The organism is Grimontia sp. NTOU-MAR1, from assembly GCF_035758505.1.
Lineage (GTDB): Bacteria > Pseudomonadota > Gammaproteobacteria > Enterobacterales > Vibrionaceae > Enterovibrio > Enterovibrio marinus.
Map to the genome: position 1 here is coordinate 519,045 of NZ_CP142108.1, position 115,343 is coordinate 634,387.

Sequence of the window (115,343 nt, forward strand, 5' to 3'; positions counted from 1 at the left end):
TTCAAGCTAAATGCTGGGTGACTCATTTGCGCCTTGAGATTTTCGAGTGCGTTCGCCGCAGGATTACAACCTTGCAGTACAAACCACTTATCCATAACCAGGCCATCATGTTGCCACTTATCACTGAAAGACTGCATCAGGACATCGCGGTTTGACAGTTCAGCATGGTTTGCTGCCGCCAATGCTGCCGCTGTGTCGGTCATGTTATTAGATTCTTCGTAATGCGCTGTCACTAAAGCTTCACCTTGCTCATTAGAAGCAAGATAGCTTAAACAAACATTTCGCAATGAACGCTTTCCCATTGCTGCATGGTCGATAGTGTATGTGTCTTGTTTTAACGTGTGGTAAATCGCACTGAACTCATCAGCAAGCTCTGCAGCGAGACGATGTTTTATTTCGCCACGCACTTTATTTATAGCATCAACGTCGACCACATCGAACCAACCGCCTATTTCATTTTCACTCGGCAGTGTAAGCACTTCTGCAACCAGCGCTACATCCAAGTCTTTGTTGAGCAGCACGCCACGGAATGCATCAACAACTTCATTTGGCAGTTCCACGCCCTCGCCCTGTTGGACACGTGCGACGTTTGCTTTGATATGTTTCGCCAACAACATTTGACCAGCATCCCAACGCGCAAACTCATTACGGGCATGAACCATCAAGAAAGTCAGCTCGTCATCAGAGTAGTTGTAGTTGAGTTTCACTGGTGCAGAGAATTCGCGCAGCATGGAAACCACAGGGCTCTCAGTGACGTTATCAAACATGAAGGTTTGTTCTGCTTCAGTTACGTGCAGAACATGATGCACATTTTTACCGTTACGTTGTAACTCAATCACGCTACCTTTTGTGTCGTACAGTTCAACATCAAATGGAATCAGCAATGGCTGCTTCTCTTTTTGATCTGCTGTTGGCGGAGTGTGTTGCTTCACTGTCAATGCAAAAGTCTGGCTTGCTTGGTTGTAGTCACTAGTCACATTCAACACCGGCGTGCCAGATTGGCTATACCACAAACGGAATTGGCCGAGGTCAATGCCGGACGCATCTTCCATAGCTTTCACGAAATCTTCGCAGGTAGCAGCCGTTCCATCGTGGCGCTCAAAGTAGAGCTTCATACCCTTCTGGAAGTTCACTTCACCTAGCAAGGTGTGCATCATACGAATTACTTCACTTCCCTTTTCATAAACGGTCAGGGTGTAGAAATTATTCATTTCGATCACTTTTTCAGGACGGATCGGGTGCGCCATGGGGCTGCAATCTTCGGCAAACTGCGGCCCACGCATCACACGCACATTGCTGATGCGGTTTACTGCTCTAGAACCTAGGTCGGAAGAAAACTCCTGGTCACGGAAAACGGTCAGCCCTTCTTTTAAGCTCAGTTGGAACCAATCGCGACACGTTACACGGTTACCCGTCCAGTTGTGGAAATACTCGTGACCGATAACCGCTTCAATGCCGAGATAGTCAGTGTCAGTAGCTGTATCAGAATTTGCTAGCACGTATTTGGAATTAAAGACGTTAAGGCCTTTATTCTCCATCGCCCCCATATTGAAGAAATCGACAGCGACGATCATGTAGATATCAAGGTCGTATTCAAGGTCAAAACGATCTTCATCCCACTTCATAGAGTTTTTCAAAGAGGTCATTGCGTGGGTAGCGCGTTCTAAATTGCCTTTGTCGACAAAAATTTCCAACGCGACATTGCGTCCACTACGGGTGGTAAAGGTATCTTCCAGTAAATCGAAATCGCCTGCGACCAAAGCGAAAAGATAGCTCGGTTTCGCGTACGGATCTTCCCACTTCACCCAGTGACGGTCACCTCCAGCTTCACCTGAACCGACTTTGTTACCATTGCTCAGTAGAAAAGGGAATGCTGATTTATCAGCGGTAATTTTTGTGGTGAATTTCGCCAGAACGTCAGGACGATCTAAATAGTAGGTAATTCGACGGAAGCCTTCTGCTTCACACTGAGTACAGTAAGCACCATCTGAAAGGTACAACCCTTCCAAAGAAGTATTTGATAAAGGGTCTATGTCAGTTTCAATCAACAGCTCAAATTCTGCTGGCAGGTTAGAAAGCAACAATCCGTCTTTACTTTCTTCATACTGAGTCCAAGCCTCGCCATTCACTTCGACGCGCTTTAAGGACAACCCTTCTCCATCCAGCATCATAGAATCCGCACCGGCAACCTGTTGCGAAACTTGACTTTTCGCGACAACGCGAGTCTGTGATTCGTGTAAATCAAAATCCAAGTCGATGTGGGTTATCGTGTATTCAGGAGCCTTATAATCTTTGCGGTATTTGGCCTGAGGTTGTTGCGTCATGTCAGATTCCTTTTATTGCATAACGTAGACAGGCAAACAGTCTCGCCTGTTATAGAAATGGGACAATCGTCTAAGATACTCGCTTGATAGCTCCTTTGCTACACGGCGATGGGTTAAAAACGAATCAAACTCGCTCTCATTTATTCATTTAGTAGATATAGATCCTACTCTACAAACTCAATGACTATTATGGGTCGGTTAAACCCTTGGATATAGTAAGGCCTTCTTAATTGAACGCATCAACACGAAACCGACGACTTCATGCACAATAATGGCTGAAATACCCTATTCAGGTTGACTAAATAGCTACATTTGACGTTAAATTTGCTCCCTTGGGCTCGATTTACAGCGACGTAGATTTTGAGGTTAAACGTTCATTAGAGGTTATTTACCAGGCATGCTTAAGCCAATCATTTCGTCATTATTAGACACGGATGCCTACAAACTGAATATGCAGCAAGCGATTTTCCACCACTATCCAGATGTGGAGGTTTCTGCCGAGTTTCATTGCAGAAGCGATGAAAGCCTTGCTGCGCTCAGAGAACGTTTAGAGTTTGAAATTCATGCTCTCGCAGATTTGAAATTTACCGAAGATGAAATCACTTATCTCTCTAGCCTTGGGCATTACCAAGTAGACTATCTCGAATTCCTTGGTTCGTTTTCATTAAAAGCGAACCAAGTCACCGTTACTATTTTAGACGACCAACTGGCGATTCGTATTGATGGTTCATGGTTGGATGTGATCTTATGGGAAGTACCACTACTCGCGATAATCTGCGAGTTACGTTGTCACATAAAGTACCCAAACGCTAACAAATCTGAAGCCGTTGAACTTTTAAAAGAAAAGCTAAAGGCACTGGACAATGTGAATGAAGATTTTCACTTTGTCGATTTCGGTACCCGGCGCCGTTTTTCAAAAGCAGTTCATCATGCGATTGTTGAACACCTCACTCTGCACTGCCCTTATTTCTCTGGAACATCAAACCTGTTTCTAGCAAAAACACACGGTATTCCAGCCGTCGGAACTCAAGCACACGAATGGTTCCAGGCGCATCAACAATTAACAGGTGAGCTGGCTGATTCTCAACAGCTTGCACTAAATCGCTGGTTACAGGAATATCCGGATCGTTTAGGCATTGCCCTTACCGATTGCATCAACATGGATGCGTTCCTGAATGACTTTAACCTACATTTCAGCCAGAAGTTTGCTGGCTTACGCCATGACAGTGGCGACCCTATTCAATGGGGCGAAAAAGCGATTCGGCATTATGAGAGTCTTAATATCAACCCAATGGAGAAAACGCTCATTTTCTCTGACGGACTGACGTTAGAAAAAGCCTTGGGGATGCACGCTCACTTTACTGGCCGTATCAACACCTCCTTCGGTATCGGTACACAATTGACATGCCATTTACCGAATGTTGAAACGCTTAACATCGTCATCAAGCTAGTGACTTGCAACGGTAAGCCTGTCGCGAAAATTTCCGATGAGCCTGGCAAATCTATCTGCCGCGATAATTCTTATCTCGATGCACTGAGAAAAGCATTCAATATTTGAATCGAACATACAAAAAACAAAGGGCGCACTGAGCGCCCTTTTGTTTTTATCTAACTCATAAATATCAAGGCGTTTGCTCGCGCTTCAGCACTGCTTCCATTCCGAATTGATTATTGGTTAGTGTCAAGGTGTCGGCATCTAACTCAAACTGCGAGTCTTGCTGACCACCGCGGTAAATAAGGACTAGGTGGTTATCTTCTAAAAAGTACACACCACGGTGGGTCACTGACTGTCCTTCAGTTCCGGACACCCTAACTGAGAACAGAAAGTCCGGACGTAGCATTAGCGCAAGTTCTGCCACCTCATCGTCAACATCATGTCCCTGAATCACATCGCTGTACCAGGCGCCGGAGAGGTTGTTTGGCAAGATTTTGGTAAATCTCGCGCCACGCAACATGAGTTGGTTGTGATTCAATTTATATTCGTGGTGTTGTGCTTCACCTTGATCGTCATTTAACACCAGTGTTGATTCGTCCAGATCATAAAAACCATTCGCCTCTTCAACAGTGCCATCACGCTTCAGGAGTTTTACATTGAAACGGTAATCTGAATTAAAAGAGATGTTAATAGCTTTGTATTGGTTATCGACACTTTCAACTTCTTGCTGATCCGGACTAAACCAGTACCAGTCGCCGAGAAGCAGAGGGAAATCGAATTGGGTGAGATCCGATGCCTTTGCAGGCATAGACAAGGAGAAGAACACGGTAAACAGGCATATCCACTTCTTCATAGGCTTCCCCTATTTAATGGCTGACCATTTAATTTTAGACGCATATCACGATATGCGATGAGGAATGTGATGCCTTTTAGTTCATAAGGTATTGAAATTGACTCAATCAGCGTTCATCTGATCAAATAGAAGAAAACACAAACGTGGTGGTTATAGGTAACCTAACCACCTAACTAGATGGTCGTTCGGTAAAAATGGCAGGAAAAAGCGAGCAAAATATGCCCGCTTTTTATTTTTTGTTGAGTGTAGGGACTGTTAATCTTTGGTGGTTAAATTTTGTTCTAGCTATAAGCGTTTTAGGCGCGGCGAGGTGTGTGCCGCCTAGTCATTCTAAGCAAATACACCTCAACAAAGCATAAAACGCTTAGAGTACGGGACGCGCAGTCGAACACTTCGGGCAGCGTTTGTGGGGAATTTCTGCTGCGTTATCAGCTTCTCATGTAGGCTAGCTACACATCGAAGCCTCTGTCTTGCATAAAATCCCCACAAACTGCTGCAGAAATCATCACCAAAGGTCAACAGACCCTAGCAATTAACTATTCAGCTTTTTAGCCAAATCAAGAGTTATGGCCGCAGCTTCATCAAGATACGCATCTGGTTCTTCATAATCGTTAGGCACATCATCCAGAGTATTGAATGTTTTTTCACCAATCATTTTCTGGCGATCATTCAAACGGGCAAGACGTTTCTTATCTGCTTCTTCCTGTTCAGCAATACGCGACTTTTCATTCAGAGAGATAACATTGTTATCTTTATCGGCTTTGTATTCGGCAATATCGTTCATGATAAAACCAAACTCCGCGTCCTGTTGAATACGTAGTTGGTGTGCTCTATCCAACACCTTGACCAACCGACTAATGGCATCTGTCGACTGGTACGCTGCAGGATTAATGCTATCCCAAGGGAGCGCGTTATCTTCAACACTCTCTCCCGTTTCAGACGGATCAACCGCTGTTGGGAAAGGAATGTCTGGAACAACACCCAAGTGCTGAGTACTACCACCGTCAATACGGTAGAACTTTTGAATCGTGTATTGCACATGGCCAAGCGGTTTATCGAACAAATCATAGATATGATTCAATGAACGATGCTGTTGAACCGTGCCTTTACCAAAAGATTGCTCACCCAGAATCACTGCTCGACCATAGTCTTGCAGCGCCGCCGCGAAGATTTCAGACGCCGATGCCGAGTAACGGTTTATCAGCACAGTTAACGGACCATCGTAGTAGATGGTGTTATCGCTATCGCTGTTTACTTTCACTCGACCGTAGCTGTCACGTACTTGAACGACTGGACCGTTCTCAATGAACAGACCGGTTAGTGCAGAAGCTTCGCTCAGTGCACCGCCACCGTTATTCCGAAGATCGATAATAAGGCCAGTGACTTTATCAGCTTTGAGCTTGGCAATTTCTTTCTTAGTGTCTTCTGCCAGTCCAACATAGAAGCTAGGCACTGAGATAACGCCCACTTTTTTGTTGTTCTGTTCAATCACTTCAGACTTCACTGCACGATCTTCGAGGCGGATTTTATCCCGCACAAGTGTGACAGTGTAACTCTTAGCATTGATGCTATCAGGCAGAATTTCCAGTAAGACTTTGCTACCTTTAGGACCCTTAATAAGCTGAACAACGTCATCCAAGCGCCAACCGATGACATCAATAACCTTCTCCTTATCCTGCCCAACACCGATAATGCGATCCCCAGGAGAAAGCTTTTTCGATTTTGAAGCAGGACCGCCAGCGACCAAAGAGCGAATCACAGTAAAATCATCTTCCACTTGAAGCACCGCTCCAATACCTTCTAGAGACAGATTCATCTCTGACTGGAATTGTTCAGCATTGCGTGGTGAAAGATAACTGGTGTGAGGGTCAACTTCGCGTGCAAATGCATTCAGGTAAATCTGAAAGACATCTTCACTTTTGGTTTGAGTCAGTCGTTTAAGCGCATTGTTGTAACGTTTGGAAAGCGTTTCCTGAATCTCTGGCCAAGTCTTACCCGCTAGTTTCAGGTTCAACGCATCATTTTTTACACGCTGACGCCAGAGCTCATTGAGCTCCGTCTCATTTTTCGCCCAAGGCTGTTCACTACGGTCAATCACCATTTCCTCATCAGCATCAAAGGTGATTTCCTTATCAAGCAGCTCAAGAGCGTAGTGGTAGCGGTTGTAGCGGCTACGCAGCGAAGTATTGAATATATCGTAGGCTGCTGATGTATCACCGGAGCGAAGCTGATCGTCCAATGTCAGTCGCCATTTTGATAGCGCATCAACTTCCTCTTGAGTCAGAAACAGCCGATTGAAATCCAGTGTTTCCAGATAGCGGTCAAAGACATTGGCAGAGAATTCGTCATCAAGCTTGAATTGCTTGTAGTGAGACTTTTCAAAGCGGCGAGTGATGCGTTTGCTGGCGGTTTCGTGCTGAGGTTCAGATACCAAAGTAGGAAGGTCAGCAGCATCGTAATTAGCCTCTAGGGCTTGGGCGGATGCCGCCAGCAAAAAGCCGGCAGCAATCGCGGAAAGGCGGAATCGACAGATCATGCGTCGAAAGTTCTCCTTTACGAACTGAGGTGCTCCGCTTTTACCAGCATGGTCAGGCCATTGCTTAAACGAACGCGAACCTCGTCCTTGTTGAGTTCTACGATGGTGGCAGGCATGTTGCCGTTGCCCATATTAACGTTGACGTCTTTACCTACGACAATGTCTTCAGCCTTGAGTTCGCGGCGCGGCTCTGCAGGCTTCTTATCTAGCTTAGTATTTTTTGACTTGGCTGGTCGAGGTTTTGATGGGTTAGCTGTTGATTTATTTGATTTTGGCGTTCTTTTTGCTTTCGCATCAGATTTTTTATCGCCATTTTTCGCAGCTTGCTCTTTACGACGCTCAGCAGCACGCGCTTTGCTCTCGGCCAGCGCAGTCTGAGCATGGTCGATGTGCTCTTGCTCTAGCTCTCCACAATCGTTGCCATCAAGGTCAACGCGGACAGCACCAGCCTTCGCACCATAGAGGTAACGCCAGGAAGAGGTATATTGACGCAATGCGGCACGGAGTTGAGTCTTACTTACTTTCGGGTCATCAGCAAGACGCTCTGCCAAGTCTTGGAAAATGCCGATTTTCAGAGGACGAGCTTCACCTTCAAGGGTAAAGCATTGCGGGAAACGTTCAGCGATATAGGCAATGACTTGTTTGCTGTTGGCCAGTTTTTCAGTGTTTTCCATTTTTCTTCCTGTCTCTTTGCACACGCAAGGGCAATAGAGAGTGTGTACGAGTTAACAAATTAAGTGCTGCGTATTATAGAGACCTGTGATTGAAAAACCACAGAGAAGCTTAAATTTAGAGGTGTTTTTGCAATTCATTGACCAATAAAGTGAGTCCGGTTTCATCCTCTTGATCAAATCTTGCTTTTTTTGGTGAATCTATATCCAACACACCTATCAATTTACTGCCTTTATATAGAGGCAGAACAATTTCAGAATTGCTGGCAGCGTCACAGGCTATGTGCCCTTCGAACTCATGAACGTTTTCTACCCGTTCAACGGCATCTTTGGAAAACGCACTTCCGCAGACACCACGGCCATAAGGAATTCTCACGCAAGCCGGTCTACCCTGAAAAGGACCCAACACCAGTTCTTTACCATCATCAAGATAGAAGCCTGCCCAATTAATGTCGTCCAATTCCTGAAACAACAGCGCGCTAACATTTGACAAATTGGCGATGAGATTTGGCTCATCTTCTATTAGAGCGATAGCCTGGTGAGAGAGAAGCGAGTACAAATCCGCTTTGTTTTCCATATCTAGACTAATTCCTTAATGTTGAATAGCCTACGATATGTTGAAACTGTCAGCGATTCAATCGTGTCATATCCATATGACACTTTTATCGGCAAATGCAGATAATCGTTTGGTGCGTTTTGAGTTCCATCTCCCTGCCGAGCGGTTTTATTTCCTGTTGTTTGGGTGTAATAGATTGATTAAGATGCACATTGTATTCGGTACTCAAACGGTTGCAGAATGAACCGGTACGAGAAGTGATGCTAGCCTGCCATAGTCAGTCATCACAGTTAGCTCCCAGGGATTGGGTATATACCCAAACAACCTGAAGATGCAGGATTCAGTTAGATTGACTGGCGTTGTGATCGCGGCGTTCTTTTGCGGGTGTAATCATCTGCATCAAAAAGGAACAACAAAGAGCACGAAAGAGCACGAAAGAGCACGGTGTCAGTCAACCCGCCCGAAGGGAGGCCCTCAATGCGCCCACTTCTTCGTTAAATTCTACGGAAATAAGCGACTATTCCTCGTGAAATTTGCCTCGAATTTAACGCGTTGATGACCTCTGAATACGAGCATATCCAGGTCGTTTGGGTACATACCAGTAATTCTATTGAAGGGGAAAGATACGCCATGCATGTACTGAGATGTGCGTCATGCGATCTGCTGCTAAATGAAATACCCGTTGCTAGAGGTTTCAGTGCACGATGTCCGCATTGTGGCACCCGGGTGATTAAAAACTCCTCAATCAGTCTATCTGGAGAGTTGGCTATTGCTATTGCTGCTCTGACACTTTTTATTCCCGCCCAACTCTACCCGTTGGTAACGATCAAACTCTTCGGCGTCCCGTTTTCGACCACAGTTACCAGCGGCAGCTTAATCCTTCTCGATACGTTCCCCTTTGTTGGCAGTTTAGTCATATTCTGCGTTGCGATTGCTCCGCTTCTTTACTTACTCACAATTCTTACTTCAAATTTCGCGCTTTATATCCGCAACGCCAAAGCGCTGTATTACAGCACCAGGATTATTAAGTACATCCGGCATTGGGTCATGGTTGATGTGTTTCTTGTCAGCCTCGCAGTAGGTTGCTTCAAAGTTCGCGATTTTGCAGAAGTGAATGTGGATGCAGGCCTATTGAGTTTTGTTCTACTTCAGATACTTACCGCTGTTTTGTTATCACGGGTATCACCAAAGCGCTACTGGGACGCCTTCGGCGAGAATGACGACGGGCGTAAGCCGCCAGAAGGCGTATCTGGTAAGGAAATAGAACTCACCTCTTGTAAGCTTTGTGGTTTAACACAGCATCAAAGTCATCAGCACTGCTGCCGATGCGGCAGGAAGATGGAGCATCGCGTCTTTCAAAGTATTCAAAAGACTTGGGCGTGCCTGTTGGCCGCTGTCGTATTTATCTTCCCAGCCAACTTCTACCCCATTTCTATTTTGCTTACGAACGGAAAAAGGCTTGAAGATACGATTTTCTCGGGCGTCGCATCTCTTATTAAACAAGGAATGTATGGCATCGCGATCATTATCTTCACCGCCAGCATTATTGTGCCTGTGGCAAAAATCATTTGCCTGGCGTACATCCTTCTATGTATTCACTTCAGAGTGGAATCTGGAAGAAAACTTCGCATGAAACTCTATCGGTTTGTTAAATGGATTGGTAAGTGGTCAATGATGGATCTTTGCGTCATTGCCATCATGGTTTCCCTTATTGATCGCGGGAACCTTCTCGATTTCACACCAGGACCTGGTGCCATCGCCTTTGGGCTCGTTGTGGTTCTCACTATGATCGCCGCAGAAAGTCTGGATTCTCGACTTATTTGGGACAAGTATGAGCAACGTTGAAGACTCTCAGGTCAATGAGCCTGTGATTAAGAAAGACGCAAGTATCTCGCCGCTATGGATATTCACGCTATTAGCCTTTGCTCTCGCTGGCTGGATGCTATTTAAATCCGTCAATGAGGCCGGTGAACGTATCGAGATTTTCTTTACCGATGCTCAAGGTATTGAGGCCGGAAGAACAACCATCCGTTATCAAGGTCTTGAAGTCGGTATTATCCGAAAAGTCACGCTGTCAGATGACCTGAAAAGCATTTCTGCTCAAGCCGAAATTTATCCGGAAGCGAAAAAGATCCTTCGTCAGAATACAGTGTTCTGGGTCGTTCGTCCTCGAGCTTCAATCACAGGTATTAGTGGTTTAGACGCGCTGGTAAAAGGAAACTACATCGCCGTTCAGCCAGGTTCAGGTGACGAGCGTACAACGTTTGTCGCTGCAGACGAACCCCCGGTAAACGCGTTTGGTGATGCAGGTTTGCGTATTCAACTTCGAGCGCCTGATCTGGGGTCATTGAGTGTCGGATCAGGTGTTTACTACAAGAAAATCCATGTAGGCGAAATTATTGACTATCGTTTAAGGACCGACAAACAAGGCGTGACGGTGTCACTAAATATCAAAAATGAATATGCCAAACTAGTGACCAAAAACACCAAGTTCTGGAACGTGAGTGGTGTTGAGGCAGACATCGGCATTGGTGGCGTTGAGGTGAATATTGAGAATCTGGCGTCTGTCATTGCTGGCGGTATTGCCTTCGACTCCCCACAAGACAGCCCACCTGCCGAACCACTGGAAGTGTTCGAACTTCACAGCTCTATCAATGAAACCGATCGCGGTATTGCCATTACAGTCCAACTTCCTGACAACCACGGCATCACCAACCCAGAAGCCCCGATTCTCTTCCAAGGGTTAGAGGTAGGACGCCTGAACGGTATAAAATTCAACAAAGACTTCAGTGGCACTGAGGCCACAGCCAATATTAACCCCTCGATGACATGGCTGCTGAAATCTGATAGCGAGTTCATCATTGAGAAACCTGAAATCAGTCTTGCGGGAATTAAACGACTCTCTAACCTTATCACTGGTAACACGCTATCCATCAAACCAGGTCAAGGCGATGATGCCAATGTGTTCTCCGCGAAAACGCAAAGCGATTTGGTTGTTGAAGACCCGCGCTCACTGATTGTAACGGTGACATCTGAAACCAGTTGGGGGTTAAAAGAAGGCACTAAAGTCCTATACCGTGGTGTTCAAGTAGGTTTTGTAAAAGGCACAAAACTGAGCGAACAGGAAGTAAAGCTTGAACTGGTGGTGTACCCAGACTACAAACATTTGGTGAAAAGCAGTTCTAAGTTCTTTATTCTTGGAGGCGTGACAGGCCAAATTAACTCTGAAGGCATAGAGTTCAGTGTTCCTACGGTGGCACAAATGGTAGAGCCCGCCATTAGTTTTACCAGTGCAGGCAAAGCGAAGCCGCGTACTGAATATACCCTGTTCAAATCAGATATTCAGGCCCGCAATGCCCTGAGTGCGAAAAAAGGCTTCCACCGCTTCACGCTTATTGCTGACAAGCTCCCTTCTGTATCAGAGGGTAGCCCAGTGATGTACAAGAATTTCACTGTCGGTAAGGTTGAACGCTTTGAACTGACTAAGTCGCGCATTGAAGTGACTGTTCAAATTGAAAACCGTTATCGACATCTGGTAACGAATAGTACTGTGTTTTGGAATCACTCAGGTGTGGATATTGAAGCGGGACTGGGTGGTGTAAAAATTGACACAGGATCCTTGAAATCTATTGTCTCTGGCGGTATTTCTTTTGGCGATATTGACGGCATTGAAAACCGTAGCGGAAAAGACTGGAAGCTCTATGACAGCCTGACGGACGCCCAAAACTACGGCCTGAAGCTTACCTTTTCGGCTGAAGATGCAAGCGGGCTTTCCACTGGTAGCAAAATTAAGTTTCAAGGCGTAGATGTCGGCGAAGTTACATCGCTCGCTCCCGCTTTTCAAACCGAAGGTGTCACCATTAAAGCCATGGTTTACCCTGAGTTTTCAGGGCAACTAGCACGTGCCACCAGCTACTTCTGGGTTGCACAACCCTCACTGAGCCTAACCAAAACAGAAAATCTCGATTCTCTGTTTGGGTCTCATATCTCAGTGGTACCAGGTAAAGGTGCTAAGCGTGACAGTTTTCAGTTACACAAATCTGCGGAATACTCCGGCGGTCTGTCACTGATTCTGGAAAGTGAAAACCGAGGGTCTGTGAGTGTCGGAACCCCAATCCTTTTTCGTGACTTCGAAGTCGGCGCTGTCACAAGCGTACGATTGGGCCGCTTTGCTGACCGTGTTCTCATTGAAGTGAAGATCAGTGATGACTACAAACATCTTGTGCGCAATAACACGGTGTTCTGGAACCAATCAGGTGTGGATGTTTCTATCGGCATCACTGGGGCTAATATTCGAAGCGGCACGTTGGAGAGTATTCTAAAAGGCGGCATCGCGTTCGCAACACCACCTGGAGATAAACTGGCTAAACCTGCGCGCTCAGACCAACACTTCCTTTTACATAAAGCACCGGAAGATAATTGGACTTCGTGGCGAACGGCTATTCCCTATTTCTAATTCCAAGCCAATGATGAACAGCGCGGGCTCTATCCCGCGCTTTTTTATTCCTCTATACCCAAACAAACTGAAGGTGCTTGTTTGGGTAAAACTACTATTCCTACTGGTTTCTGGACTGCAATCCTTTTAAACTTCGCAGTTCAGTAACCTCCAGCAAGAGACCTTTCAGGTGCATCCAAATATCAAGATCCCAGAATCGTTCTTAAACCAAATCGAACAGATTCTGCCTTCTCACCTTTCTATAGCTGATTTCATCGAGTCTTGTAAACGTCCTTTGCGCAGAAGCCTTCGCGTGAATACGTTGAAAATCTCTGTCGATGACTTTCTGGGGCGCGCCAAAGAAAAAGGTTGGAAACTTTCGCCTGTGCCATGGTGTGATACCGGTTTTTGGCTGGATGATTACGACGAAATCAAGGTTCCACTGGGTAACACTGCAGAGCATATGGCAGGTCTGTTCTATATTCAGGAAGCGAGCTCAATGCTCCCCGTTACAGCACTGCTTGAAAATGACATTGAGTTAAATCGTATATTGGATATGGCAGCAGCGCCGGGTTCCAAAACCACTCAGATTGCCGCTGCGCTCAACAATAAAGGCCTTTTGGTTGCCAATGAATACTCAGCAAGCCGTGTTAAGGTTTTACACGCCAACCTGCTTCGTTGTGGTGTCCTAAACTACGCTCTAACAAACTACGATGGCCGCGTATTTGGTGACTGGTTGCCAGAAACCTTTGATGCAATTTTGCTGGATGCTCCATGTTCTGGAGAAGGCACTATTCGTAAAGACGCAGACGCATTCAGCAATTGGAGTCTGGAATCCGTTCAGGACATCGCAAATACCCAGCGCGATTTGGTAGTCAGTGCCTTTCACGCTCTGAAGCCGGGTGGCACCATGGTTTATTCGACGTGCACGCTCAACCATGATGAAAACCAGCACATTTGCCATTTCATCAAAGACACCTTTGCCAATGCCGTTGAGTTCCAACCTCTCAATGATCTGTTTGAAGGTGCTGATGCTGCTTGTACGGAGGAAGGTTTTCTCCATGTCTTCCCGCAGATTTTTGATAGTGAAGGCTTCTTCGTCGCCCGCCTGAAAAAAACCGACAGTGTTGGTTCGGAGATGGTGAAAAAACGCCCTCGTAAATTTCCATTCCAAAAAGCCAAACCTAAAGAGACAGACGATGTCATAAAATCACTGGATGAGACACTAGGACTATCTGTTCCCGATTCTTCTAATGTTTGGCTTCGTGATAAAGAAGTCTGGATCTTCCCAGAACAGGTTGAAGACATTCTTCCTGAGATCAAATTTGACCGCATTGGTCTGAAGCTCGCTGAATCGCACAAGAAAGCTTACCGCTGGCAACACGAAGCCATCATGGCGCTAGCAAAAGGCAACGAGCCAAAGTGTTTGGAGCTATCAGTAGAAGACGCTAAAGAATGGTATATGGGTCGAGATATTCGACCACAAGATCTTACCGGGGTGGGTGAAGTTATCGTTTGTTACCGTCATCAGCCCATTGGCATCGGAAAATGGGTCAGCAACCGAATTAAAAATGGCCTGCCAAGAGAGTTAGTTAGAGACGTCAATTTATTTATTGAATAGACGATCCCTAAATTCTCAACCATGAAACGCCGAAAGAGCCATGCGCGAGCTAAATTTGGAAGTGTTACAAATCTCCATTTAAACCAGTTAGCGCAAGGCTCTTACGAGCCATTCCCCTAAGCCCGGAACAGGAATCGTTCCGGGCTCTTTTTGTTTGACAACCTTCAACAAAGATCAGTCACAAAAAAGCCCGCTTTCACGACCTTTACGAATGCGACCAAGCCACCAAACAATTCATTTACTTGATGAGGTAAATACCATCTTTTTCGATTCGGATTCTACGTTCTTTGTAGAGTCCGCCGATGGTTTTCTTAAACGTCGCCTTGCTGGTTCGGAACAGTTCGAAAATCTGATCAGGGCTGCTCTTATCATTCACAGGTAGGAATCCGCCTTTGCGATCGAGCGTCCGAATGATTTTCTCTGATAGGTCATCCACCTTGCCTTTACCCAGTTTCTGCAGCGAGAGATCAATTTTGCCATCTTCCCTGATCTGCTTTATGTACGCTTTTAGGTTTTTACCGATGAAGAGCTTGCCAAACACTTCCGATTTGAACAGTAATCCCCAATGTGCATCGTTCACAGCACATTTGTAACCCAACTCAGTTTCCTCGGCCACAGTCACGTGTACCTGATCGCCCTTTTTATAACGCGCGGGCGTTTTATCTAAGAACTTATTGAATTTGGTAGAACCAACAATACGACCAGATGCATTATCTACGTAAAGGAAAACCAGATAATCCCTGCCTTCTTGCATCTTAATACGCTGTTCACTGAATGGAACCAGCAGATCTTTTGGCAGTCCCCAGTTAAGGAAAGCACCAACAGCTGAAGTGTTGATACATTTCAGCTTGGCGAACTGACCGACTTGAGCAAGCGGTGTCTCAGTCGTTGCAATGACATCGTCTTCCGAATCAAAATAGATAAACACTTCGATCTCATCGCCAATTCGAGTACCTTTTGGGACATAACGTTTTGGCAGCAGGATATTGCCGTATTCATCTCCGCCGTCGACAAATACGCCGAACTCGACTTCTTTCACCACGGTAAGATGGTTCAACTGACCGATTTTAATCATTGATGCGTTGCTCATTGGTTTTCTAACTGATGCGCAGTATACGAGATTTACGCCATGATGGTTGCAGTAATTTGATCACAAAAGCCTGATTGGTTCTTTATTGGGCGAGAGCTATATCCGATGCCCAAACGAAAAACGCCACGACATTGCATGGCGTTCAAATTCACTAAGCTGGAGCTATGAATTATTGATACACCAACTCTACATTCGCACCTTCTGCCAACTCGATAATCGCTTTATCTGATTCTTGAGCTAGTACCTGAACAGGCTTATCTGCCAATTGCGTTTTACGAATGGTGTCTCTTATCAAGCTCTTAACCGCTTCGTTATGCTTGTTAAATGCATAAGGTAAGGCTTCATCACCAAAATCGACTGCCAGCGTAAACGCCGCCAGATTATCAACATCAATGATGATACCATCGAAGTAAGCTAACAGAGATTCAGCCAGTACAGCGTTCGCTGGCAGCTGACAGGCCAGAAGTACCTTTAGGCCATTAGCGCCACGACAAAGCCCCTGCTCTGCCAGCAAATCAATCATGGTTGCGGCTTCGCTGGAAGTACGCACAAACGGCACAACAATCTCTAACGGAAGTTGCTTCTCCTGAATGGCTTTTTTCAATACTTCACACTCAAACACGAAACCCGGCTTGCCCGCTTCGCTCGCATAACGAGAGACTCCGCGTAAGCCCATTGCTGGATTTGCCTCCTCTGGTTCGGAGTCGGCTCCTTTCAATTGTTTTAATGCAAGCGCACTTTGATCATTTAACATGACGCGAAATGGTCGATCACTATTAGCTTTACATGCTCTTTCGAGCAACGACGCCAATATGTCTTTGGTTGCATTACTGTCATCTAATGCTGACGGATGCGTCCCGACTGCATTGAGATATAAATCACCAAGAGAGACTAGTCCAATCGACGTGTTTTGCTCTTCCAGTTGAGAGGGGTTTTTAAGAACATGAGAATAGGTTAAATCCATTTGAGACATAGCGCACCAATACTGCCTTGTAGAAACTTAAGTGCCTGTTGCGGCAAGAAAAGGATGGATAATCGACGTTTATTCTTTGCAGCGACTGATTTTCGTCCATCTAGTTGAAAACATACCCACTGAGGCATCTCGTTACAAGAGAAATCCAAAATGAATTTTCTATTTATAAAGACCACACAAAACTCGGCTGTTTAAGAATCTTTCCGGTTAAAACAAAGGCAATAGACAGAATAAATCGATGAAAGATCACATCATGGCTTTTCTAGCACTAATTTTTTGCTATCTTACTGCCTTCGCAACGACACCGAAGTAAGGAAGGCAGAGTCCATGCCGATTAAAACTGACGAACTAAGAACGCAACCTGTTGACACTCTGCCAACCCCTGCAGAACTGGAAGCAGAATCTCCACTTACAGACAGTGTTGCCCAAGACATCGCAGATGCCCGCAAACAAGCGGAAGACATTCTCACCGGTCGCGATAACCGATTACTCGTTGTCGTTGGTCCGTGTTCTATCCACGACCCAGATGCTGGTCTAGATTATGCGAAACGCTTGAAAGTTCTATCAGACCAGCACAAAGATACGCTTCATGTTGTTATGCGTACCTACTTTGAAAAACCGCGCACTGTTGTTGGCTGGAAAGGCATGATCAATGATCCAGATCTTGATGGCAGCTGCAACCTCCGAGCAGGTCTGTTCAAAGCTCGGAAATTCCTCCTTGATGTCAATAAACTGGGTATGCCAACTGCGACCGAATTCCTTGATATGATCACCGGTCAGTACATCGCCGATCTGGTCACTTGGGGCGCCATTGGTGCGCGTACCACCGAATCGCAAATCCATCGTGAAATGGCCTCTGCGCTTTCTTGTCCGGTAGGTTTTAAAAATGGTACAGACGGCAACATAAAAATCGCTATTGACGCAATTCGCTCAAGCCAGACTTCACATCTGTTCTGCTCGCCTGACAAAAATGGGGTGATGACAATCTATCGCACCAGCGGAAACCCTTATGGTCACGTCATTTTGCGTGGCGGACACCAGCCTAACTATTACAAAGCTGACGTTGAAAGCGCTGCTGCGAACCTTTCAGCATTTAACCTGACGCCTCGCCTGGTGGTAGATTTCAGCCATGCAAACTGCGAGAAGCAACATCGCCGTCAGCTTGATGTGGCTTCGGACGTTTGTAATCAACTGGTTGAAGGCGATACTTTCATTGCTGGCATCATGGCCGAAAGCTTCATCGAAGAAGGTAATCAGGCTGTAGACAAAGACAATATTTGTGGCCTCACGTATGGCCAATCGATCACCGACCCATGTTTGGGCTGGGACGACACTGCTAAAATGCTCCAGATGCTCTCTGACGCCGTAGCAAAACGTAACAGCGCACTCTGAGTTGGGAATGTGATAAGCTCGAACTTCAGTTAAATATCAGGAAATTACTATGCCTTCTTTTGATATCGTTTCAGAAATCGATACCGTAGAGCTGAAAAACGCCGTAGACAACGCGAAGCGTGAACTGTCTACCCGTTTTGACTTCCGCAACGTTGAAGCCAGCTTCGAACTCAATAAAGAAGTCGTGAAAGTTGCTGCTGAGTCAGATTTTCAGGTCAATCAGATGATGGATATCCTGCGCGGCAACCTCGCTAAACGTGGTGTGGATGCTCGAGCCATGGAACCAAAAGACATGGTCCACTCCGGCAAGACTTTCTTCAGTGACGTGCATTTCAAAAACGGCATCGAGGCAGATGTTGCAAAGAAAATTGTCAAACTGATCAAAGAAGCCAAAATCAAAGTTCAGGCCCAGATACAAGGTGAAAAACTTCGTGTCACCGGTAAGAAGCGCGATGATCTTCAGGCAGCAATGCAAGTCGTGCGTGAAGCTGACTTGGGTCAGCCTTTCCAGTTCGATAACTTCCGCGACTAATTCCACCTATTGAACATCAAAAGCCATTTGCTTCCCGGCAAATGGCTTTTTATTTCTCTGGAGACCTCATGTCAAATATCGTATATATCGCCACCAGTTTAAATGGTTACATTGCGGATAAGGATGGCAACTTAGATTGGCTGCATAGAATTCCCAACCCGGAACAGTCGGATTTTGGCTGGTCCGAATTTATGTCTGGCATTGATGGGTTGGTGATGGGCAGAACCACCTTTGAAACAGTACTGGGATTTGACTGTGATTGGCCATATACCAAACCCGTGTTTGTGCTTAGCAATACTATGAAAGAAATCCCTGACTCCCATAAAGACAAAGCTTCTTTGGTTTCAGGAGCACTGTCAGAGATCCGTAAACACCTCAATGAGCAAGGTTTCAAGAATCTTTATATCGGTGGTGGAAAGACAGTACAAAGCTTTCTGTCTGAAGATTTGATTGATGAGTTAATCATCACCCAAATCCCGGTATTGCTGGGCGGCGGAGCCAAGCTGTTTGGCGATTTAGAGTATCGCCAACAGTTCGAACTGGTGAAAAGTGAAGTGCTGATCAATGCAATGGTGAAATCTCACTTCAAGCGTGTGAGGTAGACTTCACCTAACTGGCTGAAAAGAAAGGTCGGCACTAATAGCTGGCCTTTCTGCACAACAAACAGTTTATCTCACATCAATCACGCGGCTAGCTTTTCGGTATTGAACTTTCCATCCGCTCCATGAAGGCAGTTCCCATCGTTTGGGGCCATCTTTTCTATTGCCGCCAGCGTGATGCACCACCACTGTCCGCTTTCCTCTTTGGTATTCAACATCCAACTTCAATTCAGCGAGGGTTAATTCCAAGGGATATTTTTCGGCGAAATCATCGAATTCCCATGAAGGAATGCCGTCAAAGACTAAATCATCACCTTCAATCAGTTCTAGATCTTCCGCGGCTTCGACCCCTAAATCCTGCAGGGCTTGTTCAAGCCAGGACAATATATCAACGTCAGCGTTGTTTGTTGCATCTGTCAATGACTGATACAGATTCCAATACTTCACTTCTTTCACTAGGCGAGTGCCAGTACCTTCAAAAAGCTCACCATCAATGATTTGCGTGGCCAGCGCCCGGATAAGACTCTCTCCTTCCGCTACTTTTCTGTATTCACCAATTACCCGTCCTGCATAGATTCGTTCAATGACGTCGACCACTACGCCGTCATGTTCATCAAACTCGGAAAACGACTCTTCTCCTAACCCAGCATCAACAAGCCAACTAAAGGAAACAGGAGCCATACATGTGGCGTATGAGGTGGTTTGCTTCACACCTCGGCCTGCCAGGTGAAATTGGTCGAAAACAATCGCCGCCTGTGGCTCTTCAGGAAAATCACTGTCGCGACTCAAAGTGACTTCGTTAAAGCCATTACCGAAAGCTTGTTGGCGTTTTTCGCGGCGTACATAAGCAAGCTCAGGAGCCACTGACAGGACGTTTTTCAGGAATGCTTCGCGGGAAAATCGGCTGGCAACCTCCCATTCAGGTAGTTCCAACACTTCCCGAATAGATGCAGACAATTTCCTCGCTTCCTCAAGTGCTGACTCATCAACATCAATAGTTTCAATGGGTTGCTCACCACGAAGCACTGCAATAGATGTGACAACGTCACAGGAAAAGGTGTTCCACCTCCGGTAATCGTCCAAGGCAAGCTCACCGCCTTTGCGCTTCCATACCGTCATTGGCGTTTGAAGTATTGCTGCAAGATCTACCATGGCTTCGGTGTTTGATTTCGTATCCATTCCCGAAATGAGGTGCGCGAAAATACTATCAATCGGCAAAGGATATATGCGCTTTCCATGCTCAGTGACTGCACCGCCTGGAGTAAGGGCCCCCATTTCCATTAATCTAGTCTTCGCAATGTTCAGTGATTTATCAGGTAAGTTCGATAGAAATGTCAGATCCTCTAGAGCAGAACCACAACAAGCTGCTGCTAACATGGTCTCAGTGAGATCTTCCCGCTCAAGCTCTGGTGGCGTAAAAGTTTCCAGAGGTGCATGCTCTCCAAAAAGCCTCTCACAAAATCCCGCAGAAATTCGACCAGCCCGCCCGGCACGCTGTTTGGCGCTGGCCTTTGATATTGCATGGAGAGCAAGCGCTGTTCTGCCATTTCTCTGGTGTGTACGGCGCTCCATGCCTGAGTCGATAACAGTAACAATGCCTGGAATCGTCAGTGAAGTTTCTGCCACATTTGTTGCCAGCACTACACGTTGGTTTTCTGACTGATGCAAAGCACGGTACCTGTCACACTCAGACACTGAAGCGTGAAGCGGAATGACATCTACATCAAGCACCCTGAGCATTGATTGGCACTGGCCAATTTCCTTCTTACCGGGAAGGAAAACCAACACATCTCCCCCACGCTCCAAAGCATGCTCCACAACTGGTTTTACACGTTCCTCAATCGACTTTCCTGACGGCATATGCTGGGAGTCGAGTGCGTGATGACATATAGTGACACCGTAACTCTTTGCGTCAGCTACAATCGCTTTGGCATTGAAATAAGCTTCCAATCTTTGGTTGTCCAACGTGGCCGACGTCACTATCAGGCGATGCTGATCGTGATTTATCAATAAGGCTGCAAGTAAATCGGTCTCTACCCGGCGTTCATGGAACTCGTCAATCATCACCACATCAAAGCCTTTCAGCTTGTCTTCGCTGAACCAACGCAACACAACACCTGGTGTCGCAAATACCACCTCTGAGTTTTCCTTGAAGCGGTAATCAAATTTGATGGCATAGCCAGCCCGCTCTCCCAGGTCGCTGTTCATTGTGTCGGCGACGAATCCGGCCAAAGTAGTGCAGGCTACGCGCCGTGGTTCAATCACCAATACCCGACCGAGTTTAGTCGCCCATACGGGTAGACGGGTTGATTTACCCGTTCCAGTATCCGCCTGAACGATTAAGTTGAATTTGTAAAGGATTTGTTCAACGTCTTGTCGAATACTATCGATAGGAAGTGTCAGATTATTTCCGTCGGTCATGACTTTTTAAATACGTTTCTGGTTTGTTGAGATTGTACCCTAGGGTTTGTGTCTATGTGTCGTTTTCCACCCCTTACGCTCTCACCACCTCACCTTTTCCTGCTTAGTCGCTCGTTTAAAACAAAAAGCACTTGAATACCAAAGGTTAACGACAATACACTTCCACGTCTTATACTTTAGTATTAATTACATTCTGAAAGAGCAGAGTTGCCTCTCCATGCATAATCAAAAACGTCCTCTCTACATCCCATATGCGGGTCCAGCATTGCTAGAAACGCCTCTTCTTAACAAAGGCAGCGCATTTTCTGTCGAAGAACGTATGTTCTTTAACCTAGAAGGCCTATTGCCAGAAGCCATTGAATCTATCGAAGAACAGGCAGAGCGCGCTTATAAACAGTATCTACGTTTTGAAAACGATATGGACAAGCATATCTATCTACGCAATATCCAAGATACTAACGAAACCCTTTTCTACCGACTGGTTAACAATCATATTTCTGAGATGATGCCAATCATCTACACCCCTACAGTTGGTGCAGCATGTGAAAACTTCTCTGAAATCTATCGTCGTGGCAGAGGGTTGTTTATCTCTTACCCAAATCGCTACCGCATCGATGACATGCTTAACAATGCGTCCCGTCAGAACGTAAAAGTGATTGTTGTTACCGACGGTGAGCGAATTCTTGGTCTGGGCGACCAAGGCATCGGCGGTATGGGCATTCCAATCGGCAAACTGGCACTTTACACCGCGTGTGGTGGTATCAGTCCGGCTTATACCTTGCCAATCGTCCTGGATGTGGGCACCAATAACCCACAACGACTTTCTGACCCAATGTACATGGGCTGGCGGCATACCCGCGTCACTGGCCAAGACTATGATGATTTCATCGAAGAGTTTATCCAAGCTGTTCAGCATCGTTGGCCTGATGCTCTGATCCAGTTTGAGGATTTTGCGCAGAAGAATGCAATGCCAATTCTTGAGCGTTACAAAGACCGCGTTTGTTGCTTCAACGATGATATCCAAGGTACCGCAGCTGTCACCGTAGGCTCGCTGATTGCTGCATGTAAAGCGGCTGGCACCACGCTCGCTGAACAGCGTATTACCTTCCTCGGTGCCGGTTCCGCAGGTTGCGGTATTGCAGAAGCCATCATCGCTCAGATGGTCTCAGAAGGTATCACTGACAAAGAAGCACGCCAGCGTGTCTTCATGGTTGACCGTTGGGGTTTGCTGCTTGATTCCATGCCAAACCTGCTCGACTTCCAACAGAAACTGGTTCAGAAATCCCGCGCCATTAAAGACTGGGAACTGCAGGACAACAACGTTTCACTGTTAGATGTCGTTAAGAATGCCAAACCAACGGTTCTCATTGGTGTTTCCGGTGCACCGGGCCTATTTAGTGAAGAGGTGATTAAGGCAATGCACGTGAATTGCGAGCGCCCAATCGTCTTTCCACTGTCAAACCCTACCAGCCGCGTAGAAGCGACACCGTTTGATATCCTTCGGTGGACCAATGGTGAAGCACTGGTCGCAACGGGTAGTCCATTTGAGCCAGTCGTTTTGGATGGTGGTAAAACCTTTACTATCGCGCAATGTAACAACAGCTATATTTTCCCAGGCATTGGTCTAGGTGTACTTGCTGTTGAAGCAAAACGCGTGACTGATGAAATGTTGATGGAATCAAGCCGAGCGTTGGCTGAATGCTCACCATTGGCGAAATTTGGTCGTGGCCCTCTGTTGCCTGCATTGGAAGAGATCCATTCAGTGTCGCGTCATATTGCACTGGCAGTAGCGAAAAAAGCGATCGAACAAGGCGTAGCACTGGAGCTGGCAGAAGATGCGTTGCAAGAACGCATTGATGCCATTTTCTGGCAACCTAAGTATCGTCAGTACAAACGTACCTCATTCTAAATCTCATCCCCTGAAACAACCTCCGCTTTTGCGGAGGTTGTTTTTGTTATTTCCCTCAATTTGGTTTAACCTGCTGTTTCTTCCGCTGATATTTATTTTCCCCTTACTGTGATGTCATTCCGTAAAGCGTTTTTTGTAATCATGACTGTTATTGTCTCCTCACTTGTTGCCATTGCAGCGATGGACTTTTGGGTGACGTTTCAAGCGAAAGATCGCATATACAACACAGTGAACAATACGCCAAGCCGCCATATTGGCTTGGTATTGGGAACCAGCAAATATATTGGCAGAACACTCAATCCCTATTACACCTACCGTATCGAAGCGGCACAGCAACTTTATCTCAACAACAAAGTTGACGTGATGCTCCTCAGTGGCGACAACGCTCACCGTTCTTATAACGAGCCATGGACGATGAAGCGAGACATGCTGAAAGCTGGGATCCCAGATGATCGCATCTTCCTCGACTATGCTGGATTCCGGACTCTTGACTCCATCATTCGCGCCAAGAAAGTGTTTGATGCGGATGAATTTACTTTAGTCACTCAGGCATTCCACTGTGAGCGAGCGCTGTTCATTGCGGATTACTACGATATCGACGCTATATGCCTTGCAGTACCAAGCCCAGGTGGAACGGCTGGTATGAAAATTCGTGCAAGAGAGACTCTCGCCCGTGTAAAAGCCGTGTTAGATATATATGTCTTGAACGAACAACCTAAGTTCCTTGGCCCTAAAGAAAGCATTTCAACCGAAAAACTTTCTGACAATTAGACACCCCATGTAACTCCTTCCTTAAACGAATGGGTCGGTTTCCACCCATTCCAAAATCACCAGATCCCAGTTTTAAATATCCGCACAACATTCTGTTAACCCTGTGGCTTTCGCCTCTCTTATCTATTCAACCTTTCCGTAATAATGCCCCCCATAAATAGCCGATGGCTCATAACAGAAGCGTTGATTTAGACGCCTCCACTAAAACAAGAATGTTGCCCTACTTAAATAATAAGGAAGCCCAATGACAGCATTAACCCTTGCTTTCAAAGATTGGCTGTTCAACAGAAACAGCATGATTCTCATCGCAGATATTTCTCTCTTTGTCATTCTGATGAATGTTTTACCTTTTGAAGAAAACGTCGTGATCGGCCTATCTATGCTGGCATTTATTGCAGTACTTTGGCTCACTGAAGCACTTCATGTCAGTATCACCGCATTACTGGTACCACTCATGGCCGTTGGATTGGGAGTGTTCAAGACACCTGCGGCGCTGGCAAACTTTGCCAACCCCATTATTTTCCTTTTCCTTGGTGGTTTTGCACTTGCCGCAGCGCTCCATGTTCAAAAGCTAGATCAGGCCATTGCTGACAAAGTGCTGTTGCTGGCTAAAGGTCGAATGAGCGTCGCGGTTATAATGTTGTTTGGCGTCACTGCTGGTCTTTCTATGTGGATTTCTAACACCGCAACAACAGCCATGATGCTACCGCTAGTGTTAGGTGTCCTGAGCAAAGTTAATGCGAAATCTGATCGTGGCACCTATGTGTTCGTTCTTCTGGGGATTGCTTACTGTGCGAGTATCGGCGGCATTGCAACTATCGTGGGTAGCCCACCAAACGCCATCGCTGCCGCTGAGGTGAATCTAAACTTTGCAGACTGGATGAAACTTGGTTTGCCGATCACTTTGACCCTGCTTCCTCTAACCATCTCAGTGCTGTATTTCTTGACCAAACCAAACTTGAACCATACGTTTGAACTCGACCATAAACCCATCGAATGGACCAATGCCCGCCGCCTGACCTTGGCTATCTTTTCCTTCATTGCACTTTGTTGGATCTTTAGCAAACCAATTAACCAAATGTTGGGCGGCCTAAACAAGTTCGACTCTTTGGTTGCATTGACTGCGATCGTTCTATTGAGCGCGAGCCGTGTTGTCAAATGGAAGGACATCGAGAAGACAACTGACTGGGGTATTTTGTTGCTGTTTGGTGGTGGTTTGACACTGAGCAATGTACTGAAAGCGACGGGTACCAGCGTATTCCTCGCAGAATCCCTGAGCAGCTTCCTATCAAGTGCTGGCGTATTCTTCACCCTGTTAACAGTAGTTGCTTTCGTTGTCTTCTTGACAGAATTCGCGAGTAACACCGCAAGTGCAGCGCTATTGGTTCCTGTTTTCGCAACCGTTGCAGAAGCGCTTGGTGTATCGCCCGTGATTCTCTCCGCCCTGATTGCGGTTGCTGCTTCTTGCGCATTTATGCTGCCGGTAGCCACACCGCCTAATGCTATTGTGTTTGGCTCTGGCCACATCAAACAATCTGAAATGATGCGTGCAGGTAGCTACCTGAATGTGGTTGCTATCATTGTTCTGGCTTTGTTCGCATGGATATTCTGGTAAACCAAATCAGCGAGATCACAAAGTTTCACCTCCCTTTTGGTGGCCTTCGGGCCACTTTTTTGTTTCAAATCACTTCTCAGAATCCACTGTTTGTTTCACTCCAATATCGGGAGTAAACTGCTTATATTATTAAGACAAAAGAGATACTCATGCCATTTGCAGAAATTACTGGCTGGGGTAAATGTTTACCTCAGGCAGAACTTACTAACAACGACCTCAGCACCTTCATCGAAACATCAGACGAGTGGATTTCAAGCAGAACCGGCATTAGCAGCCGTCGAATCAGCCATATGAATACTTCTGACATGGCTGCTGTTGCGGGCAAACATTCGCTGGCGGCTGCCGGTATTGAAGGCAAAGACCTTGATCTCATCATCGTTGCTACATGCTCTCCTGACACCTTGATTCCAAACATCGCTTCTAAAGTTCAGCTTGAACTGGGGGCTAAGAAAGCGGCTGCTTTTGACCTTAATGCGGCGTGTACTGGCTTCCTGTACTCACTGGAAACTGCAACCCGCATGATTCAGTCCGGCAATTATCAGCATGCACTGGTAATTGGTGCAGAACGTCTCACTTGGTATCTGGACTGGAGCAAACGCGATACGGCAGTATTATTCGGTGACGGCGCAGGTGCCGTGGTTCTCAGCAAGACAGATAAAGAAGTGGGCCTGCTGGATGCACAACTGGGTTGCGATTCTGAAGGCCGTGATGTACTGGCAATTCCAGAGTTTGGTACCGCGATGTCTCGCTTCGAGCAAGATAACGGTTACTTTGATTTCAACTTCGTCGGCCGTGAGATCTTTAAACGCGCGGTGAAAGGAATGGGATTGGCTGCAGGCACTGTACTCTCACGTTCCAGCATGACACCGGAAGACATCAATGTTGTGATTCCTCATCAAGCGAATAAACGCATCATTGAAGCGCTATGTGATCACGCGAAAATTCCACTTGAGAAAGCATTTATCAATATTCACAAGTACGGCAATACATCTGCAGCCACCATTCCTATCGCGCTATGTGAAGCAGTTGAAGAAGGCCGTGTTCAGCCAAACAATACCCTATTGATGGCAGCATTCGGCGCAGGCCTCACTTGGGGAGCTGGTGTTCTCCGTTGGGGTGACCGTGTAACGCCTATCTGCAAATCTGAAGCAGTACTTCCGCACCCGCAAAGCAACGCATTAGGACTCTTGGAAGAAGCTATCGCATTGTGTAAAGCGAACGCTGAAAAATAAGTTTCTTTCTGGAAGATAATGAACAGGCAAAGAGAAGCCGCTTAAAAGCGGCTTCTCTTCTCACGTAATAAGCAAACTTACACCGCTGCGATGAACGACTCAGCAAACACCTCTACACGATTTCGACCACTCTGCTTCGCTCGATAAAGAGCATCATCAGCATCCGCGATCATTGCAGCAATACTCCCCTCACGCATCGACGAAACCCCAACACTGCATGTTAAATCTGCCTGGTGTGGCCAATCCATCGTTTCAAATGCGAAACGGATTTTCTCTGCCAAAAACGATGCTTGCGCCAAGTTACGGTTTGGACAGAAGATCACAAACTCTTCACCGCCCCAGCGCACAATCACGTCACTTGAAGAAACCGATTCACGAAGTACTTCCGCAGTGGATTTTAACAGACGGTCCCCCATATCATGACCATAGGTGTCATTGATTTTCTTAAAGTGATCAATATCCAAGCAGAGCGCCGTACAGTCTTGACCGTTAGTGGAAGCCAAGGCTTTTTCCAGTTCACGATAGATATCCATACGGTTTCGAAGCCCTGTCAGAGCATCTGTTGTTGCCATAATTGACAGCGTCTCACTTTGTTGTTTCAACGCGGTATTAATGGCTTTTAATCTGTTCGCTCGACGTCTTTCCAGATCATAAACACGACGGCTCTGAACATACTTCACGGCAAGCAGAATTGTAGCTGTAAAGAGCCAAATGAAGGTTAAAGATCGGAAAAGACCCGCTTCAGTTACCATCATGCCTTCAAAGCGTACACTCTTGATAATGAGTTCATGCTTTCCTAATATCGGCGCGCTACCCGTCGCGATTTCAATCAAAGAGATATTGCTCATGTCAGGGCCTGCATGTTCAAGAGGAACATCAAGATCTGAAATCCACCATGAAAGTACCTGAAAAGAGTTAAGCGGCAAAACTATCTCAGATACCTCTTCCGTTGGATTGTATTCGATACCATTAAACTTCATGGAAACCGGGTCTTCCTTTGTTGAATACGCCTCATTGAAATTACGCAGATAAACTCTCAGCCTCTCATCAGGTGCAGGCGCTTTATAACCCGATTCAATAATCATGGAGTGATAGTTTCCCAAATCGATCCCGCGGGTAACACTTGGGCTTAAGCTGATGGCGACTTCACAAAATGACCATCTGTAGGCAGAGCCAAGCACACACTCCAATACAACGTCTCCAATCTCAGAGGTATAAACACGACCTTGGGTATCTCCTCCCATAGGCGTGTCGTCAACATAGCGAAACTGGAATTCCTCGGGAGATATAACATAGCTGGATTGCGCACCACCGATATAAAACCAAACAACAGTGGCTACTGAAAAGAAGAGCAAAACGAATACAGCGATTAATGTTCGCGAAAATTTGTAACTTAACAATGGTCTATCTGACTCTTATGACTAAATTGGTTTTATATTGCCACCTTCTTATCATTCAATGGCATCTTTTAGACAAAGGGCACCGCAAAGGCGGTGCCCTGAATTTCTCAGACTACAAATACCCTGTCGGCGAGTCTATTGCCGTCAGCGCTGAATATTCAGGAAAGCGGCACCTCGCACACCGCCTGAGTCACCATGTTTCGCTTTTATAATTTTAGGCGTGTTTGCAATTGAGAGCAGGTATTTAGGCACACGCTTAGGCATTTCCTCATAAATATATTCAAAGTTAGACAGACCGCCTCCTAGCACAACAACATCTGGGTCGATACCAGTGAAGAGGCCAGCGAATACCATAGCGAGCATTTCCATGTACTTTTCAACGAACTCACACGCTTTCTCTTCACCGAACTTGAATGCATTGATGATGTCGATCGCTTTTTTTTCTTCGCTATAGAAATGCTTATACAACATTTCAAAACCACGGCCAGAGAGGTAGTTATCGATGCAGCCCTTCTTCTCGCAGCCACAATCAAAAATAGGGGCATTTTCGCCAAGGTGCAGCCACGCATCAATTGGCATGCGCATATGGCCGAGTTCGCCGGCAACGTTGTTTTTGCCCGACACGACTTTACCGTCAACAATCAAACCACCGCCAAAACCTGTTCCCAAGATCAAGCCAAGAACAACTTTCTCGCCTTGTAGCTCTTCATCCCATGCTTCTGATAAGGCGAAGCAATTAGCATCGTTGTTAAGCGCTACTGCCCGGCCAATTTTTGCTTCCAAATCAGCACGCAAAGTTCGTCCCTTGGCTGCTGGAACGTTAACCGTGAGCACAGAGCCATCTTCCACTTTCTCAATGCCCGGAATACCGATACCAACTGTTCCTTCACAATCAAATTTGTGATCGTACTTAGCCACCAGCGCAGCGAGTGTTTCAATTAACTGCTCGTAGTTGTCGCCTGGTGTAGGAACACGTTCTGTTGCCTGGCGTTTTAAATCGCTGTCAAACGCACCAAACTCAATCTTTGTGCCGCCTACGTCAAAGCCGTAATACATCCTTTACTCCATTGTTCCAATTTTCAATTCGCTGAGTTGCCTAAATTATCCCTGTTTCAGAGAGGTATGAATGTGATTAAAAACAAAATACCTCCTCTGCAACCCAATGATTTCCGCTGTTTATGCGCATGTCATCGCAAATTTCGGCAAGATCTTCAGTCTAGTGTTTGTTAATTTGTCTTTTTACCACTTCCCGGTAAGTATCTAATGCCCCAGGGACTGGTAACTGGCGTTGCTTCTTACCAGTGAGGTAGTGCTCTCGAAACACATCAAACCAAGCATCCAGACTCTCCGCCGCCAACTTATCACCGTTGAGCGCCAACACTTTTGCAGCCACCTCTGCTGTTGCAAGTTGGCTCTCTCCACTTGCTTCACGAACACCGTATCTTGACAAAGCTTCCGCTTGAATACTCAATACTGGAAAATTATCCATCCAAGGGCTTTTTCTAAAAATCTTTTTTGCCTCTTGCCAGGTACCATCAACCAGAATGAACAGTGGACGCTTTCCTTTTTCGGAAACTGGCTTGGTTCTTACTCTTTCAAGCTCAGCATATTGAGCCGGAAACACAATATAGGGTTGCCATTTAGGATCATTGACCAAAGCAAGCATCTCTTTGTTTGGCTCCGTGCGCGACCAAATAAAGGCGTAGGTTTCTTCGACAGAATCAGCAATCAAGCGGCCCGTATTACTTGGTTTAAGCACCTCATCGTCATACATAACAAGCAAAAACGCGGCATGAGTTCGATGGGTGACCTTCTCTTCGCAAATACAAAGCCTTCTCACCACCATACAATGTGTACAACGATCCACATTTGCACCTCTCGCTTTAAAGGGCCGGGTCGATCGGGATAAACGTTGTTGGTAAAGATGATGTAAAGCGTGAAGTTTCATGAGAAGCGCCTTGCATTGTATTTTAAGTAGTAAAGAGAAAGGCGCACTTTAATTGTGGTTTCGCTTGGTGCAACTGTCTGTGAAAAGTGACTCTCATCAGGACAGGTGCGATTACAAAAACTCAGATACGGCAGCGTCGAACAGGTTCTTCACTAGACCAATATACTCTTCAAGAATATTTATCTGCGTATAAGTCGGCTTTTGGTGCCAGACAGAACTTAGGATTTCTTCAAGGTCAGAAACTATTTGATCTGCTTCACGCATCACCTCAAAACGCAGAGATTGTGGCATGTCTTTGTTCTGATCACAGATTGCCATGATTTGGCTGGCCACCAATTCATGAACAAGAACGTCGATGGTTTCTGAGCCTACTTTGTCACCCTGCGAAGAAAACTGCCCCAAGTTTTCCATAAAGAACTCAATCAGCGCGGCATATCCATCTGATTCAACGACCATTTTCACCTCCAATAAATAGCCTCTGTCGGCAATTTTATTGCTCTTGGAACAAAATTGGTACCAATTATTACGCACAATGTCACTTTATTGATTCTAATGTCTCCAATTTGGGAGATCACAGTCTACATTATAAATTCCCAAGAACATGATAGTCTGGTTTATCAAAGTAGGCGCGTTAAAGCTCTACAATATTGAACTTAAACCTATGATTTCATGATTTATTGCACGAGTGGCAAAGCCTTTATTAAAAAACTTCAAATAGTAACAGCCACATAGCCAATCGCTGGCCAGTGCACAGATATGAGGTAAAGGAAAAAAGATGTCTGACGAGCGGATTCAACGCACTAATCAGTTCCCGTTTTCAAAAAGCATCGTCGGCAAAGTAGGTCTCATCATGGCGATGATGACTCTATGTGCGATGCTTCTCTCGGTCTCAACCTATGTCATGCACGATAGTGCCAGCACGGACACTAACAACACCAGCCGTTTGGAAATTCCAAGTGCACTGCTTTCGGTTTCCATGCTGCGTTATGCCGGTGAAATGAACCGCAGTATGCTCAGTTATGCGTTGGGTCAAAGCCCTGCCCTAGAAAACTATTACCGCAACAAAAACCAGTTCGAGGTATCACTCAACGAACTGATAAAACTCCACGGCAAAGATACCAGTAATCTCAAGAGCATCGAGTCAATCTATGACAATTTTATTGATAAAATCGAAAACGAAGTCATTGAAGAGTATGACCCCAAACGAGAATTATGGGCACTAAACGAAAAACGTATTATCTCAGCGATACTGGCACCTGAATTGCTCGATTCCATTAGTCTGCTAGATAGTAGTAAAGACACGTCTAATTTGTTGTCAATGCAAGACACTCAGCATCACATTTGGCTGATTCGTGATGAAGTTGATGACATGATCTCCGCTTTGTTCTTCTATCTAATCGGCGAAGAAAACCAGAAAGACCGGTTTGACGCGAATGAAGCCTTCTTCCGCAATCACATAAATTATCTCAGAAAGAACTCAACAGACAGCACTATTATTGAACAGCTTGATTTGATTGAGCATTTGGGTAGGACGCTCATTGACCGAATGACACGTGTTTTTAACCAATACGAACCATCTAAGAAGCTGGACGCCGTATCTTCATTGAAAGCTATCAACGTCAATGAATATAAAGCGCTTGAAACCTCTCTAACCGAGTTTTCCCGCCAAACCAGTTTCAGTGCTGCAAACTCCATGGCAAATCTGCGGAATGTTCTTAAAAACAACCAGCTTTCTTTCTTCGCACTGTTCGGCATTATGTCCATCGTCAGCATCTTTGTGACTTACTACATATACAAAAAAGTAACACAGCCTATTGCGCGTCTTGCCGATACCATGCGGAACCTCGCAGATGGTAATACTGAAATTCCAATTTTATACAAAGATCGCCCTGATGAAGTCGGACAAATCTCACATGCATTAAGCTCTTTCCGCGATCACATCATTTCGCGCAATCAGGCGCGTGAACAACTCTTGTACCAAAAGGAGCTCGCGGAAACTGCCTCAAAAGCAAAAGCCCAATTCCTCGCTGCCATGAGCCATGAAATACGTACCCCAATGAACGGTGTTATTGGCATGATAGATATCCTTCTGCGCTCAAAGCTCGATACATCTCAAATGAGTGTTGCGAATACCGTTAGGGAGTCAGCGCTTTCATTACTGGCAATTATCAACGACATTCTTGATTTTTCCCGTATAGAGGTCGGTAAAATGCGCATCGATAATGTCACGATTTCTCTTAGGCATATCGCTGAACAAGTCATGGACAATCTCGCCACGGAAGCGGCAGAGAAAAATGTCTCCCTTAATCTCTTTGTCTCCCCAGAAGTGCCGACTTCCCTATTAGGTGACCCAACACGCATTAAACAAATTCTATTCAATATCATAGGTAATGGCATTAAGTTCTCTGGTGGCCAACCTCATCGTGGCGAAGTACAAGTTTGGATTACATCAGAGCCTACAACTGAAGGCGCAGCCAAAATTCTTATCGAAATCCGAGACAATGGTATTGGTATCAGTGAAGACAAACTGGAAGCTATCTTTCAACCGTTCACACAAGCAGAATATTCAACCACGCGTCGCTACGGCGGCTCTGGCCTCGGTCTTGCGATAAGTCGCAATATTGCATCGCTAATGGGCGGCGCCATCGCGGCAAGCAGTGAAGAGGGTATCGGCTCAACCTTTATGGTGAGTTTCTCACTTCCCTATTCCGAAGAAGTGACGGCACCGGATGAATGCAATATTGGGTTGCTGAGAGAGTCCGCAGCCTCACTCAACAATATTATCTGCATAAATTCCCTAGAAAATGGCGCTCTAAAAGTCAGTATTGATAGCTACTTACAGTCTATGAATATTGCTGTACAGAGCATCACCATAGAAATGCTGCACTTGCAGAAGTTCGAACGACAAGACGTGAAATATGTTGTTCTATGCCGCGACTACCTCAAAACTAAGCAACTGATGCCAGCCATTGTCCCTCCAAACGTTGATATTCGCTACCTTGAGTTCGATATGAATTTGCCCGTGCATCGCTATGGAGGCATGGACGTGTTTGCTATTTTCTCTTCACCATTAAAACTTGCCAGCCTGCTGAGTGGCTTGCGGATCTGCGTTGGTCTTGAAAGTCCTGACTATCCGGTTATCGACACCCGAGGCAAAGAAGCCTTTATAGAGCGGACAGAGGAAACCCAGGGCACTATTTTGGTCGCAGAAGACAATGCGACAAACCAAACGGTTATCGAAAAACAACTTACCTACCTTGGTTATCATGTTGTGATGACGGCTGATGGCCTCGAAGCACTCCGAGCCTACCGCAACCAAGCGTTCACATTGGTTCTAACTGATTGCCATATGCCTAATATGGACGGTTATGAGCTGACGAAAGCCATTCGTGAGATCCAGAAAGAACGCGCTGAGTTTGTTCCAATTGTTGCTCTCACCGCCAATGCGCTAGTTGGTGAGGCTGAAAGGTGCATTGAAACCGGAATGAACGACTTCATCGCTAAGCCGGTAGAGATCGATGTCATACAAAAAGTGCTTTCAAAATGGTGTGCCCAAAGCATGCCTTTCGAGGCGCCGAAAGATGAATATCAAAAGACCATGAGTGAATCTTCAGCCAGTAAAATGACTGCAGAGCAGGAAGCATTAACTTCCCTGCATGATGTTAAGGTCGAACTAGATCCTGAAGTGCTGAAGAAGCTTTTCTGGGGGGATACAGAGACCTATGCAGAAGTGCTGAGTGAGTTCATTAAACACTGTGAGCCTGAGCTCAATGTCCTTGCAGGCTTCCGCGCTCCTTATGATTACGCAGAAATAAAAATGCTCTCCCATAAGCTGAAAACATCTTCCCGCAGTATAGGGGCTATTGAGCTGTCTGATCTTTGTATGCAAATAGAGAAATCCGCTACTTCTGAAAATCCAGATACGGAGGAGTTGCTCGATGACCTCAGGCCAGTTTTGAGTGCAACTCTGCTCACCGTACACCAAAAGCATGCCGATTTATTACAATCACTTGGAGAGAGAGCGGCAGAAAATTAATAACAAGATAGATTTCAGCAGAATGCCGGATTTAGTGCCACACTTGTAAAGATTCAATCAACATCAGAACAAGTGAGCCACTCATGAGAAAAACAAAAATCATCACAACTGAAGACATTCTGCTAAAACTTTGCCAGTCAGTCACTGCCGTACTTTCCAAAGCCACAGATTCTCAGGTCCACCATTCCGCGATGGTGCAGAAAATCAGCAAAACCAGCCTAAAGCCCGATTTCGGTTGCTTTGTCCTTTTTGATGGTGGTTTTTCGGGTTTGGTTGTTATCAATTTCGATGCGAAAGCCGCGCTGGAGGTTTATCAGAAATACATGTTCCACATGGGTATTCCCAAAGAGGAGTTGGCTACCCTTCACACTTCAGACGAAGTGGCAGATGTGCTGGGCGAATTAATGAATCAGATTGTGGGTGATTTCACAGGTAAAGTTAAACGCTCGCTCCATACCAACATTACACAAAACCAACCAAAAATGATGGCGATTAATAAAAACATTAGCGTCACCGTCGACAGCAATATAGAACGACCGCAGGCGCGGCGCGTCAGCTTCAACACCGAAGAAAACAATATTTTTTATCTCGAGCTATCCATGGAGCGTACAGAGTTCATTCAACTGGAAGAGTTTGAGGAAGTTGATGAAATCAATCCAGATGAAATCCTGGAAGAAGAAGTCGCTAAAAGTCTTGAAGGTAAAGAAAAGAAAAAGGGCCGTTCCAAGAAAACGGCAGAAGCTAACTCGTTAATGGATGACCTTGGGATCTAACCTCTCCTCAAATCCCAACGGCGGCTTTACGCCGCCCTTACAACTAAAATAGCCAGGGAGAATGCTGTGGACGTCATCGACTCGTGGTTGAAAAATATTCAAAATTGGTACGAAGACGCTGAACATCGAAATGTTGAATCACTCGCTGCAATCGTCTCTCAAACACCTGCAATGATATTTGACCCACCCATTGACCTGAAAAGAAGCGATGCTATTGCCTACTTTGTGGATGGTTGTACTAAGCTGCAACGTCATTATCTCTTTGAAGGCAAGACGGAAGAAGCCTTTAGCTATCTCCAGTTTTGCTATGCCAAATTGCAAGCATTGGCTTCGCGTTCAGACATCAAACCGGACATTAAGCGCTGGAGCCTTAAAAAGCTCGATATGTTGATAGTTGCCATGATGGAGTTTTGCCAACAGCAAAAAGGCGCAGCTTGGCAACGGGAAAGCCAACAATTAGTCGAACTGCATGTAACTTTCATGATGGGTCAGAACGACCTGAATTTACATACTCCAGTCAACCACCAATAAACGTAAAAAGCCGACCTATTGGTCGGCCTCACTATTCACTGTTCTAAACTATGCTTGCTGAGGAATTGGCTGAGCTTCCTCACTTTGTTTTAACGCTGCATACATCAACCCAGTCAACAAGGTACCTACGGTAATCGCCCCCAGGTAAAGCAATACTGGCGTAATCGCATTCGGAATAAACAAAACAAAGATACCACCATGAGGTGCCATCAGCTTTGCGCCAATCAGCATCGAAAGTGCACCAGTCAACGCACCGCCAACCATACATGCTGGGATAACGCGCACTGGATCGCGCGCCGCGAATGGAATGGCACCTTCTGAGATAAAGCACATCCCCAGAATAAAAGATGCTTTCCCCGCTTCACGCTCTTGAGGATTGAACTTACTGCGCGCTAGCAAAGTAGCCAGACCAATGCCTATTGCAGGCACCATGCCTGCAGCCATCACTGCGGCCATTGGCGTATAGGTTTGTGAGGCTAGGAGTCCAACACCAAAGGTATATGCAGCTTTGTTAACCGGACCACCCAAGTCGAAACACATCATAGCGCCAAGAATGACACCCAGAAGCACTGCATTGGTCGATCCCATACTGTTAAGAAATTCAGTCAGGCTATTCATCACAACCGCGACCGGGCCACCCACCACGAAAATCATGACCAGGCCCGTCACCAAGCTTGCCAGTAGCGGAATGATCAAGATTGGCTTAAGCGCTGCCATGGAGTCTGGCAGTTGAACTTTATCAGCAATCAGTTTTGCAGAATAACCCGCTAGGAAACCCGCAACGATACCGCCGAGGAAGCCCGCGCCTGTAGAACTTGCCAGCATACCGCCAATCAAACCCGGTGCCAGACCCGGACGGTCAGCGATAGAGAACGCGATAAAACCCGCCAACACAGGAACCATTAACGCAAATGCACTCGCGCCACCGATTTCCATGAGAGCCGCCGCCAGTGTTCCCTCTTCTTTGAACGCTTCAATACCGAAGACGAAAGACAACGCGATACACAGACCACCAGCAACAACCAATGGCAACATATGTGAAACGCCAGTCATCAGGTGTTTGTAGTCACCAGTGCGTTCTTTCTTACTGCTGTTATCCGTTTTCACGCCGCCGTGCTTGTAAACTTCAGCTTGCTCAAACGCATTGGACAATTCTTGCTTGGTTTTCTTTAGCGCAGCTCCAGTGCTGGTTCGATAAACGCGCTTGCCATCAAAGCGAGCCATATCGACTTCAATATCCGCGCCGATGAAGACCAAGTCTGCAGCTGCAATCTCTTCCTCGGTCAGCTGGTTTTTCGCACCCACAGAGCCCCGGGTTTCAATTTTTACCCACATACCTTGAGCTTTGGCTTCTTGTTCAACCGCTTCGGCAGCCATGAAGGTATGTGCAACACCCGTAGGACAAGCAGTGATGCCAACAATCCGCGTCTGGACAGGTGGTCCAGCCGCTTCAACCGTTTCAATATGAGTGAAAATCTCGGCTTTCGATGTCGCCTCAACCAATAAGTGCTTCACATCGGCATAACAGGCTTCCAAGGAGGCTTGATAAACTGGCTTGCCACAGAATCTCGCCATATCAGCGACAGGCCCGACAGTGATGATAAGATCCGCTGATTCAATGTCTGAAGCGTTTGCAGGTTTAGCGGGTTTCACGGTGCTTTGGCACTCAATGACCGATTTCCATTCAAGTGCTGCCGCCGCTTTTTCAAGCATTCCCGCAGCGATAATAGTATTCGCAATACCACTTGGGCACGATGTCACAATGACTGCTTTCATCTCTCTACCCCTGTTCCTTCAATTTTTTTACGTTCACTTCGCGTCGAAGCGCTTCTACTTGCGCAATGTCTTCAACACCAACATTGACTTGAGTGACTGCCAGCGCAGAAAGCGCGGTCGCGAAACTCAGTGTGGTTTCGCGATCCCATTGGTTTAGTTCTGCCCAGCACATACCCGCAACAAGCGTATCGCCCGCGCCGACTGTGCTAACTACTTTCATTTCGGGGGGCTGACTGGCATACCAAACCCCATATTTCAGCCACAATACACCTTTCGCACCCCGTGAAATCACGATGTTATCGATACCTGTCTGGCCGAGTGTTTTACCTGCTTGGAGAAGTTCAGGGACTTCGGAGAGATGCTTTCCCGCCCATTGTGATAACTCTTCATCGTTTGGCTTGACCAACCAAGGAGAGGCCTTCAGCCCTGCAGCTAACGCCGCGTTACTACTGTCAAAAAATACCTTCTTGCCCTGCTCATGAAGCATTACAATCCAAGAGGCCAATTTTTCGGGGGATATGCCAGAAGGGAGACTGCCTGTAATGGCAAATACGTCGTGCGTTTTCGATAATGTCTTGAGGGTTTGTTCAAGCTTTAGCACGTCATTTTTAGACACCGTCACACCCGGGAAATTAAGATCCGTCACGCGACCAGACTCTTCCACCAACTTCACATTTGTGCGAGAGGTGCCTGCAACACGGACAAAACCATCATGAATACCCTTTTGCTCAAATAGCTGTGTGAACGGGTGCTGGTTTTCAACTCCCATAAAACCAGTCACTGTGACTTCAGCACCGAGTTCAGCTAAAACTTTGGCAACGTTAACACCTTTACCGCCCGGGTTTAGGTTTGAAGATTGGATGAGGTTGACTGTGCCTGCCTTCAGTTCATCCAAATCACCAGTCATGTCAAGTGCAGGGTTAAGCGTAACTGTTACAACACGAAATTGAGTCATGGTTTACCCCTCACCCAGACCAGCTTCGATGGCTTGGCCAATTGCATCAATAGCAACTTGTGCGTCAACACCATCAGTGGTGAATTCAAGCTCATGGCCTTGTCTCACGCCCAACGCAATCACTTTCATCAGGCTCTTCGCATTCACTTGCTTGCCATCACCATCCAGGTTTAATACCCAAATTTGAGAATCGAATTTCTTCGCAATGCTAACCAACATCGCGCCGGGACGAGCATGAAGACCATGTGCATTCTTGATTTTGAAAATTTGGCTCAGCCCTCCCTGACGAATGTCAGTAAAAGCCTTAATCACAGATTCTGGGGAAGCGCCAAACACGTCCGCTACTTTTCCATCAAACAACAGTTTGCCGATGTTTTTCATGATTTCTGCGTGCTCATCGGTGTTAGCAGCAACTGTAATTAGACCTTTTACTGCCTTACCGTCAACGTCAAACCCTTGCTCAGATGAAATGAAAGCAATCGAGGTTTGTTTCACACCTATAGAAGAAGCATTTATCCAAAGCCCCTGTCCTAAACAAATGGGAGATTGACCCAAAAGCGCAGAAACATAATCCTGGTCGACAGCATTGGCGTTTTTCAATTTGCCTGCACACACCGCACTCATGGAAAGCAAATCTGTCGCCGGGAAGCTCAATGTGATAGTACTTTCATCGAAAAGCAGGACTTGCTGGTTCGCTCCTTTCAATACAGAGAGAATTTGCTCTGCATGAGTTGCAGTTTTCAATTTTTCTTCAACACCCTCAGCGGAAAGTACATGGGTAAGTTGCTTTAAAATTCCCAAATGTTCGTCAGATTTAGCCGCAATACCAATAGCAAGATAAACAGTATTGCCGTTACCCCAATTAACACCATTCGCAAAGTGATGGATTTGCACACCGGTTTGTTTCACTAAATCGCGCGTATCGGTAGTACCATGTGGAATCGCAATACCATTTCCCAGGTAAGTTGAATTCTGGTTCTCTCGCGACAGCATGCCGGAGCTATACCCTTCGCCAACCAGACCTTTGGCAACCAGATCATCAGCGATGTGTTCAATGGCTTCTTGCTTCGTCGCAGCATTTTTTCCAAGTTGCACGTCACCTTCCGTGAGTTCGAGCATAATACTTACCTTAGATTTCATTGAGCCAAGCTCTTTGTTCATTTGCCCCGCCACACACTAATCGTTGTAGCCAAGCCGGTATATTCCTATCCAGTCACGTTTAAAGCGACTTTAGGCTTTTACGCCTTTTTTGCTGAATCGTTTCAGCAACCAAACCAAAAAACAGGTTTCATGCACAGTTTTTATGTTTGCTGAAACCTTTCAGCTAACAATGCTGAATCCATTCAGCTTATAATGCAAAGAATCGAGAAGATGCTATGCACTTTTTATGATCACGCGCACAGAGTAATACCGTTCTGATGACACGTTCATCATTGGCTTGAGGGGAAAGAAGTTAATGAAACTTGATGAGATAGCCCGTTTGGCTGGAGTCTCGCGTACAACGGCAAGTTACGTGATAAATGGGAAATCAGCGAAATATCGCATCAGCGAGCGTACCCAACAAAAAGTGATGGAAGTTGTGGAAAAGCATAATTTTCGTCCAGACCACGCGGCCAGTGCTCTACGCGCTGGAACAACCCGATCTTTTGGTCTTCTCATTCCTGACTTAGAAAACAGCAGCTATGCAAAAATAGCGAAATTACTCGAACGTGATGCGCGTCAAGCTGGATATCAATTGATTATCAGTTGTTCCGATGACAACGCCGAAACTGAAAAACAAGTAGTTAATATGTTGATAGCACGCAAGATTGATGCACTCATTGTGGCAACTTCCCTACCCGCAGATAATGACTTCTACCCAACTATTCAAGCCGCTGGTACACCGGTGATAGCTATTGACCGTGCGTTAAACGATGAGCACTTTGCCTCCGTGATCAGTGAAGATCTGGATGGTGCTTTTGCACTAACCAATCACTTAGCAAAGATGGGAGCCAGCACCATAGGCTTGATTGGTGCCGTGCCTGAATTGGGCATTTCTAAGGAACGGGAACAAGGATTTCTTTCAGCCGCAACAAAAGCGAATGCAAAGACACAAATCACCTACGGAGACCACTTTAGTCAAAATGAAGCTAAGCGACTTATCCTGCAATGGTATCGTTCAGATAGAATGCCAGACGCGATTCTTACCACTTCATATGCGCTGTTTGAAGGAGTGCTTGACGCAATTCTAGAAGAACCTGAGATTAGTGAACAGGTAATATTCGCGACGTTTGGTGATAATCGTATGCTGGATTTCATTCCAATGAAAGTGCAGTCACTGCCTCAGCAGTTTGAGCTCATCAGTGAACATGCGTTGGAACTCACACTCAATGCCGTAGCTGGAAGGTATCAAACTGGCGTTGAAGTGTTACCGAGAAAGCCTAGGTGGCGTAATTGACACGACTATCAATGTTTAATTTTTAAACCTGATGCAGTTTAATTTTGTCTTACCTCTGCTCTTGATGAAGTTATCTCTATTTTTCCAAGATAGCCTCCATTTAGCGGAGCCAATTTTCTTGAACTCATCACTGAGGTCTTTTTCATACTGACGGGAAAGATCATTATTCCCTGTAATAATAAATTCTTGATCTGATTCGTATAAGTGTCCTTTTCTGTATTGCCAAACAGCATGCGCTTCGATGGTATAGGATAATAATTCAGTGGTATCGGGAATTGGGAGACTAGCTGTTATATCAGTAGTCACTGTATTATCGATTCTATAAACCGATAAAAAAGAATCAGAAAAAATTCTATCTTTATTATTGGTCGAGCAATTCCACTTACCAACGAGTTTTTTCTCTACTGACGCACCATCCTCTTTAAGGGTCTGAGTGCAACCCATCATGGTTGCCATCATTACCGCCGCTATGGCAATCCGTATTGAACAATCCATTTCAAACGTACTCCTATTCCTGCATCGTCAACCATTGTGTTAGTTGCTACGCAAATCTTAGTTTCATCTCAGGATACATTCTTTTATCAACACCCGTTAATATCGACCTTCCCATATTCAATAAACTTTTTTCATAAACGTTGAGACACTTTGGGTTGCCCAATGGACCAAAAGCCTATTGCGTTTAACGCTACAAAACCGCTCTGTATATATATTCTTATCAATGACGTCTGAACATTCTTTATGGACGCTTGGTCACTGGTACCGTCTCTCCCTCCCTCAAATTTATCTGGACTTTCATAGGTACGGCCGTAATAAAGCCTCTAAAACCTTTGAGATTGCGGAGGCTCCTCGAATAGGCATGACGTTTAGAATATCAAATAAAGCAAGTTAACATGTATTTCTTGACCACCGCACATACCATCCGCCACTAACGTTAACCCCATTTCTGCCCTAGCGGTAAGGGCAAGCTTAAGCCAAGCTTGTTCTGTTGGGCCTGTATCGATCATCAACCTCCCTCCAGAAGGACACGTCCCTCCCCACATTTGATTCGTTTCTTTAAAAATCACGCTATCTCTGCCTGTCTCAATAGCCTCAGCCTTTATTGACTCTGTCTCAACAAACGCCAGGGCACTGCTAGAAAGCGCAGCAAATACGACAGCTGAGACAAGTTTTTTCATCATGACTTTATACCCTTGTCAGTGTTGAACACGTTGCAAGAGAACTTTAGACAAACATTTATTGAGCGTATTATTAATTAATCATGTGTATGACAAACTTCACATTGTCTTTATTTTGATACTCAGGAGGGGTTGTTGGCCTTTGGTGATGGTTTTTGTAGCAGTTTGAGGGGATTTTAAAGGAAAAAGCGTGGCGTCAGCATCCGGGGCCGTGCCCACTAAACCGATGACTGAGCTTTTGACGGTGCGGATTGGACTGGGTCCCCCATCCAGCTCGACCATTTCGATCCCGCGCCGAAACTGTCCGGGCATGCGAGATACTCATAGGGCAAGAAGTGCCCCCGAGGATGCCGCAGGTATTGAAAGACATTCAGGTGAAACTTTCATCTCTGGAATAATTATTTGCTGTTTGTTCGCGGAAACCGTTTAAGTCGATGCCAACAAAAAGGCTTCAGAGACGGGTAAGCGCTTATCATTGCTTTTACACATCTTTGCATATGGGGTTATTGAGGAAAGTCCTGTGGGCCGAGGTTATCGACCGCCCAAACGTAAAGACTGGTCAGTGGCCATTTGGCCTCAATAAGTTGGTCGCGAAAGATGTGCGTTACCTGTTTTTGAGTAAACGGTAGCTCGGCGCGGAACTGACAAAGGATGTCATGCACCAGACTCGCTTCCCACGTCCAGGGCTTGCTGAATCTCAGCGTCCCGTCTGGCGTGCCTATCGTGACCAGCCCAAAGAAATGCCATTTCGGGGAGCAGCCGTCCCAGGCATACCCGGTTTTTATCATGATTTGGCCGTGTTCAATTTTGGTCCAGTCATTTTCAAACACGATTCCGTCAAAAAAAGCGTGTTGGAAATAGAAAGGTTCTGAGAGGCGAAAGCGCCAGACATTCATACTCAACATTCCTTTTCAAGGTTCTGAGCCACAACCCTAGCACAGGGTTCGATGTCTGCGACCACTTCATCAATACCCTTTGTGAGAAACGGTAACAAAACGCCGTCATGGTTCCAACCACCTGTAGGGTATGAAAAGCAGAACGAAGAAAGGCTTAAAAGTGTCTACTGACTCGGTGGCTATGTAACCCTAGCCTCGAAACTCGCCAACACCTATTGAGATAGGTTCTTAATCCTCTCAATAACCTAAAACATCCCAACCGTTATTGACAGATTCTTTGACACAGTTCTTATACATTGCATTCAACTAAACAAACTGTTGAGGCTGCTGACGTGAGCACGTTAATTGAGCAAATATTTCAAGAATTAGTTACAGATCTTGGCATCGACACACTTCAGCCAAATGAAGACGGGCATTGTACTTTGATGGTTGATGAGACTATTTTGCTGGGCATTGAGTTGGACCCTAAACGTGAACGACTGATCCTAACATCGCTAGTAGGATCATTAAGTTCTCAACAAGGCATAAAACAACTATCAAGCTTAATGCAGTTCAATAAAGCCTTGTACAAAGAACTCAACATGTCCCTAAGTCTTGAAACTCACACAGCGAGTATCGTTCTGACATACAGCGTAGATGCTGGTCTTTGTAGTGTGTTTGACCTAGAAAGCGCACTGTCGTGTTTCATCAGTCAAACAGAGAAATGCCGTCATTTGTTAGAGAGTACCCAAGAGGACTCGGTCCCTAAAACCAGCATGCTAAACGCTGCTATCTGCGTTTAATTTTCCTCAAGAATTTATAGAGATACTGATATGGCTATACAACTAGAACAGTTTCTTAGTGTTGCTAAAAACAACGCTGTGGTTGCCAATCAAAACAATCAAGGAGAGGTCACTTTAAAAAGTGGTCGTTTTGAAGGTAGAACGCTTTTTCCTTTTGCGAAGCAAACTCAATCCAACCTTAACCTTAAAACCATGGGGCTCTTCCTCAACTCATTACAGAAAGAGTACGGAAGTGATATCACCTCACATTTAGCTTCTAAGTTAGATATTACCACCGGTAGTAAACCGCTAGGCGGAAAAGTCATCCAGGCCATTGTTGGTGAGGCGAATGCCATCAGAAAGGCCATGACCACTTTCAATGCCCAAGCCGTTCATGATTTTATTGCCTCCCCAAATGGCGCCCAAAAGTTACTTGCTAACAACGAACACGGGCAATGGTTGGCTCCAAGTCATGCAGCAGGAAAACAATTTGAAGGCTTGCTTCACGAGGCATGCGACAAACAACACCATCAATTGAGTCAACGAGAGATTGCTGGGATCGCCCAAACCGTTATTGATGACATACATCGCCTTCCACAAAGTATTCAAGAAGACTTCACCCAAGTAGCGGATGCGTTCAATCAGAAAGATCACTATAAAGTACTTCACAACCTCGATAATTGTGCGCAAAAGATCATGCTACGCGCGCAATTTGACTTAGCTGATGTCGATAGACAAAAGCTTGGCGCTGACGATAAGAGTGGGTACCAGCAACGTATCGTGTCTGAATTAACGCAAAGCCTATCTCAGACTCAAGCCAGTGATTTACTCAACTCTATTCTTAATCATCCAACCAGCAAAGAACTGGTCCAATTACTCAACTCTCCAGGATTCAAAATGCAATTGATGGATGCTCTAGAACAAGCTGATATTTCACATGAAGAGCAGTTGCTAACACTGACTAAACTGTGTCGAACTGAAACACTGCTTGATGCGCTAATTACAGAGTTAGATAAACACGCACATGATATTGACAAAGCATCGCAACGTTTAAATGATTGGATAAGTTACTATGGACAAGGTATTGGTGCCGGTGAGATTTCGGCATCAGCTCCTGAGTTTGCTTCTGCCTTTTTGACGATGCAAGCCAATGACAACCACTTAAATCTTGACGATTGCGGGCTAACTCAAGAGCCTGTTGCAGCGCTAACCAAACAATATGTCACGCTGACTACCCCTAGTGCCGTCACCAATGCACTAAAAGAAATTGCCGCAAAAGTGGATGAAAAACGCAGTGAGCAGTTTGAGAAAGACTTTGGTCGAGCAACTTATCTCGTTGATGGTGCACAAATCAGTCGTAATGAAGATCCAATATTGGATGACATCAGCAAAATGCCGATAGACGTAAGCTACTTCGCTAACCAAGAGTTGTTTGCAAGCGTCTTTATCTCTTTGATGAATGAACAAGGCATCACGCCAATAGGCGACCCAACATCCACGTTCAATTTGTACAATAAAGAAGATGGCACAATGGAGCTTCATGCCCAATTGGATATGGAACTTAAAATGATGATTGGTTTAAACGAAGAGCCATTAGATTCGGATAAAAGCTCGCTGCATCTTGAGGTCAATTTAACGATCGCAGCGCACAATAACCAAATTGATGCCAAGTTAAATGGACCAATCAACATCGACTATCGAGCCATTCCTCTTTAATTCCGCATAATGAGATTCCTGCAACATCCAAGCCTCGATAGTATCGAGGCTTATTGTTAGCTTGGAATACAACAGTTTTACGGGGAGGAATACAACAGTTTTACGGGGAGGGTTACAAGCCCAAAGCTACCGCCCTTCGCTTCTCGGCACGCAACACGCCATCACTGTCTAAAACTTTTGGCTGGAATGTACCACAAAGTGCATAAAACCAGATTTGATTTGGATCGCATTGAGGAGTGATTGCTTATTGATTAAGCAACCAGTAAGCAATTGTATTTATTGGGCAAATAAATCAGGAGGCGGCTATTTTTAGGCGTTATCTTTGAGGTGTGGGGATTGGCTGCGCGGGGCATCAGGAGACTGGAGAGATGACAGCATCAGTATTAGCTATCAGTAGACAGTTCTATTTCTTGGCAAACCGCAAAAAATACAAAGTCAGCAGAGCCGGCATAGAACCGATATAAAGGAAAACTTAGGTCTTTTAACGCATTAGCCCCCTTTTCCCAGAGCACTTCACTTTGGTCGAGTTCATCCATCGAGTTGATGAGTTCCACACTAAAGTCGAGGCACACCCATGGTGGCTCATCCGTGAAGTCAGGTTGATATGTCATTGATAGCAAGCCTATGAGTCTGAGAGTTTCAGTCGTATCAGGGTACCAACTGAACCCTATCTCAACGGTACTGGTTTCGATATCAATAGCTACATTGTAAACACAAGACCGTGTGAAGCGCTCAACATCAAAATTCATCTGTGTCACCTACCTTGCAAATAACAAGCATTCCCAACCAAAGAACCAGCGTAAGCGAACAAGAGATATTGTGCAAAGTGACGGGGAGATAACGTGCGGTAGGCAGCCGGAGAGACTTGAGAGCCCAAACACAATGCGTTGGCAGGAGAAAGGCGTGAAGGGCTCTCACTGACGATTAGAGCGGATTTGGCGAGTGAAGCCCAACCAAGGCGCCCGCTTTACGTGTGATGCGTGGACACGATGTAAATGAGCGCTTTATTATTCGGGAAGTTTGGGGGAGAGCTAACAGCCGAGCCGGCTTTTCATTTCATGCGTCATGGGCGAACGTGCGTTTATAAGTGTTGCCGCCGTAGTCGATTGTTAAATTTCATTCTCCTTCCTCAATCCGAACCAAGCTATACAAACACCTAGAACACCAAAAGCAATATAAATACTTAACTCAATCCAAGATGTAAAAAAAGCAATTGGAACAAAGAAGACAATCGCGCTTATAGCAGTTCCTGAAGGCCTTGGTCGTTTTTTAAACGTAAATGGGATAATGAGAAATAGTAATAAAATCGAAGCTGCCAAAAGGCCTCTAAAATCAGGTTTGGGATTTAAGGAGTGCTCGATTGCACCTCGCTCCATGTCTTCTAGCATCACCATTTCATCGTCTGTTAGGTAACCTTTTTTACTAAATTCTTCATAAAACTGTCGGTACTCTGCAAGCTCAGGCGTAGCATGGTGTATGGGTGAAAAGTCTGCAATAAACCCACACAACACACCCAACAAAAGCATTGAAAAGTATCTTACAGTCATAAGCGGATTACTTTTTGAAATTTAACGTCGCAATAACGGGCGCTTATCAAACCGCCCATACTGATTTAATCCCTTGTATTCACAACACTTTGAAACGCTGCCGCAGTGACAAAGCGTCCCGCGTTGATTGCCTTGTTATCTTAAAATTTCTTATACCGAGCAACAAATCTGTTACTCGCTTTACTTTTTTTCAGATAGAGAAAAGTAAAGAATAAGTACATGACCAAAGGGAATACGACATAGTTTTCTAGAGCTGAGCCTTGCAGCGAGAGCCTAATAGTAATAAGGAGGGATAAACAAGCTGAGTTTATAAGTATGACTTTCCTAGCCCATGAATCCTTCCATACGAATGACAAAAACTCCGCTTCTGAAATTGCAACGACTACTAGTGAAACTAGCCATAAAGCGAGGTATAACGCTTGCCCGTTGTAAAAGAACAAGATAATAAAGCTGGGCGCAATAAGAAAGAAGACTGCTTTCGATTCGATATACTTTTTTAGTTCTTTAAATTTAAATTCTTCGGGGTCTTTTCTAGCTAGAATTTCATCTGGGTTAGCATATGCCGAGCAGCCGCATTTTACACAAGAATCAGTACCAGACCTGTTAACGTGTTGGCATTGGTTACAAACCCAATTGTATTTGATCACCATATTCACCTATGCGATAAGAAATAACGTTGTTTTAAGGGGCGAAAAACGCAAACCACATTTGAAACCACCGCCTTAAACACCTAATTTGAATAGACAAAAACTGCGCCCGCGTTTTTTTTTGTCCAGCTTGAAAACCCTTGTTATAAGCGCCAATCTTATCTATGGCTGATCATTCTTTCATCACATGCAAATAAATTGGACTAATATAGTGCTTGCTAATGCTCGAACATGGCTCGCTACTTACAGAAGCATCAAATACAGATGCGACTTTCTTATCTGCCATTAAAGCAGCTAAAGCAATTGAACCTCCTTCCTTCGTCGGGGTACAAAACCATTTACCATTCGAATTGTCTATCATGTATGCAAACTTTCCACCACATTGCTGTGAATGGTCCATAACTCGAATAACTTTGCCTATACACTGTGTGCCAGCAGCTAGGGACACCGTTGGCGCAATGATAAGTGCAATGCCTATGATTAATTTCTTCATTTTCACTCCGTGATATATAACAGTGTATTCAACCCCAAAATGGGGCGATTAAACACCCCATTTTGTCCAATAACAACAGTACGCCTAAATATGAATTTTTGTAACGTACTAATTTAAAAACACTTTATCCGACCTTTAAAATCGGCATTTGGAGAAACACCCCAAAACGGCTTGCTACGGTATTATGCGACATCTTTGATTAAACTGTTTGTATTAACAGTGAAAATTCTACTCAGGTGACAGAAGCGGTTGCCTATCTGCACCGTTTTCCTTTCGGTAGCTCCGTCGAGCGTGAAGACGTCACCGCAGAGCAGGTATTCGGGGTGTTTCTCAAAATGCGGTTATCAATACCATGGCGCCCACGAAAGACCGGTTACATTACGAATGGTTTGGCGACTGGGATAAGTACATCCATGCCGGGCTCCAGAAGAAAGATGAAGACGGACTGGGCGTACGTGTCTGGGCCACATTGAAAGGGGAAACCGAGCCCCGTCAGCTGGAAATTCTGCTCAAGCCCATCACGGTACGGAACTCCCCGAACTGGAAGTCCGACCCACGTCAGCAAATTGCCTATCTGGCGGTTAAGCGCTGGTCACGTCTGTATTGCCCGGATGTCATTCTCGGCGTGTACACCCCTGATGAGCTCGACATGCCGACCGAAAAAGCGATTAACGCGGTACCGAAAAGGCAGAGTAAAACCGCGTCATTGCTGTCCAAACTGGCCCCAGCGCCCGGGGCCGACGCACCAACAGAGACGCTGGACAGGGTGTTGGAGAAAATCCAGGCCGCGCAAACCGAAACAGAACTGGCGGAAGTCGAGGACACCGCCAAGACACTCCCGCCAGCCGCATTGAAAACCGCCCGCACTGCCTACAAAGACAAATTGGCCAGCTTGCGCGCAGCCGATGAACAGCCAGAGCACGTCGTTGGCCGAGCAGGAGGAATAAGATGCTGACCGTATTATGTCGATTAGGGGCGGACGCGGTGCTGAGGACCACGCCCAACGGCCACAATGTGGCCAGTCTCTCCCTCGCCTACTCCATTGGCTATGGCGCGAACAAGGAAACCCAATGGCTCAATGGCCAGCTTTGGGGTGACCGGGCGGTGAAACTCGCCCCCCACCTCACCAAGGGCAAGCAGCTGCTCATCCACGCTGAGGACGTGGCCGTTGAGACGTACCAAAAAGGGGATGGCACCACGGCCGCGTCGCTGAAGGCGAAAATCATGAACGTGGAATTCACCGACAGCGCCAAGACCGAGACGGCCCCCACGCAAGCTCACCCCACGGCGCCGATTGAGACTGACTGGCGCGATATCACGCCGCCTTTCTAATGGATTGAACGTCTTCGGAGGTTCGAATGAGCAATTATCACTTTATCCGGCTGTCTGATTGGGCAGCCACCGTATTCCTTGGTGAACATTACTCTGCTGCCACTATGGGTCGTTGGGTGAAAACCCGGCAGATCAACCCGCCACCCGTGAAAGTCGGCGGCCGCTGGATGGTCAGGACAGATGCACAATTTATCGGTCTGTCTATGGCTGCTCAGGGACCTTTTTCTGACCCACTGGTTGAGAGGATCATGAGCCATGGCCGCTAGACCGAGAACGCACAAGATTGATATTCCAAACCTTTATCAGCGGTTAGACAAACGTGATGGAAGAGTATATTTCCAGTATCGAGACCCAAGGACGGGACGTTTTCATAGCTTGGGGTCGGATAAGAAACGTGCACAGACTATCGCCTGTGAACTCAACGAGAGAATAAGCCAACAACTTCTGGACCATTACCAACGTCTTCTCGACCAGAACGTTCCGAAAGTTGCCAAGCGGGGGATCAGTACAAAAACGTGGTGTCAGCGATATATGAAACTGCAGGATGAGAGGGCCAAGAACGGGGAACTGGCAGATAACACAATCAAGCAGCGCCGCTATTGCGTCAACTTACTTATAGAGCGTCTTGGCCAAACGGGTATCAAGGATATCGACACCAAATCACTGGCAAAGATCATTGATGAATACAAAGCACAAAATAAGCTCCACATGGCAGTAAGGATACGCTCGACGTGGATAGACTTATTCAAAGAGGCCCTGCATGCCGGTGAGATCGAAGGCGGGGTAAACCCTGCTGCTGCAACCCGGGGGCCTCGTCTCAAAGTCTCACGCAACAGGCTCACCAAAGATGATTGGCCAGCCCTTGTGGCATCCGCAAAAAAACAGATTTTCCCGTATGCCATTAATTCCCTTTACCTTGCTCTGACCACCGGACTGAGGCGGCAAGACCTGTGTAACCTAAAATTCTCTGACATCAAAAACGGCCACCTGCTGGTCAGTATTAGTAAGTCCAGAGGCCAAACAAAACTGGCTTTTCCACTTACATTGACCAACCCACTGGTCGGCATGTCACTCGGTGAGATCATCGAGCAATGCAGAAATACGGGTGTGCTCAGTCGGTATCTTCTCCATCTGACCACAAAACATGCGCCCACGAGAAAAGGCAAACCTGTCAGCGCAATCTCAATAAGTAAGTCTTTTCTGAAGCTTCGTGATGAAAGCGGCCTGACATGGGAGCAAGGTTCTGCACCGAGTTTCCACGAGTTACGCTCACTCGCAGAGAGAACATACTCAGAACTTGGCTATGACACTCAGGTATTGCTCGGCCACAAGACTCGAAAAATGACTGACAAGTATCATGATACGCGTGGCAGTGAGTACACTTTTATCACTCATCCCAATCACAAGTGACATTGTCACAGTTTAGAATTTATCAAACTTGTTAGCGGTCATTCTGCCGATATTTACTGTCGTTTTGGTGGGAAAGTTTTGGTGGTATTTTGGTGGGAACTTTTTGGAGAGACCAACCAAGTTAAACATAAAGAGTGGCATTTTTTATAAAAAAATAGAAAAATAACCACCACCTTCCAACTAATGACATGGTTTAATGAAAATCTTAAATAGCTGTATTTATTTATTATTTAAATGTATTTCCATTAATTAAAACCCAAAAGCGCCAGATTTACCCAGCGCTCCACATAATCTCATCCAAAATCGGCGTTTTTACTTCGCAATATTGAAGAAAGCTCCATCTTTACAGGTGAAGGTATAGTATTTTTCGCGTTCCATATATTTCTCGAAGCCTTTACCTTCACAGTATGTCGCGTTCAAGTCAGAAGAAATATTGAGACGGCTATCGACTACACGTTGATCTGGGTTTGGCATTGACTCCGCCGTTTCAATGGAGGAGCACCCTGCCATTAGTGCGGCTGCGGTAAGAGAAATCAGTATTTTTTTCATTGCTATCTGCCTTTATAAAACGTAGTTAGAGCCATCATTGCAGGCGAGCTTAATTTCGCCGCTCTTACTCGAGACGAAGTCGCGAATACCCATGCTAGAGCAATATACCCTGTCCATCTCGACTATTTGTTCCAGAGAAATGTCACCACGGATAATGTAAGAGCTACCGCTATCACACATCACGCGTAAACCATCAACCGTATGGGAAAAGGCTTTCGCGCTGTCGCTTTGACAGAGCTTAATAGCCGCTTCGATACGCTCATCCATTGGGTCTGGTGCAGATGAACAGGCACCAAGCAAAAGGACACCGCCAGCCAGAAGTAACTTCTTCACCATCATCAGTTTCAATCCTAAAATGACTACTTTACTCAACACTTCCAACACATTAGCACAGACTGAATGATGAAGACATCTTGCGACTTGGTTCAAATCAGAAGTTTAAGGTTATCTCGTAAGCGATGGATTGTGGAAGCGGCTGTCACAGGAGTCACGCCATAGTCAGCAATGGTTTTTAACACCAAAGCAGAAGTCGTCGTTTGGCTCTCTTCTGCCTGTATTTGTAATTCTTCCACCATGATGGCGTTGAGCAGATTGTCGTAATCTTCGGGTAGCTCATCAGGCGAGAGTTCATAGGCGCCGTCAATAAGTGGGCTGTATCCAATAATCTCCGGTCTAAACTCGAGGTGTTTAAGCACGCCAAACAGATGTTCATTCATCACTATCTGGGGCCCAAACTTAGCGTCTATATTAGGGGATAGCAGGGTGTAGCGGTACTGAGCATATCGAAAGGGCTCCAGTCCATTTTCCTTGATGACGTCGACCAACTCTAGCACTCTAGGTTCTTTGTAATTCGAGATACCCAGAGATTTGACAGTGCCCTGCTCCACTAACGAAGACAGTGTTCGCCATGTATCGAGAAGTGGTGTTGATTCGTCATCTACATGCGCATATAGCACGTCGATATAGTCGGTTTGAAGGCGGGAGAGGCAATCATCAATCGACCGCATGATATTACCGGGTGAGAGTCCGTCCAGCTTATCATAAGTAAAGCCATCCACAGATTGGGCCCCGATTTTACTCATGACTTCAACATCGGAACGGCTCTTAGTTTTTAACCACTCCCCCAGCACTGTTTCACTTTCACCACCTTTTCCATCTGGATACCAGACCGCATAGTTATTGGCGGTGTCAATTCGCCTCCCGCCCATTTCCAAAAAGCCATCAAGAACTGAATAGCTCTCTTCTTGACTGGTATATGTACCAAACTTAGCGGTGCCCAAAATGATGGGGAACATATGTGCTCGCCTTGTATTCGCGAACCTTTCGACAAAACCCAAAAGGTTGCAATTATGTTAATAGTCTTATTAACCATAGACTTTGAGGGGAAAGAGAACAATATGTGAGAGGTCAAATCACTGGGGTGATTCAGAAATTGAACAGCATCAAGATGAATAGCAACCGGCAACTAGTATCCGGTTGCTTCCATAAATCCGACACCGGTTGCAGTTCCTCTTACCAGTATTGGGCCTTCCCAATACGGGAACGTAAAAGGAAGCCAATTCTGATCATGGACGGGTTTAGTGGTCAGCATAATATCGTGTAAAGGCAATTTGATTTGCCACTTAATGGGGAGGTGTCGTCCTGTCGGCATTTTCGCGAATGCGATAGGAGTCATGTCAATGTCGCTGTTGCTCAGGATTATTGAATGTCCTGCAGCATCAGTGATTGACCCGAAACGGTGAGGTGTCTCTTCTCCACGGACCTGTACCAGCATCAAAGAGCGACCATCATCGAGTTGAATAGAAAACCAATCCCAACCTAACTGGTCTTCACTCAGGGCTTGGGTACTCCACTCTCGGTCAACCCATCCCTTCCCGGAAACTTTAACAATCTTACCATCCAATTCCAGCGTTCCATCCAGCGAGACAGCAGGCACACTGAAGTAATAGGAAGCGACATCTTTTTCCGCGTGTTTGCGGCTATAGCCATTTTCGCCCTGAAGGATTTCTGGCAGGGTTTGAGACATGCTCAAGGTGAACGAGAAGTCTTTGTCTGAAGCTTGCAATTTCGCGGGAAAAGGTTGTTTGTTTGTACCGCGCCATTGCCAGTTATCAAGCCAGACATTGAATGGGTTGTCGGTGACCCCTGCCTGTCCTATTCCACCACGTGAAAAACGTTCGGAAGCATAAACGCCATCTTTGCTCGTTAGGACGGCATGAGCCATAAATATCTGGTTATTGTTCCAGCCCTGCCCATTTTTAGACGAAATTGCATATCGGAACAGTGTCCATTGAACACCATATTGGTTACCTGCTTCGTCTTGTAAATTCCCCGTGACATACCACCATTCCTGACGGAAATCATCGTGTGACCCATAATCTTTAGGAAATTGGATGTCTCTCCCGGGAATGACCTTGGAAAAATCATCGGCATTAGCTGCAACCAATGCAGCGACAGCGGTTCTGTCTGGCGGCGCATCTTTTAAAAGCAGAGAGCCAAAAAGGGCCAATAAACATAATAATACAGCCAAGCTCCAACCAATCACCGTCAGCATAAATGATTGCGGTTTTTGCTCACGCATTACTGCGCCTCCCGCAAAGACAAGATCGCGGAGCGTTTGATCAGGCGCCATACAGGCCAACAGCCTGCCAGCAGCAATGTCAGTAAAGAGCCACCTAAGGTGATCAGATAGCTGGTTGGGAAATACGACACAGACATGGTCCACCCAAACGAGTATTTCAGTACGATGTTAATCAATACTTCCGCAATAATGAGGCCTAATGGCAAGGCAAAAAGTGCTGAGAACAGGCCAATCAGCATTAGCTGCCCGCCACCGAGAAATGCCAATTCCCTACCTGAAATCCCCATGTAGCGCAACAAGGCATATTGGCGCTGACGAGATAACTCGGTCGCCAACGTCGAGAAGAATAAACCACAAATTGCGATCATTAAGGTCAGGGTGCAAAGTGTATCTGTCACTAGGAAGGTGCGGTCGAAAATCCGCATCGCTGTAGCGAGGATATCCCTTTGATTACTGACTTGTGTTTCCTGTAAATTGAATTGATTGCGCATTTCTTCAACAAGAACGCTTTCATCCGCCCCATCATTAAAGAGTGCAGCTACCCCAACGCGCCCTGAATCCTGCATCCAAGGAATTAACGATGAACGGTTAGAGATGATGACCTGACTGTAGGGGTTGCCATAATCAAAGTAGATCCCCGCCACTTTCCAGCCATCACCAAAAGGGGCTGGCAGCGCAATGCTGTCTCCTGGTTGAGCATCAAATTTAAGCGCCAGTGACTCACTCAACATCATGGACTTGTCCTGATGGAGTCGGCTCCAGTAATCCGGTGCAGCGACTTTAATCGCTAAGGCCTCCCGCTCTTCTGCACTGGTGCCAATGCTGTGAATTTCAACAATACCTTGGGCTGTATCAATTTCATGTCGCCATTGAACCAGGCTGCGTTTGACTTCGTCTTTCTCCTCGAGCCAGTCTGACAACTGCTGGGCTACCGCTTTTTCAGGCTTCACATAGATATCTGCCGCCAGTCTTTGCTGTAACCAGCTTTCCGTCGTTGTCCTAAAGCTCCCCACCATGGTTTCCATGCCAATGTTGGTGGCTATTGCCATCATAAATGCCATAGCAGCAATACCACGGTAACTCAGGCTGGCGGATGCATCCGAAAGGAACCACCGTAATCTCGCTACCTTGATTTTGTCTGAAAGCAACAGGAAGCATTTCCACATCATAAACGGCAACAGTAAACCACCGCTGATGAGGATCAACGCAATGAGTGTAAAACCTTGAGCCTGACTTTGGGGTGCACTGTAAACCAGCAAGGCAACAATGATGAACAACGAAGCCACAATAGCTTGCCAGCTAAATTCGTGCCCGGAGAAGCGAACCAGAGACATACGTTTTGATAGACGTGCAGGAGGAGTCGTCAGCAGTCGGTACAATGGCCAGCCTGATGCCAATGCAAAACCGCATACACCTAAAAGGAAACTATAGAAGCCCCACTCCCACTGCCAATGCAAAGTCAGATCCACATTAGCGCCGTACAGATCACTGAGCGTCGTCGCCACCGTTGGCATCAGTTTCTGAGCCAGCACAAGTCCAGCTATGTTACCGCCAACCAAGCCCATAAAGAGCCAAACTAGCATTTCCAGGCTGACGACCCACGCTAGCGATTTCCTACCAACACCCAATTCACGCATCAAGCCCACCAGCGGCTGGCGCTGAGCCATAGAAAGTGAAATTGCCTGGTAAAAAATAAACAGACCCACAACAAAAGCGAGCAATCCCATCGCAAACAGGTTTAAATGAAAAGCCCGCGTTAAAGGGCCAAGCTGTGCTGTTTCGGTTCTGGACAATGTAATAGTGGGCGGGAGAGCAGCGCGCAATGCGCTTCGCTCGTCTTTGTCCATCGCACCACAGTAGATCAGTTTGAAACCATCATGGTCTGACAAACCACGGATAACGGACATGTCACCGAAAATACGGGTGCCAGAGCCAATCTGACCACCCTCTACCAATTTGATTGGGCCAATTTCCTCACCATCTTCAAGGCGGATTTTTTGTCCATCAACCCATCCAAGGTGGTTAGCAAACTCGGTACTGACCCACTGAGTGGAAAATCCATCTCGCAATGGCTGTTCTGCCGCCACTGAATCTGGGTTTGCTACGTTGAAAGCAAACATAGCGACGGTATCAACACCCATTAGCTGTATATCATGGCCATCTTGAGTTGAGGTTCGGTAGATATCGACGGGTACGCACTGGTTGAAACCTGCACGTCGCATAGAAATATAGAGTGGTTCATCAATCCGTTTTCCTCGTTCACGATGATGCAACACGTAAGGAAACGGATTAGTAAATAAGCTGGCGCCTTTTTGGTAACTGTCTTGCGCGTGTTGATTGATCGACATCACTCCGACCAACAAAGCCACCCCAAGTGTTAGCCCCAACCAGACAAGTAGAACCTGAAACGGATGCCGGCGGTAGTGACCGAATAGCGCTTTAGCTACGGGTACGTACATTCAGAACGCCCCCTTGTAGCGTCACTCGCTGGCCGAGATAATCCGCGACTTTTTCACTGTGCGTGACGACCAAAAGCGCGCAATCGAGCGATTGAGTGAGTGTTGTCAGAAGACGCATTACCGCATCTGCATTACGTTCATCCAAGCTGCCAGTTGGTTCGTCCGCCAACAGGATCTTAGGCTCCATGTAGAGAGAACGGGCGATGGCAGCACGTTGCTGCTGTCCACCTGACACCTCTTCGGGGTATCTACCTAGTAGTGGCATTAAATCGAGCGCGGAGAGAATTTGTCGCCACAGGCCATCATCATCGTGGAGACCTTTGAGTTGACGGCAAAAACGAATATTGTCTGCAATGGTGAGTGTGGGGAGAAGGTTAAACTGTTGGAAAACCATACCAATGTTATGGCGGCGAAAACGCGTACGATCGCGTTCTTTCAGTTCGTGAATAGGCGTACCCGAGACAATAATTTCACCGGAATCGGGATTATCCAGGCCGCCAATCAGGTTAAGCAGCGTACTTTTTCCCGAGCCACTTTCCCCCATCAACGCGACTTGGTCATGCTTAGCCAAGGATAGCTCTGCCCCTTGCAAAACTGGATGGAATTCACCTCCATCAAGATAGCCTTTGCAAAGTCCAACCAGCTCTAGCATTTTTTCCCCTAGGTTTTCCAACGAGCTTCGAAAAAGGCCGCGCGATTATGTGATAGGTGAAGCAATTTACCGCAATCTTCTGCGTCAAGAAAGGTGTTTGAATCAACAGCACATTTTAACAATTAATGATAATCGCCTATTTAACCATCAATTCATGCAGAGGTATCCAGCTTTAAAGGCACGGTAAATCACAGTTTTTTAGCTCTTTTTCAGATAGCCTTAATTCTTTGACACAGAGCTGACAATGGACCGTCACGCTTTTGCTCTCTAAATTGTCTTATTTCTCAATAAGCTTAATGCGATGAAGATCTTCGACAATGACAAAGAATACGAGCAATCCACCATCAGAGATCGCTCAATGGAAATGAAGCAGTTTGCGATGAGATTCAAAATATGACGCCCCACAAAAAGATTCTAGTGATCGGCGCAACGGGCTATGTGGGCAGTCATTTAGTGCCAAACCTATTAACATTGTGCTATCAGGTTGTGGCAACCAGTCGCTCAATTGAAACGCTAAAACATCACAGTTGGCATTTGCATCCCAACATAACGCTTGCCGAAGTCGACTTGAAGGATGAAGGTAATCTTTACGATCTTCTTGAAGGTGTATTAGAGGTTTTTTATCTGGTTCATGGCATGGCATCAGGCTCAGATTTCTATCAATATGAGCTCAACATGACGCGTCATGTGTCTAACCAGGTCGCCAACAGTGAGGTCTCCCGCGTTATCTATCTCGGCGCTACGCAGCCTAAAAAGGTGACTTCCACCCATTTGACAGCTAGAAAAGTGACCGGGAATATCCTACGAGATTGCGGTAAGCAGGTCGTAGAGCTCCGTGCAGGTATAATTATTGGCAGTGGCTCAGCGGCTTTTGAGGTAATGCGAGACATCGTTTCCCACCTCCCGGTTATTCCTGCTCCTGTCTGGGTACGCTCAAACTCGAGCCCTATTGCTTTGGATACTATACTTGGCTATCTCACAAAACTGATTGACACCCCACTTGAGGGTTCACAGATTTTTGATGCCAGCGGTCCCGAGATCATCATTTATGAAGACCAAATGCGCCGCTTTGCCAGCATCATCAACAAACGCATCTTCATCATCAAAATACCGATGCTCACCCCCAAGCTCTCCTCAAAATGGTTAACACTTGTCACGACAGTCCCCAAACCGATTGCCAGTGCATTAATTGATGGACTGCGTTATGACTTGTTTCCTACCGATAGAGACATACACACCCTCATTCCTGAGCCGCAACTCGGATTTGAACAGGCCGTTGAATCAGCGCTCAGTAATGAAAGCGACGTTGTAAAATGTGACATGTGGGGATTCGACTCTGACGCCATTGCACGATGGCACCGCAATTACGGTTACTACCCCAAAAACGCTGGTTTTTCAGTAGAAACGGATGCCACTGTGAAAGCACTATGGACGAGCATTCAAAAAGTGGGCGGCAACAAGGGTTACTTCTTTGGTAACTGGCTCTGGCGAATCCGGGCTTTTATGGACGCTGCCATCGGCGGAAATGCATGGCAAAAACGCCGACCTCAAAGACAATCACTTCACACAGGCGACTATGTCGATAGCTGGAAAGTGATTCAGTGCGTTCCTGATAAACACCTTTCTCTGCTGTTCGGGATGAAAACGCCGGGATTAGGCCGTCTGGAATTTACGGTGGGTGAAGGATTTAGGAGAAAAACGGTTACTGGATATCAGAGCCTGGTGGCATCCTGCAGGCTTCTGCGGATTGCTTTATTGGTTTGCGATGATGCCAGCCCATTTGTTTCTGTTTAAAGGCATGGCTTTCGCGTTGGCGAAAAAAAGTGGTGCGAAGAAAACCGTTCCTTCACGCCACATTTAACCTTCAAACCTTGTTTAATCAAGGTTGAGGCTGTCCGGTAATACCACCAGCTTATCTGCTTGATTACGAGGCCAGATCTGGTATTCGCCGTGGTATTTGACGATAGATTTGTAGTCCGTCACTTTGGTCATCAGCATGCCATGTTCACGGACGATTTCAATAAACCAAGGCTCAGGACCGCGCATATAAAGGCTCAAAGGTTTAACCAATTCGCCCTCTTCGTTGAAGCTTTTACCCAATGCCACGCTGCACACCGCAAAAGAATGCTGGCCATCAGAAATCACTCGAACCTTACGATTGATCTCGTATTCGGTATGGACCATCCAATCAGCCTCTTCAAGCGCCACTACCAAAGCGTCAAACTGGCCTCTAGTAATCGCACCGCTCTCATCACCTTGCGGGAAATGGTAATGATAGACGCTCGCGATATGTTGCATCTGGCCTTTAATATTGGCGTGTTTGCCCATACTACGACCCTGCTGTACCCAGGCCGTCATCTCTTTCGAAACTGAATGTCCAAAGCGCTGTTTTTTTACTGCCTGCGCTACCCAACGGCAAAGGAAAGACTCTTCACTCACCGGGTTGCTTTGTAATTTGCCGCTAGCTTTTGCTTCTTCAAGTTCAGCAAGAGCGGAATCCACCACGGATTTAATGTCTTCGATGTAGCTCATTTTCTTATTTTTTCGCTAAGCCCCAGTAAAACAGGGCGGATAAAAACGCACATGCTGCCATAGCACCGGCCATCGGCCAAGCAGAGTTCACGTGAATGACCGCGACTGTACCACCAACCAGGGTACCCGTACCAAATCGCAATGTGCCTGCCAGAGAAGAGGCAGTGCCAGCAAGCTCAGGATAGGCACTCAACACACATGCCATGGCGTTACTGCCGACAATAGAAATGGTGCCAACAGAAAACATTACTGGGATCACTGTGCCCCATAAACCCCATTCAAAAACTTGACCCGCAATCAGTGCAATCCCCGCCAAAAGCTGAATTATCAGACCGATCTGGAGCATTTTTTCGCTGCCAATTCTACGCACGAACTTCCCGTTAAAAGAGGTCATCACTATTAGGCAGACGACATTTAAACCGAACAGATATCCGAAGTTCTGTGTGCTTACGCCATAGTAGTCGATGTACACAAAGGCACCAGCTGTCAGGAATGAGAACATTCCTGCAAAAGAAAAGCCTGAAGCGAAGATATAGCCCACCGATTTCCTTGAGCGGAGAATTTTCATGTAATTACGGAGCGTTGAACCGATTCGAAGTGGCGGCCTTCCCTCCATGGGTAAGGTTTCTGGAATCAAAGAAATCACCAAGACGATAACCAAAGCGGCGAAGCCAGCCAACAACCAGAATATAGATCGCCAGCCAAACCAAACTGCCAGATAACCACCAATCATTGGCGCTGCCAACGGTGCTACTGTCATCACCAGAGTAATAAACGACATGGTGCGTGCGAATTCTTCACGATCGAACATGTCACGTACCAATGCTTGGATAACCACCGCTGCTGCCGCGCCACAAAAACCTTGGGCTGTGCGAACGTAAGTCAACGTTTCAATGTCAGCCGCCAACGCGCTGACAACTGCGCCTACCAAAAACAAAGCAACACCTGCGATCAACACCGGACGTCGACCATAGCTGTCCGAAATGGGGCCGTGAATCAACTGACCAACAGCAAAGCCTGCTGTGTATGCCGCCAGCGTCTGCTGCACCTGCCCTGGTGTAACAGATAAGTCTCGCGCAATTTCAGGCATAGCTGGCAGGTACATATCAATAGCTAAGGGCGTGAGCGCGGCAATAGCGCCCAGCACAAGGATCAGAAGAAAGGTCAGCTGTTGCTGCTGTTGGTTTACTGCATTCGTCGTCATGTATGCCTTGGTAAAAAGAGGAGGTGGAGAAAAAGTGGCTTGCCCTGATTGATACAAAGACTAGCTGATACCCACTCTAGCAATAGATATCGGGTATAGATCACATAATAACATCAAGATTCATTCCAGGGAGGAAATGATGACTTTCTATCTAGATGCAGTCGATTACACCTTAATTAACTGAATTAGCATTTTTTTATTCAGATCAATAGACGCTACAAAGAAGTCTTTGCAGCGCTCGAATTAAATCGCGCTGTTACTGCTTGGGTAAGAACAGCTCAACCTCATTTTCTGTCAGTTCACGGTACTCGCCAGGTTGAAGCTCTTCATCCAGAACCAATTCACCGATTGATTCGCGGTGCAGACCAACCACCTTGTTACCTACAGCAGCAAACATACGTTTCACCTGATGGTATTTACCTTCGTGAATGGTCAAAAGCACTTCTTTTTCATCAACCAGTTCCATTTGTGCTGGTAATGTTTCTGACTTCTCGCCGCGGAGTTGAATACCTTTAGCAAAGGTCTCAGCAACACCATATGCAACTACATCATCCAACCATACACGATAGGTTTTATCGCATTTATGTTTTGGTGACGTCACACGGTGTGACCATTGGCCATCATCGGTCAGCAGCAAAAGGCCAGTGGTATCGCAATCCAAACGACCAGCAATGTGCAATTTCTCAGCACCGATTTCATCAAGCAGGATAAAGACGGTCGGGTTGTAAGGATCATCATGAGAACAAACATAACCTTCCGGCTTGTTCATCATGTAGTAACGAGGACCCGACAGGCTCAGCGACATACCATCGAATTCTACATCCGCGTCTTCGGCTATTTTGAGGGCACCGTTTTTAATCACTTCACCGTCAACCGTAACACGTTCTTCTTTCAGGACTTTCGCCGCTTTTTTGCGCGTAACGCCTACTGTTTCACACAGGAATTTGTCTAGCCTGATCATTGCTTCTCACCGCATAATTCTTAGGGCGCGGATTATATACTTAAACTTTCTTTGTAGGCAGTGTTTAAAGTGGTGAGCTAAGTGTTTTATCAGTAAAGGACACAACCCTATATCTGGTCTCATTCCTAACTGTTGAAATTGCACTCTCGGATTCAATGTCTATAACTAAGAGATGCCGAACTTAACAAAAATGCCACAGTCTAAACTCTTGACTTCGAAAATATGATTATAATCTTCCATCGACTAACTTATTGATCAGGGAAGCATTTATGAAAATAACGCTGCAGTCGCCTTCCGTAGAGTCAATGCCACGTCTACTTGAACTTTCAAAGTTTATGCACGACCACGAAGCACTGACTTTTGATGTCGAACATGTGACTTCCGCATTCAGTTTTCTCATCGGACACCCCGACCATGGCGACGTTTTCCTCATCAGCGTTGAGCAGGAAAACGAACAGGAAGTGATCGGATTTATCGTCCTCTGTTACAGCTTCAGTATTGAACTTGGTGGGCGGATAGCAGTGATCGATCAGATATTCCTGCAGCAGGATTGGCGTCGTCAGGGTGTCGGTTCACATGTTCTGCCGAATATCGAGGCGCATGCCCGCGAAAAAGACTGCCATGCCGTGATTCTTGAAGTGAATATCGGTAACAGTGGTGCCAGAGAGTTTTACGAGCAGTTTGACTATATGGCTCGCCGCCAACATTGCATCATGACCAAGCGTTTAGCGCGCTAGCCTTTACTTGACGCGACAGATACACTGGGCAGCCTTGAATTGGGTGCCTTTTTGATTCCATGTATACCCTTCGTCCTTATCAGGCTGACGCGGTCAAAGCCGTCGTCCACTACTTTAGAAACAACAACACCCCAGCCGTTGCGGTGTTGCCTACCGGTGCAGGAAAAAGTCTGGTTATCGCAGAGCTGGCAAAGCTGGCACGTGGTCGAGTTTTGGTGCTTGCCCATGTGAAAGAGCTTGTTGAACAAAACCACGAAAAGTATGAAGGGTATGGGCTGAAAGGCGGGATTTTTTCGGCCGGACTCGGCAGAAAAGAAAGCAACGACAAAGTTGTATTTGCTTCGGTCCAATCCGTGGTGCGAAACCTTGATGCTTTCAGAGACCAGTTTTCTTTATTGGTTATTGATGAATGCCACCGCGTTCCTGACAACGAAGAAAGCAGCTACCGTAAAGTCATTTCTCACCTTCAAACCGTTAACCCTGGCATTAAGGTGTTGGGTCTAACAGCGACGCCTTATCGACTCGGTATGGGCTGGATTTATCAATATCACACCGCTGGCCGCGTTCGCAGCGAAAAACCCAGGTTTTTCCGGGATTGCATCTTCGAGTTACCCATCCGATTTTTATTAGATGAAGGCTTTCTTACCGAAGCGAAGATCCTTGATGCGCCAGTGTTGAGTTACGACTTTTCATCACTCAAAGCGTCACCAACAGGATTTTATAAAGAAGCGGATTTGGACCGTGTGATAGAAAACGCGCCAAGAGCAACACCTCAAATCATTAATCAGGTTCTGGATTACGCCAAAGAACGGCATGGCGTGATGATCTTTGCCGCCACGGTAAAACACGCTCAGGAAATTCTTACCCTGCTGCCTGAGAACGAATCGGCACTCGTCATTGGTGATACAGCGCAAGATGAGCGTGACAGTATCATCCAGCGCTTCAAAAAACGGGAAATTAAGTATCTGGTCAACGTATCAGTGCTGACAACCGGCTTTGATGCACCACATGTCGATCTCATCGCCATCTTGCGTCCGACAGAATCCGTCAGCCTGTATCAACAAATCGCAGGACGGGGGTTACGCCTCTCTCCCGGTAAGACTGACTGTTTGATTCTGGATTATGCAGGCAATGTCTATGACCTATATCAACCTGAAATTGGCGATCCTAAGCCGGATAGCGATAGCGAAATCGTTACTGTTCCCTGCCCTGCCTGTGGCTTTAACAACAATTTCTGGGGCAAGTTGGATAACAATGGTTTTCTCATTGAACACTATGGCCGTCGTTGTCAGGGCTTCTTTGAAGACGATGATGGCGAACGTGAAATCTGTGGCTACCGCTTCCGCGCCAAGTTTTGCAGCGAGTGCGGCGCAGACAACGATATAGCCGCAAGGCGCTGCCACCAATGTGATCACGCTTTGGTCGACCCTGACAAAAAGCTGAGAGACGCCTTAAAGCTCAAAGATGCCATGATCATGGCCTGCGTTGACATGCGATTAACAGCAGGGAAAAACAAATTCGACAAACCGCAGTTAAAAGTCACCTATGTCGGGCAGGATGGCGCGGAAATTCATGAAGTCTGGCCCCTTTCGACCAAACGCCAAAAGGATGAATTTCTCGCTAAATTTATCAATCCACATTTGGTTGACCGACACAGACCTTTTACCGACACGGCGCCTTCTAAAGTCGCACGTGCAGAGCACAGGCTGAGGTTTCCCGACTTTATTGTGGCGAGAAAGAATGGGCGTTTTTGGGCGATTAGAGATAAAATCTTCGACCTGAATCAGTTCGCCTCACAGCAAGAGGTCAGCACCATGTTGACCAACGTGGCTTGAGCGGAAAAACATCGCAACCCACCTCAAACCTGATGATTAAAAACACAATGCGCACAAGTACTCAGCATTCACGCATTAAATCACTGGTAACGCTTGTTATTACCCAGTCTCAATGTTAGTATCCGCGCTCGATTTACTTGGTACTTAGTTTGGTCGCAAATCTGGGTACTTATTTTCAACTCTCTATTTAAGAGTATTTATTATGAAATTCGAAGCAGTAGTACGTACTGAGCAGGGTAAAGGTGCGAGCCGCCGCCTGCGTCACGCTGATCAATTCCCAGCAGTAGTTTACGGTGGCGAAGCAGCTCCTGTATCAATCGCTCTGGACCACAAAAAAGTGATCACTCAAATGGACAAGCCTGAGTTCTACGAAGCGATTACTCTGGTTATCGACGGTGCTGAAGTTAACGTTAAGCCTCAGGACATCCAACGTCACCCATTCAAGCCAAAAGTTATGCATATGGATTTCATCCGCATCTAATTGCATTTGAGCTTGAATTGAAAAAGCGCCTTTCGGGGCGCTTTTTTGTGTCTGGAATTTGTCATCGGCGAATCAGTCGTCTTCATCACTAAACAAAGACTGTTGTGGACTGGTTTCTTCTACCTGCCCTTCTGTCTCCTTCGCCAACTTAGCCCGCATCACGCGCACGTAACGCTGCTTACAAAGTCGAATCACATTGCGTCTTTGCTCACCGGTAAAATCATTCCAGTGAAAACGCTCTTCCCTACTTCGAAAGCAACCTTTGCAATAGCCTTTGTTATTCACCTGACACACACCAATGCAAGGGCTAGGCACGGTAAAGAAATCGAGTTGTTCCATACACCCTCCGATATCGTTTGTGTCTGTGTTTTCATTCAAGCGAGTTTTCACTCGAAAAGCAAATTTCCTTCTGTAACACGCTGATATTAACGTTACACCCAATCATTTCCGCTTAGGTGATTTCTACTAGCGGAATAAAATTCCATTGCGTTTAGTAGTTTAAATTTGTTAAGTTGACCACATAACCTTTTGGGTTATCGCCTTTTTGCAGTACAGAGCTCCAACTGTGAAAGAATAAAAGAAAAAGGTGCAAGGATGATTGTTATTTAGGAGGAGTTATGTCGTTTTTCGTCCCGTCCGCTGAGTCCCAAGATCACGCAGAATCTATTTACCTAGCCATTGCTAAACATGTTGATGCCCCAGTAAACGATTCACGCATTGAAAGCCTGACGTGGGAACATGAAGGCCAGGAAGTGATGGCTAAAGTTGGCGATAAACTACCCGCCTGCTTTGGCACTGACGATGAAGTTATTCTCGCGATTTTTGATTGTGGTGATGTCTATAAAGTGTGCACACCAAACCGTGGTGCAGTCTGCTTTGACCCGGTTCTCGCCTCTCGCACTTACGTTTCAAGCGTCGATTTCTTCTAGTACAAAGTATTTTGAAAACAAAGAGCCGGGCATTTATTGTCCGGCTCTTTGTTTTTATTTCGTTGAAGAATAACAGACCCTAGAACAATCCCAACTGTGGCATTGCCAAATCATCAAAGTTCTTACCAATAAAGGGCAATATACCGTCTGCAATCGGCTTCAATTGCTTGTCGACGTAATGTTGATAGTCATAAGGACTGTCCAACGCTTCTAATGGCTCGGCACCATTAACGGTGATCACATACTCAATCCAACCGCCGTGCTGATACTGAAGGTTACGCCCTAGCTTCTTATTCGCCTCATCGGCTTTGCGTGCTGCTTTCACATGCGGCGGCACATTCTTCTCGTAGTCAGAAAGCTTACGGCGTAGTCGTTTACGATAGATAAGTTGCGCATCATTGTTACCGCGTAACGTGTCTTCCACCGTATTACGCACGTACTCTTCCACCTCTTCCCCATCGAAAACCTTCTGATACAAGGTTTGTTGGAATACCTGCGCCAAGGGTGTCCAGTCTGTCCGAACCGTTTCCAATCCTTTATAGACAATACGTCGCTCACCATCTTTATTGACCAAACCCGCATAGCGCTTTTTACTGCCGGTATCCTGTCCGCGAATCGTGGGCATCAGGAACTTCTGGTAATGAGTTTCGTATTCAATCTCAAGCGCCGAGGTAATTTCATAGTTTTCGGTTAGGTGGTTAATCCACCACGCATTGATATGCTCCACCAGCGCTTGACCCACTTTATCCGCTTCTTCGTTTGAATAGAGCCTTCCCAGCGAAACAAAGGTCGAGTCAGTATCGCCATAAATGACTTCATACCCTTTTGCTTCAATCAGCTCACGGGTGGTCTTCATAATTTCATGACCACGCATGGTGATTGACGAGGCCAATCGATGATCAAAGAAGCGGCAGCCCGATGAACCTAATACGCCGTAAAAAGAGTTCATGATGATCTTAATCGCCTGTGAGAAGGCCTTTTCGCCTTTCAGTTTGGCTTCATCACGGGCTTTCCAAAGGTTTTCGATCAGTGACGGCAGGAAATGTTTTTCTCGGTGAAACACGCCACCGCGGAAACCTGGAACACTGGTTTCCTGCTCTTGAAGCCCTTCAATCAAACCTAAAGGATCGATGAGGAAGGTACGGATTATCGAGGGATAGAGGGATTTAAAATCCAACACCAGCACGGAATCATACAAGCCGGGCTTACTGTCCATCACATAACCGCCTGGGCTGGCAATCCAGTTTTCACTGGCCAGCGTTGGCGCGATATAACCAGCACGATGCAACCTTGGCATATAAAGATTGGTGAAAGCCGCCACTGAACCACCAATACGATCCAGTTCAATACCCGTTAAACGACTACGCTGGATAAGAAATTCCAGCAAGTGGGTTTGTTCAAAAATGCGGTTAACCAACACACAGTCCTGCAGGTTGTATTTGGCAAGAGCAGGTTTGTCTTCACGGAACATCCGGTTGATAGAGTCCATGCGATCGTAAGGATTATCAATCGCTTTGCCTTCGCCAAACATTTCACGGGATACCGATTCAAGCGACCATGAACGAAAGCTGTATGTCGCCGTTTTCAGCGCATCAATCCCATCAATCACAACACGCCCTGGCAAGGTGATAAACCCCTGTCGGCTGTTTGACGAATCTCGCCAATGCGCCTTTTCGCCACCGCGCCCTAATCGTAAATCTAGCTTGTGGAATGCAGCGCGTTTGACCAGAAGTCTGAAGTCAAAATCAATCACACTCCATCCCACGACCACATCAGGATCAAAGGTAGCAAACCAATCATTGAGGGATTTCAGCAAGTCATATTCTGACGTCACCCACTGAATCCATGGATACTCATCAGCATTGGCTGGCTTATCGCCAATCATGATGACACGGCTGTCACGCTCGCTATCAAGGCCTATGGAATAGAGGACGCCCTTCTCTGAGCATTCGATATCGAGAGACACGCGAGAAAGTGAAGTGGAATAGTCCGACGCTTTCGCTTTGGCCTCACGATATTCCGTAAAGCCTCTGCGTTCGGTTGCCTTACCAGCGAAGGTTAAGCCACCGCAAATAAACCGTTCCATTAGATAGCGGTCAGGTAAACGGACATCCGACTCAAGTGTATCAATCTCTTCCATCTGAAGAAGACGGCTTGCTCGATTGGCGGCGTTAATCGTGTTGAAGTAAAAACCAGATACCGTTTGGAGAGCAAAGTCTTTCAAAGGCAGTTCTCGGCAGGTGAAGGCGATGCCCGCCGTATTCAAAATGGTTTGAATCTGATTCACATGAACAGAGGCGACAAAAAACACCGGTTTTTCGCCCGTAACAATCAGTTTTGCAGGTCCATTATCGGTCTGAACCCAGAATGTCAGTTCAGTCTGTTCGCCGATATCACGGCTGTGTCGACTGATTAAAAAACCGTCTTGATACTGCAAGTTAGCCTCAGAAGTAGCAATCTCAGGTGCAGTATACCCCACCTTATCGTCCATCGTTGATTTTATCTGTACGTACGAACAGTATTTTACCCACGAGTACCATTCATTCTCAGAATTCCTCCATTCAATTCAGTAGCCTGTTGTTATAGTTCCTAAGTCAATGGAGGAAGTATGATGAGCAGTCAGGTCTCACACATCGTCATAGTCGATGACGAACAGGAAGTGAGAGATGTCCTAGCTGATGCATTGGTTCAGGTAGGTTACAACGTCACGAAAGCAAGTAATGGAAGTCAGCTAAGAGCTACTGCCAATATCGACTTAGCTGTGATCGACCTTCGTCTAAACAACGAAGATGGTCTCCAGTTAGCGCGTCAACTCAGGGAAAGCAGCGATGTTCCCATTATGATGCTCACCGGCAAAGGGGATGCCACCGATCTGATTATTGGACTTGAAGTTGCCGCTGATGATTACATGATGAAGCCCTTTAACCTGCGCGAGTTTACCGCCAGAATTAATGCACTGCTAAGGCGTAGCAAAAAATCCCAGGCGATTGAATCCAATCCTGTCGTGAGTGACGAAACTCTCTATCAATTTTCTGATTGGACGCTCAACCTTTCCCGACGACAACTCATTCACACCAAAGGGCACCAAGCCGACCTCACTTATGGTGAATTTTCCCTTCTCGAGGCATTTATCTTCTCTCCACATCTTGTTCTTACACGCGAACAATTGATGGAGAAAACACATGGCTACGACAGTGACTCCATGGACAGGACGATTGACGTGTTGGTTGTCAGGCTGAGAAGGAAAATAGAACCCAACCCCCGTATACCATCACTGATAAAAACGGAGCGTGGCCTGGGATATAGATTCGATTGCTCCGTGGTTCAAATCACTTCCCCTGCACCAAGCTGACAGTCATGCGCAGCCAGAGTATTCGCCCTCACTTAATGCTGACATTGTCAGTATTATTGCTTCTCACCACATTGATGGCAGGCTTTTCCCTGTTCACCTTATGGCAGAATCAGTTTTTGCTCGATCGCGTGACAGAAACCACATTGGCAGATACGCAGACAGCATTAAATCTCTCCGAAGGTGTCGCCCAAATTGCAGCAATGGCCCCATACACAGCCTCTTCTGCCCTTCCGTTTCAGGTTCAAAATGAAAAGGCTCAACTCTATGCCAGAGCGCAGACGCTAAGGAAAAACGCCGCAAAGTTAACCGATCCGGATTACGCCGTTGAGTTGGGGAAAAGATACGAAGAAGTGGAAAGAACACTCACTAAGTTGATGGCAAATGTGGAAAGCGAATTGTTTATTCGTGAAGACTTAATGGCACAACAATTTTCGTTGGACGAACTCGAGAGTTATGCATTCGGAAAAGGGTTTGTCGATGCTTTCCGCAAAGACCCTACCCGAATTCAGTCAGGATGGATAACCCAAGTCACTAATAGCATTAAAAAAGACAACCCAGATAATTCGTCTTTATCACGAAAGGTTTTACCCGTGTTGGCAACCTTGACCCGCAGTAACAACCAAATCGGTGCTTTACGCTCAGAGAATGCGTTCTTGCTCGCTTCTATTCGTGCTCAATCAGAACGGATGGCGAATTACGTATCGGAAATCGTTCAAACTCACCAAAGCGAAATCAACCAGCAGCAACTGCTCGCCAGAAAAGCCATCAATCAAGTGGCTCTTCTCATGGCTTTCATACTGCTCTCGCTCGCAGTGGGGGTTTTCTATCTCTATCGTTTCAATGACCGCATGGCGAAAGACCTTCAAAGCGTGACAGATGAAATGATTAGCCTCGCCAGTGGTAACACCGAACATGAGCCAATCAGTATTCCGCGACAAGATGAAATCGGCCAACTCGCTAGCGCTTTTAAAGCATTCCAGCACAACGCCATAGAAAAAGCGCGTGTCACGGGAGACTTGTCGCGCCAGAAGCTTCTGCTGGAAACCCTGTTCCACGATATGCAGGATGGGTTGAGTGCCTTCGACAAAGACAACCGCCTGTTGGTGTGGAACCGTAAATATATCGCCCTACTGGGGATTGACGCCCAGAAACTGCACGAGGGCATGCACATTGAAGATGTTCAGGCTTTGATAACGCCTTCGATGCTGCACAGTGAAAGCGAGTCTCTGGATGAGAAAGAGAGCATTGCCCAGCGTCATCAGGAGCCTCAAGTCTTCGAGCGCCAGTTTAAGGATGGCCGTATCGTCGAGTACCGGAGTCAGCCAATTCCTTCTGGCGGCTTTATCACGCTCTACCGCGACTTGACTGAAAGCCGCCAGATTGATCTTAAGCTGCGCCAGGCACAGAAAATGGAAACGCTGGGGCAACTGACAGGAGGCATCGCCCATGATTTCAATAACCTTCTCTCGGCACAAAGAGGAAATCTTGAGTTATTGGATATGAATGCATCACTTGAGGGTAGTCATCGAACCTATCTTAATCGCGCACTTTCCGTCACCGAGAAAGGCGCCCAATTGGTTGATAGGCTGCTTGCCTTCAGTCGTCAGCAACCGCTTCACCCTGAACCTGTGAACCTGGAGCAAACTTTGTGGGAGCTTACCGATCTCCTTGATTACACATTGGATGGGACAAGCCGGCTGGCGCTCGATCTTTCCGAACAGGAAAGCTGGACTTACGTTGATAAGAGTGGATTAGAAAACGCATTGATTAATATGCTTCTCAATGCGAATACCGCGATGCCGGACGGTGGTACCGTCACTATATCCACCCGCGCCTGCTATATGATTGAGGCTAATCAAGAAGCGGTATTGCTGGAGGTGTCTGATACTGGCAATGGCATTGCGGCCGAAGCGATGAACAAAGTCATGGAGCCCTTTTTCACCACCAAAGAAAAAGGCCAAGGCAGCGGCCTTGGTTTGAGTATGGTTTATGGCTTTGTAGAGCAATCTCACGGAGACGTTTCAATCAGCTCTCAATTGGGGATAGGAACACAAATCAGCATGATGCTGCCTCTTACCAAGCACAAACATGTAGAGCATCATTCGGAACCCATAGCTGAAACCATCTTAAGCATGAGCAATCAGACAATCTTGCTGGTAGATGATGACGGGGACGTTGCTGAGCCCATCAAGATACTATTGGAGAACGACGGTTTAAATGTCATTGCCGTCAACTCGGCCAAAGATGCCTTGCTAGCACTTAAAAACACCCGCTTCGACGTTGTACTTACTGACATTAATCTGGGCAGCAAGGAAACCGGAATTTGGCTTCGAAAAGAAGCTTTGAATCTGTACCCTGAACTCAACATCGTGTTGATGTCTGGGCTCCCTCAAAACCAACTCTCCGAGCAATTTGGCTATGAGCCATACTGGCCTTTGATCACAAAACCAATAAGTTACCGTCAACTCCAGTTAACACTAAATTCAATAAACTCAAATTCTTAAGCGCTTTATTTCAATTATTAACAGCTAAACTTCCCGATTGAAACCATCCATTCGTTTTCATTTGGCAGTGTGTTTGAAAAGACAAAGACACAAGGAGATCTGCTATGAAAACGCTGTTACGCAAAACCGCTATTGCCGCTATGTTTGCTGCCTTGCCATTGGCACAGGCTTCTGCAGAAGAAGTGCTGATTGGTCTGATTACAAAAACCAATACCAATCCATTTTTCGTCAAAATGAAGGAAGGTGCCGAAGCCAAAGCGAACGCCTTAGGCGCCAAAGTAAGTTCTTTCGCTGGCCGATTTGATGGCGACACAGATTCACAAGTTCAAGCGATTGAAAACCTAGTCGCTGCTGGCGCGACAGGCATTCTCATTACCCCAAGCGATCCACAGGCACTGGCCCCTGTTGTGAAACGTGCCCGTGATGCAGGCGTACTGGTTATCGCCCTTGATACCCCATTCTCCCCTGCTAACGTCGCCGACGCTACCTTTGCAACCGACAACTTTAAAGCTGGCGAAATGATTGGACAGTGGACAAAAGCAAAGTTGGGTGGCAACGCAAAAGATGCCCGCATCGCACTTCTGGATCTTAGCACCGCGAATATCACGGTGGATGTTGCTCGTAACCAGGGCTTCCTGACTGGTTTTGGTATCGACACCAAAAACCCGAACATCAACCGTGACGAAGATGATTCGCGCATTGTTGGCAATGACGTGACTCAGGGCTCAGAGGAAGGCGGCCGCCGCGCAATGGAGAATCTGCTCCAGAAAGATCCTAGCGTTAACCTCGTTTACACCATCAACGAGCCCGCTGCTGCTGGCGCGTATGAAGCACTTAAAGCCGTAGGCCGAGAGGACGACGTTATTATCGTTTCGGTGGACGGAGGTTGCCCGGGAGTAGATAACGTTGGTGCCGGTGTGATTGGTGCTACATCCATGCAGTTCCCTTTGAAAATGGCATCGCTGGGTGTTGAAGCCGTCGTTGAATACGCGAAATCAGGCGTTAAACCGGGTGCAACGCCAGGTAAGTCTTTCTTTGATACCGGCGTCGAGCTTATTACCGATGAGCCAGTTAAAGGCGTGTCGTCTACCACATCCAAGGAAGGAAAATCAAAGTGCTGGGGATAACCCAGCTTTGCGGAGAGGGATTATTCCTCTCTCCGCTTTTTTGTCGTGGACATTTCCTGTCTGAACACGGACGTACTCAGGAGCTATAGATGTCATCTCCATCTGAACAAAACCGAGCGCTTGGAGAACAACTCCATCAAGGTTTTAGTGTTGCGCAACGTATTCAACTCTATTTGCATAACCATCCGACAGCAGCGCCTCTACTCGTTCTGATTATTGCTGTCGTCGTATTCTCGACCTTGATTGGGGATCGCTTTTTTCACCCCTTCAACCTTTCATTGGTACTCCAACAGGTCACCATCATTGGTGTCATTGGAATCGCACAAACACTGATTATTCTGACTGCAGGCATTGATTTGTCTGTTGGAGCCATCATGGTGCTTACCTCTGTTGTGATGGGAAGATCCGCCATCGATTATGGCTTCTCTGCACCCGTCGCTCTGTTGGCAGGGCTTTCTGTCGGAGCCATATGTGGATTAATCAACGGGCTTTTAGTCTCAAGAATTAAGCTACCGCCCTTTATCGCAACTCTCGGTACCTGGAATATTTTCTTTGCCCTCAACCTTTGGTACTCCAATAGTCAAACCATTCGCTCTCAGGTAATTGACCAGCAGGCGCCGTTGCTGCAATGGCTCGGAAACACGATCGAGTTCTTTGGCGCCCGCATTGCTTACAGTTCTATCTTCATGCTCCTCCTGTTTTTGATTATTTGGTATGCGCTGAACTGGACAGCTTGGGGACGTCATGTTTACGCGACTGGCGATGACCCCGATGCAGCAAGGCTTGCAGGTATCCGGACGCGCAAAATACTGCTGTCCGTCTACATACTTGCCGGCGTCGTTTGTGGGTTGGCGGCTTGGGTATTGATAGGACGAATAGGCTCAGTGAGTCCGCAGGCAGGCTTTACCGCAAACCTGGATTCGATTACAGCAGTGGTGATTGGAGGAACCAGTCTTTTTGGAGGCCGCGGCTCAATTTTTGGCACCTTGATTGGGGCGCTGATTGTTGGCGTGTTTAGAAATGGACTGGCACTGCTCGGCGTTGATGTGCTGTGGCAAGAATTCACAGTCGGCATATTAATTATCGTGGCAGTCAGTATCGACCAGTGGATCAGGAGGGTGGCAGCGTGAGCATTGAAAACCCAAAACCAGTGCTTCAGGCTAAAGGACTCGTCAAACGCTATGGCCGTGTCACGGCTTTAGATGACGCAGATTTTGAATTGATGCCCGGTGAGATCCTCGCGGTGATCGGCGACAACGGGGCAGGCAAATCCAGCCTGATAAAAGCACTTTCCGGTGCGCTGATTCCCGATGCTGGAGAAATTGCTCTTGATGGAAAGTCCGTAAAGTTCTCCAACCCAATGCAGGCGCGTGAAGCGGGAATTGAAACGGTCTACCAAAATCTAGCTGTTTCACCAGCCCTAAATATCGCTGACAACCTCTTTCTGGGCCGCGAAATTCGTCACTCCGACTGGCGAGGTAAATGGTTCCGTATGCTGGACAAAAAAGCGATGCGTGATAAAGCCAAAGAGAAACTTACCGAGCTCGGCTTGATGACGATTCAGGACATCACCCAAGCGGTGGAGACTCTTTCAGGAGGGCAACGTCAAGGGGTTGCTGTGGCGCGTTCTGCGCTATTCGGTTCCAAAGTGGTGATTATGGATGAGCCGACTGCCGCATTGGGTGTTAAGGAATCCCGTCGCGTGTTGGATCTCATCCTGGAAGTTAAGAATCGTGGGCTCCCGGTAGTGCTCATAAGCCATAACATGCCTCACGTTTTTGAAATCGCCGATCGGGTACACATTCATCGATTGGGTAAGCGGGTGGACATCATTACGCCGCAGACCCACACTATGAATGACGCAGTAGCAATAATGACCGGCGCGATGGAGCCGGGACAAACGTCCGAGGCTTAATCTAAGTGTACAGACTTGTGCTCACATTCATGCTTTTGGCTTTGATACAGCCGCCCGTTGCGGCGGCTATCAAAGCGGGAGTGAGTGTCACTGATCTTACTAACCCCTACTTCGTTACCGTCGTTCGTACCATTATGGAAGAAGTTCAAGAGCGCTTTGGTGAAGACAGCGTTGTCCTCGTCCGATCCAGCGCTTATGACCATCCAAGACAGGTACGTCAACTCAACGAATTTATGGCTGAAGAAGTAGATGTCGTTTTTCTTGTTGCCTCAAACGAGCACAAAATTGGCCCTTATGTAAAACGTCTTTTTCGCCACGGTATCCCCGTTTTCGCTATAGATGTGCGTGCTGATGGTGCGACAGCGACAGTGACAACCGACAACCTTCGTGCGGGGCAAGTTGCTTGCCATGGTTTAGCAAAGGTGCTGGGGGGTAAAGGGAATGTCCTGATTATCAATGGCCCGCAAGTCTCGGCTGTGATAGAGCGCGTTGAGGGATGCAAAGAAGCACTGACACAATACCCTATGCTAACGTTTCTCGGTGATTCGTTAAATGGCACTGGCAGCGTTGAAGGCGGTCTTGAAAAAATGGCTTACGCAATGCAGCTCTATGATGATATCGATGGTATTTTCGCCATTAATGATCGCACAGCCCTTGGTGCTGAAAGTGCTTTACTTCAAGCCAAATCAAAAGCGGTCATTATTTCAGTAGATGGCAGTCCTGATGCTAAATCTGCATTTATAGACCAGAGACCAAACTGGATTGGTTCAGCTATTCAATCACCAGAGACGATGACCCGCGAAGCAGTAAAGATTGCAGAGCGTTGGCTGCAAAACGGCCAAATAGAGAAACAAGATGTGCTTATACCCACCCGCCTAATGACCCCTGAAAATGCAAACACATTCAAAGAATGGTAATTCAGTCCCTTGCTAATGGGGACTGTTTACTCTCTTTACCTAAAAATGTCACAGTAATGCCAAACAAAATAACTACGGCTGAAATCACCATTCTCAATGAGATACTTTCATTTAACAGCAGATACCCCGCAATCGCTGCAATGATAGGGACAGATAACTGCATCACTCCTGCTTGCGTGGCTTTAAACTGCTGAACAACGCCATACCAAATAGCATAACCAATTGCCGAGGCCACAGCCCCGGAGAGTATTGCTAACCAAATTCCTTCCGAAGACACAGTATTCATCGGGATGTTAAGTAGGAAAAATGGTACAACAAAGAAAATACTCAAGCGGAAGTTAATACAATTGGCAGGAAGCTGCGGCACCTTCGTTTCCTTACCTAGTACACTGTAGATCCCCCAAGCCGCGCCTGAAATCGCCATCAATCCCGCACCCCAAACGTCTGGCGCATTCATTCCAGGCGAAACCATGTAGCCAAGGCCTGCGACCGCAATCAGTGCTCCGATATACTCTAATCCACTCGCTCCACCTTCTTTGTGATGGCTATAAGCGAACATGGTCAACTGAACGAAGGCAAACAGAATGAGCGCACCAGTTCCTGTTTCCAAATACATGTAAGCGAAGGAGAATGTTGCCGCATAAAGAAACAGCATGGCAGCGGCAAGCCAATGCTCTATAGGCTGCTGAACTAACGAACATTTCCTGGCATCACTATTTTTAGAATGGAAAATGCACGAGAGGACATAAAGCACTAATGCGCCAGATATTAATCGAATTGAGGTAAATGAAGCTGGGTCAATATCGCTTTCAGCTATCGCCATTCGGCACAGCAACGAATTGGCGGAAAAGAAGGTCATCGCGACCAAAGCCATCGTCAGATTTTTTAGCGTAAGCCTCGCCATATGAACCATCTTCACCATCCTTAAATTATCACTTGCTAATCTGACCGCCCTAGTCTAAATCGACTTTCACAACTTTGAGAAAAACTGATTATTTTTCTCAATCATTTTGAACTTTTTGGTTTCTGCTTAACTGATTGATAAGTGAACGTGATGCAACAGCGTTTGGTAAAACGGCGCGAAAGCGGTAAAATACCGCTCCCGTTTTTTCAGTGGTGAAGTGAATGTCCGAAGCGAAACGCAAAGCCCTCAAAAAAATTGCTAAGTGTCTAGAGCTCAGCAACTCCTCAAACATCAACGAAGCAGCACAAGCCATTAAAATGGCACAGCGGTTGATGAAAAAGTACGGGCTTGATCAAGACGACATCGACTTCATCAGTATGGGTAAAACCACCTCAGAAACGCTGCTTCCGTCTTCAATCAGCGACGCGATCCTCAAAATCATCCGCGGCATCAACACACGCTTTGGCGTGGAATGCGTACTGACCAATTATAAAGGCCTTAAAAAAGCGGAGTTTATCGGCGATGCGGATCGCGCTATCTTTGCCGCTTTTGCCTTCGATATCGTCTACAGAGAAATGAACGAGCACATCGGGCAGTTCAGAAACAGTTTTCAGGGTTCAGGCACCTCTCAGGTAGAACTAAACCGTCGCGTACAGTCTTTCACCATGGGATGGCTTGAAGGTGCGTTAGCTAAGCTGCCAAATATCGCCCCAGATAGTGATGCTGACAAGAAAATCAAAGACTATATCGATAAACAGTTTGAAAACATCGATCGCGAGACTTTCAAGCAGCAACTCAAAGAGGCCATGAAGAACATCACTGATGATTACGAGAAGGGAATGAAGAAGGGAAAACAGGTTTCCGTCAGTCGACCAGTTTCTGGAGCACGACAAGTGAAGCGCCTAACTTAGGCGCTTTTTTACTATTGAGACCGCAGCCTATACCAGCAACTGATAATTTTGCAACTTACTGACTTTCAATAGACACACCGAAAAACCACTCCTTTTTGAACACTGTTGTATTAAAAAAGCCTGAATTTATCCTATCGCTATTGTGTTGCAGAGTGCCAAGCCCTAGCCTAGCTTATTAAATCATCAGTTCAGTTGGTGATTGAAAAGATTTGCAAAAGCAAACTCAAGGATGGTGACTCAAAGAGAGATACCATAGTCTACCTTCCAAACCCTCTCTAGAAGGAATGGAGAAAGCAAAATGAAAAAAGCAGTGACAAGCCTTGGACTCATTGTGGCATTAAGTCCAGTGGCAAATGTATTCGCCCAAGATGATTCAAACTTTTATCTTGGTGGTCGTTTCGGTGTGTCTACGTTGACGGACGCGTGCCAAGCAGGCAACTGTGGTAGTCTCGGAAACGACGAAGTTGCCGGAGGCCTGATTCTTGGCTACGACTTCGGTAATAACTTTTCCATTGAATCAACTTATGACTATCTTGGTCGTTTCGATACCGCATTCAATGGCGTAAACCCTGGTGCCGGTGACCTGACCGCATTAACGCTAGCACCGAAATTCAATGTAGGCGTTACAGACCTTACTGATATCTACGGTAAGCTCGGACTTGCATGGTGGAACTGGAACAGCAAAGTAGGTACAGGTGATCAAGACGATTACTCAATTCTTGCTGCTTTGGGTGTTGACCACCGTGCTAATGACTTGGTTAATGTTCGTTTGGAATATCAATACATTCCAGACATGGACAAAGGCTATTTCGATGCTGACAACCATTTAATTACCGCTGGTGTGACTTTTCACTTTGGCCGTCACAAAGAGCCAGAACCGCAGCCAGCCAGAGCCAGAGCCAGTCGTAGTTGAAGAAGTCGTTGTCGTAGAAACTGTTGTTGAAGAATCTAAGAGGTACGTATTCTCTGAAGCAGATGAAGTTGAACTGTTTGCCTTTGGTAAATCTGAACTCTCTCCTGGCGCTTCACAGCAATTGGATCCAATGCTTAAGCGTCTGCAGGATTTTGAAGAAGCGACTGCAATCATCATTGGTCATACTGACAGTGTAGGTTCTGAAGTATTCAACCAAAAACTGTCCGAAGAGCGCGCACGAACTGTTGCAAACTACTTCACTTCAAACGGCATCAGTGCAGACCGTCTAAGCGTTGTTGGCGAAGGGGAATCTAACCCAGTTGCCTCAAACGACACAGCTGAAGGTCGTGCGAAAAACCGCCGCGTTGAAATCGAATCTCCAGAGTTTGTTTACGAAGAGTAATCAAATAACCGGGGTCAGAAAAGCCACGCAATAGTGTGGCTTTTTTCTTATCTTTCGGCATAACTTGGCAAGTTAACCAACATAGCATCAATCTTGCAGCGATCTTCATCCGCTACACCCGCAACACGCTGATATACGGGTGAGTGCCTATCATCGATACGAGGGAAATCCCATCCATACGTTGAAGTAATAAAACTCTCCGCAAAATCTGCCGAGTATCTCAAGCATCCAGCCAAAACCGTATCGACATAACTTTGAGCTATTGGATGACTACTGCAAGGTGCTATCACTTCATCTGTTACGTACACATACACGAGACCATCAACCACAAAGTCATCTACCAGCACCTGAATACGCTCAGAGTCCAAAAGAACACGTTGATACCCAGCTTCTCGGATATCAAACACCTCTAATGCACTATCATCAATGTGAATTAATACTCCGTTGCAATGCCCTTCGCCTTCCCGAACAACCAAGTGAGACATGACAGGCGAGCCCGTATACCCCCAGTGTCTTTGCAAACCCGACACTTTCGCAGGCACCGCACGTCCCGTTTCTCCGGTCAGACGCCTTGAAGCATCGTTTATCAAACTTCCATATCCAAATATATACATAAATTATCGAACAATTATCATTAATTACTTAATTGGATTAATCCAAACAACACGTGGTACTGTCAACGTTGTAACCTGAGAATCTGTGGTTGTTCAGGAAGAACAGCATTCTCTGCATAGCAAGTCTCAATCTTTCCTAAATTTCTTTACGTTCAGTATGATTCTAAAGCACTATTCTGTCCGACCGCAGTTTGAAGGATGTGTCTGCGGTACCTCCGAAGATACGACATGGATAAAAACAATGACCGCTTACCAAAGCTTAGAAAAACAATTTAAAAAACTTTTCAATTACGAACACCTCGCCGCGATTTGTGGGTGGGATCAAGCTGCCATGATGCCTGATGGCGGTAACGAAGCCAGAGCGCATGCAATGAGTGAGCTCGCTGTACTTTGCCACGAAACCCTGACAGCACCGGAAATGGGTCAATGGATTGAAGAAGCAGAAGCAACTGTCGCTTCACTTTCTGAAGAACAAAAAGTCAGCTTGAAAGAAATGAAGCGCGTTTGGCAACAAGCGACTGTCTTACCTTCTTATTTGGTTGAAGCAAAATCCATCGCGGGTTCGAAGTGTGAGCACGAGTGGCGCACCCAACGCAAAGAAAACGAGTGGGATAAATTCGCAGTCAATCTCAAGGATGTAGTAAAACTCGCTCGAGAAGAAGCAGATATCCGCGCGGAACAAACAGGCTTGAGCAAATACAACGCCATGCTGGACCTTTATGAGCCGGGGATGACAACAGAGAAGCTGGACGTTATCTTTGGCGAACTCAAATCTTGGTTACCCGAGCTAACACGTCAAATCATCGAAAAACAGTCAACCGTTACTGTAGAAGAGCCCGCAGGGCCCTTCCCAACTGAACAGCAAGCGGAACTCGGCAAAAAGCTGATGAGGATTCTAGGCTTCGACTTTAACCATGGTCGACTTGATGTTTCAATCCACCCTTTCTGTGGTGGTGTTCCTCAAGATGTTCGTATTACTACGCGATACAATGAAGAAGACTTTACCCAGGCCATCATGGGTGTGGTTCATGAAACCGGACATGCGCGCTATGAGCAAGGCCTACCAGCATCCTTACAAGGCTTCCCTGCTGGCCAAGCACGCTCAATGGGTATTCATGAAAGTCAAAGTCTGTTTTTCGAAATGCAACTCGCACGGAGCCCAGAATTTGTCGAACACATTGCTTCGTTCGCACGAGATACCTTTGACCGTCAGTCTGACCAAGACTTCGATATAAGCAACATCAACGCTCTTTATAAACGCGTGCAACCCGGTTACATTCGTGTAGACGCAGATGAAGTGACCTATCCAGCTCACGTTATCCTTCGCTATGAAATAGAACGCGATTTGATTGAAGGCAACATTGAAGTGGATGACATTCCAGGTATCTGGGATCTGAAGATGCAGGAGTATCTTGGTATCTCCACCGAAGGTAATTTCACTAATGGGTGTATGCAAGATATCCACTGGACAGACGGTTCTTTCGGCTATTTCCCAAGCTATACACTAGGTGCCATGTATGCAGCTCAATTTATGCACGCCATGCGCAAAGACGTGGATGTTGATACCTGCATTCGCAATCTAGACATGAAGCCAATCAGTGCTTGGCTTGAGGAAAATATATGGTCAAAAGGCTCTACGCTGTCAACTGAGGAACTCGTTATTCAGGCCACGGGTGAACCGCTGAATCCTGAGTACTTTAAGCAGCACCTTATCGAGCGTTACTTAAACAATTGATGAAATCCACCAGCTCGGCCAATGGCTGCGCTGGTAAATTCTTTCAAATGGGGTTTAAAAACAGAAAAGAGGTTCAATTCATCATATACCGATGGCTGAGGCACGTTTGCACTCTATTACTGATAAATTGAAGGGAAAAAACGCTCCATAAAAATCTCTGGCTTAGAAAGTTCGGCGAACCCAATTTTTTTGTACAGGTTTTGGCCTTCAGGCGTGGCTGCCAAGGTCCACCGTCTTAACCCTTGCAGATCTGGGTGTTCAACAATGCAGTTAAGCAACCAGGTCGCTATACCTTGGTGGCGGTAATCAGGCAACACAAAAACATCAACCAGATTTGCAAACGTTGCACAGTCGGAGATCACTCTGGCAAAGCCAATTTGTCGATTCTGACTGTAGATACCAAAGTTGACTGAGCGCGAGAGCGATTTTTCTACCGTTTGGAGAGGGATACCTTTGGCCCATCTTGATTCTTCACATAGAAACTGATGGATCAAAGAAACATTTAGCCTCTCGATGTTGGTGTCTATCTCAAGTGCATCTTTTTGCCATTTCATGGCCACCTCCTTATTCGTATCAATGTTGAATTCCATTTCACTTAAAAACCGTAGTAGAAGCTTCAGTAAGTTCTGAGCGAAGCGCAGTCCAAAAGAGTATTGCACAGAGGAAGAACCCTCTCTTCAATTTCATCAATGACCTCTTCATAGAGCATGTCATATCCCCTTCCTACGCTATCCGCATCAACGGAGATGACTGGGACAGTCGCTCAAATGCAATACCTAGATATGAATGCTATAACTTGTCGCGCACGGTAACAGCGGGTATCGCCACTTCAAGCCCTCGTCTTATCAGTTAGGGATCACCGATCACGTCTAATTGTTTAATCATATCTTTATTAGGCATCGTGGGTAACAATTTGGGATTCAGTATCGACTCTGTTTGGTTCTTTTGAAGAACATTGTCGAAACCCTGTGGTTTTTCCATCAACATTAAATCAAATTGCTTTTCGAACAAAACCATCTGCTCCAGCTTGATACTATCAAGCGTTGCATCTAGCTTTGCTTCATTAATGAGTACGCTCTGGTAATCAGAGTTGTATAACGGTTTGAATTCCGGATGACTTGTCATATGAATAAAGTTACTACTCGATTTTTTTACCAGAAGTAAATTATTTAGCTCCTTGTGATAGCCCATCAACTGAAACGGAATCCCTCACACTGCACACAATACAAACAATGCAGGGGCACACACTAACATGACGCCTAGATAAATCCTGACGCAAGTCACGAACCAAAGATGTATGAATATCAAAAAGAATGAAATAAGTATGAATTATATTTTATGGTGGAAGAAATCACTCATTTCCTGTACGAAAACCTCAAGTGTTTTCTTCTTTTTTTCAACAACGTTTCGATACGAAACCTTAAAAATTACTCTGATTGAAACTTAATTATTTCAGTAAAAACATAAAACGCAGAACCCCATATATGGCCAGTGCTATCTAGTCCGTTTACCATTCTTTACATAAAGTTGTGTGAAGATAATATTCTACCCTAGAAGAAGAAATTAAAAACCACCCAGGAATAAATGATGATGAATCCACTAAAATTGATACCAATACTTATATTAATGATTACTTTTTCGCTTTCTTCGATTGCAGGAGAATTTGAACATCAAGTGAAAGAAAATTGGGAAAAATGGGGGCCATATAAGTTAAAGACCGTGGAAATTGGTATGGGTGAAATTAGCAGAGCCGATACTACTTTTAGGAATATTGTAGGTAGTCCTACCGGGACTAATTTCAAGTACTTTGAGGGCAGTCGTATTGGCTTACAAGTAGTAAGTTTAGGTTTTGTTAACGGTTTCCAAGGAAAGGTAGACAACAGTATTCACCATAAGATAAATACGTCTTTATACTTTTCCGCATTTCAAGGCGATGCTATTAAGTCGAATATATTTTTCTTTAACCCAAAAATTCAGTGGTTATAAAATATATTCGTAAAAGAAAACTATCGTTTTGGAGAAACTGGCGTACAATTTTTGCGATTTAGGGGGGGGTGGGTTTAATGGTAAGTTTGGAACTAATCCGAGAAAAAATTATTTAGAAAAGTCTGTTGTGTCATTTTCTGATGCCAATAGAGAATTTACTTATGCGCCTATACTAACTGGATTAGGTGTTTATCTTAGAGAAGAGATCGATATTCTTGTAGGTTTTCGTATGAGATTTCTCATTCCATCACATGTTACTGTCCGCCACTCAAAAAATGTTTCAATAAAATACTTTTAAATTTTCAATAGCCATACTGAAAAATAGCACAACAATTATTGGCTTTGTTATGCAATATTTTTGATACGGAAAATATTTATGTAACAAAGCTTATATAAAACAACCTTTAGTCTATAATCAGTAATAGAACATATATAAGTAAGAAATAAAACCATACCAAAAAACATTACTGAGTGCGTAACGAGCAAATTGTCATAAATATGAGAGATGGTAAAAAGTAATTACAATTTATAGATACTTACTTTAGCGGGCTTTATCTTTTGAAAAAATTCACAGAAAAATCACTTACCTTTTTAAATGAGTCAAGCAGAATATGGCGCTTAAAATCTCTACTTCTTACTGAGAAACCGTATTGCAACCCAACCATCTATTTATCACACTTCAATTGTCTACGAATAGAAATAATTTTCTCAATATCAAGTGAGAATAGTTAGGGAAATTAATGGAGATAACCCGGAATCAGATAGGTCTACTGTACACTGCTTTGGTCATCGAGTTATTCATTAATATTTCTGACATAACGCAAGAAAACGTATAACTACACTAAGAGAGGCAACCACCAAATGGCTCTGACGGCTAGTAAGACCTTGAACTACCTGACAACACAATTTACAACCCGGAGTCTTTACTCATTACTGTTTGTCGTAGCCCCATTACTTATCGCATTAGCTGCGCTATGTATCGGTAGATATGTAGTACCACCTGATCATGTTTTAGGGATTTTACTTTCAAAGATTCTTCCCCTAGACCCATTTTGGAAACCAGTTGAAGAGACTGTTGTGTTTAATATTCGTTTGCCTAGAGTGATTTTGGCGATGTTTATTGGCGCTGGGCTCGCTGTTGCTGGAGCAGCATTTCAGGGGCTTTTTGGTAATCCACTTGTCAGCCCACATATTCTGGGGGTGTCATCTGGTGCGGGCTTTGGTGCAGCCTTATCCATTCTTATTTTCAGACATATGGCTTTTGTACCTCTTGGCGCTCTTATTTTCGGTGTTATGGCAATGATAGTTGCACTTTGGATCTCGCGCCGTAACGGGCAATCCTCTTTGTTTATGCTGATTCTGGCTGGAGTAATTACAGCAGCCCTATTTGAAGCGATGTTATCACTGATTAAGTATTTGGCTGACCCTGATGATACGCTGCCTACCATTGTTTACTGGTTAATGGGAAGTTTGACCTCAGCAAACTGGTCCATGCTTTCATGGGGGCTACCCCTTATCTTTATTGGATTGAGTATCCTCTACATGCTGCGTTGGCGGTTAAATATTTTATCTCTGTCTGATATTGAAGCCCGTGCACTTGGTGTGAATCTAAATAGGATGCGTTGGATTGTTATTTTAGCTGCGACTCTGATTACTGCAGCATCAGTATCACTCGCTGGCATTGTAGGGTGGGTGGGGCTCGTGATCCCTCATATTGCCAGGATGATTGTCGGAGCGAATCACCAAGCAATGATCCCAGCATCTATATCACTTGGTGCAGGCTATCTGCTATTGGTAGATACAGTGGCTCGTACAGCTACCAGTGCAGAAATACCACTCTCTATTCTTACGGCAGTAATTGGTGCTCCTTTTTTTGCGTGGCTATTAAAAAGTACAAAAGGAGGTTGGGCATGACGTTGGAAGTAAAGTCGGGTTATTTTGGACATAGTCCATCACAGCCGATTGTTTCAGATCTTAACTTTTTTCTTCAGCCTGGGGAGATAATGGCAATTCTGGGACCAAATGGTGTGGGGAAAACAACGCTTATTAATGCTGTAATGGGTATCCATCGTTGGCAAGAAGGAGAAACTTTGGTTCGGGAGCGACCTATTACCCAGTTTACACCTCGGGAGCTATGGAAAGAACTAGGATATGTACCTCAGGCTCGCACAAATGCATTCGCCTACTCCGTCATGGATATGATTTTACTGGGAAGATCGACACATCTTGGTATTTTTGACAGACCGGGTATCAAGGACAAAGACGCAGCTAGACAAGTAATGGAAAGATTAGAAATTGGGCATCTTGAACATTGCTTTTGTAACGCGATTTCCGGTGGTGAGCTGCAACTCGTGTTTATTGCTCGTGCCTTATTGGCTCAACCCTCTATTTTATTTCTTGATGAACCAGAATCTCATTTGGATTTTAAAAAGCAACTGATAATCCTTGGGATCATTGAGAAGCTGGCACGAGAAGACAACATTATCTGTGTGCTCAATACACATTTCCCCAATCATGCTCTGCGTATTGCACATAAAGTCTTGTTGATGGACGCAGATCGTAACCATCATTTTGGCACAGTTGAAGATATTCTCACTGAGCAAGCAATCCAGGATTGCTTCGGTGTCAAAGCAGTCATGTCAGATATTTCACTAGGCGATAGAACTCATCGTGCTATTCACCCTATTTCCCTTGTCGATTCAATATATTCTGACAAAAACATATAGGAGTAAAACATGTCGATATCAAACTTATATTTGCTGGGAATTATTGGCCTTACTGCTTCATCACCGATGGCAAATGAAACTCATTTTGTTACCGACCGTATGGGAAGAACTGTAGAGATTCCCACCAGTGTTAATCGCGTTGCGACAGATTTTATGCCATTCCCATCAGCTTGGTATATCTCTACTGGTTCTGACAAAGAGATTGTAGGCATTCCTCCAAACAGTCTGAAAATGGCTGAACGGAACATCTTGGGACGCATAGCACCTTCTATTTTAAAGGCTAATACGGGTTTTACTCAGGGTAAAAGTGTGAACGTAGAGGAGTTGCTGAAGCTCACTCCCGATATATTTGTGTCTTATGAGAGTAGGCCTTCAATTGCAGATGTTGAGCGAATTGGTATTCCTGTTTTGGCGCTCGATGTTCTCTCCCAATCAAAAGGTAATGTGTTTGATACCTATTCCGGTTGGATGAGTCTTTTGGGGCAAGTTGCGGGTCAGGAAAAACGAGCAAGTGAAATCATTGCTTACGCTGATGGTATTCTAAAACAAACACGCGCACACGTTGCAAAGATCCCACAGAATAAACGCCCAGGAGCCCTATTTTTTTCTCGACTTGGCGAAAACAGTTTGAAAATTAACGGTACTGGTCATTTTGGTCACTTTTGGATGACAGAAGCGGGAACAATAAACCTGGCACCCAAGGATATCCCACCACTTGCTGACATTAATATGGAGCAGGTCTACAGTATGGACCCCGAGATCATATTCATCTCAAACTTCTCTCCAGCAAAGCCTGTTGATCTTTATGAAAACCGTATTCCCGGACAAGACTGGAGTCATGTGGCTGCCATAAAAAATCGCCGTGTTTACAAAATTCCAGAGGGTATATTTCAATGGTACCCGCCTTCTGCTGATGCGCCACTAATGCTGCAATGGATAGCTCAGAAAAGTCACCCAGAAATATTTAACACCTATAAGATTGAAGATGCTATCCGACAGTATTACTCTCGCTATTATTCGTTTAATTTAACAGATAAAGATATTACGCAGATACTCTATCCACCGTTCTAACATTACAAGGTTGGAATACATACTTGTCATTCACCCTTATGCAGACAGACAGTTAATTTAGAGGAATAGTTATGATAGCCGTACCTGAATGGCCAGAAAATCTGGTGGGTTACAAAAAAACACGCGAGTTTTCTGAGAAGAACGTGCCTGCCGCACTGTTACGTGATCACGCGACTGCAGCAGGAGTGTGGGGAAGATTACATGTTCTTGAAGGTAGCTTAGGCTTTTGCGACCAAGTGAGCGGAGAGACCATGGTATTGTCGCCTGGTGTACATCAATGTATCTATCCTGACCGTGTGCATCACGTCAGTATTCAAGAGTCGGTGCGCTTTTTTGTCGAATTTTGTCATCAAAAAGCCGATGACAAAAAAGAGATTGACGATGACCCTGATAAGTTTCCTCATCGTAAATAAGACGAGTGTCTCACCAGAGATTTGACGATTTGATCCGTACAATCAGTTTTGGACACCCCCTTAAAATGGTAGAAGTTCACTTCACCTACCCTTCTACCTTTGCGTCCAAATAATACTCCTCCCTCCTCGATTTTAGGCAAGAAAACACAGTGTTAAGCACCCCTCAAAGACGGTAAAGTGATTTACGCACAACAACCCGACACCGCAGACAGAAGCTGCGCCGCATCGAAGAAATGCCAGGCACTCGCGTCACGTACCATGATGATTGTGGGGGCTAATTCCGCATAAGTATTTAAATGCATAAGGAGAGATTAGATGTACTTATAGCTGGTAGTCATGCTGCTCGACACGGCCGCAATATTCGGTGCCTCTGTCCGTGAGGATGCGCAGCTTCGGTAGTGCTTCAGATTCAAAGAGCAGCAACACCTTGTCATTGAGCAAATGTGCCGTAGTAGTGGCGTTTTCGTGGTGTAGAGCTTGGCAAAGGCAACTTTGCTGTAGGTATAGACGAAGGTATGTTGGTAGATGCATCGAACGCCGCTTGCCGAGGTGAATACACCTTGCTTCCTCAATTCGTTGCTCGTTCACACTTGCCCATGAGCAGCATATTCCAGCGCATAAACAACGACAGCTAGCTCTTGATAGCAATAGAAAGTGTCTCTGGAGACACCCATGACTTTACAGGCTTTTGAGACATTACCGAGTTCTTCTGCGAGATTGAGAAGCCCAGCTTTGTGTTTGATGATCGGATTGCTAGTATGGAGCATGAGAGCTACCTCTTTGTTTCTTTGATTTAAGATTCAGCACCTTAATCAAAGTGGGTAACTCTCTTCTTTTCAAATCGAAGTGTCAGATCTGGTTGGAACTAGTACGCATAAACGCTAACAATCTTACTGTCCTACTCATTCTTGTCATCAAAAAAACTATTTATCATGTCCTCGAGCACTGAAATATGTTCTTCCTCAAGCAATGTATTGTGATCTCCTGGCGTAGATGTGTCGGTAAAGCACGAGAAAAGCTGTTGCCAATAACGCTCTGGATAATGGGGCAAGTAAGGATCCCGCTCCTGCGCTTTGATATAGTGAATCCGAAAAGGCACATCACATGGCTTGTACTCAAACATGAGCTGTGAGTTTGATGTAAATTGTTCCATTTCATAGCGCCATGCTTTTTCAGACCCTTTCGCTCCGCTTTCCGTAAGTCGATTAATGGCATGTTGAATCATCTTCTCTTTCGTCATCTCACGATGTGGTGGCTCGCCTAAGGCTAATCCGTAGTTGACCTTTAGTAAAAATGCCAAAATATCCCACTCATGACCACTTTTAACAGGCGAATCATCTAACCCAGGAGCGGGCGTATCCAACATGATGACAGCTTCGACCGCTGTCTGATTTCTCTCGCAAAGGCGAGCTACCTCTAATGCCACTAAACCACCGAACGAGTGTCCTATTAACACAAGAGGTTTATCCGCATTTACAGTTTTTATTTCAGAAAAATAGGCCTGGGACATTTCTTCTATTGAGTCAAATTTCTCATCGCTAATGCCTTGAAGCCCATATACATTCTTATACTTGCCTAATCGCTCAGCAAGAGGTATGTAAGGATACACGCTGCCACTAATGGCATGCATGCAGTACACCATGGGAACGTTTTCATTGTCGATACACAAAGGCACGAGATGGCGAGCCTGAGAGACCATAGATCGCGCTTTAGTTTGCTCGATTACGTCCGCCAACTGCCTTATTGTTGGAGACTCCATGACAACCGTATTTGACAGGACAACATCCATTTGCTCTTTGATATCTGCGACTAACATCAATGCCACCATTGAGTCTCCACCCAGCTCAGAAAAATGGCTATCTCTATCAATACCCTCAGCCCCAAGAAGGGTTGTCCACATCTGCGCCAACGTTTTCTCTACCTCAGAAACAAGGTTTGTTGATGTCATACAAGTTGGTTCAGCTTCAACAGACTCTCGCGGGGCCTCATATTGATATTCCTGTTCATCAGCTTGCGCCAGAAACACGCAATGTCCTGTCCCAGGGATAAGTTCGTAAGATTTCACCTCATTGAAACCACTTTGGCTCAATGAACTTTGCCAGTCTCTGCGCGCATAAAAAGGATTTATCGATGTACGTCCGGGCTCGTCTAGCTCAGGCATCACTAAACTTTCGACAAATGAGAACGCAGGGTCGACGTGTGTTATTTCCCACATAATAAATAACCCATTGGGTGCCAGCAGCTCACGAATCCGTCGCAGTGTTTTTGGAATACTCTGCGCCACATGAACACTGAGTGTTGCTACGACTAACTGATATGTTCCTGCTTGAAAACCCTGAAGCTCAGGATCTTTGTTTACGTCAAATGTCTGAAAATCCAAAAAAGCGTAATCTGCGAATTTAGACTTCGCCGCATTGGTAAAGTACATTGAGATATCGGTAAAGACATAATGCGTCCGATGCGGCTCAAAAATTGGCAATAATGCTTGTGTTGTCAATCCCTGCCCTGCACCAATTTCAAGGAGTTCAAGGTGTTCCCTGTGACTGCTGAGCTCTGCCACTGCTGTTTGGATCAACCCATTGAAGAATGACTGAAGCCGTTCGCGTAAAGACTGAGGGTTCGCCGATAATGTCGGAGAATAGATCGCTTCTCTGGGATCATACCTTCCTATAAATATGTCTGGTAATGCATCCGCTATGGCTTTAATCAACTGAAGCACTTCTCGTTCTTCGGGCCAATTTTGACACGCACTATGATACAAAGCGGAAAATGACCCGGTCCTATTCCCCTCAACTAACTGGGATTGCCAGTAATCAGCGTATAACTGAAACTCGGTTCGAAGTTCTTTTGGCAGTGAGTGCTGCGCAAAGCCTTGCGTGCACAACGCTTGCAACATTTGATTCCATTCATGATATCGACATGCAAGTACTTGGAATTCAGAGCTAAACACAGTGCAATAACTATCAAGCCGACGGGTTAAAACTGGCCAAAATGGCTCTGACAGTTCAACGGCTCGAGAATGGGCTGGTTCCACCCAATACTTCTCTTTCGATAAAGGGCTGGCTGGCAACAATAAACGAGGTGATTTTCCTCCTACATCCCTAAAATGCTCGCTGCCAATCAGACCGGATTGCCAAAACAATGCCAACGTTACCTTTACTTCCCCATCGCGCTGTTTCGGAAGGCAAGACAATGTATCAGTACAGCTTCCAATCGTCGCTTTGGTAAATCGGCTCAACACCTCTTGAGGTCCCACTTCGACATAGATAGCCGATGGTAGCTCTGAATTAAGGGCCATTATTCCATCACCGAATTTCACAGAAGCCAACACATGTTCAGACCAATAGTCTGCTGAGGTAGCCTCTTCATCCTTCAGCCAGTTTCCAGTGACGTTCGAGATAATAGGTACGCTGGGTGGACGCATCACCCAATCACTCATGAACTGCCTCAGTTGCTTGGCCGCATTAGTCATCAGAGAAGAGTGAAACGCCCCGGAGGTTGGTAACCGTTGAACGGCGATCCCATCACGCTTTAACGCCACCATCAAATTTTCAATATTGTCCACCGCTCCGGACAATACGATCTGATGAGGGCTGTTTATAGCTGCCACGGAAATCTCTGGTACTTGATAGGATGCAAATGCCGCAGAATCCATCGACACAGCGATCATTTGCCCACTTGGTGCCTCCTGCATCAATTGGCCACGCCGTACCATTAAGATTAATGCTTGCTCTAATGAAAATACGCCAGCCAAACATGCTGCTACATATTCCCCTAAACTGTGTCCGATGAGGGCTCGCGGTTCCATGCCCAGGTTGATGAGCTCCTTGGCTAACGCATATTCAATAGAGAAAAGGTAGGGCTGTAAGCGTGCAGTATCGCTTATGCACTCAACGGCGACCTCATCAGTGATAAAGGGAAAGAAATCTAGTTGGTGTTGTTGCAACAACATGTCAAAGCACTGTTTCAGTGTGCGCGCGTACTCCGGCATTGACAACCACCGATTCGCCATTGCAGCAAACTGAGCTCCTTGTCCAGGAAACATAAATACAACTGGGTCTGAGGTTTCTCTAACTGTGCCTTTTTCTAAAAGATAGCTCGCCGTAAGGCTCTCAAGCAATTCGCCTCGACGACTAGCCTGATAGCATTTTCGATACAAGCCGTCCCCACACTGCTCAGCAAGTTGGTGGGATAAAGTAGATAGGGAAATATCGGGCGTTGCCTGTAACCAGCTCTGAAGCAGGCTAATGCGTCGAGCCAATTGCTCAGGTGTGCGCGCAGCAACGGGGAAAAACTTACTGCTTATCTGCTCCGGTTCGTCACTTGAACAAGTAGGTGGCTCTTGAATGATAATATGAGCGTTAGTTCCTCCAATGCCAAATGCGCTTACTCCCGCATTGCGCTGTTCACTATCCCACGTACCTTGCCCGAACAGTGACAAAGCACTGCGGTCAAAACCACATTCCGGATTGGGGCATTCAATATGCAAATTGGGTATCCATTGCTTGTGATTTAGCACTAATATCGCTTTGATAAGAGCCGCAACACCTGATGCCGTATCCGTATGACCAAGCACAGGTTTGAGCGTCCCGATGTAAAGCGGGGCTTTCATTTCAGCCTCAGAAAAAACAGCTTTCAAAGCCATAGCTTCAATGGGGTCTCCTAACATGGTTCCCGTACCATGGCTCTCGACATAGCCAATTTGGGAAGGTTGAAGTTCCGCTTGTTCCAAAGCAGAGCGGATCACTTCCAGTTGGCCTTGTACACTTGGAGCCGTAAAACCCACTTTTAGGTCGCCATCGTTGTTCACCGCCGACCCTTTGATCACTGCCAATATTGGGTCGCCATCTTCAAGGGCTTCTTCTAATCCTTTGAGCAGCACTATGCCGCACCCACTTCCTCCCACAGTACCTTGCGCAGCCTGATCAAACGCACGGCATACCCCGTCAGGGGAATGAATACCACCAGGTTGATACAGATATCCGGCGTGGTGAGGCAGTTGTATCGTGCAGCCACCAGCTAACGCCGCATCGCACTCACCGTTTAAAATGCTCTGACACGCCATGTGCACCGCGACTAACGATGTTGAACACGCCGTTTGAACATTCACGCTAGGACCCGTTAGGTTCAAGTGATATGACACCCGAGTTGTGACAAAGTCCTTCTCATTTAAAAACGGAATACGAGGATCATCAAGGTGTGCCAGGTTGACTGTTCGATAAAGCGGCGTACCTACGCCACCGAAAACGCCGATTGAAAGCGACTGAGATTTTGGTACATACCCTACCCTTTCTAATGCTTCCCAGGCACATGTTAAAAAGCACCGTTGCTGTGGATCTATAAGACCGGCGTCAACTGGGCGGATCCCAAACAACTCTGGTTCAAACTCATCCATACCCTCAATGCTTCCGTGAACCCGCACATAGTCTTCTCTTTTATAAACCTCCGGTGCAATCCCGGAACGTTGCAGCATTGATTCATCCAAAGTAGTCGTTAAAGGGCGTCCTTCTTGTAGACGAAGCCATAATTCTTCGGGAGAATTCGCTTGAGGGAAACGGCACGCATAACTGATCACCGCGATATCATTAGAAACATTCCTATCCATATCATTGTCCATTATTCTTGACTGGCGGGACGTCGGCGAGCACGGCGACGCGGTTGAGATGGTGTTTGAACGCGCTCAATACCTTCTTTCTGAGAAATTAACTGCTGTTGTAACTTAACCGTAGGATGAGCAAAGAGCTCCGACACCGAGATTTCAAGACCAAACGCTCGTTCTAGCTTATCGCGTAGCGCAACTATCGATATTGATGTTCCCCCTGCATCAAAAAAGTTTGTACTGCTACCGACATCAGTACCTAACTCCGATTTCCAAATCGACGAAATCACATCCAGAGAATCAGTGCCTTCAGCCTGCGCACTCTTGCTTGAAAACAAAGCCTCCACCTGTTGTATATCCACTTTACCGTTAGCAGTTAGAGGCATTGACGCCACAACCTGACACTGACCTGGGATGGCGTAGCTTGGCAATTGAAGCCGCAGTTTTGAGAGTAACGTTTCTACCTCGACCGCTTGAGCAGATACACATGCACATAGAGCGGATGAATCACCCAAAAACACATAAGCGTGATGCACACCTTCGATGGCACACAGAGCACTTTCTACTTCGCCCAACTCAACACGGTTACCTCGAATTTTGCACTGCCTATCCGCACGTCCCACAAACACTAAGTTGTTTTTATCGTCACAGTAAACGCGATCTTCTGTCTTGTAATATCGCGCTGCTTCACCATCAAACGTAAGCCAGACAAACTGACGCTGGGTCAAGGCATCTTTGTCAAGATATTCTTGCGCAAGGCAATCGCCCCCAATATAAAGCTCCCCTACTTCCATTGCGGCGCAGTCTTGATGTTCCGTATTTAGGACGCGCACCTCTATGTGGGCAAAAGGCCGGCCAATCGTTTGAGGATCATCTCCGTGCGAGAAAACATGGTATGTGGCAGCCACTGTCGCTTCTGAAGGGCCGTATACATTGATGACCTTCGTCACACGCGAGTAAGTTTCCATAAGCTCTGTCGTCGCTGCTTCCCCAGCGACGAGTAACACTTTCGTGTCAGTTAAAGCGTCAGGCGTGAGTAAACTCAAATAAGAAGGTGTCAGTGCCAATGTTTCAATGCGGTGCTCAACAATAAGTTGTTCAATTGAACGAGGGTCTTGGCGCTCTTCATCAGAAGCAATAAACAGCGTCTGTCCGGCCGATAAGGCAGTAAAAATCTCATAAACACTGCCATCAAAAGAAAACGGCGAAAATGCTAATGCACGTTCATACGCCCTCAAACCCAGCTCACTAAGATGAGCTTGAACCATGTTGCAGGCAGTGTGGTGAGAAATGCACACACCCTTTGGTCGACCCGTTGTGCCCGACGTGTAAACAAGGTAAGCCAGTGATGAACGCACCGACGGCACCAAAGGTTTGGGCCTAGCACTATCGCGGAGCGCATTACCGTCGAAGTTAATGACATCTCTCACTTCTTCTGCAAACGGCAGCGGCGCAATATCCGCTGAAGTGATCACTTGTTGAGCTTTTGTATCAACGAGAATCTGTCTCTTTCTTTCTTGTGGCCAACTAGGCTCAAGAAATACATATGGCTTACCAGCCTTAAGAACGGCCATCATAGCTACGATGGCCGAAACGCTTCTCGGAAGCGAAATACATACTGGTAGTGAATGTGTCACCTTCGCTGTAAGCAAACGATTCGCAAGTACCTCCGATGCATGATCTAGCTCACCATATGTCATGACCTGCCCTTCACAGCGCAGCGCCAACTTTTGTGGTTTATGTTGAGCGTTGGTTTTTATCTGCGTTAACAGGCTGTGATTTGGGGCAACTTCCTCGCTAGACATTAAGGGAACTACCTGCTCCTCCCTCGCTTCTATAACTTCTTCCAGAATGTCTATGTACTTGTCAAGCCATTGTCCGGCTTCACCACTTTCTAAGAAACCGTCCGCAAACAAGGCATGCACCGTCACCTTGTCGGACTCAAGCCTGACTTGCCACACCAAATCAAGCTGCGAATCACGCTGTTGGATCCAAGGCGTTTCGTCCAGCAGTCTCATTGGATCTTTTTCGGAGTGAACGGAGGCTAAATCAAAGCTAGCAAACAAGATCTGGTACACCGGATGTGTACCAAATACCGGCCGAGTGTTGAGTGTGTTAGCGATAAAAGAAAGGGGGGTATTTTGCCGTTTTTTAACCAACATCACCGATTCGCTTACCTTGGAAATCACCTCTTTCAACGTCTCGCCATTATTAATGGACACTCTTACTGGCAAGGCATTCACAAACAGGCCCATTTGATCAAAGGTAGTGGAATCACGATTATCGAACGGTAATCCGATGGTCAAATCTGACGTATTGAGCTTGTCACGAAGAAGCAAATAAAATCCAGCCAGTAAAAGCGTTATGACCGAACACCCGAATAATTGGCTACACCGTTGAAGTGTATGGAAACGCTCACCACTCATTGTCTCCGTTACGCACGATGCGGTACTCGGTAGGTTCACTGAACAGGTAAGAGGTAAAGGGAGCCTAGTAGGATGATAATCATTCAGATAATGTCGCCAATACGCCGCTAACTCCTCATATTCTTGAGGGTTAGGTACTGAAACACTGCCCTCGGAGGTGGCACCAGAAATTAAACGCTGCCCCCCATTCCTTATGTGAGAGTTAAAGTGTCGGAGAAGGGTCAAACAAGAGTAAGCGTCAAAGATCACGTGATGGATACAGAAAAAGACATACTGCTTCTCGTTACACATTATTGTCGTAACTCGCAAACATGCTTCTGTTAAGTCAAAAGGTCGGGAATATAGCTCCGTAAGTCGTTCTGCTAAAGCTTCGGTTCCAGTAACATTAAACGAAGATATATCAATAGGCTGCATTTCGGTTCTGCGCCGCCACGTTGACGTATCATCTTGGTAAAACTGAGCACTGAATATCGGGTATTGCCCCAGTACCTGTCTAATAAGGCTCTTTAGAATCTCTAGCTCCATGGGCTGAGTCACCTGCATCAACATGGCCAAGTGAAACTGCTTTGATTCAGGATGCATTCGCTGTGATACCAACATTCCTAGCTGATTATCACTGATTGAAGCCACTGAATTTGAACGTTCCAAAGATTGACTTTCGGGTGTTGTGGTAAGTGATGCTGCGATCTTGTTTGCTGTCCTGTGTTCAAAAATCGCTTCCGCAGGAACATCTTGCGTTAAACACGCTCTTGCGGCGGCCGATACTCGCACAGCGTCAATAGAACTCCCCCCACTTGCAAAAAAATCCTCTTCTAACCCAAAGTTTCGTCGTCTAAGGGTGAGGCCCATTAGAGTGGCGATTTGTTCATCAAAACCCACACTGCCGTTATGTCTGGGTTTAGGTAACGCCTTGAAATCCACCTTTCCATTTATCGTAATTGGCAAAGCATCAATGATTGTGATCGAATGAGGCTGCATATAACCAGGCAGATGTGCCTCACAATGCGCCCTCACACGCTCCTCTAACTCTTGGTTTCTTTTCGAGGCGATGTAAACCGCCAGATGCGCCCGCCCCAAACCAGTCTTATTCGTCACTATCGCTTGGACGACGCCCTGAACATCAAGAACAACCTGACGGATCTCATCAAGTTCAATTCGATGCCCTGCGATTTTTACCTGATCATCACCCCGACCGGAAAATAACAGTTCACCTGATGTAAGGCGCATGACCTTATCACCGGTTTTGTACCACCTATCCTCTCCGCTTGGGGACCAGCGCCTGACAAATGCATTTTCATTCACCTCGGGTAATTGCCAGTATCCCTGCGAGACACCGTCACCAGAGACCCACAACTCACCAGTATCTCCTTCAGACGAAGCTGATGCCCCTGATTCATCCATCAATAAAATGCGTGAATTAGACAATGGATAACCAATATTCAGTGCTTCATCGCCGCTTTGATAGAGGTGAGCTGTGACACACACCGTGCATTCTGTCGGCCCATACGCATTAAAGATTCGCTTAACTGAACTCAAAGATTCAAACAAGCGCACGCTTGGCGACTCTCCAGCCACAATCAAGGTGTTAATTGATTGAAGTGACTTGGGGTCTAACCACTCCAGAATGGATGGGGGTAACGTCGCCATATCGACGTTTTGCTCTCGAATCAGTGTCTGCAAACGTTCTGGTACACGCTTATCCTCATCCGTGCACACGAATAACGTATGTCCACATGCCAGTCCGGGGAAAAGTTCAAACACGCTTGCGTCAAAAACACAGTCAGAAAACAATAAGCTACGACGATGCTCATCGGTAAAAAAGCGCTGTATGTGGGCATCAATGAGTGAAGACAGGTTGCGGTGGGAAATACAAACACCTTTCGGTGTTCCCGTGGAGCCCGATGTGTATATCAGATAAGCCTGTTGCTCAAGTGAACACATTGGAAAAGTCGTGTCCGAAACAACCGTGTTCCTAAGAAGATCATCAAACAGCACCCCTAGCTCTTGGCATCGCGTCACATTAAGGCTATCCGTAATGACTAGTGCGCATGATGCATCATTAATAATGTGTGCAATTCGTTGTTCTGGAAACCGGGCAGATAAGGGGACATAACATCCTCCCGCCTTCCAGATTGCTAGCATAGCCACATACAAATTCACATTCCGCTCCATCAAAAGCGCAATATGTGTCCCCTCAGGCATCTGCTGATTTGTTTGTTGATAGTGATGCATCAGGATGCCTTGGGCAATTTTCGTCGACTGCTCGGATAACTGCCCATAAGTCAATACGTTATGCTGGTCACACAAGGCCTGACGCAGTGGGGCTTGCTGAAGCCAATACTCAAAGTGGTCAAAAAAATGTGCAGCATGGATTCTAGCTGGCTGCGGTAAACGTTCACTTTGCGTAATCCAATCATGCAACGGCCACCGGTGATGGCTAAACTGCCTGTTATGAATACGAATCTGCTGATTGAATTTAAACCATGCCTCCTGACTTTCAGGTCGTAAAGCATCCAGTAAATCGGCCACTTGATAAAAAGTCTGCCCAAAGCCTAGTTCTTCAACCTTATTAGCAATCAGCCATTGATCATCCCCTTGAGGTAAGCAGAGCATCGGTGTTTCCACTGCCATGGCGTCCAAGACGCTATTCATACCCGAATGCGTCACAAAAACTCGGGCTTGTTTAAGCAATTCACCTTGATCAACCCAACGCTCCACCTTCACCAATGCCGAACTTATCGGAGATAGCGCTTCAAATAACGCCTCACTTCCCCCGCAAGAGACCACGATAGACAACCCATATTGGCGAAGACCATCGACGATGAGAGTGACATCATCAACCGTCAGCTGTTCAGAAAACTCGGTTCCAAACGAAACATAGATGATGTCACGCTCCTCAAACGCAAGGCACCCACTAAGGGGATGATACCCATGAAAGCTATTTGGCATATGACCGAAAGAAGGCGGAAATGTAGTCAGGCAACGGGAAGCATGTGTGTCGACCATCAGCCGATCCAACGGAGGAAAATGATCACGAAGAATCGGGTGACGCTCAAGACGTCTATTGCACTCTTGTTGAACTGACTTATCCAACGTATGTGATTGAAACGCTGTGGGTAACAACCCTTGATCAAGTTCCCATCTGTAATCATCGGAGCGACGAAAAAGGGAAGCGTGAAACGAAACGGCTTTGGGTGCATAAAGTGACAAGAGCGGGCGCGCAAAAACCGCATGGTCATCGACGACCAATACGTCAAACTTCCGATTGTCGCAGAACGCGATCAAGTCATCGATACACCGCTCAGCCAGAGACACATAGTATTTTACGAGATCGGTATAAGTGAGTTTTGACTTGTCTGGCAGATGGCTTGCCGCTTCAGAGAATGGTTGGCTTGGATAAGTCAATACCTCTACTTGATCAAGTCCAGAAAACATCAAGGACGTTGAGTTATTGCACACGACTGTCACTGAATGATAATGCCTTAGCTTAATAACGTTTTCCCTAATCGGGTTTACATGACCAAACGCAGAGTGACAGAAGAACAAGAGATGTTTTTTCTTCATGATCGGCTTCCCTATGATTCAAAATTCAACCTTGGATAAATAATCATTGGCAAAACGCACTTCTCGCTCCCGGTCAGGCATATCAACAGGGCCGACTGTCTTAAACCAATCAGTAATCGTTTTCGTCCATATTTCAACGGGCGTGGGTTTAAAGCCCAGCTTCAGGCGTGCCTTTTCGGTATTCATTAAGAAAGGTGAAGTGAACGTCGCGTTTTCTCCGTACTCCTTCAAACGTGCGTCCAACACTTGCTCTGGAATACTGACAAACCTGGGAGTACGACCTAACTCCTGGCAACATAGCAACAGCCAGTCGACTAAACGAAATGCAATATGTTGAGCTAAATTGAAAACCTGATTGACGGCTTGGGGAGACGTTGCAGATGTAACATACGCTTTTGCCACATCGAAACTAAAGACAGGTTGGAGTAGCTGCAGCCCACCATTAGTCAGTATTAATGGCTGTTCATCCAACAGGCGAGACAAGTAAAAGGTAATCCTCTGGCTCGTATCTCTCGGCCCCATAACATTGGGCAGACGTAATATCGTATAGTGTATTCCTGATGCCATGACTTCATGCTCTGCAGCCAGCTTATCTCGGCCATAAGCAAATACACCCTCAGGATAACCAGCAACACCAACAGGAGACAGTCCATAACGTTTCTGCAAAAGACCAACATCCGGATCTTCTGCACTGGCATTCTCCTCTTTGACTGGCATATCAAACGCACCATGATCGTGGTAGACAGCACATGTACTGGTGAGAATATAGTGCCCAACTCGACTATCAAGAGATGACACCAATTGGCGCACATCAGCTGCATTGAAGGCGATATTGTCAATCAAGATATCAAAGCTCTGGCCTTTCAATACTTGCTTAAGCTCTTGTAAATTCGTCCGATCAGCGCGTAGGTGTGTGACCTTCCCAATATAATCCTGGGTATGGTTGCCTCGATTAAGAACAGTGACATCAGCCTTGATTTTTAATAAAGCATTGACAATATCAACACCAAAAAATGCTGAACCTCCAACGACCAGTACTTTCATTTCCCCTCCTTATTACACAGGCTATGACGTAATAGGCTCCTAAGAGACCTGTCGTAAAGGCCGACTGGTATGATTTGAGCAACCGCGGAGACCGGATGAAGACATCTCGTTTTTTGGTGTATTTGGCGCAGGCTAATAAGGATGGTAATCAAGGCGGGAAATACAGAAACAGAATTAGTGTCATGAAGATATATCGATACGCCGGTTTTACCTCGCCCAATGACCTTCGGTAGTTCTTCAAGCAGAAATGATGACGGATTTTCCATACCATCGAAAGAGGTTGCGCCGACCGATTCGTAATGACAAATGAAATGACGTTTCAGCATGGGTCACCAATCCTTCCATTGAGAAAACTAAAATAAATATGTAATCATTCATTCAAAAAAACGTAATATTTCTGATGATTAGCACGAGATTAAAATTTTTATTTCAATATAAGCAATTTCGGAACATTTAATTCACCAAAGACAGTCGATATCTTATTTTTTGGGCATTTGTTGGAATTTTTTCCGACATCGGAGAAGATTGCTGAACAGAAGAGGTGTTTCAAAAAATCGTATTAGGGTTCAAAATAGCGGTTCACTTCAGCCAACTGAGCATAGATAAGCAGTCCAAATGGCAGGTCTTCGAGGGTATAAAAACGCAAAAAGGCCGCGGATTTCTCAGCGGCCTTTCCAATTCGACGGGAGGATCAGCATTTTCTCAGCTCACACTCTCGGGCAATTTGATTTGCATAATCAGTCTCCAGTTCAAGTCAGCATGACCCCATATTGCGCTGAATGCTTAATTTAAAAGACAGGATCACCCTGCCTTTCTCTTTTCTCTTCGGCACTTTTCAGAACAGCATTTGACTTCACCCCAACAGGCAGCCCATTTTTTCCGCCAGGAAAATGGTCTTTCACAGACAATACAGATTTTGGTTGGCAAGTGTGCTTTATTGCCCCGATAGCCCTTCGTTGCTTTCATCGCTGTTTGTACTGCGTTGGGCAATATCCGCGAATAACATCAGTGGGACGCAGCTTTTGGTGCTTAGTTTTTCTTCCAGATACGCGTTTACGCCAAATTTTGAAACTGCCCGGTTTTAGTGAACGACGCATCAAACTAATCAGTTGAGGCTCTCCGAGCCCATACTGATAATTGATCGCTTCAAATGGCGTTCTATCCTCCCATGCCATTTCAATGATTCTTGAGAGATCTTGCTCACTAAGGTCCATCATATTCAGATCCGGAAAAGGTGTATACCCGACCAACCTGAAGATGCTCGCCGTATCCTGAGTCTCAGGTTGGTTGGGTATGTAAAGCATATGTAGGGGTTTTGGGTTATTGCTCACATGCCTGCTTAAACTCGTTAAACACGTCCTCTGCTTCAGCAGTTAGTTTTGAATACATTCTTATGTCACCCCTTCGCTGAGCTTGCATGGCTTGTTCTAGCAGCATTGAGTGTTTTTTCTTTAGCTTTTTGGCAGTACGGTCTTTGAAAAATGAAAACACATCTGACTCCTTTATTTTATGAGTGGATTCAATACGGAGACATAACGTAAAAGGATTAAACTGAACTTTGGATGATCCATTCTTGCTGTAGGGTCTGTTGATTGGGTGGTCCTATACCCAAATAGCCTGGAGATGCAGGATTTAGCGAGTTTGACTGGCGTTGTGATCGCGGCGTTCCTTTATAGGTACAGTCACCTCCATCAAAAACGAACAACAAAGAGCACGATGTCAGTCAACTCGCCCGAAGGGAGGCCATCAATGTGAACGTCTTCAGGTTGTTTGGGTATATACTCCAATAACGACGATTGCATGGAGGTAGTGGTATGAGCCGTAACGCAGGAAGAATGGGCGATGATAGCGCCGCCAATTGGGAAACTAAGCACCCAGCCCCCTCAGATGCTAAAGCACGCCGCGCAGGTAAGTCTGTGGTATGTTACAACGTTGAAAGTCTTCCTACCTATAACGCGCTGTTTTATCAAACTGTACGGGAAGAATCAGTCAGAGCCGTTAAACTGGAAGTGCCGCCAAGGGAAGCGCGCTGCTTTACCGTCCCTGCTGGCAGTTTTTTCCGTATTTCATGTTTACATGGTTCACAGGTTGGGGATTTAAACCTTTGGCAGCGTGACAATTTAGGTGAGCGGTTTTTTAGTGGTAAAACACGCCAGTTACATGCTACTCACTTAACCACAGGTGACAGGCTTTGGAGCAGTATGCCTTATCTGCGCCCTATCGCCACCATCACCGATGACTCACTACAATGGTATGGCTGGGATGATGATGGCGCAGGTGTACACGATGTCATTGGCACCCGGTGCGACCCCTACACCCACTTCCACCTTCATGGTGAAAGCTACCATCATTGCTGCCATTCCAATCTTACCCGGGCACTTGCCGAAAAACTCGGTGTCAGCCAGAAAGATGCAGAACACCATGTGCATGACGTGTTAAATGTGTTCATGTGTACTGGATTTACGAAAGATACACATCAGTATTTCATGAAGGCGAGTCCTGCAAGAAAGGGAGATTATATTGAGTTTTTTGCTGAGACCGATCTTCTAGGAGCTCTCTCGACCTGCCCCGGCGGGGATTGCAGTTCGACACACTCCAGTGATGAGGCAACGTGCTACCCCCTCACAGTCGAAGTGTTTACGGCTCCCGCTGAATCATTGAAAAAATGGAAGCCGTTTCAGCCCAGTGAATATTGTTCTGATTAGTTAATGTGCTTCATGCCCTTCCTGACAGCCAACACAGAACCTGACTTCCGGCTTGATGGCTAAACGGGCATCGGGAATATCCATACCACATCCTTCGCAAAAGCCGTATTCGTCGTCCTCCAAACGCTGGAGTGCGGCATTCACTTCGAGCAATTGACGTTGAAACCCCCTGAGATTGGACTTGGCCATTTCGTTTTGCTGAATCGCATCAATACGGGAAACCCGTCCAATACTGGGTTGATCCAGAGCCACTGGTTCTGCATGACCCTTCAGTAAATCCAACTCTTCCAGAATGTGCGCTTTGAGGTTTTCAAGCCTTACCTGATGTTCTGTCATACCGCGTCCTTGAATCAGAATTCAATCATTCAGTGTTTAACCACACTACCAGAGGATCAAGGTTTAAGACAAAAACCGACGGTATGTCGAACACCATAGGCACATTCTTGGGCTGTGACCGGAAAGTTATTCATTCGAGACGTTATTGTGTTTTTAAAGACAATTCTTCTACGTGAAGGGATAACAGTCTTTATCCTTCTCACTGGTACAGTTAAATCGCTCCAATAACAAACATGCACCCCTTCACCTTGAGTAAAAAAGTGAAGAGTTGCATCAGACTATCGCATTTCTCTCTACATCATTAAGGGTTTGGGCGTGTCCCTATGTTGGACCACCGACAAGAAATGAAGGGGTAAACAATGAGCGACAACAAAATCGAAGAACTACAGTCCCTACTGAATGTTCCTGATCCCAATGCTACTTCCGCCTCAAGCGATACTCAGACACGTTTCCTGTTTGGCTCGGCGCAATGCCACAAAGGGACTGGTGTTCTGGCTGATATATTGAATGCCTTACCTCCCGGCGGATTGGGTGGCAATGAAAAAGCAGCCTCCCCCTACCCTCCTGTCTCTCTTCCGCAATACGACTTCAACACCTCGGCTCAACGGGCCTACGCGTTATCCAAAGCGCGAAAAGAAAACACATTTGAATACCTTAAACTCCCCGGGGCTGTTGTTCATGGGAATATACAATGTGAAGACGTTGCCAATGCCAATGAGTGGCGATACCGAGGCGGTTTAGATGAGCAGGAATACAACTTCAATGTGAACGATGCCGACACGAACTTCGCCGGGGTGCGGCTTTTTGAAGGGACAGTGGCTTACTTGGAGAAGCACTTTTGGAGCATAGTACTGTCGCCAGATATTGCTGCGAAATTCATCAACTTGTTGACCGTCGTATATAGCGAGCTGGCAGATGGAAGGCCGGAACGTATCACTTTTGAAATCATGGATCCTATCCTACTGACCTTCCCGCACAGGAAGTGTAATACGGTAGACGAACTCGACTTTTACCCTACTTTCTGTACCGACCATCCTAAATACGAGGAACGCATCAAACAGTGGCCTAAGGCTCCTTATGACGGGGATTTCCGTTCCGATGACTTGATTGGCTGGCTAGTTACTGCCGCACCAACGCCAGTATTTAATTACTTCAAGCCTTATACCCAACATATGAGCAAATTCCCCATCACAAATAACCACTTTAGACGCGTTCAGGGGTTTGAATCAGACAATCTGGATCAGGCAATGGCAGAAGGTCGCCTCTTTATACTCGATTTTGCCGACTTCCATGATGAAACCGTCGCCGCCCGCAATTTCGATAACTTCGGTGCTCGTCTGCATGCAGGTATCTGTCTGTTCGCCATTCCCGCCAATGGTACTGGGTTGAAAACAATTGCTATTCAGCCAACACAAACCCCACAACCCGGTGGCTTTTGGAATGATATTGGCTGGTTCTTCCTGGGTGTGTTCGGGTATGGTGACCAGAAGCATCCGCCATCGAAAATCATTACAGCGGGAGATAACTACTGGGCGTGGCAGATGGCCAAGAACTGCATCACGACCATGACATCAATGGCAGGCGTTATCGATCACCTGTCTACCCACGTGTACCTAGGCCCTATTCCTGTGGCGTATTTTCGTAACATCACGGAATACCATCCACTGCGCCCATTGCTGGATACTCACCTGATGGCTCTGGTCACCAATAACCATATCGGCATCTTCGAAGAAGTCGGTACCGCTGGGATACCAAACGCCGAAGGTTACGAATATACCTATGGCAACCCATACAATGGACTGCTCACCGGCGCGATTCAAAGATTGTCTGGTTTCAGTAGTACAACCTTTGTGAACTCCACGCTCAGAAGGAAAAATTACTATCATTTCTTCGAGCACAGTACACCGATTGATCGCATGGCCGATCCTATCCTTGCCCAGCTTGAGGAATACCCGCAGCACGACGACAATGGACTGGCCCCCATCATTAATGAATGGGTCGACGGATACCTTCGTCTTTATTATCACTCTGATAAAGATGTCCAGGACGACACTGAACTTCAAGGGTTCCTATATGAAACAACGCACTATGGTAATGTCAGGGGCTTCCCAGACCACGCCAATACCATGGATGAGTTAATCGATATCGTGTCCCGAATTATTTACTGGATGTCAGTGAACCACGCATTCGGCAGCATGGTTTCCTTTATGAAGCTGAGTGCTTTAGGTGTTTACCGCGACCATCCTATCGACCCGCACTTTGGTTACTCTGAACGTGACTGGCTTAATATTTGTCCACCGATGAATGTTGGCGCTGGTTTGTTCATGTTCTCTCGAATCTTCACAGATCTTCCGGATGACTGGCACCGCTCGCTCGGTAAGTACCCCAAAGGACAATTTAAGCACGACCCAAATGTCTACCCACTGCTGGATGTTTTCCAGCAGCAGTTGCAAGCATTGGACGATGAAATCCGTGAGAAGAACTCACGCCGTCGTTGGGCATACGATCTGAGAATGCCATCCACCATTACTGTCAGTCCTTGGAATTAATAGGAGCCTATCATGGATAAGTTTGACCAATCGAGACGCGATTCAATGCGTAAGATGATCATTGCTGGCGGCGCTTGTGTGGCTTTATCGCAAGTGAATTTGTGGAACCAACCACAAAAAGTCCTTACTGCACCAGAAGTGGATGAAAAAGAAGTTAGAGCCGCGGGCGAAGATCTGGCGCTGACCACGCCAGAGCAAGACGTATTTGCTGTGATTAAGAAGAACCTGATGCGGTCCAAAAACGTTACCGATGAACAAATTGGTGACTTTTCACGACGCATCGTAGCAGCAAGCCCAGAAGGTACAGATTTCAAACAAGTCTTTTCGGGCCTGCAGAGTGAATTCCACCTGATGGAACACTTTATCCGATATATCCATTCCTAAACGACAAAGTCATTATCTTTGCCAGGTTGCGAAAGCGGCAACCTGGCCTTTTTCAAATTTTTACTGCATTCAGTCTATACCCAATCAACCTGAAAATGCTCGCATTCAGAGGTCATCGATACGTTCAATTCAAGGCAAATTTCACAAGGAATAGTCGTTCTATTTCCGTGGAATTTAACGAAGAAGTGCACGGATTGAGAGCCTCCCTTTACTCTTTGTAATCTAGCCACCGGTTCGATCGGATAACGATCTGGCACGTTATGACAAGCTTGGCCATATCTCGTTTTATAAGATGATGAAAAAAATCGAAGCACTTTCAACTAAGACAATTGACCTAGTTTTCAATAGGAAAAAAGAATGGGGCAATACTTTCATTTTAATCTGGAACGTGCCGGTGAGATGCAAAAAAGCGTGATAATCGTCCGTACCTGCACTGTCATTTCGCAAGCAGAGACTAATAGTAAACACTCAGAATATGTCGCCCAGCCTTGTCACCCTAACGGTGCAAACATTGATGAAGCAGACATTAGAATTACCGCACGTAAACTGCTTAATAGCGAGCAAGCACAAGATTTGTTTGTCATCATCAAACGTAACCTTGTGCATTCAAAGAAAGTAAAAGACGCCCAAGTCGCCGCATTCGTTAAACATGTCATTAAATACCTGGATCCGGAAGTCGATATCAAGCACTTGCAAAAGAGTTTGGAACAGCAATTAGAAATCATGGATTGCTTCGTCCGCTATATCCACTTATAGAGAACGCCCTACTGAAAGCACTTAATTTCTTTACCCGCCTCTCATACCAAATAGTTGTTTAAACTGCGCTTTTAATTCACCTATACACACCCAGTCAACAGTCCATCTCCGACCCGATGGCCTGATTTCCTCATAAAAATACCTCCCGTTAATCCCCTCCAAGTCTCACAAACCAATTAGGATAGGTTAATGGCATAGGGAGACTACAGCCCACAATGCCTAACTGCCTACTATCTGAAGGATTCTTATAAAAATCACAGGATTAACTTCAGCCATGGAGGTTGTTATGGCAGTAAGAAATGCAAAACGTTTAACCCTTTCCTCGACAGCAGTTTTGATACTATCTACGCTGAGTGTCAATCAGTCTCACGCTGCGGGATACCAAATCGCCTTTGATTCAGTTGCGGGTTTGGGGCGTGCCCATGCAGGTGAAGCCGCCATCGGAGACAGTGCCGCCGCCATGGGGCGAAACCCGGCAGTTATGACATTGTTCGGGCGTGCAGAATTTTCTGGATCACTCATCTACTTTGATGCGGAAATCGATGTTTCAGGCTCTTCAGACGCGCAGTCCTCATCAGACATCATCCCTTCGCAATTTGCCCCCGCTAGCTATTATGTCCACCCTATTAACGAACAATTGGCTGCCGGTTTTGGGATTTATGCCAATTATGGCTTGGGGACAGATTTAAAAGATGACTTTCTGGCAGGCGAATTGGGTGGTGACACTGAGCTTTTCACCGTTAATTTAAACCCCGCATTGGCCTACAACATCAGCCCAATGTTAAGCCTGGGCGCTGGAATCAGCCTCGTCTATGCAACCGGCGAAGTCAACCGACATTACGGCGGAGGTGCCAGCGCATTTGGCAAACAAGCTTCAGACAAGATCTTAAGCTGGGATGGTGATGACTGGACATTCGGATGGAATGTCGGCGCACTGTTGGAGCTGGATCAAAGGAACCGCTTTGGCCTCTCCTACCGTTCCGGTGTTGATCTGAAACTGGAAGGCACATTTACTGATTTCAGTCCTGGGGTGGCGATTCCTGGTGGGGGTTCTACCACCGCTGTTTCAAATGTTCCGTTACCCGCTATGGCAGAGTTTTCGGGTTTTCACCAAGTCAGTGAAAAACTCGCGATTCATTACAGTGCACTATGGACACAATGGAGCGAGTATAAGGAGTTCAGCGCTTCGAGCAGTGACTGCACTACCAATGGCGGTATCTGTTTCTTGAAGCCAGAAAAATACGACGACAGTTGGCGATGGGCAATTGGTGCAACGTACCAGCTTGATTCTACTCTCAAACTGCGCGCTGGCTTTGCGCTTGATGAAAAGGCAGGCGCCACCACGTTAAGTATTCCGGATCAGGAAGCATATTGGTATGCCGCGGGTATGAACTACCAGCTTGATTCCAATTGGTCTTTCGATGTGGGTTTTGCCTATATGGATAGATCAGACGAGTCATTCACTGAAACCAGCCTATTTACTTCAACCCACGACTACACCGCAAAAGGATATTTGTTGATTGTCGGTGTACAAGGAAACTATCGTTTCTGATCCCAGAAAGACTTTACTTCTAGCCCGCAAAATGCGGGCTTTATTATTCCTGCCGATAAAGCCCAAAAAAAGCCGGTGCATCAGCACCGGAAAAAACGATAAAAGGCAAAACAAAAGCGTTTAATTCAGCCTCTGGAGCGGAGATCTTTTCTGAGGATCTTACCCACTGCCGTTTTCGGCAGTTCCGACACCACAACCACTTGTTTAGGTACCTTATAGGCGGTGAGATTTTGGCGACAAAATAACTCAAGGTCAGTGAGTTCCAGCGTGTCTTTAGCAGTAACAAATGCCTTGACGGCTTCACCGGTGCTATCATCTTTTTTTACACCAATGACCGCAGCTTCGAGTACATCAGGGTGTGAACACAGTACCTGCTCAACCTCACTGGGATACACGTTAAAACCAGAGACCAGCACCATGTCTTTCAGTCTGTCGACAATCTGAATGCAACCATCATCTAGGATGATCCCCATGTCTCCGGTTTTAAAGAAACCATCCGCTGTCAGAACTTGCCCAGTTTCTTCCGGGTTGTTCCAGTAACCTTTCATGACCTGTTTGCCTTTCAACACAATTTGGCCAACTTCACCATCAGGCAACGGCTGATCGTTCAAATCCCAGATCTCTACTTTGGTGTTGACTAATGGCTCCCCGACTGTGCCATAGTGTTCACGCCCCGGCTGGTTCAAGCTGATCACGGGCGAAGTCTCTGACATCCCATAGCCCTCTGTAATGGAGCAACCAGTTAACTCTTCCCAGCCTAGCCTTGCAGCATCAATCAAAGCGGTACCGCCTGAAAGAGTGATTTTAAGATGTGAGAAGTCCAGCGCTCGAAACTCAGGGTGTTGGCACAAACCCACAAACAAGGTGTTGATGCCTGCAAAGCCAGTGAATTTATGAGGTTTCAATTGGGCAACGAAAGTATCCAAATCCCTTGGGTTGGGGATCAGGATATTGGTATTCCCCTGCGAGAAAAAGAGAATGAGATTCACCGCGAACGCATAGATGTGATAAAGCGGCAGCGGGCAAACAAACAACTCTTCGCCCGGAACAACGACGCCGTTTAGGCGGTCTTCAAGTTGCTCCATATTTGCCAACACCGACGCATGAGTAAGGCTCGCCCCTTTCGCTCGGCCGGTCGTTCCACCCGTGTATTGCAACATGCCGATCGCTTCGGCATCAATGTTTGGTGCAGAGAATGGGAAAGCGTCGGCCGACAGGATCTCATCCAGTTCTACTTGCTGCAGGTCCCGTTCACTTTGTACTGATGCCGACCCACCACCTTTGGCAAAAATCACCACCTTAATACCGGTCTGGTCGATAACTGATGCCAAAGGGGCAGAAAGTGGTGCAAAGATAACCAGTGCTTTGGCACCGGAATCAATGAACTGATGCTGCATTTCTCTGGCGGTATAAAGTGGATTGGTGTTTACAAGCACCAATCCGGCGCGCAAAGCTGCAAACGCAGCAATGGGAAAATCCAGAATATTGGGGAGCTGAATGGCAATCCTGTCTCCTGGCTTTAAGTTAGTATTGTTTTGAATCCAACCCGCCAGTTGCCGGGACTTTTCTTCGACTTCGCGATAGGTCAGGCTTTGTGGTCCGCAATAGAATGCGGTTTTGTCTGCGTATTTGTCGCAGGCGCTTTCGATAAATGACGCCATTGTTGCGTTGCTGCTTAGCTCACCTTTTGTCACGTTCACTATCCTTCTGTATTTTTCATCCTTGCTCCCATGCGGTTGGAGCTTGAGTTTACTGCCATTATCTATGACAGCGTCACTTACTTATCTCCAACAAAGAACTTATAGAACAAGTGATGCACTTTCTTACCGTAAGGCGGGAACAACATGTCGCTGAAGAATAATTTCCCGCGCACTAACACTGACTTGCTATGGGAGAAGGTTCTAAACCCTTCTACACCGTGATAACTTCCTATACCCGAGTCACCCACGCCGCCAAATGGCAAATCATCGACAACAACATGGAACGCTGCGTCATTGATACAAACACCCCCCGCATGAGTTTCTCTTAAGAAGCGATGCTGAAAGTTTTTGTTAAAGCTCAGCACGTAAAGTCCCAGTGGCCTTGGGTTGCTGTTAATCGAATCAATGACGCTTTGAACATCTTCATAGCCAAGAATGGGCAGGATTGGTCCAAAGATTTCTTCTTGCATCACTTTCATGGAAGGCTTTGCTCCCAACACCAATGTGAGTGGCATAAAGCAGCCATCCTGTTGGATATTCAGCCTCCCAAGATGCATGACTGTCGCCCCCTGATTGGCGGCCTCTTCCAAATACCCCAACAAACGCTGGAACTGTTTTGGGTTGATGACTCGTGTGCGTTTATCATTGCCAAGTTCTGAGGGGTACATAGATTCATAACGCAAACTGATCTCAGCAACCAGAGCATCCACACGATTTTGTGGACAATAGATGTAATCAGGGGAGACACAGGTTTGCCCTGCATTCATAGTTTTGCCATAGATAAAACGCTTTACAGCTTCATTCAATGGCATATCGTTATCAATGATCACTGGCGATTTTCCACCAAGTTCGAGCGTAATGGGTACCAAATTATCTGCGGCCGCAAGCATCACATGCCTACCAACCTGAGTGGAGCCAGTAAACAGTAGGTGATCAAACGGCAATTCAGAAAACGACTTGGCAATGTTTGCATCCCCTTGCACCACACACACCTTATCATTCGAAAAGACACTACCAAGCATTTCTACAAGCACTGCATTGGTGGCAGGTGTAAATTCAGAGACTTTAATCATGGCTCGGTTTCCCGCAGCCACCGCAGCCACCAGCGGTCCAATAGTGAGAAATACCGGGTAATTCCAAGGTGCAATGATGCCGACCACACCTAAAGGTTGATAATGAATTTCAGCTTTAGCAGGCTGAAAAACAATCCCAACCCTACGTTTTTGTGGCTTCATCCAACCGCGTAAGTGCTTGATTGTGTAATCAATCGTGGAAAGGGAAGAAAAGATGTCACCCAATATGCTTTCATTGTGATTTCGATAGCCGAAATCCTGCTCCAGTGCCGTGAGTAGCTTTTCCTTTTTATTGTGAATGGCTCCTTTAAGTAACTTTAAATCCGCGATCCGGCTTTCGTAGGCAGGGAACCTATCCTGGTTAAAGGCGCGCTTTTGGGCATCGAACAAGGTAGTCATATCATCCGTGGATTTCGTTATCACTTGTTCGGTAACCATCAGGTCAGAGAATTGTTCAGCGTTGCTCATTTGGGTCTCCCGAATGTACACCTCTTATATTCAGCCGCGTCCAACAAGAACTGCAGAATGGAGAGGGCTCATCTCTATTACGATACTGAATGTCCAATATGCGCTAAGCCTGAGCGAACGCTTTGTTATTTTATGCCAAAGGTTTATCTTCTGAAGATTTTTGGTACTGGAAAAAAGGACGCGCAATGGCGTCCTGATGAAATTTTCACCAAACTAATGGCGGCATGTTTCTGTGAGAGAGTTAGATGAAAGGTAACGGTGGCGATACTCACCGGGTGCACATCCCTGCCAACGCCTGAATGCACGATTGAAGTTAGCAACATTAGAAAAGCCCACCAGATAGCCAATTTCACTGATGCTAAGGTGAGGCTGCTTGATGTAGTTCATAGTCAGTCGCTTGCGGGTGCTTTCAAGAATATCTTTGTAGCAAGTACCCTGATCACTCAGCTTGCGTTGCAGATTCCTTAGACTAAGCCCTAGTTGCTTTGCCACGTCAGACTGAGATGGTGCTCCCAATGGCAACTCTTCAACAATACGGTTTTCAATCTGGTAAGACAGATTAGTTTTATCAACACGACACATGAATTTATTAAGCACATCCAAGTGTAATTGGTTCATCACCGGATTACTTCCGAATGCCTGGCTCCGGGCGATTTCCCCGTCCATCACGACAGCATTCCGCTCACAGTTATATTCAATAGGGCAGTCGAAAAATTCCGCCACCACATCACAATTGTCACCGAGACCAAGGCTGTCGAAGTTATACTGGATTTTTATCGGTTTGAAATCGCGACCAACGATATCACGGGAAAGCTTAACCAATGTTGCCAAGAACGCTTCGATCATATGAGGGGTAAGAACCTGACGGCCGCTGTCGCTGTATCGGTATACTTCGAAATCTGCAACAAAGTCATCTTCCCCCTCTTCAAAAGCGTACATGTTACAACAATTGGAGACGACACGTTTGTACTGTGCAACACGCTCCATCGCTTCCTGAAGGCTGTATGCGGACTGGACGGCGTAACCCAATGCATGAAGCACCGAAGGATGAAAGCTATTCGCCACTTCGATATTGAAGACACGATTTCCCACTTTGTTATTACAGTAGGCAAAGACATTACCCATACTCTGTACACACACCCTTCCTTCTGGATCATTCACTTCGGAAGGAGAAATACCGAATCTTTCCAGTGTTTCCACTGGATCAATATCAAAGCTCTTCATTGCCCTTGTTATAGGTATGAGCCAGCCACTTAAGGCTGAATAGTATGCGTTCATACGAGCCACTTCCTTGAACTACCGTCCACCTGTATAGAATGAGTGAGGTTGACCCCAGGTTGCATAAAATAAAAATAGTGTGATTGACAAAGAGAAAAATGATGAGATTCAAAGTTCAGGGATAATTCCAGTTTAAACGCTCGTTTATCCTAGTTGTGGAACAAAAATTCCAATAATGAATCATTCGAGTGAGATGAAATGTATAAGCAAGTAAATGCTTATAACGGAAAGCTAACGATAGCAGTTAGTTAGTTAGTTAGTTAGTTAGTTAGTTAGTTAGCATTAGGTGGCTGGAGAAAAGAAGCCAGCAATGGATGCTGGCTTTTGTAAGAGCATCTCAGATATCTAACGGCGGCTGTTTTCGCATCTCCTCTAAAGAGCTTCCCATTCTGATGGGATCCGAGAGCGACTCATTCTCATACACGCTCTCCGTAAACTCTAAGGCATCATAAAAGCCCCACCCTTTCTGCGACAACTCATTCGCAATTTCCAACTTATTCATACCTCCGTGATGCATGTCGACCACTTCAGTAAATGCGTTTTTCTCACTCATGGCGGCTCCTTTCGGGCACAGGATACACCCCAATAACGTAGTGAGAGATCTCGACCAAGGTTGTATTAAAAATTTGACTGACTCAAGTAAACCCTATGTCTGTAAAGTTCAGCAACGCGATTACTATGGATAGCAATAAACATCACAAAGGCCTTGATATGACTCACGTCAGATACTTATGAACAAGCAATCGCCACCTTTTATACAAATCTAAGTAATTGTTCCAATAAATGGACATTTGCGATTGTCCTCTCTAGCTGTATCAAAGTGATCGTACACTTAACTGGACTTTATTGAATCACGTCGAGGAATTAAGTATGTACGACATCAATATCACCCCTTCTTACACACAAATCACTCTGCAGCAAAAGATCACTTCGCTGAGTGCAGCACAACCAACAGAAAACAATAAGCGCGCTTTCATGCGATACGTGAACGAGTATATGTATGAAAATCACTACTTTGACTTATTCGAAAAAATTGTATCTTACCGCGTTAATGAAATTCACCAAGCACAGGATCCTGACGCGCCTAGAGGTAACCTTTATACCACGCTCACCTCTCCACTCGCTGAGTCTATTAATGGCATCCGCCCGTTTAAAGATCATCCCTCGCTTTTTCTCTATATCGAGCGTATCGCAATGGCGTTTTATGGGGATATTTTAATGTGTTGGGCAGAATTCAAGGCGTTTCAGATCAGTGAGCAGGCAAGAGCTAATCTTCAGGCTCACCATGAAGAGCGGCAAGTGCCTGCAGAAATGGAGAATGTGAGCGAAATGTATCGTTATGAAGTTGTAGAGGACATTAGAAATGATGAGCGCCTCTTCCTGACCAGTCACTCGCCTTACCCAATGACACTTTCCCTTGCCAATGTGCTCATTAATCTTGAAACCTTCGTCAAGCAACAACATTGGTACGAAATGCTTTATTACTTGGATATCTCCGCTTCAGGTGAACACTTTATCCTTTACCAAGACGTGGGTGGTAATACGCCATTGTTGCTGTCTTCTGCCCTTATCCAACGATACGATCAACATGATAACTGGCTGACTTTTGACCCATTCTTCCAAACAGATAATTGGACTCTGACGTTATCAAATGAGAAAATCCATACATTAGAAAAATCCGGAGTTTTTTCTAACAGCCTGAAAAATAAAATAAATACTAAATCCGTTGAGAAATTTGATTATTCTCTTTTGCGCACTGTTACACAAAAGCAAGCTGTCTGTGAAATCATCAGGATGGCAATCAGTGGTCCACGTGAAAAGTTAAACCATGTCCTTTACCTGACACTCAAGTATCTAACAATGAAACTCGCCGATATTGGACTTGAAGTCGCTTACACTATCGTAGAACAACCTTCTATCCTTGGGTTCTATCAATCTGTGAACAATGACAGCAATAACATTCTTCCCTACGTTTCCATTTGCAAGCAACAAGTAGCAGGCACAGCACTTACCACTTATCAGGGAATCGTTTTCACCGGGCCAATGAGTCAGGCTTTCGAAGAAAACAGCTTCAGAGATTACAACAAGAGAATTGTTTCAATGCGAAAACTCGCGAGAGCCTCGGCCAATGCATGAATTTATACAGGCAATTTCTAATAGCTACCTAGCGATTTTCTTGGTCGCGATCGCTGGTATTGTTGCGGTTTGGGCAACCAATTTCGCACATGCCTTAGCAAAAAACAGGTCGGGGATAACCCGACCTTTGTATCGTCCATATACGCTGTACACCATGTTCATCTCGGCGTGGATTTTGTCGAATGCCTACTTCCAGTCTGGCTTGCTCGTCTATTTTGGCGATCATTTTGCGACTATCATGGCGTTGGCCGCAAACGTGTTCTCGGGTTTGGCATTCGCCTTTGCGTATCTCTTTTCTTGTCGCTTGGTTTCCGAACGGGAAGGCTTCCAGATCAAGCGATGGCATTGGCTGTTCTTCCAGGCGACCTGTCTCATTACACTGGTCACTAACCTGATGCCCGGTTTAAATGTCGTCTCTGTCGATGTTTACGATATTGGCAACTTTGTCATCCGATTTGGCCCCGCCAGCGGCGTGTTCTTTGGCACACTCATCTTACTGATCATCATGACATTGACCAACTTTGTGCTCTCCAGCCGAAGTAAAATCAAGCTTCAACAGATCAA

95 protein-coding genes and 2 pseudogenes (2 of these 97 cut by a window edge) are annotated in these 115,343 nt (G+C 46.0%); 49 read left to right on the forward strand and 48 right to left on the reverse strand.

Annotation, left to right across the window (positions count from 1 at the left end; translation table 11 throughout):
• Nucleotides 1-2,324: the 5' portion of an aminopeptidase N gene (pepN, locus tag VP504_RS02365; RefSeq protein WP_325892767.1), read on the reverse strand. 286 nt of this gene lie to the left of the window's left edge; 2,324 of the gene's 2,610 nt are visible here — the first part of the coding sequence; the start codon lies at nucleotides 2,322-2,324; its stop codon lies beyond the left edge, outside the window.
• A 397-nt stretch (nucleotides 2,325-2,721) separates the two neighbouring features.
• Here pepN and pncB point away from each other — a divergent pair, with 397 nt between their 5' ends.
• The gene (pncB, locus tag VP504_RS02370) at nucleotides 2,722-3,882 is read left to right on the forward strand and encodes a nicotinate phosphoribosyltransferase (RefSeq protein ID WP_325892768.1); all 1,161 of its coding nucleotides are present in this window, start codon (nucleotides 2,722-2,724) and stop codon (nucleotides 3,880-3,882) included.
• 64 nt (nucleotides 3,883-3,946) lie between these two features.
• Here the strand turns inward: pncB and VP504_RS02375 are convergent, their stop codons facing one another.
• From VP504_RS02375 to VP504_RS02390, 4 genes are all read right to left on the reverse strand, one after another.
• Nucleotides 3,947-4,612 (reverse strand): lipocalin family protein, encoded by a 666-nt coding sequence (locus VP504_RS02375; RefSeq protein ID WP_325892769.1) that lies wholly within the window; start codon nucleotides 4,610-4,612, stop codon nucleotides 3,947-3,949.
• A gap of 532 nt (nucleotides 4,613-5,144) precedes the next feature.
• Nucleotides 5,145-7,148 carry a carboxy terminal-processing peptidase gene (prc, locus tag VP504_RS02380; protein WP_325892770.1) on the reverse strand — a complete coding sequence of 668 codons (2,004 nt, stop codon included), beginning with the start codon at nucleotides 7,146-7,148 and terminating at the stop codon, nucleotides 5,145-5,147.
• Nucleotides 7,149-7,165: 17 nt separating this feature from the next.
• Nucleotides 7,166-7,822, reverse strand: a complete 657-nt coding sequence (gene proQ, locus VP504_RS02385; RefSeq protein ID WP_325892771.1) for an RNA chaperone ProQ — start codon at nucleotides 7,820-7,822, stop codon at nucleotides 7,166-7,168.
• Between the two features lie 115 nt (nucleotides 7,823-7,937).
• Entirely contained in the window at nucleotides 7,938-8,396 is a 459-nt protein-coding gene (locus VP504_RS02390) for a GAF domain-containing protein (protein WP_325892772.1), read from the reverse strand.
• 609 nt (nucleotides 8,397-9,005) lie between these two features.
• On the opposite strand from VP504_RS02390, the gene VP504_RS02395 reads away from it, so the two are divergent.
• From VP504_RS02395 to rsmF, 3 genes are all read left to right on the forward strand, one after another.
• Entirely contained in the window at nucleotides 9,006-10,220 is a 1,215-nt protein-coding gene (locus VP504_RS02395; RefSeq protein ID WP_325892773.1) for a paraquat-inducible protein A, read from the forward strand.
• On the forward strand, nucleotides 10,207-12,831 hold the full coding sequence (locus tag VP504_RS02400) for a PqiB family protein (RefSeq protein ID WP_325892774.1): 2,625 nt from the start codon (nucleotides 10,207-10,209) through the stop codon (nucleotides 12,829-12,831). Before VP504_RS02395 ends, VP504_RS02400 begins: the two co-directional genes overlap by 14 nt.
• Nucleotides 12,832-13,000: 169 nt before the next feature.
• Entirely contained in the window at nucleotides 13,001-14,431 is a 1,431-nt protein-coding gene (gene rsmF / locus VP504_RS02405; protein WP_325892775.1) for a 16S rRNA (cytosine(1407)-C(5))-methyltransferase RsmF, read from the forward strand.
• 238 nt (nucleotides 14,432-14,669) lie between these two features.
• On the opposite strand, the gene VP504_RS02410 is transcribed toward rsmF, so the two are convergent.
• Nucleotides 14,670-15,506, reverse strand: a complete 837-nt coding sequence (locus VP504_RS02410; protein WP_325893966.1) for a CvfB family protein — start codon at nucleotides 15,504-15,506, stop codon at nucleotides 14,670-14,672.
• Nucleotides 15,507-15,690: 184 nt separating this feature from the next.
• Nucleotides 15,691-16,494 (reverse strand): putative PEP-binding protein, encoded by an 804-nt coding sequence (locus VP504_RS02415; RefSeq protein WP_325892776.1) that lies wholly within the window; start codon nucleotides 16,492-16,494, stop codon nucleotides 15,691-15,693.
• Nucleotides 16,495-16,821: 327 nt separating this feature from the next.
• Here VP504_RS02415 and VP504_RS02420 point away from each other — a divergent pair, with 327 nt between their 5' ends.
• The 3 genes from VP504_RS02420 (at nucleotide 16,822) to VP504_RS02430 (ending at nucleotide 19,020) form a co-directional block, all read left to right on the forward strand.
• Entirely contained in the window at nucleotides 16,822-17,886 is a 1,065-nt protein-coding gene (locus VP504_RS02420; protein ID WP_325892777.1) for a 3-deoxy-7-phosphoheptulonate synthase, read from the forward strand.
• Between the two features lie 49 nt (nucleotides 17,887-17,935).
• Nucleotides 17,936-18,418 carry a YajQ family cyclic di-GMP-binding protein gene (locus VP504_RS02425; protein ID WP_062713744.1) on the forward strand — a complete coding sequence of 161 codons (483 nt, stop codon included), beginning with the start codon at nucleotides 17,936-17,938 and terminating at the stop codon, nucleotides 18,416-18,418.
• 68 nt (nucleotides 18,419-18,486) lie between these two features.
• Nucleotides 18,487-19,020: a dihydrofolate reductase family protein gene (locus VP504_RS02430; protein ID WP_325892778.1), complete on the forward strand. Its 534-nt coding sequence runs from the start codon at nucleotides 18,487-18,489 to the stop codon at nucleotides 19,018-19,020.
• Between the two features lie 66 nt (nucleotides 19,021-19,086).
• Here VP504_RS02430 and VP504_RS02435 read toward each other — a convergent pair whose 3' ends face one another.
• On the reverse strand, nucleotides 19,087-21,438 hold the full coding sequence (locus tag VP504_RS02435) for a helicase-related protein (RefSeq protein ID WP_325892779.1): 2,352 nt from the start codon (nucleotides 21,436-21,438) through the stop codon (nucleotides 19,087-19,089).
• A gap of 217 nt (nucleotides 21,439-21,655) precedes the next feature.
• On the opposite strand from VP504_RS02435, the gene VP504_RS02440 reads away from it, so the two are divergent.
• The 4 genes from VP504_RS02440 to VP504_RS02455 all read left to right on the forward strand — a co-directional run bounded on the left by VP504_RS02440 (nucleotide 21,656) and on the right by VP504_RS02455 (nucleotide 26,965).
• A complete protein-coding gene (locus VP504_RS02440) occupies nucleotides 21,656-23,347 on the forward strand; it encodes an NAD-dependent malic enzyme (protein ID WP_325892780.1) in 1,692 nt (563 codons plus the stop codon).
• Nucleotides 23,348-23,458: 111 nt separating this feature from the next.
• The gene (locus tag VP504_RS02445; protein WP_325892781.1) at nucleotides 23,459-24,118 is read left to right on the forward strand and encodes a SanA/YdcF family protein; all 660 of its coding nucleotides are present in this window, start codon (nucleotides 23,459-23,461) and stop codon (nucleotides 24,116-24,118) included.
• A gap of 244 nt (nucleotides 24,119-24,362) precedes the next feature.
• The gene (locus VP504_RS02450) at nucleotides 24,363-25,733 is read left to right on the forward strand and encodes an SLC13 family permease (protein ID WP_325892783.1); all 1,371 of its coding nucleotides are present in this window, start codon (nucleotides 24,363-24,365) and stop codon (nucleotides 25,731-25,733) included.
• Between the two features lie 149 nt (nucleotides 25,734-25,882).
• Entirely contained in the window at nucleotides 25,883-26,965 is a 1,083-nt protein-coding gene (locus VP504_RS02455) for a ketoacyl-ACP synthase III (protein WP_325892784.1), read from the forward strand.
• A 77-nt stretch (nucleotides 26,966-27,042) separates the two neighbouring features.
• Here the strand turns inward: VP504_RS02455 and VP504_RS02460 are convergent, their stop codons facing one another.
• The 4 genes from VP504_RS02460 to VP504_RS02475 all read right to left on the reverse strand — a co-directional run bounded on the left by VP504_RS02460 (nucleotide 27,043) and on the right by VP504_RS02475 (nucleotide 30,769).
• Nucleotides 27,043-28,365, reverse strand: a complete 1,323-nt coding sequence (locus tag VP504_RS02460) for a GGDEF domain-containing protein (RefSeq protein WP_325892786.1) — start codon at nucleotides 28,363-28,365, stop codon at nucleotides 27,043-27,045.
• Between the two features lie 144 nt (nucleotides 28,366-28,509).
• A complete protein-coding gene (nagK, locus tag VP504_RS02465; protein ID WP_325892787.1) occupies nucleotides 28,510-29,421 on the reverse strand; it encodes an N-acetylglucosamine kinase in 912 nt (303 codons plus the stop codon).
• 160 nt (nucleotides 29,422-29,581) lie between these two features.
• A complete protein-coding gene (locus tag VP504_RS02470) occupies nucleotides 29,582-30,313 on the reverse strand; it encodes a tRNA-uridine aminocarboxypropyltransferase (protein ID WP_325892788.1) in 732 nt (243 codons plus the stop codon).
• Nucleotides 30,314-30,424: 111 nt separating this feature from the next.
• The gene (locus VP504_RS02475; RefSeq protein ID WP_325892789.1) at nucleotides 30,425-30,769 is read right to left on the reverse strand and encodes a DUF3802 family protein; all 345 of its coding nucleotides are present in this window, start codon (nucleotides 30,767-30,769) and stop codon (nucleotides 30,425-30,427) included.
• Between the two features lie 319 nt (nucleotides 30,770-31,088).
• Here VP504_RS02475 and VP504_RS02480 point away from each other — a divergent pair, with 319 nt between their 5' ends.
• The 3 genes from VP504_RS02480 to VP504_RS02490 all read left to right on the forward strand — a co-directional run bounded on the left by VP504_RS02480 (nucleotide 31,089) and on the right by VP504_RS02490 (nucleotide 35,653).
• Nucleotides 31,089-34,349, forward strand: coding sequence for an ATP-binding protein (locus VP504_RS02480; protein WP_325892790.1), 3,261 nt, complete (start codon nucleotides 31,089-31,091; stop codon nucleotides 34,347-34,349).
• A gap of 83 nt (nucleotides 34,350-34,432) precedes the next feature.
• Nucleotides 34,433-35,122 carry a DUF3334 family protein gene (locus tag VP504_RS02485; RefSeq protein WP_325892791.1) on the forward strand — a complete coding sequence of 230 codons (690 nt, stop codon included), beginning with the start codon at nucleotides 34,433-34,435 and terminating at the stop codon, nucleotides 35,120-35,122.
• 66 nt (nucleotides 35,123-35,188) lie between these two features.
• Nucleotides 35,189-35,653, forward strand: coding sequence for a hypothetical protein (locus tag VP504_RS02490; RefSeq protein ID WP_062713782.1), 465 nt, complete (start codon nucleotides 35,189-35,191; stop codon nucleotides 35,651-35,653).
• 48 nt (nucleotides 35,654-35,701) lie between these two features.
• Here VP504_RS02490 and fruA read toward each other — a convergent pair whose 3' ends face one another.
• From fruA to fruB, 3 genes are read right to left on the reverse strand one after another with little or no spacing between them, the layout of a single operon-like run.
• On the reverse strand, nucleotides 35,702-37,429 hold the full coding sequence (gene fruA / locus VP504_RS02495) for a PTS fructose transporter subunit IIBC (RefSeq protein ID WP_325892792.1): 1,728 nt from the start codon (nucleotides 37,427-37,429) through the stop codon (nucleotides 35,702-35,704).
• A gap of 4 nt (nucleotides 37,430-37,433) precedes the next feature.
• A complete protein-coding gene (gene pfkB / locus VP504_RS02500) occupies nucleotides 37,434-38,384 on the reverse strand; it encodes a 1-phosphofructokinase (RefSeq protein ID WP_325892793.1) in 951 nt (316 codons plus the stop codon).
• A 3-nt stretch (nucleotides 38,385-38,387) separates the two neighbouring features.
• Nucleotides 38,388-39,503 (reverse strand): fused PTS fructose transporter subunit IIA/HPr protein, encoded by a 1,116-nt coding sequence (gene fruB / locus VP504_RS02505; protein WP_325893968.1) that lies wholly within the window; start codon nucleotides 39,501-39,503, stop codon nucleotides 38,388-38,390.
• A 337-nt stretch (nucleotides 39,504-39,840) separates the two neighbouring features.
• Between fruB and cra the strand changes: the two genes are divergently transcribed.
• Nucleotides 39,841-40,821, forward strand: a complete 981-nt coding sequence (gene cra, locus VP504_RS02510; protein WP_325892795.1) for a catabolite repressor/activator — start codon at nucleotides 39,841-39,843, stop codon at nucleotides 40,819-40,821.
• Nucleotides 40,822-40,836: 15 nt separating this feature from the next.
• On the opposite strand, the gene VP504_RS02515 is transcribed toward cra, so the two are convergent.
• The 3 genes from VP504_RS02515 to VP504_RS02525 form a co-directional block, all read right to left on the reverse strand.
• Nucleotides 40,837-41,316 carry a hypothetical protein gene (locus VP504_RS02515; protein WP_325892796.1) on the reverse strand — a complete coding sequence of 160 codons (480 nt, stop codon included), beginning with the start codon at nucleotides 41,314-41,316 and terminating at the stop codon, nucleotides 40,837-40,839.
• Nucleotides 41,317-41,684: 368 nt separating this feature from the next.
• A complete protein-coding gene (locus tag VP504_RS02520; RefSeq protein WP_062713791.1) occupies nucleotides 41,685-41,999 on the reverse strand; it encodes a hypothetical protein in 315 nt (104 codons plus the stop codon).
• Between the two features lie 500 nt (nucleotides 42,000-42,499).
• On the reverse strand, nucleotides 42,500-42,892 hold the full coding sequence (locus VP504_RS02525; RefSeq protein ID WP_062713794.1) for a hypothetical protein: 393 nt from the start codon (nucleotides 42,890-42,892) through the stop codon (nucleotides 42,500-42,502).
• 332 nt (nucleotides 42,893-43,224) lie between these two features.
• On the opposite strand from VP504_RS02525, the gene VP504_RS02530 reads away from it, so the two are divergent.
• Nucleotides 43,225-43,674, forward strand: a complete 450-nt coding sequence (locus tag VP504_RS02530; protein ID WP_062713796.1) for a type III secretion system chaperone — start codon at nucleotides 43,225-43,227, stop codon at nucleotides 43,672-43,674.
• Between the two features lie 30 nt (nucleotides 43,675-43,704).
• Nucleotides 43,705-45,369 (forward strand): hypothetical protein, encoded by a 1,665-nt coding sequence (locus VP504_RS02535; RefSeq protein ID WP_325892797.1) that lies wholly within the window; start codon nucleotides 43,705-43,707, stop codon nucleotides 45,367-45,369.
• Between the two features lie 383 nt (nucleotides 45,370-45,752).
• On the opposite strand, the gene VP504_RS02540 is transcribed toward VP504_RS02535, so the two are convergent.
• The 3 genes from VP504_RS02540 to VP504_RS02550 all read right to left on the reverse strand — a co-directional run bounded on the left by VP504_RS02540 (nucleotide 45,753) and on the right by VP504_RS02550 (nucleotide 48,056).
• Nucleotides 45,753-46,118, reverse strand: coding sequence for a hypothetical protein (locus VP504_RS02540; protein ID WP_325892798.1), 366 nt, complete (start codon nucleotides 46,116-46,118; stop codon nucleotides 45,753-45,755).
• Between the two features lie 360 nt (nucleotides 46,119-46,478).
• Nucleotides 46,479-46,916, reverse strand: a complete 438-nt coding sequence (locus VP504_RS02545; protein ID WP_325892799.1) for a hypothetical protein — start codon at nucleotides 46,914-46,916, stop codon at nucleotides 46,479-46,481.
• Nucleotides 46,917-47,735: 819 nt separating this feature from the next.
• The gene (locus VP504_RS02550; protein ID WP_325892800.1) at nucleotides 47,736-48,056 is read right to left on the reverse strand and encodes a hypothetical protein; all 321 of its coding nucleotides are present in this window, start codon (nucleotides 48,054-48,056) and stop codon (nucleotides 47,736-47,738) included.
• 352 nt (nucleotides 48,057-48,408) lie between these two features.
• Between VP504_RS02550 and VP504_RS02555 the strand changes: the two genes are divergently transcribed.
• From VP504_RS02555 to VP504_RS02570, 4 genes are read left to right on the forward strand one after another with little or no spacing between them, the layout of a single operon-like run.
• Complete coding sequence (locus tag VP504_RS02555; protein WP_325892801.1) at nucleotides 48,409-49,011, forward strand: recombinase RecT; 603 nt, start codon at nucleotides 48,409-48,411, stop codon at nucleotides 49,009-49,011.
• Nucleotides 49,005-49,388 (forward strand): single-stranded DNA-binding protein, encoded by a 384-nt coding sequence (locus tag VP504_RS02560; protein ID WP_325892802.1) that lies wholly within the window; start codon nucleotides 49,005-49,007, stop codon nucleotides 49,386-49,388. The genes VP504_RS02555 and VP504_RS02560 overlap by 7 nt, the downstream gene beginning before the upstream one ends.
• Before the next feature lie 26 nt (nucleotides 49,389-49,414).
• A complete protein-coding gene (locus tag VP504_RS02565) occupies nucleotides 49,415-49,654 on the forward strand; it encodes an excisionase (RefSeq protein WP_325892803.1) in 240 nt (79 codons plus the stop codon).
• The gene (locus VP504_RS02570; protein WP_325892804.1) at nucleotides 49,644-50,798 is read left to right on the forward strand and encodes a phage integrase Arm DNA-binding domain-containing protein; all 1,155 of its coding nucleotides are present in this window, start codon (nucleotides 49,644-49,646) and stop codon (nucleotides 50,796-50,798) included. The genes VP504_RS02565 and VP504_RS02570 overlap by 11 nt, the downstream gene beginning before the upstream one ends.
• Before the next feature lie 312 nt (nucleotides 50,799-51,110).
• Here the strand turns inward: VP504_RS02570 and VP504_RS02575 are convergent, their stop codons facing one another.
• The 6 genes from VP504_RS02575 to VP504_RS02600 form a co-directional block, all read right to left on the reverse strand.
• Nucleotides 51,111-51,347, reverse strand: coding sequence for a hypothetical protein (locus VP504_RS02575; protein ID WP_062713422.1), 237 nt, complete (start codon nucleotides 51,345-51,347; stop codon nucleotides 51,111-51,113).
• Between the two features lie 12 nt (nucleotides 51,348-51,359).
• Nucleotides 51,360-51,722 (reverse strand): hypothetical protein, encoded by a 363-nt coding sequence (locus VP504_RS02580; RefSeq protein WP_325892805.1) that lies wholly within the window; start codon nucleotides 51,720-51,722, stop codon nucleotides 51,360-51,362.
• Nucleotides 51,723-51,772: 50 nt separating this feature from the next.
• Nucleotides 51,773-52,642, reverse strand: a complete 870-nt coding sequence (locus tag VP504_RS02585) for an aldo/keto reductase (protein ID WP_325892806.1) — start codon at nucleotides 52,640-52,642, stop codon at nucleotides 51,773-51,775.
• Between the two features lie 170 nt (nucleotides 52,643-52,812).
• On the reverse strand, nucleotides 52,813-53,928 hold the full coding sequence (locus VP504_RS02590) for a lipocalin-like domain-containing protein (protein ID WP_325892807.1): 1,116 nt from the start codon (nucleotides 53,926-53,928) through the stop codon (nucleotides 52,813-52,815).
• The gene (locus VP504_RS02595; protein ID WP_325892808.1) at nucleotides 53,928-56,387 is read right to left on the reverse strand and encodes an ABC transporter permease; all 2,460 of its coding nucleotides are present in this window, start codon (nucleotides 56,385-56,387) and stop codon (nucleotides 53,928-53,930) included. Before VP504_RS02595 ends, VP504_RS02590 begins: the two co-directional genes overlap by 1 nt.
• Complete coding sequence (locus tag VP504_RS02600) at nucleotides 56,368-57,039, reverse strand: ABC transporter ATP-binding protein (RefSeq protein ID WP_062713414.1); 672 nt, start codon at nucleotides 57,037-57,039, stop codon at nucleotides 56,368-56,370. Before VP504_RS02600 ends, VP504_RS02595 begins: the two co-directional genes overlap by 20 nt.
• Nucleotides 57,040-57,432: 393 nt before the next feature.
• Here VP504_RS02600 and VP504_RS02605 point away from each other — a divergent pair.
• A pseudogene (locus tag VP504_RS02605) lies at nucleotides 57,433-58,900 on the forward strand (DUF2867 domain-containing protein).
• 14 nt (nucleotides 58,901-58,914) lie between these two features.
• Here VP504_RS02605 and VP504_RS02610 read toward each other — a convergent pair.
• From VP504_RS02610 to rsuA, 3 genes are all read right to left on the reverse strand, one after another.
• Nucleotides 58,915-59,571, reverse strand: coding sequence for a DUF2913 family protein (locus VP504_RS02610; protein WP_325892809.1), 657 nt, complete (start codon nucleotides 59,569-59,571; stop codon nucleotides 58,915-58,917).
• A gap of 4 nt (nucleotides 59,572-59,575) precedes the next feature.
• Entirely contained in the window at nucleotides 59,576-60,775 is a 1,200-nt protein-coding gene (locus tag VP504_RS02615; RefSeq protein ID WP_325892810.1) for a Bcr/CflA family multidrug efflux MFS transporter, read from the reverse strand.
• A gap of 256 nt (nucleotides 60,776-61,031) precedes the next feature.
• The gene (gene rsuA / locus VP504_RS02620) at nucleotides 61,032-61,736 is read right to left on the reverse strand and encodes a 16S rRNA pseudouridine(516) synthase RsuA (RefSeq protein ID WP_062713406.1); all 705 of its coding nucleotides are present in this window, start codon (nucleotides 61,734-61,736) and stop codon (nucleotides 61,032-61,034) included.
• A gap of 269 nt (nucleotides 61,737-62,005) precedes the next feature.
• On the opposite strand from rsuA, the gene VP504_RS02625 reads away from it, so the two are divergent.
• The 3 genes from VP504_RS02625 to rplY all read left to right on the forward strand — a co-directional run bounded on the left by VP504_RS02625 (nucleotide 62,006) and on the right by rplY (nucleotide 64,789).
• Nucleotides 62,006-62,473: a GNAT family N-acetyltransferase gene (locus VP504_RS02625; protein ID WP_325892811.1), complete on the forward strand. Its 468-nt coding sequence runs from the start codon at nucleotides 62,006-62,008 to the stop codon at nucleotides 62,471-62,473.
• A 59-nt stretch (nucleotides 62,474-62,532) separates the two neighbouring features.
• Entirely contained in the window at nucleotides 62,533-64,308 is a 1,776-nt protein-coding gene (locus tag VP504_RS02630; RefSeq protein ID WP_325892812.1) for a DEAD/DEAH box helicase, read from the forward strand.
• 202 nt (nucleotides 64,309-64,510) lie between these two features.
• Nucleotides 64,511-64,789, forward strand: a complete 279-nt coding sequence (gene rplY / locus VP504_RS02635) for a 50S ribosomal protein L25 (protein ID WP_325892813.1) — start codon at nucleotides 64,511-64,513, stop codon at nucleotides 64,787-64,789.
• Nucleotides 64,790-64,861: 72 nt separating this feature from the next.
• Here the strand turns inward: rplY and VP504_RS02640 are convergent, their stop codons facing one another.
• Nucleotides 64,862-65,128 (reverse strand): DUF1289 domain-containing protein, encoded by a 267-nt coding sequence (locus VP504_RS02640; protein WP_325892815.1) that lies wholly within the window; start codon nucleotides 65,126-65,128, stop codon nucleotides 64,862-64,864.
• A gap of 278 nt (nucleotides 65,129-65,406) precedes the next feature.
• Here VP504_RS02640 and VP504_RS02645 point away from each other — a divergent pair, with 278 nt between their 5' ends.
• Nucleotides 65,407-65,718, forward strand: a complete 312-nt coding sequence (locus tag VP504_RS02645; RefSeq protein ID WP_325892816.1) for a hypothetical protein — start codon at nucleotides 65,407-65,409, stop codon at nucleotides 65,716-65,718.
• A gap of 79 nt (nucleotides 65,719-65,797) precedes the next feature.
• Here VP504_RS02645 and VP504_RS02650 read toward each other — a convergent pair whose 3' ends face one another.
• A complete protein-coding gene (locus VP504_RS02650; RefSeq protein WP_325893969.1) occupies nucleotides 65,798-68,155 on the reverse strand; it encodes a DNA polymerase II in 2,358 nt (785 codons plus the stop codon).
• A gap of 171 nt (nucleotides 68,156-68,326) precedes the next feature.
• Between VP504_RS02650 and VP504_RS02655 the strand changes: the two genes are divergently transcribed.
• The 6 genes from VP504_RS02655 (at nucleotide 68,327) to VP504_RS02680 (ending at nucleotide 75,533) form a co-directional block, all read left to right on the forward strand.
• Nucleotides 68,327-69,070, forward strand: coding sequence for a response regulator (locus VP504_RS02655; protein ID WP_325892817.1), 744 nt, complete (start codon nucleotides 68,327-68,329; stop codon nucleotides 69,068-69,070).
• A gap of 5 nt (nucleotides 69,071-69,075) precedes the next feature.
• Entirely contained in the window at nucleotides 69,076-71,574 is a 2,499-nt protein-coding gene (locus VP504_RS02660) for a PAS-domain containing protein (protein ID WP_325892818.1), read from the forward strand.
• Nucleotides 71,575-71,678: 104 nt separating this feature from the next.
• Nucleotides 71,679-72,701 (forward strand): sugar ABC transporter substrate-binding protein, encoded by a 1,023-nt coding sequence (locus VP504_RS02665; protein WP_325892819.1) that lies wholly within the window; start codon nucleotides 71,679-71,681, stop codon nucleotides 72,699-72,701.
• Between the two features lie 89 nt (nucleotides 72,702-72,790).
• Complete coding sequence (locus tag VP504_RS02670) at nucleotides 72,791-73,831, forward strand: ABC transporter permease (RefSeq protein ID WP_325892820.1); 1,041 nt, start codon at nucleotides 72,791-72,793, stop codon at nucleotides 73,829-73,831.
• Nucleotides 73,828-74,616: an ATP-binding cassette domain-containing protein gene (locus tag VP504_RS02675; RefSeq protein WP_062713386.1), complete on the forward strand. Its 789-nt coding sequence runs from the start codon at nucleotides 73,828-73,830 to the stop codon at nucleotides 74,614-74,616. Before VP504_RS02670 ends, VP504_RS02675 begins: the two co-directional genes overlap by 4 nt.
• A gap of 5 nt (nucleotides 74,617-74,621) precedes the next feature.
• On the forward strand, nucleotides 74,622-75,533 hold the full coding sequence (locus tag VP504_RS02680; RefSeq protein ID WP_325892821.1) for a substrate-binding domain-containing protein: 912 nt from the start codon (nucleotides 74,622-74,624) through the stop codon (nucleotides 75,531-75,533).
• 1 nt (nucleotide 75,534) lies between these two features.
• On the opposite strand, the gene VP504_RS02685 is transcribed toward VP504_RS02680, so the two are convergent.
• Complete coding sequence (locus tag VP504_RS02685; protein WP_325892822.1) at nucleotides 75,535-76,446, reverse strand: DMT family transporter; 912 nt, start codon at nucleotides 76,444-76,446, stop codon at nucleotides 75,535-75,537.
• Between the two features lie 212 nt (nucleotides 76,447-76,658).
• Between VP504_RS02685 and VP504_RS02690 the strand changes: the two genes are divergently transcribed.
• From VP504_RS02690 to VP504_RS02700, 3 genes are all read left to right on the forward strand, one after another.
• Nucleotides 76,659-77,348, forward strand: coding sequence for a DUF2786 domain-containing protein (locus VP504_RS02690; protein WP_325892823.1), 690 nt, complete (start codon nucleotides 76,659-76,661; stop codon nucleotides 77,346-77,348).
• Nucleotides 77,349-77,646: 298 nt separating this feature from the next.
• The gene (locus VP504_RS02695; RefSeq protein ID WP_325892824.1) at nucleotides 77,647-78,261 is read left to right on the forward strand and encodes an outer membrane beta-barrel protein; all 615 of its coding nucleotides are present in this window, start codon (nucleotides 77,647-77,649) and stop codon (nucleotides 78,259-78,261) included.
• Entirely contained in the window at nucleotides 78,203-78,664 is a 462-nt protein-coding gene (locus VP504_RS02700; protein ID WP_325892825.1) for an OmpA family protein, read from the forward strand. The genes VP504_RS02695 and VP504_RS02700 overlap by 59 nt, the downstream gene beginning before the upstream one ends.
• A gap of 47 nt (nucleotides 78,665-78,711) precedes the next feature.
• Here VP504_RS02700 and VP504_RS02705 read toward each other — a convergent pair whose 3' ends face one another.
• Nucleotides 78,712-79,278: a gamma-glutamylcyclotransferase family protein gene (locus tag VP504_RS02705; protein ID WP_062713378.1), complete on the reverse strand. Its 567-nt coding sequence runs from the start codon at nucleotides 79,276-79,278 to the stop codon at nucleotides 78,712-78,714.
• A 241-nt stretch (nucleotides 79,279-79,519) separates the two neighbouring features.
• On the opposite strand from VP504_RS02705, the gene VP504_RS02710 reads away from it, so the two are divergent.
• Nucleotides 79,520-81,013: a carboxypeptidase M32 gene (locus VP504_RS02710; protein WP_325892826.1), complete on the forward strand. Its 1,494-nt coding sequence runs from the start codon at nucleotides 79,520-79,522 to the stop codon at nucleotides 81,011-81,013.
• A 116-nt stretch (nucleotides 81,014-81,129) separates the two neighbouring features.
• Here the strand turns inward: VP504_RS02710 and VP504_RS02715 are convergent, their stop codons facing one another.
• Both VP504_RS02715 and VP504_RS02720 read right to left on the reverse strand, forming a co-directional pair.
• On the reverse strand, nucleotides 81,130-81,567 hold the full coding sequence (locus VP504_RS02715) for a GNAT family N-acetyltransferase (protein ID WP_325892827.1): 438 nt from the start codon (nucleotides 81,565-81,567) through the stop codon (nucleotides 81,130-81,132).
• Between the two features lie 295 nt (nucleotides 81,568-81,862).
• On the reverse strand, nucleotides 81,863-82,207 hold the full coding sequence (locus tag VP504_RS02720) for a hypothetical protein (protein ID WP_325892828.1): 345 nt from the start codon (nucleotides 82,205-82,207) through the stop codon (nucleotides 81,863-81,865).
• Between the two features lie 390 nt (nucleotides 82,208-82,597).
• On the opposite strand from VP504_RS02720, the gene VP504_RS02725 reads away from it, so the two are divergent.
• The 6 genes from VP504_RS02725 (at nucleotide 82,598) to VP504_RS02750 (ending at nucleotide 87,209) form a co-directional block, all read left to right on the forward strand.
• On the forward strand, nucleotides 82,598-82,999 hold the full coding sequence (locus VP504_RS02725; RefSeq protein WP_325892829.1) for a hypothetical protein: 402 nt from the start codon (nucleotides 82,598-82,600) through the stop codon (nucleotides 82,997-82,999).
• A 28-nt stretch (nucleotides 83,000-83,027) separates the two neighbouring features.
• Nucleotides 83,028-83,297 (forward strand): hypothetical protein, encoded by a 270-nt coding sequence (locus VP504_RS02730; RefSeq protein ID WP_325892830.1) that lies wholly within the window; start codon nucleotides 83,028-83,030, stop codon nucleotides 83,295-83,297.
• A 563-nt stretch (nucleotides 83,298-83,860) separates the two neighbouring features.
• Entirely contained in the window at nucleotides 83,861-84,913 is a 1,053-nt protein-coding gene (locus VP504_RS02735; RefSeq protein ID WP_325892831.1) for a FecCD family ABC transporter permease, read from the forward strand.
• On the forward strand, nucleotides 84,910-85,725 hold the full coding sequence (locus VP504_RS02740; protein ID WP_325892832.1) for an ABC transporter ATP-binding protein: 816 nt from the start codon (nucleotides 84,910-84,912) through the stop codon (nucleotides 85,723-85,725). Before VP504_RS02735 ends, VP504_RS02740 begins: the two co-directional genes overlap by 4 nt.
• Before the next feature lie 9 nt (nucleotides 85,726-85,734).
• The gene (locus VP504_RS02745) at nucleotides 85,735-86,796 is read left to right on the forward strand and encodes an ABC transporter substrate-binding protein (protein ID WP_325892833.1); all 1,062 of its coding nucleotides are present in this window, start codon (nucleotides 85,735-85,737) and stop codon (nucleotides 86,794-86,796) included.
• A 71-nt stretch (nucleotides 86,797-86,867) separates the two neighbouring features.
• On the forward strand, nucleotides 86,868-87,209 hold the full coding sequence (locus VP504_RS02750) for a DUF1971 domain-containing protein (protein ID WP_325892834.1): 342 nt from the start codon (nucleotides 86,868-86,870) through the stop codon (nucleotides 87,207-87,209).
• 324 nt (nucleotides 87,210-87,533) lie between these two features.
• On the opposite strand, the pseudogene VP504_RS02755 reads toward VP504_RS02750, so the two are convergent.
• The 7 genes and pseudogenes from VP504_RS02755 to VP504_RS02785 all read right to left on the reverse strand — a co-directional run.
• Nucleotides 87,534-87,976: pseudogene (locus VP504_RS02755) on the reverse strand (helix-turn-helix domain-containing protein); the annotation flags it as partial.
• A gap of 131 nt (nucleotides 87,977-88,107) precedes the next feature.
• A complete protein-coding gene (locus VP504_RS02760) occupies nucleotides 88,108-92,814 on the reverse strand; it encodes an alpha/beta fold hydrolase (protein WP_325892835.1) in 4,707 nt (1,568 codons plus the stop codon).
• An 11-nt stretch (nucleotides 92,815-92,825) separates the two neighbouring features.
• A complete protein-coding gene (locus VP504_RS02765; RefSeq protein WP_325892837.1) occupies nucleotides 92,826-98,798 on the reverse strand; it encodes a non-ribosomal peptide synthetase in 5,973 nt (1,990 codons plus the stop codon).
• Nucleotides 98,799-98,816: 18 nt separating this feature from the next.
• Nucleotides 98,817-99,842, reverse strand: a complete 1,026-nt coding sequence (locus tag VP504_RS02770; protein ID WP_325892838.1) for an NAD-dependent epimerase/dehydratase family protein — start codon at nucleotides 99,840-99,842, stop codon at nucleotides 98,817-98,819.
• An 801-nt stretch (nucleotides 99,843-100,643) separates the two neighbouring features.
• On the reverse strand, nucleotides 100,644-100,808 hold the full coding sequence (locus VP504_RS02775) for a DUF2256 domain-containing protein (protein WP_325892839.1): 165 nt from the start codon (nucleotides 100,806-100,808) through the stop codon (nucleotides 100,644-100,646).
• Nucleotides 100,805-101,056, reverse strand: coding sequence for a TIGR03643 family protein (locus VP504_RS02780; protein WP_325893971.1), 252 nt, complete (start codon nucleotides 101,054-101,056; stop codon nucleotides 100,805-100,807). The genes VP504_RS02775 and VP504_RS02780 overlap by 4 nt, the downstream gene beginning before the upstream one ends.
• A 106-nt stretch (nucleotides 101,057-101,162) precedes the next feature.
• A complete protein-coding gene (locus tag VP504_RS02785) occupies nucleotides 101,163-101,333 on the reverse strand; it encodes a DUF6435 family protein (RefSeq protein ID WP_325892840.1) in 171 nt (56 codons plus the stop codon).
• 323 nt (nucleotides 101,334-101,656) lie between these two features.
• Between VP504_RS02785 and VP504_RS02790 the strand changes: the two genes are divergently transcribed.
• Nucleotides 101,657-102,547 carry an urea carboxylase-associated family protein gene (locus VP504_RS02790; protein ID WP_325892842.1) on the forward strand — a complete coding sequence of 297 codons (891 nt, stop codon included), beginning with the start codon at nucleotides 101,657-101,659 and terminating at the stop codon, nucleotides 102,545-102,547.
• Here the strand turns inward: VP504_RS02790 and VP504_RS02795 are convergent, their stop codons facing one another.
• Nucleotides 102,548-102,883, reverse strand: a complete 336-nt coding sequence (locus VP504_RS02795) for a TraR/DksA family transcriptional regulator (RefSeq protein ID WP_325892843.1) — start codon at nucleotides 102,881-102,883, stop codon at nucleotides 102,548-102,550. It abuts the gene before it with no gap.
• Between the two features lie 359 nt (nucleotides 102,884-103,242).
• On the opposite strand from VP504_RS02795, the gene VP504_RS02800 reads away from it, so the two are divergent.
• From VP504_RS02800 to VP504_RS02815, 4 genes are all read left to right on the forward strand, one after another.
• Nucleotides 103,243-105,432 (forward strand): lipoxygenase family protein, encoded by a 2,190-nt coding sequence (locus tag VP504_RS02800; RefSeq protein ID WP_325892844.1) that lies wholly within the window; start codon nucleotides 103,243-103,245, stop codon nucleotides 105,430-105,432.
• A 12-nt stretch (nucleotides 105,433-105,444) separates the two neighbouring features.
• Complete coding sequence (locus VP504_RS02805) at nucleotides 105,445-105,816, forward strand: hypothetical protein (protein ID WP_062715085.1); 372 nt, start codon at nucleotides 105,445-105,447, stop codon at nucleotides 105,814-105,816.
• 357 nt (nucleotides 105,817-106,173) lie between these two features.
• Nucleotides 106,174-106,572: a hypothetical protein gene (locus VP504_RS02810; RefSeq protein ID WP_325892845.1), complete on the forward strand. Its 399-nt coding sequence runs from the start codon at nucleotides 106,174-106,176 to the stop codon at nucleotides 106,570-106,572.
• 286 nt (nucleotides 106,573-106,858) lie between these two features.
• Nucleotides 106,859-108,124, forward strand: a complete 1,266-nt coding sequence (locus VP504_RS02815) for an outer membrane protein transport protein (protein ID WP_325892846.1) — start codon at nucleotides 106,859-106,861, stop codon at nucleotides 108,122-108,124.
• Between the two features lie 125 nt (nucleotides 108,125-108,249).
• Here VP504_RS02815 and VP504_RS02820 read toward each other — a convergent pair whose 3' ends face one another.
• The 4 genes from VP504_RS02820 to VP504_RS02835 all read right to left on the reverse strand — a co-directional run bounded on the left by VP504_RS02820 (nucleotide 108,250) and on the right by VP504_RS02835 (nucleotide 113,196).
• Entirely contained in the window at nucleotides 108,250-109,785 is a 1,536-nt protein-coding gene (locus VP504_RS02820; protein WP_442788905.1) for an AMP-binding protein, read from the reverse strand.
• Between the two features lie 116 nt (nucleotides 109,786-109,901).
• The gene (locus VP504_RS02825; RefSeq protein ID WP_325892848.1) at nucleotides 109,902-111,365 is read right to left on the reverse strand and encodes a coniferyl aldehyde dehydrogenase; all 1,464 of its coding nucleotides are present in this window, start codon (nucleotides 111,363-111,365) and stop codon (nucleotides 109,902-109,904) included.
• 213 nt (nucleotides 111,366-111,578) lie between these two features.
• Entirely contained in the window at nucleotides 111,579-112,643 is a 1,065-nt protein-coding gene (locus VP504_RS02830; protein ID WP_325892849.1) for an AraC family transcriptional regulator, read from the reverse strand.
• Nucleotides 112,644-112,980: 337 nt separating this feature from the next.
• Complete coding sequence (locus VP504_RS02835) at nucleotides 112,981-113,196, reverse strand: hypothetical protein (protein WP_325892850.1); 216 nt, start codon at nucleotides 113,194-113,196, stop codon at nucleotides 112,981-112,983.
• A 317-nt stretch (nucleotides 113,197-113,513) separates the two neighbouring features.
• Between VP504_RS02835 and VP504_RS02840 the strand changes: the two genes are divergently transcribed.
• Together VP504_RS02840 and VP504_RS02845 are read left to right on the forward strand one after the other, a co-directional pair.
• Nucleotides 113,514-114,779: an acyl-homoserine-lactone synthase gene (locus VP504_RS02840; protein ID WP_325892851.1), complete on the forward strand. Its 1,266-nt coding sequence runs from the start codon at nucleotides 113,514-113,516 to the stop codon at nucleotides 114,777-114,779.
• Nucleotides 114,772-115,343 carry the start of a hybrid sensor histidine kinase/response regulator gene (locus VP504_RS02845; RefSeq protein ID WP_325892852.1) on the forward strand. The gene runs 2,353 nt beyond the window's last position, so 572 of the gene's 2,925 nt are visible here — the first part of the coding sequence; its start codon is at nucleotides 114,772-114,774; its stop codon lies beyond the right edge, outside the window. The genes VP504_RS02840 and VP504_RS02845 overlap by 8 nt, the downstream gene beginning before the upstream one ends.

Bases quoted from the DNA above. Each gene is read 5' to 3' on its own strand.
- pncB (WP_325892768.1), top strand. From the start codon at position 2,722: ATGCTTAAGCCAATCATTTCGTCATTATTAGACACGGATGCCTACAAA.
- VP504_RS02375 (WP_325892769.1), bottom strand. From the start codon at position 4,612: ATGAAGAAGTGGATATGCCTGTTTACCGTGTTCTTCTCCTTGTCTATG.
- prc (WP_325892770.1), bottom strand. From the start codon at position 7,148: ATGATCTGTCGATTCCGCCTTTCCGCGATTGCTGCCGGCTTTTTGCTG.
- proQ (WP_325892771.1), bottom strand. From the start codon at position 7,822: ATGGAAAACACTGAAAAACTGGCCAACAGCAAACAAGTCATTGCCTAT.
- VP504_RS02390 (WP_325892772.1), bottom strand. From the start codon at position 8,396: ATGGAAAACAAAGCGGATTTGTACTCGCTTCTCTCTCACCAGGCTATC.
- VP504_RS02395 (WP_325892773.1), top strand. From the start codon at position 9,006: ATGCATGTACTGAGATGTGCGTCATGCGATCTGCTGCTAAATGAAATA.
- VP504_RS02400 (WP_325892774.1), top strand. From the start codon at position 10,207: ATGAGCAACGTTGAAGACTCTCAGGTCAATGAGCCTGTGATTAAGAAA.
- VP504_RS02410 (WP_325893966.1), bottom strand. From the start codon at position 15,506: ATGATTAAAATCGGTCAGTTGAACCATCTTACCGTGGTGAAAGAAGTC.
- VP504_RS02415 (WP_325892776.1), bottom strand. From the start codon at position 16,494: ATGTCTCAAATGGATTTAACCTATTCTCATGTTCTTAAAAACCCCTCT.
- VP504_RS02420 (WP_325892777.1), top strand. From the start codon at position 16,822: ATGCCGATTAAAACTGACGAACTAAGAACGCAACCTGTTGACACTCTG.
- VP504_RS02425 (WP_062713744.1), top strand. From the start codon at position 17,936: ATGCCTTCTTTTGATATCGTTTCAGAAATCGATACCGTAGAGCTGAAA.
- VP504_RS02430 (WP_325892778.1), top strand. From the start codon at position 18,487: ATGTCAAATATCGTATATATCGCCACCAGTTTAAATGGTTACATTGCG.
- VP504_RS02435 (WP_325892779.1), bottom strand. From the start codon at position 21,438: ATGACCGACGGAAATAATCTGACACTTCCTATCGATAGTATTCGACAA.
- VP504_RS02440 (WP_325892780.1), top strand. From the start codon at position 21,656: ATGCATAATCAAAAACGTCCTCTCTACATCCCATATGCGGGTCCAGCA.
- VP504_RS02445 (WP_325892781.1), top strand. From the start codon at position 23,459: ATGTCATTCCGTAAAGCGTTTTTTGTAATCATGACTGTTATTGTCTCC.
- VP504_RS02450 (WP_325892783.1), top strand. From the start codon at position 24,363: ATGACAGCATTAACCCTTGCTTTCAAAGATTGGCTGTTCAACAGAAAC.
- VP504_RS02455 (WP_325892784.1), top strand. From the start codon at position 25,883: ATGCCATTTGCAGAAATTACTGGCTGGGGTAAATGTTTACCTCAGGCA.
- nagK (WP_325892787.1), bottom strand. From the start codon at position 29,421: ATGTATTACGGCTTTGACGTAGGCGGCACAAAGATTGAGTTTGGTGCG.
- VP504_RS02470 (WP_325892788.1), bottom strand. From the start codon at position 30,313: ATGAAACTTCACGCTTTACATCATCTTTACCAACAACGTTTATCCCGA.
- VP504_RS02475 (WP_325892789.1), bottom strand. From the start codon at position 30,769: ATGGTCGTTGAATCAGATGGATATGCCGCGCTGATTGAGTTCTTTATG.
- VP504_RS02480 (WP_325892790.1), top strand. From the start codon at position 31,089: ATGTCTGACGAGCGGATTCAACGCACTAATCAGTTCCCGTTTTCAAAA.
- VP504_RS02485 (WP_325892791.1), top strand. From the start codon at position 34,433: ATGAGAAAAACAAAAATCATCACAACTGAAGACATTCTGCTAAAACTT.
- fruA (WP_325892792.1), bottom strand. From the start codon at position 37,429: ATGAAAGCAGTCATTGTGACATCGTGCCCAAGTGGTATTGCGAATACT.
- pfkB (WP_325892793.1), bottom strand. From the start codon at position 38,384: ATGACTCAATTTCGTGTTGTAACAGTTACGCTTAACCCTGCACTTGAC.
- fruB (WP_325893968.1), bottom strand. From the start codon at position 39,503: ATGCTCGAACTCACGGAAGGTGACGTGCAACTTGGAAAAAATGCTGCG.
- cra (WP_325892795.1), top strand. From the start codon at position 39,841: ATGAAACTTGATGAGATAGCCCGTTTGGCTGGAGTCTCGCGTACAACG.
- VP504_RS02515 (WP_325892796.1), bottom strand. From the start codon at position 41,316: ATGGATTGTTCAATACGGATTGCCATAGCGGCGGTAATGATGGCAACC.
- VP504_RS02520 (WP_062713791.1), bottom strand. From the start codon at position 41,999: ATGATGAAAAAACTTGTCTCAGCTGTCGTATTTGCTGCGCTTTCTAGC.
- VP504_RS02525 (WP_062713794.1), bottom strand. From the start codon at position 42,892: ATGAATGTCTGGCGCTTTCGCCTCTCAGAACCTTTCTATTTCCAACAC.
- VP504_RS02535 (WP_325892797.1), top strand. From the start codon at position 43,705: ATGGCTATACAACTAGAACAGTTTCTTAGTGTTGCTAAAAACAACGCT.
- VP504_RS02540 (WP_325892798.1), bottom strand. From the start codon at position 46,118: ATGAATTTTGATGTTGAGCGCTTCACACGGTCTTGTGTTTACAATGTA.
- VP504_RS02545 (WP_325892799.1), bottom strand. From the start codon at position 46,916: ATGACTGTAAGATACTTTTCAATGCTTTTGTTGGGTGTGTTGTGTGGG.
- VP504_RS02550 (WP_325892800.1), bottom strand. From the start codon at position 48,056: ATGAAGAAATTAATCATAGGCATTGCACTTATCATTGCGCCAACGGTG.
- VP504_RS02555 (WP_325892801.1), top strand. From the start codon at position 48,409: ATGGCGCCCACGAAAGACCGGTTACATTACGAATGGTTTGGCGACTGG.
- VP504_RS02560 (WP_325892802.1), top strand. From the start codon at position 49,005: ATGCTGACCGTATTATGTCGATTAGGGGCGGACGCGGTGCTGAGGACC.
- VP504_RS02565 (WP_325892803.1), top strand. From the start codon at position 49,415: ATGAGCAATTATCACTTTATCCGGCTGTCTGATTGGGCAGCCACCGTA.
- VP504_RS02570 (WP_325892804.1), top strand. From the start codon at position 49,644: ATGGCCGCTAGACCGAGAACGCACAAGATTGATATTCCAAACCTTTAT.
- VP504_RS02575 (WP_062713422.1), bottom strand. From the start codon at position 51,347: ATGAAAAAAATACTGATTTCTCTTACCGCAGCCGCACTAATGGCAGGG.
- VP504_RS02585 (WP_325892806.1), bottom strand. From the start codon at position 52,642: ATGTTCCCCATCATTTTGGGCACCGCTAAGTTTGGTACATATACCAGT.
- VP504_RS02590 (WP_325892807.1), bottom strand. From the start codon at position 53,928: ATGCGTGAGCAAAAACCGCAATCATTTATGCTGACGGTGATTGGTTGG.
- VP504_RS02595 (WP_325892808.1), bottom strand. From the start codon at position 56,387: ATGTACGTACCCGTAGCTAAAGCGCTATTCGGTCACTACCGCCGGCAT.
- VP504_RS02600 (WP_062713414.1), bottom strand. From the start codon at position 57,039: ATGCTAGAGCTGGTTGGACTTTGCAAAGGCTATCTTGATGGAGGTGAA.
- VP504_RS02610 (WP_325892809.1), bottom strand. From the start codon at position 59,571: ATGAGCTACATCGAAGACATTAAATCCGTGGTGGATTCCGCTCTTGCT.
- VP504_RS02615 (WP_325892810.1), bottom strand. From the start codon at position 60,775: ATGACGACGAATGCAGTAAACCAACAGCAGCAACAGCTGACCTTTCTT.
- rsuA (WP_062713406.1), bottom strand. From the start codon at position 61,736: ATGATCAGGCTAGACAAATTCCTGTGTGAAACAGTAGGCGTTACGCGC.
- VP504_RS02625 (WP_325892811.1), top strand. From the start codon at position 62,006: ATGAAAATAACGCTGCAGTCGCCTTCCGTAGAGTCAATGCCACGTCTA.
- VP504_RS02630 (WP_325892812.1), top strand. From the start codon at position 62,533: ATGTATACCCTTCGTCCTTATCAGGCTGACGCGGTCAAAGCCGTCGTC.
- rplY (WP_325892813.1), top strand. From the start codon at position 64,511: ATGAAATTCGAAGCAGTAGTACGTACTGAGCAGGGTAAAGGTGCGAGC.
- VP504_RS02640 (WP_325892815.1), bottom strand. From the start codon at position 65,128: ATGGAACAACTCGATTTCTTTACCGTGCCTAGCCCTTGCATTGGTGTG.
- VP504_RS02645 (WP_325892816.1), top strand. From the start codon at position 65,407: ATGTCGTTTTTCGTCCCGTCCGCTGAGTCCCAAGATCACGCAGAATCT.
- VP504_RS02655 (WP_325892817.1), top strand. From the start codon at position 68,327: ATGATGAGCAGTCAGGTCTCACACATCGTCATAGTCGATGACGAACAG.
- VP504_RS02660 (WP_325892818.1), top strand. From the start codon at position 69,076: ATGCGCAGCCAGAGTATTCGCCCTCACTTAATGCTGACATTGTCAGTA.
- VP504_RS02665 (WP_325892819.1), top strand. From the start codon at position 71,679: ATGAAAACGCTGTTACGCAAAACCGCTATTGCCGCTATGTTTGCTGCC.
- VP504_RS02670 (WP_325892820.1), top strand. From the start codon at position 72,791: ATGTCATCTCCATCTGAACAAAACCGAGCGCTTGGAGAACAACTCCAT.
- VP504_RS02685 (WP_325892822.1), bottom strand. From the start codon at position 76,446: ATGGTTCATATGGCGAGGCTTACGCTAAAAAATCTGACGATGGCTTTG.
- VP504_RS02690 (WP_325892823.1), top strand. From the start codon at position 76,659: ATGTCCGAAGCGAAACGCAAAGCCCTCAAAAAAATTGCTAAGTGTCTA.
- VP504_RS02695 (WP_325892824.1), top strand. From the start codon at position 77,647: ATGAAAAAAGCAGTGACAAGCCTTGGACTCATTGTGGCATTAAGTCCA.
- VP504_RS02705 (WP_062713378.1), bottom strand. From the start codon at position 79,278: ATGTATATATTTGGATATGGAAGTTTGATAAACGATGCTTCAAGGCGT.
- VP504_RS02710 (WP_325892826.1), top strand. From the start codon at position 79,520: ATGACCGCTTACCAAAGCTTAGAAAAACAATTTAAAAAACTTTTCAAT.
- VP504_RS02715 (WP_325892827.1), bottom strand. From the start codon at position 81,567: ATGAAATGGCAAAAAGATGCACTTGAGATAGACACCAACATCGAGAGG.
- VP504_RS02725 (WP_325892829.1), top strand. From the start codon at position 82,598: ATGATGATGAATCCACTAAAATTGATACCAATACTTATATTAATGATT.
- VP504_RS02735 (WP_325892831.1), top strand. From the start codon at position 83,861: ATGGCTCTGACGGCTAGTAAGACCTTGAACTACCTGACAACACAATTT.
- VP504_RS02740 (WP_325892832.1), top strand. From the start codon at position 84,910: ATGACGTTGGAAGTAAAGTCGGGTTATTTTGGACATAGTCCATCACAG.
- VP504_RS02745 (WP_325892833.1), top strand. From the start codon at position 85,735: ATGTCGATATCAAACTTATATTTGCTGGGAATTATTGGCCTTACTGCT.
- VP504_RS02750 (WP_325892834.1), top strand. From the start codon at position 86,868: ATGATAGCCGTACCTGAATGGCCAGAAAATCTGGTGGGTTACAAAAAA.
- VP504_RS02760 (WP_325892835.1), bottom strand. From the start codon at position 92,814: ATGGATAGGAATGTTTCTAATGATATCGCGGTGATCAGTTATGCGTGC.
- VP504_RS02765 (WP_325892837.1), bottom strand. From the start codon at position 98,798: ATGAAGAAAAAACATCTCTTGTTCTTCTGTCACTCTGCGTTTGGTCAT.
- VP504_RS02770 (WP_325892838.1), bottom strand. From the start codon at position 99,842: ATGAAAGTACTGGTCGTTGGAGGTTCAGCATTTTTTGGTGTTGATATT.
- VP504_RS02775 (WP_325892839.1), bottom strand. From the start codon at position 100,808: ATGAAAGCAACGAAGGGCTATCGGGGCAATAAAGCACACTTGCCAACC.
- VP504_RS02780 (WP_325893971.1), bottom strand. From the start codon at position 101,056: ATGGACCTTAGTGAGCAAGATCTCTCAAGAATCATTGAAATGGCATGG.
- VP504_RS02790 (WP_325892842.1), top strand. From the start codon at position 101,657: ATGAGCCGTAACGCAGGAAGAATGGGCGATGATAGCGCCGCCAATTGG.
- VP504_RS02795 (WP_325892843.1), bottom strand. From the start codon at position 102,883: ATGACAGAACATCAGGTAAGGCTTGAAAACCTCAAAGCGCACATTCTG.
- VP504_RS02800 (WP_325892844.1), top strand. From the start codon at position 103,243: ATGAGCGACAACAAAATCGAAGAACTACAGTCCCTACTGAATGTTCCT.
- VP504_RS02805 (WP_062715085.1), top strand. From the start codon at position 105,445: ATGGATAAGTTTGACCAATCGAGACGCGATTCAATGCGTAAGATGATC.
- VP504_RS02810 (WP_325892845.1), top strand. From the start codon at position 106,174: ATGGGGCAATACTTTCATTTTAATCTGGAACGTGCCGGTGAGATGCAA.
- VP504_RS02815 (WP_325892846.1), top strand. From the start codon at position 106,859: ATGGCAGTAAGAAATGCAAAACGTTTAACCCTTTCCTCGACAGCAGTT.
- VP504_RS02820 (WP_442788905.1), bottom strand. From the start codon at position 109,785: ATGGCGTCATTTATCGAAAGCGCCTGCGACAAATACGCAGACAAAACC.
- VP504_RS02825 (WP_325892848.1), bottom strand. From the start codon at position 111,365: ATGAGCAACGCTGAACAATTCTCTGACCTGATGGTTACCGAACAAGTG.
- VP504_RS02830 (WP_325892849.1), bottom strand. From the start codon at position 112,643: ATGAACGCATACTATTCAGCCTTAAGTGGCTGGCTCATACCTATAACA.
- VP504_RS02835 (WP_325892850.1), bottom strand. From the start codon at position 113,196: ATGAGTGAGAAAAACGCATTTACTGAAGTGGTCGACATGCATCACGGA.
- VP504_RS02840 (WP_325892851.1), top strand. From the start codon at position 113,514: ATGTACGACATCAATATCACCCCTTCTTACACACAAATCACTCTGCAG.